The sequence below is a fragment of the Aliiroseovarius subalbicans genome (assembly GCF_022678625.1).
In the GTDB taxonomy this organism is placed as follows: domain Bacteria; phylum Pseudomonadota; class Alphaproteobacteria; order Rhodobacterales; family Rhodobacteraceae; genus Aliiroseovarius_A; species Aliiroseovarius_A subalbicans.
On the sequence record NZ_JALBYQ010000001.1, the window covers coordinates 1,238,616 to 1,351,028 of the forward strand.

The 112,413-nt window shown below is 60.8% G+C and carries 111 protein-coding genes, 3 tRNA genes and 2 pseudogenes (2 of these 116 running past the window's edge); 56 read left to right on the forward strand and 60 right to left on the reverse strand.

Going from position 1 to position 112,413, the window contains the following annotated elements; translation table 11 throughout:
* From MN188_RS06235 to MN188_RS06250, 4 genes are all read left to right on the forward strand, one after another.
* Positions 1–447: the 3' portion of a copper resistance D family protein gene (locus tag MN188_RS06235; RefSeq protein WP_242106720.1), read on the forward strand. The gene continues 420 nt to the left of window position 1, outside the view; 447 of the gene's 867 nt are visible here — the last part of the coding sequence; its start codon lies beyond the left edge, outside the window; its stop codon occupies positions 445–447.
* 8 nt (positions 448–455) lie between these two features.
* On the forward strand, positions 456–1,775 hold the full coding sequence (locus MN188_RS06240; RefSeq protein ID WP_242106721.1) for a multicopper oxidase family protein: 1,320 nt from the start codon (positions 456–458) through the stop codon (positions 1,773–1,775).
* Positions 1,772–2,203, forward strand: coding sequence for a c-type cytochrome (locus MN188_RS06245; RefSeq protein WP_242106722.1), 432 nt, complete (start codon positions 1,772–1,774; stop codon positions 2,201–2,203). Before MN188_RS06240 ends, MN188_RS06245 begins: the two co-directional genes overlap by 4 nt.
* Positions 2,204–2,343: 140 nt before the next feature.
* Positions 2,344–2,955 carry a hypothetical protein gene (locus MN188_RS06250; RefSeq protein WP_242106723.1) on the forward strand — a complete coding sequence of 204 codons (612 nt, stop codon included), beginning with the start codon at positions 2,344–2,346 and terminating at the stop codon, positions 2,953–2,955.
* Here MN188_RS06250 and MN188_RS06255 read toward each other — a convergent pair.
* Complete coding sequence (locus tag MN188_RS06255) at positions 2,952–6,323, reverse strand: efflux RND transporter permease subunit (RefSeq protein ID WP_242106724.1); 3,372 nt, start codon at positions 6,321–6,323, stop codon at positions 2,952–2,954. The two genes, MN188_RS06250 and MN188_RS06255, sit on opposite strands and share 4 nt — an antisense overlap.
* The gene (locus tag MN188_RS06260) at positions 6,323–7,813 is read right to left on the reverse strand and encodes an efflux RND transporter periplasmic adaptor subunit (protein WP_242106725.1); all 1,491 of its coding nucleotides are present in this window, start codon (positions 7,811–7,813) and stop codon (positions 6,323–6,325) included. The genes MN188_RS06255 and MN188_RS06260 overlap by 1 nt, the downstream gene beginning before the upstream one ends.
* A 327-nt stretch (positions 7,814–8,140) precedes the next feature.
* On the opposite strand from MN188_RS06260, the gene MN188_RS06265 reads away from it, so the two are divergent.
* Positions 8,141–8,443: a hypothetical protein gene (locus tag MN188_RS06265; RefSeq protein WP_242106726.1), complete on the forward strand. Its 303-nt coding sequence runs from the start codon at positions 8,141–8,143 to the stop codon at positions 8,441–8,443.
* 14 nt (positions 8,444–8,457) lie between these two features.
* Here the strand turns inward: MN188_RS06265 and MN188_RS17740 are convergent.
* The 3 genes and pseudogenes from MN188_RS17740 to MN188_RS06275 form a co-directional block, all read right to left on the reverse strand.
* Positions 8,458–8,586 (reverse strand): annotated as a pseudogene (locus MN188_RS17740) (MerR family transcriptional regulator); the annotation flags it as partial.
* 215 nt (positions 8,587–8,801) lie between these two features.
* A tRNA-Thr gene (locus MN188_RS06270) sits at positions 8,802–8,877 on the reverse strand.
* A 44-nt stretch (positions 8,878–8,921) separates the two neighbouring features.
* Complete coding sequence (locus tag MN188_RS06275) at positions 8,922–10,580, reverse strand: ABC transporter permease (protein WP_242106727.1); 1,659 nt, start codon at positions 10,578–10,580, stop codon at positions 8,922–8,924.
* Between the two features lie 85 nt (positions 10,581–10,665).
* Between MN188_RS06275 and MN188_RS06280 the strand changes: the two genes are divergently transcribed.
* Positions 10,666–11,541 carry a hypothetical protein gene (locus MN188_RS06280; RefSeq protein WP_242106728.1) on the forward strand — a complete coding sequence of 292 codons (876 nt, stop codon included), beginning with the start codon at positions 10,666–10,668 and terminating at the stop codon, positions 11,539–11,541.
* A 24-nt stretch (positions 11,542–11,565) separates the two neighbouring features.
* Here the strand turns inward: MN188_RS06280 and MN188_RS06285 are convergent, their stop codons facing one another.
* Positions 11,566–11,826, reverse strand: a complete 261-nt coding sequence (locus MN188_RS06285; protein ID WP_242106729.1) for a DUF2312 domain-containing protein — start codon at positions 11,824–11,826, stop codon at positions 11,566–11,568.
* Between the two features lie 117 nt (positions 11,827–11,943).
* Here MN188_RS06285 and MN188_RS06290 point away from each other — a divergent pair, with 117 nt between their 5' ends.
* Positions 11,944–12,159 carry a hypothetical protein gene (locus tag MN188_RS06290; RefSeq protein ID WP_242106730.1) on the forward strand — a complete coding sequence of 72 codons (216 nt, stop codon included), beginning with the start codon at positions 11,944–11,946 and terminating at the stop codon, positions 12,157–12,159.
* Positions 12,160–12,213: 54 nt separating this feature from the next.
* On the opposite strand, the gene MN188_RS06295 is transcribed toward MN188_RS06290, so the two are convergent.
* Both MN188_RS06295 and MN188_RS06300 read right to left on the reverse strand, forming a co-directional pair.
* Positions 12,214–14,310 (reverse strand): 3-hydroxyacyl-CoA dehydrogenase NAD-binding domain-containing protein, encoded by a 2,097-nt coding sequence (locus MN188_RS06295; RefSeq protein ID WP_242106731.1) that lies wholly within the window; start codon positions 14,308–14,310, stop codon positions 12,214–12,216.
* Complete coding sequence (locus tag MN188_RS06300; protein ID WP_242106732.1) at positions 14,307–15,341, reverse strand: phosphotransferase; 1,035 nt, start codon at positions 15,339–15,341, stop codon at positions 14,307–14,309. Before MN188_RS06300 ends, MN188_RS06295 begins: the two co-directional genes overlap by 4 nt.
* Before the next feature lie 91 nt (positions 15,342–15,432).
* Here MN188_RS06300 and MN188_RS06305 point away from each other — a divergent pair, with 91 nt between their 5' ends.
* Positions 15,433–16,671 (forward strand): acyl-CoA dehydrogenase family protein, encoded by a 1,239-nt coding sequence (locus tag MN188_RS06305; RefSeq protein ID WP_420838965.1) that lies wholly within the window; start codon positions 15,433–15,435, stop codon positions 16,669–16,671.
* A gap of 77 nt (positions 16,672–16,748) precedes the next feature.
* On the opposite strand, the gene MN188_RS06310 is transcribed toward MN188_RS06305, so the two are convergent.
* From MN188_RS06310 to MN188_RS06345, 8 genes are all read right to left on the reverse strand, one after another.
* Positions 16,749–16,889, reverse strand: a complete 141-nt coding sequence (locus MN188_RS06310) for a hypothetical protein (RefSeq protein WP_242106733.1) — start codon at positions 16,887–16,889, stop codon at positions 16,749–16,751.
* A 389-nt stretch (positions 16,890–17,278) separates the two neighbouring features.
* The gene (locus MN188_RS06315) at positions 17,279–17,491 is read right to left on the reverse strand and encodes a hypothetical protein (protein WP_242106734.1); all 213 of its coding nucleotides are present in this window, start codon (positions 17,489–17,491) and stop codon (positions 17,279–17,281) included.
* Positions 17,492–17,524: 33 nt separating this feature from the next.
* A complete protein-coding gene (locus MN188_RS06320; protein WP_242106735.1) occupies positions 17,525–17,851 on the reverse strand; it encodes a TraR/DksA family transcriptional regulator in 327 nt (108 codons plus the stop codon).
* A gap of 78 nt (positions 17,852–17,929) precedes the next feature.
* A complete protein-coding gene (locus MN188_RS06325) occupies positions 17,930–19,033 on the reverse strand; it encodes a FliM/FliN family flagellar motor switch protein (RefSeq protein ID WP_242106736.1) in 1,104 nt (367 codons plus the stop codon).
* A gap of 80 nt (positions 19,034–19,113) precedes the next feature.
* Complete coding sequence (locus tag MN188_RS06330; RefSeq protein WP_242106737.1) at positions 19,114–21,804, reverse strand: ATP-binding protein; 2,691 nt, start codon at positions 21,802–21,804, stop codon at positions 19,114–19,116.
* Positions 21,804–22,067: a hypothetical protein gene (locus MN188_RS06335; protein WP_242106738.1), complete on the reverse strand. Its 264-nt coding sequence runs from the start codon at positions 22,065–22,067 to the stop codon at positions 21,804–21,806. The genes MN188_RS06330 and MN188_RS06335 overlap by 1 nt, the downstream gene beginning before the upstream one ends.
* The gene (locus tag MN188_RS06340) at positions 22,064–22,441 is read right to left on the reverse strand and encodes a response regulator transcription factor (protein WP_242106739.1); all 378 of its coding nucleotides are present in this window, start codon (positions 22,439–22,441) and stop codon (positions 22,064–22,066) included. Before MN188_RS06340 ends, MN188_RS06335 begins: the two co-directional genes overlap by 4 nt.
* A 106-nt stretch (positions 22,442–22,547) precedes the next feature.
* Positions 22,548–23,837 carry a helix-turn-helix transcriptional regulator gene (locus MN188_RS06345; RefSeq protein WP_242106740.1) on the reverse strand — a complete coding sequence of 430 codons (1,290 nt, stop codon included), beginning with the start codon at positions 23,835–23,837 and terminating at the stop codon, positions 22,548–22,550.
* A gap of 220 nt (positions 23,838–24,057) precedes the next feature.
* On the opposite strand from MN188_RS06345, the gene MN188_RS06350 reads away from it, so the two are divergent.
* The 7 genes from MN188_RS06350 (at position 24,058) to MN188_RS06380 (ending at position 31,778) form a co-directional block, all read left to right on the forward strand.
* On the forward strand, positions 24,058–25,401 hold the full coding sequence (locus MN188_RS06350; RefSeq protein ID WP_242106741.1) for a substrate-binding protein: 1,344 nt from the start codon (positions 24,058–24,060) through the stop codon (positions 25,399–25,401).
* Between the two features lie 103 nt (positions 25,402–25,504).
* On the forward strand, positions 25,505–26,536 hold the full coding sequence (locus MN188_RS06355; RefSeq protein WP_242106742.1) for a branched-chain amino acid ABC transporter permease: 1,032 nt from the start codon (positions 25,505–25,507) through the stop codon (positions 26,534–26,536).
* Between the two features lie 4 nt (positions 26,537–26,540).
* Positions 26,541–27,761, forward strand: a complete 1,221-nt coding sequence (locus MN188_RS06360) for a branched-chain amino acid ABC transporter permease (protein ID WP_242106743.1) — start codon at positions 26,541–26,543, stop codon at positions 27,759–27,761.
* A gap of 14 nt (positions 27,762–27,775) precedes the next feature.
* On the forward strand, positions 27,776–28,531 hold the full coding sequence (locus tag MN188_RS06365; protein ID WP_242106744.1) for an ABC transporter ATP-binding protein: 756 nt from the start codon (positions 27,776–27,778) through the stop codon (positions 28,529–28,531).
* An 11-nt stretch (positions 28,532–28,542) separates the two neighbouring features.
* A complete protein-coding gene (locus MN188_RS06370) occupies positions 28,543–29,334 on the forward strand; it encodes an ABC transporter ATP-binding protein (protein WP_242106745.1) in 792 nt (263 codons plus the stop codon).
* Between the two features lie 69 nt (positions 29,335–29,403).
* Positions 29,404–31,344, forward strand: coding sequence for an acetate--CoA ligase (acs, locus tag MN188_RS06375; RefSeq protein WP_242106746.1), 1,941 nt, complete (start codon positions 29,404–29,406; stop codon positions 31,342–31,344).
* Between the two features lie 161 nt (positions 31,345–31,505).
* Entirely contained in the window at positions 31,506–31,778 is a 273-nt protein-coding gene (locus MN188_RS06380) for a glycine zipper 2TM domain-containing protein (RefSeq protein ID WP_242106747.1), read from the forward strand.
* Positions 31,779–31,797: 19 nt separating this feature from the next.
* Here MN188_RS06380 and MN188_RS06385 read toward each other — a convergent pair whose 3' ends face one another.
* Genes MN188_RS06385 through MN188_RS06395 form a run of 3 tightly spaced genes read right to left on the reverse strand, consistent with a single transcriptional unit; the run spans position 31,798 to position 35,254 of the window.
* The gene (locus MN188_RS06385) at positions 31,798–32,601 is read right to left on the reverse strand and encodes a 3-hydroxybutyrate dehydrogenase (protein ID WP_242106748.1); all 804 of its coding nucleotides are present in this window, start codon (positions 32,599–32,601) and stop codon (positions 31,798–31,800) included.
* Positions 32,598–34,100, reverse strand: coding sequence for an AMP-binding protein (locus MN188_RS06390; protein ID WP_242106749.1), 1,503 nt, complete (start codon positions 34,098–34,100; stop codon positions 32,598–32,600). Before MN188_RS06390 ends, MN188_RS06385 begins: the two co-directional genes overlap by 4 nt.
* Entirely contained in the window at positions 34,097–35,254 is a 1,158-nt protein-coding gene (locus MN188_RS06395; protein ID WP_242106750.1) for a thiolase domain-containing protein, read from the reverse strand. The genes MN188_RS06390 and MN188_RS06395 overlap by 4 nt, the downstream gene beginning before the upstream one ends.
* A gap of 96 nt (positions 35,255–35,350) precedes the next feature.
* Here MN188_RS06395 and MN188_RS06400 point away from each other — a divergent pair, with 96 nt between their 5' ends.
* From MN188_RS06400 to aat, 6 genes are all read left to right on the forward strand, one after another.
* Positions 35,351–35,893 carry a LuxR C-terminal-related transcriptional regulator gene (locus tag MN188_RS06400; protein ID WP_242106751.1) on the forward strand — a complete coding sequence of 181 codons (543 nt, stop codon included), beginning with the start codon at positions 35,351–35,353 and terminating at the stop codon, positions 35,891–35,893.
* A gap of 61 nt (positions 35,894–35,954) precedes the next feature.
* On the forward strand, positions 35,955–36,572 hold the full coding sequence (locus MN188_RS06405; RefSeq protein WP_242106752.1) for a TetR family transcriptional regulator C-terminal domain-containing protein: 618 nt from the start codon (positions 35,955–35,957) through the stop codon (positions 36,570–36,572).
* Positions 36,573–36,672: 100 nt separating this feature from the next.
* Complete coding sequence (locus MN188_RS06410) at positions 36,673–37,140, forward strand: hypothetical protein (protein ID WP_242106753.1); 468 nt, start codon at positions 36,673–36,675, stop codon at positions 37,138–37,140.
* 133 nt (positions 37,141–37,273) lie between these two features.
* Entirely contained in the window at positions 37,274–37,765 is a 492-nt protein-coding gene (gene accB, locus MN188_RS06415; RefSeq protein WP_242106754.1) for an acetyl-CoA carboxylase biotin carboxyl carrier protein, read from the forward strand.
* Positions 37,766–37,775: 10 nt separating this feature from the next.
* Positions 37,776–39,122 carry an acetyl-CoA carboxylase biotin carboxylase subunit gene (gene accC / locus MN188_RS06420; protein WP_242106755.1) on the forward strand — a complete coding sequence of 449 codons (1,347 nt, stop codon included), beginning with the start codon at positions 37,776–37,778 and terminating at the stop codon, positions 39,120–39,122.
* Positions 39,123–39,130: 8 nt separating this feature from the next.
* Complete coding sequence (gene aat, locus MN188_RS06425; RefSeq protein ID WP_275116086.1) at positions 39,131–39,772, forward strand: leucyl/phenylalanyl-tRNA--protein transferase; 642 nt, start codon at positions 39,131–39,133, stop codon at positions 39,770–39,772.
* On the opposite strand, the gene MN188_RS06430 is transcribed toward aat, so the two are convergent.
* From MN188_RS06430 to MN188_RS06505, 16 genes and pseudogenes are all read right to left on the reverse strand, one after another.
* Positions 39,736–40,095 carry a DUF2155 domain-containing protein gene (locus MN188_RS06430; protein ID WP_242106756.1) on the reverse strand — a complete coding sequence of 120 codons (360 nt, stop codon included), beginning with the start codon at positions 40,093–40,095 and terminating at the stop codon, positions 39,736–39,738. The two genes, aat and MN188_RS06430, sit on opposite strands and share 37 nt — an antisense overlap.
* On the reverse strand, positions 40,092–40,541 hold the full coding sequence (mlaD, locus tag MN188_RS06435; RefSeq protein WP_242106757.1) for an outer membrane lipid asymmetry maintenance protein MlaD: 450 nt from the start codon (positions 40,539–40,541) through the stop codon (positions 40,092–40,094). The genes MN188_RS06430 and mlaD overlap by 4 nt, the downstream gene beginning before the upstream one ends.
* A 14-nt stretch (positions 40,542–40,555) precedes the next feature.
* Positions 40,556–40,927, reverse strand: a complete 372-nt coding sequence (locus MN188_RS06440; RefSeq protein WP_242106758.1) for an NADH:ubiquinone oxidoreductase subunit NDUFA12 — start codon at positions 40,925–40,927, stop codon at positions 40,556–40,558.
* Between the two features lie 120 nt (positions 40,928–41,047).
* Complete coding sequence (clpX, locus tag MN188_RS06445) at positions 41,048–42,313, reverse strand: ATP-dependent Clp protease ATP-binding subunit ClpX (protein WP_242106759.1); 1,266 nt, start codon at positions 42,311–42,313, stop codon at positions 41,048–41,050.
* Positions 42,314–42,451: 138 nt separating this feature from the next.
* Entirely contained in the window at positions 42,452–43,075 is a 624-nt protein-coding gene (locus MN188_RS06450; RefSeq protein WP_242106760.1) for an ATP-dependent Clp protease proteolytic subunit, read from the reverse strand.
* 192 nt (positions 43,076–43,267) lie between these two features.
* Positions 43,268–44,113, reverse strand: a pseudogene (locus tag MN188_RS06455) (ABC transporter permease); the annotation flags it as partial.
* Positions 44,114–44,127: 14 nt separating this feature from the next.
* On the reverse strand, positions 44,128–45,411 hold the full coding sequence (locus MN188_RS06460; protein ID WP_242106762.1) for an ABC transporter permease: 1,284 nt from the start codon (positions 45,409–45,411) through the stop codon (positions 44,128–44,130).
* A 104-nt stretch (positions 45,412–45,515) separates the two neighbouring features.
* Positions 45,516–46,625: an extracellular solute-binding protein gene (locus tag MN188_RS06465; RefSeq protein WP_242106763.1), complete on the reverse strand. Its 1,110-nt coding sequence runs from the start codon at positions 46,623–46,625 to the stop codon at positions 45,516–45,518.
* A 104-nt stretch (positions 46,626–46,729) separates the two neighbouring features.
* On the reverse strand, positions 46,730–47,830 hold the full coding sequence (locus MN188_RS06470) for an ABC transporter ATP-binding protein (RefSeq protein ID WP_242106764.1): 1,101 nt from the start codon (positions 47,828–47,830) through the stop codon (positions 46,730–46,732).
* Positions 47,831–47,991: 161 nt separating this feature from the next.
* Positions 47,992–49,200, reverse strand: a complete 1,209-nt coding sequence (locus tag MN188_RS06475) for an aminopeptidase P family protein (protein WP_242106765.1) — start codon at positions 49,198–49,200, stop codon at positions 47,992–47,994.
* A 233-nt stretch (positions 49,201–49,433) separates the two neighbouring features.
* On the reverse strand, positions 49,434–50,645 hold the full coding sequence (locus tag MN188_RS06480) for an efflux RND transporter periplasmic adaptor subunit (protein WP_242106766.1): 1,212 nt from the start codon (positions 50,643–50,645) through the stop codon (positions 49,434–49,436).
* Positions 50,646–50,649: 4 nt separating this feature from the next.
* Entirely contained in the window at positions 50,650–53,013 is a 2,364-nt protein-coding gene (locus tag MN188_RS06485) for an ABC transporter permease (RefSeq protein ID WP_242106767.1), read from the reverse strand.
* A 2-nt stretch (positions 53,014–53,015) separates the two neighbouring features.
* Positions 53,016–53,735, reverse strand: coding sequence for an ABC transporter ATP-binding protein (locus MN188_RS06490; RefSeq protein ID WP_242106768.1), 720 nt, complete (start codon positions 53,733–53,735; stop codon positions 53,016–53,018).
* A 147-nt stretch (positions 53,736–53,882) separates the two neighbouring features.
* Positions 53,883–53,968, reverse strand: a tRNA-Leu gene (locus MN188_RS06495).
* Positions 53,969–54,029: 61 nt separating this feature from the next.
* Entirely contained in the window at positions 54,030–54,509 is a 480-nt protein-coding gene (locus tag MN188_RS06500) for a tetratricopeptide repeat protein (protein WP_242106769.1), read from the reverse strand.
* An 86-nt stretch (positions 54,510–54,595) separates the two neighbouring features.
* The gene (locus tag MN188_RS06505; protein WP_242106770.1) at positions 54,596–55,060 is read right to left on the reverse strand and encodes an Lrp/AsnC family transcriptional regulator; all 465 of its coding nucleotides are present in this window, start codon (positions 55,058–55,060) and stop codon (positions 54,596–54,598) included.
* Between the two features lie 121 nt (positions 55,061–55,181).
* On the opposite strand from MN188_RS06505, the gene putA reads away from it, so the two are divergent.
* Genes putA through MN188_RS06520 form a run of 3 tightly spaced genes read left to right on the forward strand, consistent with a single transcriptional unit; the run spans position 55,182 to position 59,741 of the window.
* Positions 55,182–58,598 carry a bifunctional proline dehydrogenase/L-glutamate gamma-semialdehyde dehydrogenase PutA gene (gene putA, locus MN188_RS06510; RefSeq protein WP_242106771.1) on the forward strand — a complete coding sequence of 1,139 codons (3,417 nt, stop codon included), beginning with the start codon at positions 55,182–55,184 and terminating at the stop codon, positions 58,596–58,598.
* Positions 58,599–58,629: 31 nt separating this feature from the next.
* Positions 58,630–59,376 (forward strand): rhomboid family intramembrane serine protease, encoded by a 747-nt coding sequence (locus MN188_RS06515; protein WP_242106772.1) that lies wholly within the window; start codon positions 58,630–58,632, stop codon positions 59,374–59,376.
* Positions 59,373–59,741, forward strand: coding sequence for a GFA family protein (locus MN188_RS06520; RefSeq protein WP_242106773.1), 369 nt, complete (start codon positions 59,373–59,375; stop codon positions 59,739–59,741). Before MN188_RS06515 ends, MN188_RS06520 begins: the two co-directional genes overlap by 4 nt.
* On the opposite strand, the gene MN188_RS06525 is transcribed toward MN188_RS06520, so the two are convergent.
* The 3 genes from MN188_RS06525 to MN188_RS06535 form a co-directional block, all read right to left on the reverse strand.
* Positions 59,735–59,938, reverse strand: coding sequence for a hypothetical protein (locus MN188_RS06525; protein WP_242106774.1), 204 nt, complete (start codon positions 59,936–59,938; stop codon positions 59,735–59,737). The genes MN188_RS06520 and MN188_RS06525 overlap by 7 nt on opposite strands.
* Positions 59,939–60,002: 64 nt before the next feature.
* Positions 60,003–60,791 (reverse strand): inositol monophosphatase family protein, encoded by a 789-nt coding sequence (locus MN188_RS06530; protein WP_242106775.1) that lies wholly within the window; start codon positions 60,789–60,791, stop codon positions 60,003–60,005.
* 60 nt (positions 60,792–60,851) lie between these two features.
* Entirely contained in the window at positions 60,852–61,757 is a 906-nt protein-coding gene (locus tag MN188_RS06535; protein WP_242106776.1) for a LysR family transcriptional regulator, read from the reverse strand.
* A gap of 90 nt (positions 61,758–61,847) precedes the next feature.
* Between MN188_RS06535 and metF the strand changes: the two genes are divergently transcribed.
* A complete protein-coding gene (gene metF / locus MN188_RS06540; RefSeq protein WP_242106777.1) occupies positions 61,848–62,714 on the forward strand; it encodes a methylenetetrahydrofolate reductase [NAD(P)H] in 867 nt (288 codons plus the stop codon).
* Positions 62,715–62,815: 101 nt separating this feature from the next.
* Positions 62,816–63,295: a PaaI family thioesterase gene (locus tag MN188_RS06545; protein ID WP_242106778.1), complete on the forward strand. Its 480-nt coding sequence runs from the start codon at positions 62,816–62,818 to the stop codon at positions 63,293–63,295.
* On the opposite strand, the gene MN188_RS06550 is transcribed toward MN188_RS06545, so the two are convergent.
* Positions 63,279–64,322, reverse strand: a complete 1,044-nt coding sequence (locus tag MN188_RS06550) for a DUF2235 domain-containing protein (RefSeq protein ID WP_242106779.1) — start codon at positions 64,320–64,322, stop codon at positions 63,279–63,281. The genes MN188_RS06545 and MN188_RS06550 overlap by 17 nt on opposite strands.
* Positions 64,323–64,448: 126 nt before the next feature.
* Positions 64,449–65,588, reverse strand: a complete 1,140-nt coding sequence (locus tag MN188_RS06555) for a type III PLP-dependent enzyme (RefSeq protein ID WP_242106780.1) — start codon at positions 65,586–65,588, stop codon at positions 64,449–64,451.
* Positions 65,589–65,704: 116 nt separating this feature from the next.
* On the opposite strand from MN188_RS06555, the gene MN188_RS06560 reads away from it, so the two are divergent.
* From MN188_RS06560 to MN188_RS06575, 4 genes are all read left to right on the forward strand, one after another.
* Positions 65,705–66,136 (forward strand): Lrp/AsnC family transcriptional regulator, encoded by a 432-nt coding sequence (locus tag MN188_RS06560; RefSeq protein WP_242106781.1) that lies wholly within the window; start codon positions 65,705–65,707, stop codon positions 66,134–66,136.
* Between the two features lie 75 nt (positions 66,137–66,211).
* Positions 66,212–66,838 (forward strand): HD domain-containing protein, encoded by a 627-nt coding sequence (locus tag MN188_RS06565; RefSeq protein ID WP_242106782.1) that lies wholly within the window; start codon positions 66,212–66,214, stop codon positions 66,836–66,838.
* A 127-nt stretch (positions 66,839–66,965) separates the two neighbouring features.
* Positions 66,966–69,749, forward strand: coding sequence for a valine--tRNA ligase (locus tag MN188_RS06570; RefSeq protein WP_242106783.1), 2,784 nt, complete (start codon positions 66,966–66,968; stop codon positions 69,747–69,749).
* Between the two features lie 54 nt (positions 69,750–69,803).
* A complete protein-coding gene (locus MN188_RS06575) occupies positions 69,804–70,148 on the forward strand; it encodes a DnaJ family domain-containing protein (RefSeq protein ID WP_242106784.1) in 345 nt (114 codons plus the stop codon).
* A 5-nt stretch (positions 70,149–70,153) separates the two neighbouring features.
* On the opposite strand, the gene MN188_RS06580 is transcribed toward MN188_RS06575, so the two are convergent.
* Complete coding sequence (locus tag MN188_RS06580) at positions 70,154–70,318, reverse strand: Tat pathway signal protein (protein WP_242106785.1); 165 nt, start codon at positions 70,316–70,318, stop codon at positions 70,154–70,156.
* A gap of 99 nt (positions 70,319–70,417) precedes the next feature.
* Here MN188_RS06580 and MN188_RS06585 point away from each other — a divergent pair, with 99 nt between their 5' ends.
* Complete coding sequence (locus tag MN188_RS06585; RefSeq protein WP_242106786.1) at positions 70,418–71,530, forward strand: pyridoxal phosphate-dependent aminotransferase; 1,113 nt, start codon at positions 70,418–70,420, stop codon at positions 71,528–71,530.
* On the opposite strand, the gene MN188_RS06590 is transcribed toward MN188_RS06585, so the two are convergent.
* A complete protein-coding gene (locus tag MN188_RS06590) occupies positions 71,527–72,726 on the reverse strand; it encodes a pyridoxal-phosphate-dependent aminotransferase family protein (RefSeq protein ID WP_242106787.1) in 1,200 nt (399 codons plus the stop codon). The two genes, MN188_RS06585 and MN188_RS06590, sit on opposite strands and share 4 nt — an antisense overlap.
* Before the next feature lie 163 nt (positions 72,727–72,889).
* On the opposite strand from MN188_RS06590, the gene MN188_RS06595 reads away from it, so the two are divergent.
* Positions 72,890–73,579 (forward strand): tyrosine-protein phosphatase, encoded by a 690-nt coding sequence (locus MN188_RS06595; RefSeq protein WP_242106788.1) that lies wholly within the window; start codon positions 72,890–72,892, stop codon positions 73,577–73,579.
* A gap of 3 nt (positions 73,580–73,582) precedes the next feature.
* Positions 73,583–75,337 carry an ABC transporter ATP-binding protein gene (locus MN188_RS06600; protein WP_242106789.1) on the forward strand — a complete coding sequence of 585 codons (1,755 nt, stop codon included), beginning with the start codon at positions 73,583–73,585 and terminating at the stop codon, positions 75,335–75,337.
* 9 nt (positions 75,338–75,346) lie between these two features.
* On the opposite strand, the gene MN188_RS06605 is transcribed toward MN188_RS06600, so the two are convergent.
* The gene (locus MN188_RS06605) at positions 75,347–76,027 is read right to left on the reverse strand and encodes a TIGR04283 family arsenosugar biosynthesis glycosyltransferase (RefSeq protein WP_242106798.1); all 681 of its coding nucleotides are present in this window, start codon (positions 76,025–76,027) and stop codon (positions 75,347–75,349) included.
* Positions 76,028–76,084: 57 nt separating this feature from the next.
* On the opposite strand from MN188_RS06605, the gene ygfZ reads away from it, so the two are divergent.
* The gene (gene ygfZ / locus MN188_RS06610; RefSeq protein ID WP_242106800.1) at positions 76,085–76,807 is read left to right on the forward strand and encodes a CAF17-like 4Fe-4S cluster assembly/insertion protein YgfZ; all 723 of its coding nucleotides are present in this window, start codon (positions 76,085–76,087) and stop codon (positions 76,805–76,807) included.
* 75 nt (positions 76,808–76,882) lie between these two features.
* Here ygfZ and efp read toward each other — a convergent pair whose 3' ends face one another.
* Entirely contained in the window at positions 76,883–77,446 is a 564-nt protein-coding gene (gene efp / locus MN188_RS06615) for an elongation factor P (RefSeq protein WP_242106801.1), read from the reverse strand.
* Between the two features lie 217 nt (positions 77,447–77,663).
* Between efp and MN188_RS06620 the strand changes: the two genes are divergently transcribed.
* Together MN188_RS06620 and MN188_RS06625 are read left to right on the forward strand one after the other, a co-directional pair.
* Entirely contained in the window at positions 77,664–77,981 is a 318-nt protein-coding gene (locus MN188_RS06620; protein WP_242106803.1) for a DUF6280 family protein, read from the forward strand.
* A 156-nt stretch (positions 77,982–78,137) separates the two neighbouring features.
* Positions 78,138–79,589 (forward strand): cobyric acid synthase, encoded by a 1,452-nt coding sequence (locus MN188_RS06625; RefSeq protein WP_242106806.1) that lies wholly within the window; start codon positions 78,138–78,140, stop codon positions 79,587–79,589.
* A 63-nt stretch (positions 79,590–79,652) separates the two neighbouring features.
* On the opposite strand, the gene MN188_RS06630 is transcribed toward MN188_RS06625, so the two are convergent.
* From MN188_RS06630 to MN188_RS06645, 4 genes are all read right to left on the reverse strand, one after another.
* Positions 79,653–80,507 (reverse strand): hypothetical protein, encoded by an 855-nt coding sequence (locus tag MN188_RS06630; protein ID WP_242106807.1) that lies wholly within the window; start codon positions 80,505–80,507, stop codon positions 79,653–79,655.
* Positions 80,508–80,619: 112 nt separating this feature from the next.
* Entirely contained in the window at positions 80,620–82,017 is a 1,398-nt protein-coding gene (locus MN188_RS06635) for a TolC family outer membrane protein (protein ID WP_242106809.1), read from the reverse strand.
* Positions 82,018–82,067: 50 nt separating this feature from the next.
* Positions 82,068–82,721, reverse strand: a complete 654-nt coding sequence (locus MN188_RS06640) for a protein-L-isoaspartate O-methyltransferase family protein (protein WP_242106811.1) — start codon at positions 82,719–82,721, stop codon at positions 82,068–82,070.
* A gap of 399 nt (positions 82,722–83,120) precedes the next feature.
* Positions 83,121–83,780, reverse strand: coding sequence for a hypothetical protein (locus MN188_RS06645; protein ID WP_242106812.1), 660 nt, complete (start codon positions 83,778–83,780; stop codon positions 83,121–83,123).
* A gap of 168 nt (positions 83,781–83,948) precedes the next feature.
* On the opposite strand from MN188_RS06645, the gene MN188_RS06650 reads away from it, so the two are divergent.
* Positions 83,949–84,022, forward strand: a tRNA-Cys gene (locus MN188_RS06650).
* A 68-nt stretch (positions 84,023–84,090) separates the two neighbouring features.
* On the opposite strand, the gene MN188_RS06655 is transcribed toward MN188_RS06650, so the two are convergent.
* Genes MN188_RS06655 through MN188_RS06665 form a run of 3 tightly spaced genes read right to left on the reverse strand, consistent with a single transcriptional unit; the run spans position 84,091 to position 85,529 of the window.
* The gene (locus MN188_RS06655) at positions 84,091–85,122 is read right to left on the reverse strand and encodes a site-specific integrase (RefSeq protein WP_242106814.1); all 1,032 of its coding nucleotides are present in this window, start codon (positions 85,120–85,122) and stop codon (positions 84,091–84,093) included.
* Positions 85,119–85,310, reverse strand: a complete 192-nt coding sequence (locus MN188_RS06660; protein ID WP_024096637.1) for a hypothetical protein — start codon at positions 85,308–85,310, stop codon at positions 85,119–85,121. Before MN188_RS06660 ends, MN188_RS06655 begins: the two co-directional genes overlap by 4 nt.
* A gap of 24 nt (positions 85,311–85,334) precedes the next feature.
* On the reverse strand, positions 85,335–85,529 hold the full coding sequence (locus MN188_RS06665) for an Arc family DNA-binding protein (protein ID WP_189641287.1): 195 nt from the start codon (positions 85,527–85,529) through the stop codon (positions 85,335–85,337).
* A 33-nt stretch (positions 85,530–85,562) separates the two neighbouring features.
* On the opposite strand from MN188_RS06665, the gene MN188_RS06670 reads away from it, so the two are divergent.
* Positions 85,563–85,928 (forward strand): Arc family DNA-binding protein, encoded by a 366-nt coding sequence (locus MN188_RS06670; protein ID WP_242106816.1) that lies wholly within the window; start codon positions 85,563–85,565, stop codon positions 85,926–85,928.
* 2 nt (positions 85,929–85,930) lie between these two features.
* Here the strand turns inward: MN188_RS06670 and MN188_RS17695 are convergent, their stop codons facing one another.
* Entirely contained in the window at positions 85,931–86,347 is a 417-nt protein-coding gene (locus MN188_RS17695; protein ID WP_338023238.1) for a hypothetical protein, read from the reverse strand.
* A 383-nt stretch (positions 86,348–86,730) separates the two neighbouring features.
* On the opposite strand from MN188_RS17695, the gene MN188_RS06680 reads away from it, so the two are divergent.
* Positions 86,731–86,943 (forward strand): helix-turn-helix domain-containing protein, encoded by a 213-nt coding sequence (locus MN188_RS06680; protein ID WP_242106820.1) that lies wholly within the window; start codon positions 86,731–86,733, stop codon positions 86,941–86,943.
* Positions 86,944–86,945: 2 nt separating this feature from the next.
* Positions 86,946–87,146 carry a hypothetical protein gene (locus MN188_RS06685; RefSeq protein WP_242106822.1) on the forward strand — a complete coding sequence of 67 codons (201 nt, stop codon included), beginning with the start codon at positions 86,946–86,948 and terminating at the stop codon, positions 87,144–87,146.
* Between the two features lie 614 nt (positions 87,147–87,760).
* Here the strand turns inward: MN188_RS06685 and MN188_RS06690 are convergent.
* From MN188_RS06690 to MN188_RS06710, 5 genes are all read right to left on the reverse strand, one after another.
* Positions 87,761–88,519 carry a DUF599 domain-containing protein gene (locus tag MN188_RS06690; protein WP_242106829.1) on the reverse strand — a complete coding sequence of 253 codons (759 nt, stop codon included), beginning with the start codon at positions 88,517–88,519 and terminating at the stop codon, positions 87,761–87,763.
* Positions 88,520–88,528: 9 nt separating this feature from the next.
* On the reverse strand, positions 88,529–90,100 hold the full coding sequence (locus MN188_RS06695) for a gamma-glutamyltransferase family protein (RefSeq protein ID WP_242106830.1): 1,572 nt from the start codon (positions 90,098–90,100) through the stop codon (positions 88,529–88,531).
* Between the two features lie 163 nt (positions 90,101–90,263).
* Positions 90,264–91,748, reverse strand: a complete 1,485-nt coding sequence (locus tag MN188_RS06700; protein WP_242106832.1) for a tripartite tricarboxylate transporter permease — start codon at positions 91,746–91,748, stop codon at positions 90,264–90,266.
* 9 nt (positions 91,749–91,757) lie between these two features.
* Entirely contained in the window at positions 91,758–92,243 is a 486-nt protein-coding gene (locus MN188_RS06705) for a tripartite tricarboxylate transporter TctB family protein (protein WP_242106835.1), read from the reverse strand.
* A 67-nt stretch (positions 92,244–92,310) separates the two neighbouring features.
* On the reverse strand, positions 92,311–93,264 hold the full coding sequence (locus MN188_RS06710) for a Bug family tripartite tricarboxylate transporter substrate binding protein (RefSeq protein WP_242106836.1): 954 nt from the start codon (positions 93,262–93,264) through the stop codon (positions 92,311–92,313).
* A gap of 152 nt (positions 93,265–93,416) precedes the next feature.
* Between MN188_RS06710 and MN188_RS06715 the strand changes: the two genes are divergently transcribed.
* The 16 genes from MN188_RS06715 (at position 93,417) to MN188_RS06790 (ending at position 106,621) form a co-directional block, all read left to right on the forward strand.
* Positions 93,417–94,166, forward strand: coding sequence for an IclR family transcriptional regulator (locus tag MN188_RS06715; protein ID WP_242106838.1), 750 nt, complete (start codon positions 93,417–93,419; stop codon positions 94,164–94,166).
* Between the two features lie 6 nt (positions 94,167–94,172).
* Positions 94,173–94,964 carry an IclR family transcriptional regulator gene (locus tag MN188_RS06720; protein ID WP_242106840.1) on the forward strand — a complete coding sequence of 264 codons (792 nt, stop codon included), beginning with the start codon at positions 94,173–94,175 and terminating at the stop codon, positions 94,962–94,964.
* Positions 94,965–95,814: 850 nt separating this feature from the next.
* On the forward strand, positions 95,815–96,132 hold the full coding sequence (locus MN188_RS06725; protein WP_242106842.1) for a hypothetical protein: 318 nt from the start codon (positions 95,815–95,817) through the stop codon (positions 96,130–96,132).
* Positions 96,133–96,196: 64 nt separating this feature from the next.
* Positions 96,197–96,775, forward strand: coding sequence for a lytic transglycosylase domain-containing protein (locus MN188_RS06730; RefSeq protein ID WP_242106844.1), 579 nt, complete (start codon positions 96,197–96,199; stop codon positions 96,773–96,775).
* Positions 96,775–97,065 (forward strand): TrbC/VirB2 family protein, encoded by a 291-nt coding sequence (locus MN188_RS06735; RefSeq protein ID WP_090219049.1) that lies wholly within the window; start codon positions 96,775–96,777, stop codon positions 97,063–97,065. Before MN188_RS06730 ends, MN188_RS06735 begins: the two co-directional genes overlap by 1 nt.
* A 7-nt stretch (positions 97,066–97,072) precedes the next feature.
* On the forward strand, positions 97,073–97,351 hold the full coding sequence (locus MN188_RS06740; RefSeq protein ID WP_275116087.1) for a VirB3 family type IV secretion system protein: 279 nt from the start codon (positions 97,073–97,075) through the stop codon (positions 97,349–97,351).
* Positions 97,341–99,707, forward strand: a complete 2,367-nt coding sequence (locus MN188_RS06745; protein ID WP_242106848.1) for a VirB4 family type IV secretion/conjugal transfer ATPase — start codon at positions 97,341–97,343, stop codon at positions 99,705–99,707. Before MN188_RS06740 ends, MN188_RS06745 begins: the two co-directional genes overlap by 11 nt.
* Positions 99,700–99,858 carry a hypothetical protein gene (locus MN188_RS06750; protein WP_242106850.1) on the forward strand — a complete coding sequence of 53 codons (159 nt, stop codon included), beginning with the start codon at positions 99,700–99,702 and terminating at the stop codon, positions 99,856–99,858. Before MN188_RS06745 ends, MN188_RS06750 begins: the two co-directional genes overlap by 8 nt.
* An 85-nt stretch (positions 99,859–99,943) precedes the next feature.
* On the forward strand, positions 99,944–100,999 hold the full coding sequence (locus tag MN188_RS06755; protein WP_242107468.1) for a lytic transglycosylase domain-containing protein: 1,056 nt from the start codon (positions 99,944–99,946) through the stop codon (positions 100,997–100,999).
* Positions 100,996–101,775: a type IV secretion system protein gene (locus MN188_RS06760; protein ID WP_242106852.1), complete on the forward strand. Its 780-nt coding sequence runs from the start codon at positions 100,996–100,998 to the stop codon at positions 101,773–101,775. Before MN188_RS06755 ends, MN188_RS06760 begins: the two co-directional genes overlap by 4 nt.
* A gap of 4 nt (positions 101,776–101,779) precedes the next feature.
* Entirely contained in the window at positions 101,780–102,430 is a 651-nt protein-coding gene (locus MN188_RS06765; RefSeq protein ID WP_242106853.1) for a VirB8 family type IV secretion system protein, read from the forward strand.
* Positions 102,431–102,433: 3 nt separating this feature from the next.
* The gene (locus tag MN188_RS06770; protein ID WP_242106855.1) at positions 102,434–103,129 is read left to right on the forward strand and encodes a TrbG/VirB9 family P-type conjugative transfer protein; all 696 of its coding nucleotides are present in this window, start codon (positions 102,434–102,436) and stop codon (positions 103,127–103,129) included.
* Positions 103,122–104,435 carry a TraB/TrbI/VirB10 family type IV secretion system protein gene (locus MN188_RS06775; protein ID WP_242106857.1) on the forward strand — a complete coding sequence of 438 codons (1,314 nt, stop codon included), beginning with the start codon at positions 103,122–103,124 and terminating at the stop codon, positions 104,433–104,435. The genes MN188_RS06770 and MN188_RS06775 overlap by 8 nt, the downstream gene beginning before the upstream one ends.
* A 2-nt stretch (positions 104,436–104,437) precedes the next feature.
* Complete coding sequence (locus MN188_RS06780; RefSeq protein WP_242106859.1) at positions 104,438–105,433, forward strand: ATPase, T2SS/T4P/T4SS family; 996 nt, start codon at positions 104,438–104,440, stop codon at positions 105,431–105,433.
* A complete protein-coding gene (locus tag MN188_RS06785; RefSeq protein WP_106607259.1) occupies positions 105,426–105,602 on the forward strand; it encodes a DUF4177 domain-containing protein in 177 nt (58 codons plus the stop codon). Before MN188_RS06780 ends, MN188_RS06785 begins: the two co-directional genes overlap by 8 nt.
* Positions 105,603–105,622: 20 nt before the next feature.
* A complete protein-coding gene (locus tag MN188_RS06790) occupies positions 105,623–106,621 on the forward strand; it encodes a TrbL/VirB6 family protein (RefSeq protein ID WP_242106861.1) in 999 nt (332 codons plus the stop codon).
* Between the two features lie 89 nt (positions 106,622–106,710).
* Here MN188_RS06790 and MN188_RS06795 read toward each other — a convergent pair whose 3' ends face one another.
* The 3 genes in view from MN188_RS06795 to MN188_RS06805 are tightly spaced (each overlapping or abutting the next) and all read right to left on the reverse strand, a layout consistent with a single transcriptional unit that may run on beyond the window.
* Positions 106,711–110,118 carry an AAA family ATPase gene (locus MN188_RS06795; RefSeq protein WP_242106863.1) on the reverse strand — a complete coding sequence of 1,136 codons (3,408 nt, stop codon included), beginning with the start codon at positions 110,116–110,118 and terminating at the stop codon, positions 106,711–106,713.
* The gene (locus MN188_RS06800) at positions 110,115–111,296 is read right to left on the reverse strand and encodes a metallophosphoesterase family protein (RefSeq protein ID WP_338023239.1); all 1,182 of its coding nucleotides are present in this window, start codon (positions 111,294–111,296) and stop codon (positions 110,115–110,117) included. The genes MN188_RS06795 and MN188_RS06800 overlap by 4 nt, the downstream gene beginning before the upstream one ends.
* Positions 111,293–112,413, reverse strand: the end of a protein-coding gene (locus MN188_RS06805) for an AAA family ATPase (RefSeq protein WP_242106871.1). Its footprint extends 1,150 nt past the window's final position; the window shows 1,121 of its 2,271 coding nt (coding positions 1,151–2,271); the start codon falls outside the window, past its right edge; the stop codon is at positions 111,293–111,295. Before MN188_RS06805 ends, MN188_RS06800 begins: the two co-directional genes overlap by 4 nt.

A 112,413-nucleotide genomic window follows, 5' to 3' on the forward strand; every position in this document is an offset into this window, starting at 1 on the left:
CAAGCTGGTGTTCGCCTGCTCCTTCTATTGCACCTTCTGGGCATCGCTTTTTGGATTGGCATCCTTGGCCCCTTACGGAACCTGTCACGGCAGTCAGAACACTTGGACAAAGCGGCCCTGCTGGGGCATCGCTTTGGGCGAGCGGCGGCAGTGATTGTCCCCGTGCTGATCTTGGCAGGCCTATTGATGGCTTGGCAGTTGCTGGGCGATCTGGGGGCACTGGTGTCAACGGGTTACGGGCAAGCCCTTCTGATCAAGCTGGTGCTTGTCGGCGTGGTTCTGACGCTGGCAGCCGCAAACAAATTCCGCTTCGTTCCCGCCATGCAGGCCGGGGACAGCAAAGCCGCGCAGCATCTGGCGCGCTCCATCGAAATTGAAACAGCGGTCATACTGCTGGTGCTTGCAGCAACCGCAACACTCACCAGCGTTCTGACCCTTCCGAACTGAGGCCTTCCATGAACAGACGAGAATTCCTGATCACGACGAGCGTTGCGGCATTGGCTCCGCGTGTCACATTTGCTTCAACCCCGACGGAACTGGTTGCGCAGCCGGTCAGCGCACAAATCCTGCCCGACGGGGAACCGGCAACACCTATGCTTGGGTTCAACGGCAGCACCCCCGGACCAGTGCTGCGGACCCGTCAAGGCGACGTCTTTGATATCCGGTTCCGGAACCAGATCGACGAGGGATCGGCGGTGCATTGGCACGGCCTGCGTATCGACAATGCAATGGATGGCGTTCCGGGCCTGACGCAAGATGTCGTCAAAGCGGATGCCGAGTTCGCCTATCGTTTCCCTGCACCCGATGCTGGCACCTACTGGTATCACTCGCATAATCGGTCTTGGGAACAGGTTGCCAAGGGCCTTTACGGTCCGCTGATTGTTGAGGAAGCGACACCTCCCGATGTGGACCACGATCTAATCGTCATGGTCGATGACTGGCGCATGACCGAAAACGCCACACTCGCCGATGGTTTCGAGAATATGCACGACCAGGCGCATCAAGGGCGGCTTGGCAACTATGCCCGTGCGCTTGTCGAACCGAACACGCCGGTCCGTCGCGGTGATCGTGTGCGCTTGCGGCTGATCAACGTCGCCACAGATCGAATTTTCCCGGTTGAGATTGAAGGCATTGAGGGCAACGTGGTTGCCTTGGACGGCATGCCGCTTTCTGCTCTACAGGAGCCATCCGGCCTCATTTTGGCCCCGGCCCAGCGTGCCGACATCATCGCGGATGTCACTTCTTCAGACCAGATTTCCTTCATATTCCCCACGCAGGATGGCCCTTACCGTTTGGGCGAAATCGCGGTGGTTGGCGAGAACACGGAACGGGAACCGTCAGAGATTTCAGCGTTGCCAGCAAACGAGACGGCACCGCCCGACATGGACAATGCGGTTTCCCTGACCCTTACCATGGAAGGCGGTGCCATGAGCCGCCGTATGATGCAAGGGATGATGGGCGGCGACATCTGGGCGCTCAACGGCCAGTCAGGTCTGACGGATACCCCGTTTCATCTGTTCGAACGTGGGCAGACAGCGCGTATTCGTCTGGTGAATGGCACCCGTTTCCCGCATGGCATCCATCTGCACGGGCATCATTTCTTTGAGGTCGGAGCCGAAAACAATCTGGGCGCGTTCCGCGACACCACACTTGTGGATTCAGGCGAGACCCGCGACATCGTCTGCGTGTTCGACAACCCCGGAAAATGGCTGTTGCATTGTCACATGCTGGGGCATCAGGCGGCGGGTATGAAAACATGGGTAAAGGTCACATGAAACACATTCTGATCATCGCTGCCTGGAGTGTCGCGACTGGCGCTATCGCCGGTCACGAATTGGATGACCGGGACCTGACCAATGGGCAGGCCCTCTACGTCGAACAATGCGCGTCCTGCCATGGCGCAAATCTCGAAGGGCAGCCCGACTGGCGCACGCCTGATGAAGACGGCGTTCTGCCTGCACCACCCCATGATAAGACCGGGCACACATGGCACCACGATAATCAGCTTCTGTTCGAATACACCCGGCTCGGCGGCGAAGAAGCGTTGGCAGCACGTGGCGTTACGGGCTTTGCCAGCGGTATGCCGGGGTTTGGAGACACGCTCGCCGAGGAAGATATCTGGGACATTCTGGCCTATATCAGATCAACATGGCCAGACCGTGTTCAGGAAATCCAAGTCGGTCGCAACCCACCGCACGACTAAGGTAGGCGGTCTTCGCTACCTGGCGTGAGCGCGTAGCGCCCGCGTCCGGTTTTGATGAGCAACTCCTGATCGAGGTACAAGACCACACAGACAGATCGTGCGAGACCACGTCGGACATAGTCGTTTCGCAACTGGCAGACGTGCGTGAAAAGATCCAACGGTTGAAGTTGCTGGAAAAGGAACTGACCCGCATATCCAAGGGATGTGATGGGCAGGGGTATCGGAAGATTGCTACGTCCTGGTCTCACTGCCTGATCATGAGCTTTGCGAAAGAGAACACTGAACTTCCGATAGCAGACTTTGCCGTTCCAAAGTGGAATGGCCGGAGAGTCCCGCTTAACGGCCATTGGGGCAAGCTGCCGCGAACGGCGGCGCTGAGCCCAAATCCGACAAATGCCGCGCGAACCACAAACAGACGCAAACCACGGATGGCTGCCGTTGAGACCGGAAAGAACGGCCCATTCCCGCCGTTCGATAGGGAGTTGCTACGCTGCAGTGCGGCCCGTCGAAGGAGACATTCGCTTTATCCACGATTTCAGCTGCACGGCGGTCTCACACTATTCGGGAAGAATGATCATTCGCTGCGCTTGCGCCAGTGGCCCGATTCAGGGGCGCTGGAGTTGAGTAACAATTCAAGTTTTCTGGTGGCGTTTCCCCCCATCAAGCACCCGCCGATGGGCGTCACGCATCAAAAGGAACTCTGCCCGGCTGTCCCAAAACTTCGCGTGAGCGGCGTAGAGCGACCAATCTAAGAACGGCGGCGGCTGGTCAGCGTCATCATGACGCCATACACCACCGCAATCACGAGGCTTGCGAAAATCGCCATGAGGAGCGTCGCAAAAAGCGGGTGTTGGGGATTGGTTGCCAACAATCGGAGTGTCGTTTCTTCTCCGGATACAAGCCAAGGGCCCAGAAGGGCGAGGTTCGTGGCAAGAATAGCCGCCACCGCGATTGCTGTGGCCAAGCGTGATTTCGCGGCGACGCTGTGCCCGATGAGCATTCGACGCAGGCTGCGCAAAGCACGCGCGACATCGGCCTGGATGACCAGAAGCGTCGGCACCAGCAAAAGCACAATGAAAAAGCCAACGGAAAGACCATAGACCAGCGTGACAACCGTGGGCTTGAGGAACAGGGACTGGCGGCTTTCCTCATACATCAACGGCATAAGGCCCAGCACCGTCGTGAGGGTGGTGAGCAGAATGGGACGCAAGCGGTCCTTTGCGCCAGCAACGGCTGCTGCAGTCACCGGCAATTTGCGGCTGTACTCCTGCACAGTCGTCACAAGCACGATGGCGTCATTGATAATAATCCCTGACATGCCAATAAGCCCGATGATCGTGAACAGCGACATGGCAAGGCTGAACTGCGCGTGCCCCCAGACCGTGCCGATCAGACCGAAGGGAACGACTGCGAGGACGATCAGCGGAAGGGCCCAGTTTCCGAACACCCAGCCAAGCACAAGGTAGATTCCCAGAATACACAGAAGAAAACCCACCATGGCCTCATCCAGGAACGCACTTTGTTGCAAAGACAGGCCACCCAGGTCCCAGTCGAGGTTGTGACGTGTGGCAATGTCCGGAAGGATTTCATCGTTCAACAGCCCGCCGATTTCGCTTGCACGAGCGGGGTTGTCTTCTGACAGGCTGCCCGTAATCGTGACCAGCCGGCGGCCATTCTCGCGCGCGACGGTTGAAAAGGCGATGGCGCTCTCGACGGTGATGATTTCGCCCAGCGGCACATAGACACCGGTCGGGCTGCGCATCAGGGTAGTCTCAAGGAAGTCGGCAGAAAGCTCCGCATCGGGAAGGCCGACCGTAATAGCGGTGGACCGGATTCCCGCCGGGAATTCCACAGCGGTAATGCCATTCAGACGGCCAAAAAGTTCCGCACCGATCGCGTCGGTGGTAAAGCCAAGCGCCTCTCCGGTCGGTGTGAGGTCAAGCACCATGTCGACCTTGCCGTAAGGCAGGCTGTCCTGCAGCCCCGTGACTTCGGGGAACTGGCTCAGCTCGGTGACAAGGTCATCTGCCGCGGCCTTCAGGGCAAAGCTGTCATCGCCGTAGAAATTCACGGCAAGGGAATCCCCCCCCGGTCCGGCCCCCTGGCTGCGGAAGCTGAGTACAGAGAGACCGGCGGGGCGTTTCACCTCCCCCTGAAGCTCGCGCACGAATTCCTGTGCTGAGAAATTCCGCTGATCGGCTCCGACAAGGCCGATATCGATCGACCCAAGCGTATCCGGGTCCATCGTCTCCTGACCAGGAATGCCCTTGGCTGACGTTCCGCCCACCTGGGCAAGGGCATGAACGACCGGATAAATTCCGCTGTCTGCCTCGTAGCGTTGTCCGACCGCTGTAACGGCACGGTCCAGCTCCTGAGTAAGAGCAAATGCGTCCGCGCGGGTGGCGCCAGGCAGGAAGGCGAAGTTCCCGGTCACCGATCCGCGCTCGGGGGCGGTAAAGAAGGACCACGCGACCTCGCCGCGTATCAGGGTTGCCACACTGGTCGACAGCACCAGGATCATCAGCGCAACGACAAGGTAGCGCAGCCGGATAACCCATTGCATCAACGGCATGAACGCGCGTTCTGTCATCCATGCGAAGCCCCGGTTGAACCAGGTCGACGGCAGGTCGTACCAGCGCTCCCTGGCTCCGGAGATCAGCGCATGGCGCATGTGATGTGGCAGGATCAAAAAGCTTTCGATCAACGAGGCAAGCAGCACCGCTGTGACCACCGCCGGAATATCGCCAATAAGCCGCCCGAACTCGCCTCCGATGAAAAGAAGGGCAATGAAGGCCAGGATCGTCGTCGCGGTAGAGCTGAACACCGGACCCAGCATCCGGCGCACGGCATTGACCGGGGCCAGGTCCGGACTTTCGCCCATGCGACGGGCCCTGTAATCGGTGTGTTCGGCCACGACAATGGCATCATCCACCACGATCCCCAGCGTGATGATAAGGGCGAAAAGGGACATCATGTTGATGGTCAGCCCCGCAGCATACATCACCCCGACGGCAGCGATCATCGAAACGGGGATGCCCACAGCGACCCAGAAGGCGGTACGCGCCGACAGAAACAGGAACAGCGTGACAAGCACCAGCGCAAGCCCGGTCAGACCATTCTCCAAAAGGATATCAAGCCGGTCGGTAATGTCCTGCGCACGAGAGTTGATAAGTCGAATGTCGACACCCGCCGGCAGCTCAAGGCGCAGCTCTTCGGCAAGCTGGCGCACGGTCGCTTCGATGCCGATGGCGTCCCCTTCGGCGGTTCTGTCGACCCGAACAAGAACCGCTGGCTGCCCGTCGATATAATAGGCGCGACTTGCATCCGACCCTGTCACGCTGACCTGTGCGACATTGCGAAGATAGAGCTTGGAGCCGTCCGGGTTTACCCGCACGACCAGATTGCGGATCTCGTCGGCGTCGCGGGTTTCAGTGCCAGCACGCAGCCTTGCGCCCCCATCGGCCACATCACCGGCCGGGCGGGTTTCGACGTCACCTGCAATTGCAGTTGCGATCTCTCGAAGGGAAATGTCGTGACGGACACGCGCCACTTCAGGCACGGCAACTTCAATCTGTGGCGCGGCGACGCCGGTGATGGAACTGCGGGTGATCCCCGCGCGGTATAGGCGCGAAACGAAGTCATCGCCGATCTGGGACAGCTGATCGGGGTCGATTGGACCCGAGATAACCACCTCGGTCACCTTGTCGCGCCACGTCCCGCGCCGCACGACGGGTTCTTCCGCTGTGTCGGGCAGTGTCTTGACCGTCTCAACTGCCGCTTTCACATCCTCGGTTGCGCGCGCCATATCCCAACCGGGTTCAAGAACCAGGGTCACGGACGCCGAGCCATCCTTGGACGAGGCGCTTGAGCTCATGACCCCCTCGACGCCCTGCAAAGCGGGTTCCAGCAAGGCGACCACGGCATTATCAAGCTCTTCCGGCCCGGCCCCGTCCCAGGTGACGTTTACAGACACGGTGTCGACCACGACATCAGGAAAGAACTGCGAGCGAATTTTAGAGCTTGCAACCAGACCAAGGGCCAACATCACCACCATGACAAAGGTCGCGGCAGTGCGGTGACCGGTGAAATATCCCAGCAGACCCTGCGCGCGGTTCTCCATCACTCGCTCTCCGCCATCTTGGCTTCGAATTTCTCAACCGTGGCGATGGGGACGTCTGCGCGGCCAAGCTCTTTCAGGAACTTGTCACGCATCTCCGGCTTCATCTGCTCGCTGGCCTCGATAAACGCGATAATTCTCGCGCGCCGGGCATCGTCCAGAGCGATGGTGTCGGGCACCGCATCGGTGGGTGCCGGGGCCGCCTGTTCGTCGCCCTCGGACCATTCCGCAACGGGTGTGACCATGATCCCAGATCCAAGCTGGAGCGCCCGAACCTTGACATACTGACTCCCGGCGGGAAAATCGCCCACGATCAGCATATCGCCCTGATGACGCAGCAGTGTGACCTGCACTTCCTCAAGCCGGTTCCCATCTGCGATCAACAGGATGCGCCCGTCGGCAGTGGCTGCGGTGGCGGGAATGCTGGCGACGCCTTCAAGCGGTTTTTCGGGGATGCGGACCGTCACGAAATCCCCAGTTTGAATCAGGTTGAGATCCGGTTCGATCAACTTGGCATACACAAGGCGCCCCACCTGCCCTTCTTCCAGACCAGAACCGGCGCGGTCCAGGGTGGCCGGGAATTCGGTAACCGCGCGGCCACGTTGGACCAACACGCTCATGTCAGTTTTGCGCAGTGCGCCTTGGGCATTCAGCAATCGCGAATACTGATTGTTGGTGACCCGAAAGACGACTTCGATGTCGCCCGTATCGATCAACTCACCAAGCTGTTCGTTTGCCGATACAAGGCGGCCCTGCGCGGCACTCGCATCGCTGATGACCCCGGCAAAGGGGGCGGTGACAGTCGTTTCCGCAAGTGACCTTTGGGCGTCGTCCAACATGATTTCCCGCCGGGTCACGGTGATCGCCGCCTGGCCCACGCGGGCCTCGTCCCCGGCAACGATTTGGCGTCGACTGACCAGCGTTTGTTCGGCGGCGGCCCGCGCCAGCACCGCTGTTTCAACATCCGCTTCGGTCGCCACGCCGCGTGCGCGCAAATCTTCCTGCCGGGCAACGGCCTGAAGGCGTAAGTCAAGTTGCACCTGGGCAGTCCCAACCTCAAGCCTGCCAAGCTCCAAAGCCGCCTTGGCTTGCGCAAGCTCAGCCTGTGCTTCGGCCACATCCGCCTTGGCCAACGCCAGCCCTGTTTCCAGCCGCGACGGGTTGATCCGAAACAGCACATCCCCCGCAGCAACGACGCCGCCATCCCGGAAATTTTCGGACAATTCCACCAGCGTGCCAGCCACCGCCGACCGCAAATCAAGCGTGCGCCCGCTGGTCAGGTGGCCATAGCCGGTAACGACGGGGGTGACGACTTCGGCCTCAAGCACACCGACGGTGACCGAATAGATTCGCTCGCGCGGTGTGCGCACATTCGTCGCGGCACTGGATCCGTCCTCCCAGGCGCGATACAGCATCCCCCCGGCAGAAAAAAGAACGGCAAGAGCCGCACCACCGACGGCCAGACCAAAGCTGGTACGGGTCAGCATCCTCATCGCGCGTTCCTCCAAGAGATCGTTGATCGTCCTTAGTAGAGGTAGATACCGCGGCCTTAAAGGCGTCAAGGTGTCGCTTGCATCAAGGCGGTGGTCACCATTTATGGGCTATCGCCCGGGCGGCCACTATGGGCATCTTTGCAAAGGCGGGCATCATTCAATGAACAATCAGTCCGGCATATTACCGGGAACTCCCAACCACGGGGCTATATCGAATTACGGGCTTTGCCGGACGCTGATATTGCGATTCTGTTGAAGCGACTAGAGCCGGATTAAGGATTGGCCGTTGGGCTTGGGGCCGGGTTGGTTTTGGCACTCGGAGGGATCGTGGACCTGCATGGATTTCGTGCGGTCAGCGGTGTCGGCGTCGAAGTGCCCGCGACACAGAGCGATCTCTGGTTATGGTTGCGCGGCAATGATCGTGGTGAAATTGCGACGCGTGCGCGTGGTCTTTTACGGCTTTTGGCACCGGGCTTTGAAATCGTGCGCAATGTTGACGGATTCAAACTTGGTGTGGATTTGGATACCCGGCATGAAGTGCAAAACAGTTCGTTCCAAGCAAGTGGCGATTTTGTGTCCTTGTATTTTTGGCGCAGATACTCACGCAGCGCCGCTCCCGAAATCTGGTAGGGCTTTGGGGAGGCCATCAGTGGCAGTCCGTTTTTAACCCAATTGCGGATTGTGGCTGGTGTAACACCTAGAACGGCGGCAGCTTCACCAATCTCATGGGTCAGCGCCGCCTTTACTGACATCGGAATGACGCGCTTACCCATCGGCTACATCCTCAAAAAAAACGCGGATATCCAGCATGGGAATCGACAACTCCAAGGCCAAGGGCGAGCCGTTCGACCTTTCCCCCTAGAAGGACGGACCGAGCAGCGATGACTGATCCCCGCTGCAACAACGCAGTGAGGTGGGGCGCTTAATGGGGCCAGAAACAACTATTATCGATCAAGTCGCTGTTATCAAAGTGTAAAATTTGGTAAAATGGTGCCCCCACACGGACTCGAACCGCGGACCTACTGATTACAAATCAGTTGCTCTACCAGCTGAGCTATAGGGGCACTGGGGCGTCACCTAGCAAAGGTATCGGGCTTTGACAAGCGCCTCAGCGACTGGTTCTGGCCATCACGATCACGGCGGCCAGACCGACGACGCAGACCAGCAGCGCGGCGGGGGAGGCGTCGCCGATCCGCTCCAGCGACGCGTGTTCATAGACCCGCGTGGAAAGCGTGTTGTAGTTGAAGGGGCGTAGCAGAAGCGTGGCCGGTAATTCCTTCACGCTGTCGACAAAGACCAGCAGCAGCGCGGTGCCGACAGAGCCGCGGATCAGCGGCACGTAGACTTCGCGCAAGGCGCCGCCAGCGGTGCGGCCCAGGCTGCGCGCGGCCATCGGCAGACTGGGCGACACCCGGTCCATCGCGGCGTCTGCGGCCCCCTGTGCGATTGCGAAAAATCGCACGCAATAGGCAAAGACCAGCGCGAAGGCGGTGCCGGTCAGAAACAGCCCTGGGTCCCAGCCGGTCAACGCCAGGATGCCATCGGCCAGGGTGTTGTCCAGCACGGCCATCGGGACCAAGATGCCGACGCCCAAAACCGCGCCTGGCGCGGCATAGCCAAGGGTCGAGATCGGCAGGATCAGACGCGGCAAGCGACTGCCGCTCATGCGCACGCCATAGACCAGGAAAAGCGCCGCCAGGACCGTGACGATCGCGGCCAGCCCTCCGACAGTAAGCGTATTGCCCAGTGCGCTCAGCAGCCCGGGTTCCCACCAACGGTCGGGTCGCGACAGCGCGTGGTGCAGCATGACACCGACGGGCAGCACAAACCCGACAAGGAACGGTAGTGTGCACATGAAGGTCGCGCCCCAAGCCTGCATCCCGGTCAGGAGGATCGGGTCGACTGGGCGTTGTTGCCGCGACAAACGATAGAACCTCGACCGGCGGCGCGAGACCTTCTCAAGCGCGACAAGGGCCAGCACCAGCCCCAGCACGACCAGCGCGATCTGCGCCGCGCCGCCTGCGTTGCTCATCTCCAACCAGGTGGAGAAGATGCCGGTGGTCAGGGTCTGCACCGCGAAAAAGTCCACCACACCGAAATCGCTGACCGTTTCCATCATCACGATGGCGGCCCCGGCGGCGATGGCGGGGCGGGCCAGCGGCAGGCCTACGCGCCAGAACCGGGCAAAGGGCCCTGCCCCAAGCGCGCGCGCGACTTCATAGGTGCAGCCGGATTGTTCGCGGAACGCTGCGCGCGCAAGAAGAAACACGTAAGGGTTCAGCGCCGCGGCAAGCACCACGATCGCGGCCCAACGCGAGCGGATTTCAGGAAACCAGTAGTCCTGCGCGTTGGTCCAGCCGAAGGCGTCACGCAGGGCGGTCTGCACAGGTCCCGCGTATTCCAGAAAATCGACCAACGCATAGGCGCCGACATAGGCCGGGATCGCCAGGGGGAACAGCAAAAGCCACTCCAGCCAGCGTGCCCCGGGAAACCGGTACATGGTGACAAGCCAGGCGGACCCCGTACCGACCGCCGCCGCCAGCCCACCGACTCCAAGGCACAGGATCAACGTGTTGAGCAAGTAACGTGGCAGGGTGGTCGCCATCAGGTGCGGCCATATGTTCTCGACCGGGTTCAGTGCCATCCACAAGATTGCGACCAGCGGGAGGATGACCGCCGCGCCGATCAACACTGCCCCCAATGCCCACGGATTGGGTCGGGTAAAACGTGATCGGGACGCCATTACTTGAGTGTTTTGCTCGGTCATCCCTTGCCTTATCGCGAAACCGGATTGCCTGTCCAGCAAAGCGCCATATATTGGGGGCACCGCACGCAAAGGACGAACCACCCACATGCATGTATCCTTCCACATCGGCGCGCATTGCACCGATGACGACCAGTTGGTGAAATCGCTGCTGAAAAACAAGGGGCGGCTGGCCGCTGAGGGGATCATCGTGCCTGGCCCAAGCCGATACCGCGGGTTGTTGGCGGATGTGCTGCCGAAGCTGAAGGGTGCACGCGCCAGTCAAGACACTCAGGATGTGGTGCTGGATTCGGTGATGGACGTGGACCAGGCGGATCGTCTGGTTCTGTCGCATGACAACTTTCTGGGCGCGCCCCGTCGTGCGCTGGAGGATCAGCAGCTCTATCATCTGGCGCGGCGCAACTCGTCCTGGCTACGCAACCTTTTTCCCGACAACCCGGTCGAGTTTTTCCTGTCCGTCCGCAACCCGGCCACTTTCGTGCCGGCGCTGTTTGAACAGGTGCCGGATCTGACGTTTCCCGAATTCGTCGCTGGTGTCGACCTGCGCGCGCTCTATTGGTCCGACATGGTGCATGCGATCCGCGAGGAGAACCCCGACTGTCCGGTCACGGTCTGGTGTAACGAGGATACGCCGCTGATCTGGCCCGAAGTCCTGCACGAAGTCGCCGGGTTGGACCCGTTGGTTCGGCTGAAGGGCGGGCTGGATATCATGGCGCAGATCACCGCCAAGGAAGGGATGCGGCGCCTGCGCGCCTACATGAAGGAACATCCACCTCAGAACGAAATCCAGCGGCGGCGCATCCTTTCGGCGTTCCTGGACAAATTCGCCCTGGATGACGAGATCGAGGAAGAACTGGACCTGCCCGGTTGGACTCCCAAATTGATAGACACGCTGACCGCCGCCTATGACGACGACATGCTGGAACTGGCGCGCCTTCCAGGCGTGACGCTGCTGACCGCGTGATCCAACCGCCCGAAGGCGATGGGCTCAGGTCATGCCCAGCGCTTCCTTGTACATTTCCAGAACTGCCTCTTCTTCGGCAATGTCGTCACGGTCGCGTTTGCGCAGCGCGATGACCTTGCGCATCACCTTGGTGTCATAGCCGCGCGATTTCGCTTCGGCCATCACCTCTTTCTGCTGCTCGGCGATATCTTTTTTCTCGGCCTCAAGCCGTTCAAAACGCTCGATGAATTGGCGCAGCTCGTCTGCGGTCACGCGATAGCTCGAGGGCTTGTGATCGTCGTCCATGATGTCCTCCGGATGGGCAATGCCCTTCCCTACCCAAGTGCGTGCCGCCCTTCAAGGGGTTGCGTCGGCGCGATCGCCGCGCTAGGCGCTTGGCCGCAATCATTCGCGGAGATCCTCATGGACTGGCTCATCATCATCGGCGCGATCATGTCGCTCATCGGCCTTGTCGGCCTCGTCCTGAGTGCGCTGAAAGTCCTGTCGGCAAAACGCGCCGGCCTGGAAGACGAGGCGCTGAAAGCCCGCATGCAAAAGGCGCTTGTGCTGAACATGGGTGCGCTGGCCCTGTCCACGCTGGGGCTGATGGTCGTGGTGGTTGGTATATTTCTGGGCTGACGCCCGTGGCCGGGCGCCAATCAGAATAAAGCGTGGCGCAGCCACACCGCTGGATTACCCTTCGTTCAGATCCTCGAAATGCTGCCCGTTCTTCACCAGCTCATCAAACAGCGGTGATGGCGCCCAGAAGGCAGGTTCTTCAATCTGGTAGGACCGCAGCTCGTTCTCGACCTCCAACAGCCCACGTAGATCGGCCGCCATCATCGGTCCGCCGCGCCAGCGCGGAAACCCATAGCCATAGAACATCACCACGTCGATGTCAGATGGGCGCAGCGCCACCGCTTCCTCCAGCAGCCGCGCGCCTTCGTTCGCCATCGCGTTCAGGCAACGATGCTGGATTTCCCGCGCGCTGAACCGGCGCGGGCTGATGCCCTTTGCGGCGCGCTCTTCCTCGATGATCGCCAGCACCTCGGGGTCTTCCACACCGGTGCGCGACCCGTCCTCGTAAATGTAATACCCGCGCCCGGCCTTCTGCCCGAACCAACCGCGTTCGCACAACTTGTCGCCGATCGCGACATAGCGCGCGGCAGGGTCGCGACTGTCCGCCAGGCGCTTGCGCCGCGCCCAGGAGATATCAAGCCCGGCCATGTCCAGCACCTGATAGGGCCCGATCGGAAAGCCGAAATCTCGCATCGCCGCGTCGATCTTGGCCGGGGTTGCGCCATCCTCCAGCATGAAATCCGCCGCCTGGCGGTACGCCGCCAGGATGCGATTGCCGATGAAGCCATCCGCCACCCCTGCCCGCACCGGCACCTTGCGCAGGCGCTTGGCCAGGGCAAACCCGGTTGCCACCACGTCCGGATCGGTCCGATCTGCCACGACAATTTCCAACAATTTCATAATGTTGGCAGGTGAAAAGAAGTGATACCCAACCACGTCCTGCGGGCGCGATATCGTTGCCGCCAGTGCGTTGATGTCCAGATACGAGGTATTCGTCGCCAGGATCGCGCCCGGCTTCATCACCGCGTCAAGCTGGGCAAAGACCCCCTCTTTCACGCTGATCTCTTCGAACACGGCTTCAATCACCAGGTCCACTTGGGCCAGTTCGTCCATATCGGTCGTGCCAGTCAGCGCCTCCATGCGCGCGGCACGTGTGTCTACATCGATCCGACCCTTGTCCAGCGACCGCTGATAGATCGCGTCGATCTTTTCGACCCCGCGCAACAGCCCCTCTTCGTCGCGTTCAACCAGGGTGACGGGAAAGCCCGCGTCCAGGCAGGCCACGGCGATACCGGTGCCCATCGTGCCCGCGCCAACCACGCCGATCGTATTCACCTCGCGCAAATTGGCACCCTCAAGCTCTGGCACCTTGGCGGCGCGACGTTCGGCGAAAAAGGCGTGGCGCAGAGCCTGCGCGCCTTCTGAGCCTTCGCAATCGTCAAAAGCCGCGCGTTCCTTCGCGATCCCGGCCTCGAACGGCAACAGCATGGCGGCCTCGACGCAATCCACGATGCGCGCAGGCGCCTCAAGCGGTGACTTTGCCACCGCGAGCCTGCGCGCGGCAATGGCGGCCATGTAGCTTTCCGCATCGGAAAATCCGTCGCGCCGATCACAGGTGCGGCGGGGCCCGGCACCCTTTTCGGCCAGGTCCTGCGCGAAGGCAAATCCGGCCTTTGCGACGTCACCGTCCACAAGCGCATCGACAAGGCCCAGGTCGCTGGCTTGCAGCGCGCCGATCGGTTTGCCGACCAGCATCAGGTCCAGCGCGGCCGCCGCCCCGGTCAGGCGTGGCACACGTTGCGTGCCGCCAGCGCCCGGCAACACGCCCAGCAACACCTCGGGCAGGCCGAATTTCGCGTCCCGGCTGGCCATGCGGTAATGCGCACCCAGCGCGATCTCGAACCCGCCACCCAGCGCGTTGCCATGCACCGCGGCGACCACCGGTTTCGAACAGGCCTCGATCCGGCCCACGACCTGGGACAGGATCGGTTCCGCGCGCGGCTTGCCAAATTCGCGCACATCTGCCCCGGCGGGAAAGGTGCGTCCCGCCGCGCGGATCAGAACCGCGTTGACCGATGACATGCCATCCGCCTTCTCTATCCCGTCAAACAACCCCTGGCGCACAGCGGCCCCCAAGGCGTTCACCGGCGGGTTCTGGATGGTCAGGATCGCAACATTGCCCTCGACCTCGAATTTCACCTGATTGTTCATGTCCCCTCCTCGATCACCTCAAGTGCCAGCGCGGCCAGCACCGGAATCGCACTTGCATATGCGCGGGCACTGTCCGGGTTCGACGCATTTCCGTCATGGGCCCGGCGCACCACGCCCTCCAATATCGCGGCAAGGCGGAAGAAGGCAAACGCAAGATGGAAGGCCCAGTCATCAACCGCGCCGATCCCGCGCCGCGCCGCATAGGTTGCGACATATTCGGCCTCGCCCGGAAGACCCAGTGCGGCCCGGTCCAACCCGCCCAGCCCACGCATCCCCGCATCATGTGGCAGGCGCCATTGCATGCACTGATACGCCAGATCGGCCAGCGGATGCCCCAGCGTCGACAGCTCCCAATCCAGCAGGCCGATGACGCGCGGGGCTTGGGGCGCGAACATCATATTGTCCATGCGGTAATCCCCGTGCACCAGCGCCACCTGCCCGTCATCGGGCGGCAACGCCTCTTCAAGCCAGGTGATCAGCGCGTCCATCTGCGGGCGCGGCGTCAGCGCCGAGGCGCGGTATTGCCCGCTCCAACGCTCCAACTGCCTGGCGAAATAATTGCCAGGCCTGCCGTAATCCGAGAGCCCGACCGCTGTCACATCCACCGAATGCAGCGCCGCCAAGGTCGCGTTCATCGCGTCATAGATCGCCCCACGTGCATCGCGGCCCACCTCGGGCAGCGCCGGATCCCAAAAGATCCGCCCGTCCAGATGCTCCATCACGAAAAATGCGCGCCCGATCGGCGAGGCGTCGTCTTCGGCCAGATGAAACACCCGCGGCACTGCCACCTCGGTCCCTTCTAGGGCCGCCATCACCCGAAACTCCCGCTCGACCGCATGGGCGGATTTCAGCAGCTTTCCAGGCGGCTTGGCCCGCAAGACATAGCACCCCGAGGCGGCCTCGACCCGGTAAGTTGGGTTCGATTGACCCGCCGCGAATTTCTCGCAGGTCCGAAGCCCATGAAACCCCTCAACGTGGTCCTCAAGATAGGCGCCCAGCGCGCGAGGCTCGATCTCTAGTCCTTCAATCATGCGCAAAGGGTAAATACCCCTGCGTCAAACGCAACGCCCGATTGACAAGACCCCACGTCACTGGTTCGCTCGGCCCCAGGAGGATCCCGACATGACCGACATGAACCTGGGTATGAGCGCCCGCGTGGCGCCGCTGCACGCCGCCGTTGCCCGCATGGTGCGCGATGAGATTGCACCGCTGGACGCAGAATATCTGGCGCAAGTGCCCGTCGGCGATCGCTGGCAATTCACCGCGCGCCAGACCGAAATCCTGGAAGGGTTGAAAACCCGCGCCAAGGCCGCCGGGCTGTGGAATTTCTGGCTGACTGACAGCGACAAAGGGCACGGGCTGACCACGGTCGAATACGCCTATCTGGCCGAGGAGATGGGAAAAAGCCACCTGGCCGCCGAGGTATTCAACTGTAACGCGCCCGATACCGGCAACATGGAGGTGTTTGAGCGCTACGGCACGCAGGCGATGAAGGACCAATGGCTGGCGCCGCTGCTCGCGGGCGACATCCGCTCGGCTTACCTGATGACGGAACCTGACGTGGCCTCGTCCGATGCCACCAACATCTCGATGTCCTGCGTGCGCGACGGCGACAGCTATGTTCTGAACGGTGAAAAATGGTGGGCCACGGGGGCGGGCGACCCGCGCTGCGCGGTCTATATCGTCATGGTGCGCACCGGCGGGGAGGCCACCGCAAAGCACCAGCGCCATTCGATGATCGTGGTCGATGCGGCCAGCCCCGGCATCGAGAAACTGCGCGCGATGGAGGTCTATGGCCAGGATGACGCGCCGCACGGGCATATGCATATCCGGTTCTCGGACGTGCGCGTGCCGGCCGAAAACATCCTTCTGGGCGAAGGGCGCGGCTTCGAAATCGCGCAGGGGCGGCTTGGGCCGGGACGCATCCATCACTGCATGCGCGCGATCGGCCAGGCGGAAAAGGCGCTGGAGGAGATGTGCCGCCGCGCGCTGTCGCGGGAGGCATTCGGCAAACCCCTGGCGCATCTGGGTGGGAACTACGACATCATTGCCGATGCGCGGATGGAGATCGAAATGGCCCGGCTTCTGTGCCTCAAAGCCGCCTGGATGATGGATCAGGGCGATGCGCGCGCTGCCGCGCCCTGGATCCACCAGATCAAGGTCGTGGCGCCGAACATGGCGCTGAAAGTGACTGATGCGGCGGTGCAGATGTTTGGTGCTCAAGGTATTTCGCAAGACACCGAACTGGCCCGCCAATGGGCGAACCTGCGCACACTACGCCTGGCGGACGGGCCGGACGCGGTCCACCGCCGTCAGGTCGCGCGCGGCGAATTGCGGCGCTTTACGCAAGAAAAAGTCTAAGCCTGAGGGCATGCCAACAAGCCGGTGGGCGCGTGCGGTGCTGCACCACCCCCCAAACGCCCCGAGGGTGCAAAGGGTTATCCGTATCGTGTGAACGTCTCCATCTCGATCGCCTTTCGGGTCTCAAGTGATGAGATTTCTGCCTGAATGCCCCGCCGCTCCTCGGGGTCGGTCGCCTTGGACAGACGGTTGCGGGCCTCGTCGATGCGACTTTTCATTGCCCGGAATGGAGTCATCGTTCCGCTTTCGCAATAAACGTGCGCGAAGGGATCGCTAGTCAGACTGCTTGAAGAAATCGGTTTCCCGGCACCGGGCAGATCGCTGAGATCCCCGTTGTCCAGGGCACGTTTGAAGGCATTCTCGATCAATGAGTTGAACATCGCACGACATCTCCCATTTGGCTTGCCGGACCTCTTGAAACATCACGTAGACCCTCAACCCGGTGGCTGCAAGGCAACGCGCCCCCGTCGGGCAGGTTTGCTCGGCCTTCCAACAGGGTGTTCGGGCAGAATCTGGGCAAAACAACGGTGGCCCGCGCGTAACGCAGGCCACAGGCGCCAATCAGAAACCTGCCTGCGCGTCAGCGCAGACCGCTTGGAACCGCCCCTCAGACGGGCATGTTGTCGAACAGGTCGTCCGCGTCGTCGTCTTCCAGGTCTTCCTCGAACACTTTCAGATCGCCGGGAATGGGCAGGCCCATCGCCTCGAACTCGGCAATCTTCGCGCGCAGCTGCTCTTGCAGCACATGCCGATCTTGTGGCCGTTTCGCGATTTCGTCCAGAATGGCAGCCACTGCCGCTTTCATTTCTTCAAAGGCCATGTCATCTCCTCCTCATACCGCGTTGCTCAGGGTTTACCCGTGCTTAGCGGCGCATTTGCTGCAAAACGGTGTATGTGGGACGATTTCTAATCGCTCGGCCGCGACCTCGTCCCCACAATCGACACAATAGCCGAATTCATCTTCATCCATACGGGCCATGGCAGCCTTGATCTTGGCGATCTCGGCTTGAGCGTCAGTCCCCCGACGCTCCAACACCTCGTCGCCTTCACGCTCCACGGCCAGCTCTTCCCAGTCTTTCGACTGGTGGCTGTCCAGTTCTTCGTCAATCTCTTGCAACAGAGCTTCAAGCTCCTTCTGCCGATTCTCAAGCACCGCGCGGAATTTCGCAACGTCTGTCATCGCATTTCTCCTGTTCTGGTCACAGGATGCCCAAAAATGCGCCGGGCTGCCTTGATGCAGGTCAAGCTTCGCATCGCCCTAGCCAACCGGTTCCGGCAGATCCGCCCGGTCCGACAAGGCGTCCATATCAGGCAGATCTGACACGCCACCCGCATCCGCCAACGGCGCGGTCAGGTCGCCCAGCGGTGGAAGGTCCTTAGATGCCGGTATGTTCGGCGGCGTCTGCGCCACCTTTGGCGGTGTGATTGGCTGGTCGGTCCCCAGTTCGACACCCTGCGTGTCCGGTCTCGCGCCAGTGCGCGGCAAGACCTCCTCGCAAGTTTCACACAGGCGCACGGCGCGGTGGCCGCTGACCTGGCCAAGGCGCCCATGTGACACCGCTTCGCCCATGACGTCCGTCAGTAGCACGGCGTTCAACGCATCGCGGGGCACCGGGACGACACAGCCGACGGTCAACTCTGTCACCTCTGCCAGAGACAGGTCCAGCCGGTGCAGAATAGCAATCATTTCGGCCTCGGTTTCCATTACCTGATCGCCCAGCGCGGCGTGCGTGCGATCTTCTACCGCGGCAATACAGCTGCGCGGTGGGTCCCAAGGGAATATCAGTTGCATAACCCCGTTCTTCGCCCCGCTACCCAGGTCCAGGGTCATGTTGAATTGCCGATAGGGGATGTCCTCAAGCGTCATTTCTACCGCCCGCGCATCGGCCATCGGCAGGGCATAGCGAAAACCCGAGATCGCCGGGCGCAAAGGCAAGTCAGCTTCGCCCACCATATCCTCGAACAGCTCCAGCACCCGGTCGATGAAATCAGCGGCCAGGATCGCGTCGGTGCGGGTGGGGGCGCGCGGTTCAGCCGGATTTGGCACGACGCGCCCTGTGGTCTGTATCTCGATCAGCGCCGCCAGAGCCTGCGGGTCCATCACCGCCAAACCATAGCTAGATGCCGGCCCTTCGATCAGCCCCAAAAGCGCGTGTTCGGGCGCGGCCTCCAACGCAGCCCCGCGCACGATGCGGGTCTCATCAACCCCCGCCGCCAGCGCCACCAGCGCCGCCACATCCTCGGCCGCTTGGGCCACGGCCACGCGCAGCGCGGTGGCGGCCGTCACGCGGCCGATTTCTGGCGGGGGCCGTCCGGCCCCGGCCTTGCGCCGCATCGCGCTTGGCCCATTCTGGTCGCTCATCGTTCTGCCATCCATGCTTGTCGGGCGGTTTTCATCCCCCCAGATGTCGCAAGACAAGGTTTACAAATGATTGAGACCGGTCAGCTTCCCGCGACCAGCGGTGCCAGTGGAAGCGTCACGCGGAACGCGGCCCCGCCCTGTCCGGGCAGATAGGTGACCTTGCCGCCCAGCTTGTCCATGATTTCACGGCAGATCGCCAGGCCAAGCCCCGCGCCGCCCGCCTTGGCCTGATCGCTGAGGCGCGAGAATTTTTCGAAGATCATCACCTGGCTTTCGGTGGGAATCCCGCTGCCGTTGTCGATGAAATCGATGCGCAGGCGATCGGCGCGTTTGCTGACCGCAATCAACAGCTTGGGCCTGTCTGCGTCGCAGTATTTGGCGGCGTTGGCGATCAGGTTGATGAACACTTGCGCCAGCCGGTCGGTATCTGTGAACAGCGCCACGTCTTCGCGCACCGGGTCACGCTTGATCCTGATCGCAGTGCCCGCCCCCACCGACGTTGTCGCCGCCACCGCGCGGTCCAGCACATCGGCCAGATTGTCGGCCTGTGGGTTCAGGTTGACCTGACCGTTTTCCAACACGCTGAGGTCCAGCAGATCATCCAGAAGCCGGGTCAGCCGGATCGCTTCGTCATGGATGATGTTGGAATACTTGCGGCTGTCTGCGGGCGCCATGCCGCCTTCCATCAGGATCTCGGAAAACGCCCGGATCGAGGTCATCGGCGTGCGCAATTCGTGGCTGATCTGGCTCAGAAACGCGTCTTTCTGGATCGACAGTTGGGTCAGTTTCTCGTTCGCCTCGCCAAGCTGGCGGGCGGTGCGGGTCAGTTCTTCCGATTGCAGCTCAAGCTTTGAGGAATACTCAAGCATCTGCTGGGTTTCGTCCGCCACCGCCATCAAATCTTCGACCGAGACCGAGGTCCCGCCAACGATCTGGCCTAGCATCGCATGGGCCGTCGCCCCGCCGACCGAGCCCGCCAGCTCGCGCTCCAACCGCTCAATGAAATCGGGACTGGTGTCGGGCAGGTATCCGTCCTTGCCTTGGGCTGCGGCCTCGGCCTCGAACAGAGCCTGGGCTTCGGACCCGCCCATAATCCGCTGCGCCATGACCAGAAGGTCTTCGGCCTGCACCCCGCCTTGCGCCCAACCGCGCGCGGCGCCGGAATGTTCGAACACGTTGACGAATTGCGCGCCCTGAAGGCGTTCCAGCGGACTGGGAAAACTGACCAGTGAAAACAGGAAGAACAGCCCAGTGTTGATAACCATCGACCAGAAGATCGCATGCACCACCGGGTCCATGCCTTCGACACCGAACAGAGCCTGCGGGCGCAGCCAGCCCATGCCCCACGGGCCATCGGCCAGAACCTGTGGTGAGATCACGCCCGCCGGGCCGAAGCTGGGCAGAAACAGCGTATAGGCCCAAACCGCGAAACCCGCGACCAGGCCGACCGCGGCCCCATTGCGCGACGCCCCGCGCCAGAAGATGCCACTCAGCAGCGCCGGCAGAACCTGCGCCACCCCGGCAAAGGAAATCAGACCGATCGCCGCCAGAGCCGCCCCGCCACCGGAGAAGCGGAAATAGAGATAACCCAGCAGCAGAACGCCCCCGATCGACAGGCGGCGCGAGATCAACACAAGGTGGCGCACGTCGCCCGACATCGACGCGCCCTGGTGGCGCACCGACAGCCAAATCGGCATTACGATATGGTTCGACACCATCGTCGACAGCGCAATCGCCGCCACGATCACCATCGAAGTGGCCGAGCTGAAGCCCCCCAGGAACGACAGCATCGCCAGGCCCTCCTGTTCGAAATGCAACGGCACGGTCAGCACGAACAGATCCGGGTTCGATCCCTCGGGCAGGATGTCCAGCCCAACCACGGCGATGGGTAGGACAAAGAGGCTCATCAGAAACAGATACAGCGGGAAGGCCCAGGAGGCGGTGGCGACCTGGCGTTCATCCACGTTCTCGACCACCAGCACCTGGAACATGCGCGGCAGGGTCAGGAACGCGGCGGCGGACAGGAAGGTGAGCGAGGCCCAACGGCTGCCGTTCATCTGCCAGTCGGCAATCGGCGAGGCATCGATGGTAGCCGCAATCTCGCTTGGACCACCGGCCACGCCCCAAACCACGAAAATGCCCACCGCCAGAAGCGCCACAAGCTTTACCACGGCCTCGACAGCGATGGCGGTGACAACGCCGTTGTGGCGTTCGTTGGCGTCCAGGTTGCGGGTGCCGAACAGGATCGTGAACAGAGCAAGCCCGCCCGCAACCCATAAAGCGGTGGCATTCAGGTCGGGAAGTTCGAACCCCGCCTGCCCTTCCGAGGCGAACACAGCAAAGGACAGCGTAACCGATTGCAGTTGAAGTGCGATATAGGGCGTTGTGCCCACCACTGCCAAAAGGGTTACAATCACCCCCAGCAGGTTCGATTTGCCATAGCGGGACGACACGAGGTCAGCGACCGAGGTGATGCGCTGCGCGCGCCCGATATGCACCAGCTTACGCAGGATCCACCACCAACCGACCATCACAAGCGTTGGTCCCAGATAGATCGTCACGAACTCCAACCCCGAACGCGCTGCGTATCCGACCGCGCCATAGAAGGTCCACGCGGTGCAATAGATCGACAGGGACAAGGTATAGACCCAAGGTCCGCGCAGCCATTGGCTACGCCCGTCCCGCGCGCGTTTGTCGGCGGCAAAGGCCACGCCGAACAGAATCGCCACGTAGAGCACGCAGACGACGACCAGCACGTTGAATCCGACCATCAGCCGGAATCCCCGTCAGGACCGGCATTGTCACCCGCGGTCAGGCGGCGGGCCAGAAAAGCCGCGACCACGATCAGGGCGACCCAGACGCTGAACACGAACAGCCCCCCGCCCGCGGTCGTGATCGCACCGGTCGAGGTGCCCAGGATCGGCAGCAGAAACAAAAGCCCGCCCAACACCGGCAACAGCCGCGCGGCATCTGCCAGTCGACGGCGGCGATAATTCTGTCGCGCCAGAAACAGGGGTTCGCGCGGGGCGCTCACGACGCGGTCGGCCCCGCAAGGTCGCGCACGGCCTCCAGCACTTCGGCATTTGAAAACGGTTTGGTCATGAAGCGGCTGACGCCCAGTCGGTCGGCCAGCTCTCGGTCTTTCTTCTGCCCGCGCGCGGTCAGCATCAGCACCGGCAAGGTCCGGGTCGCGGGGTCGCCGCGCAGCTCTTGCAAGATGTCGAAACCCGACCGACCGGGCAGCATCACGTCCAGGATCAGCACGTCGGGAACGTTGGCCAAAACAGCTTCTGTCGCAGTTTCCCCGTTGGCATGCGTTCCCACGCTCCACCCATCGCGCGCCAGAATGAAACTGATCGCCTCGACGATGTTCGGTTCGTCCTCGATGACAAGAACCTGTTTGCCCATCTGCCCCTCCCCTTGGAACAGGGGTCGTTTGCCCCGTTCGGTGACTATCTCCAATGATGGGCCACATGTCAAAAGGCATGGTGCCCGGAACGCAGGTTTCCTGCGCTCAACCGCTGCCTGACAGAATGGACGGTTCCCGCCGCGCCGCGCAATCCGCCCGCGGGCAGACGCGACACGATCCGCCGACCGGCAGCGCCTCGCCCCCTGTGCTGGCGTCTTCGGGCAGGATCAGCATCGTTGCCTCAAACACCGGTGGGGCACCGAACCCGCCGGAGAGATGCGCTTGGGAAATCGCCAGGCAGGTGAACCGGCGTGGAGTGCGGCCCGGCATCTCGACCAGGGTGCGGATGGGCTGCGCCGGACGCGCCAGCGCCTGATACACCGGCCAGAGCGGACACCCGGCGCCAAAGCGCGGCACGGCGAAGCCGTCAACCGGCTTGCGAACACTTAGCGCGCCAGAGCCGTCGCAGGTCACCAGGCCCGTGGCTGGTCCATCCGGCAGCGCCGCGACCCGGCGCAGCACCGCGGCCGGATCGACCTGGAAGCGGGCCGCGACCAGGCCGGGATCGCCCAGCTCGTTCCAGGCCGCGGCGAAGTCGTCGGCAGGCATGGCGCGCGCGTCCGCGCGGTATCGTTCCAGCACCCGCGCCGCCAGGTCGCGCGCAGCAGTCGATTGCAGCCCGTCCGATGCCGCCACCAGATCTTGCGGCTCTCCGCTGCCATCCTCCAGCGACGGGATGTGAAACCCCAACGCCTCATGGAACACCGCGACTTCCTCCTGCGGTGAAATCGGCGTCGCTTCAACGTTGGTTCCAGCCTCAAGGTAGTCCACCAACCCCTGCGCACTGTCTGTCAGCCGGGCGCTGTCTTCGCCCACGTTGCGCAGGAACCGGGCCTGCCAGTCGGGGTCGATGTCCGTGGTGTCGGTCAGGATTGACGCGGCCGAGCGGATCGCAGTCACGGTAGAGAGCACATCATGCAACGACGCGGCAAGGTGCGGATCGTGCGTCAAACGGTCGGACAAGGCTTCGACCAGCCGCTCCAATTCCTCGATACGGGTATGTTGCGCTGCGACCAGCCGGGCCCAGCCGGAAAATCGACCCGCGAAATCTTCGGTGCGGTCGACTTCGGCCTCTTGATCGGGAAATCGCCCGGCGGCGTCGCGCATCGCGCCCAGCAGGGCCGCCTCAGCCCCTTCGGCCAAGGTGACCGGCTCGGCCCCCAGCTCACGCGCCAGGTCCACCAACAGTTTTCCGCCGATTCTGCGCCTGTTATGCTCGATTAAGTTGAGGTAGGCGGGCGAAATTCCCACCGAACGAGCCAGATCGGCCTGCCGTATTCCGCTGACAAGGCGGCGTTCTCGGATGCGACTGCCGGTCAGGCGGGATTGCGGCATCGGGTTTTCCTTGTGTTTACCGGCACTTTCTGCACCTGCGCGAAAATTTCTTTACAAACTATATCATGCAGCAGTTCATTTGTTTACAAATAAATTGTTTCGTCAAAAGCATTTGTTGCGAAGTTTTCTTGCTCGACCGTAAACTGGAGGAACCCTGTAAAAGGGTCGTGGTGCGCGCAGAGGAGGCCTGCACCACATTTCACGAAACGGGAGGATCTATATGTCCAATTCGAATCTTACGCGCCGTGGCGTGCTGAAATCCGGCGCTGTCGCCGGTGCCGGCGTCGCCCTGCCGACCATCTTCACCGCCTCGTCGGCGGCTGCTTACACGAACGAACCGATGGGTGGCTCTGTCACCCTGGGCTTCAACGTGCCGCAGACCGGCCCCTATGCGGACGAAGGTGCGGACGAACTGCGCGCTTACCAGCTGGCTGTCGAGCACCTGAACGGTGAAGGCGACGGCGGCATGATGAACACGTTCAGCTCGAAAGCGCTGAAAGGCAACGGCATCCTCGGCAAGAAAGTCGAATTCGTTACGGGTGATACCCAGACGAAATCGGACGCTGCCCGCGCATCGGCCAAGTCGATGATCGAAAAAGACGGCGCCGTGATGATCACCGGCGGTTCGTCCTCGGGTGTTGCGATTGCTGTTCAGGGTCTGTGTCAGGAAGCTGGCGTCATCTTCATGGCCGGTCTGACCCACTCGAACGACACCACCGGCAAAGACAAGAAGGCGAACGGTTTCCGTCACTTCTTCAACGCCTACATGTCGGGTGCCGCTCTGGCACCGGTTCTGGCTGCGCGCTACGGCACCGACCGTAAAGCGTATCACCTGACCGCCGACTACACTTGGGGCTGGACCCAGGAAGAATCGATCGTTGCTTCGACCGAAGCTCTGGGCTGGGAAACCGTGAACACGGTGAAAACCCCGCTGGCCGCGACCGACTTCTCGTCCTACATCACCCCGGTGCTGCAGACGGATGCTGACGTTCTGGTTCTGAACCACTACGGCGGTAACATGGTCAACTCGCTGACCAACGCCGTGCAGTTCGGTCTGCGTGAAAAGCAGGTCAACGGTCGCGACTTCGAGATCGTCGTTCCGCTGTTCTCGCGCCTGATGGCACGTGGTGCGGGTGAGAACATCAAGGGTATCCTTGGGTCCACCAACTGGCACTGGTCGCTGACCGACGAAGGCACGCAAGCTTTCGTGAAGTCGTTCGGCACCAAGTACGGCTTCCCGCCGTCGCAGGCTGCTCACACGACTTATTGCCAGACGCTGCTATATGCAGACGCGTGCGAGCGCGCCGGCACCTTCAACCCCTGTGGCGTTGGCGAAGCTCTCGAAGGCTTCGAGTTCGACGGTCTGGGCAACGGCAAGACCACCTACCGTGCCGAAGACCACCAGTGCTTCAAGGACGTTCTGGTTGTGCGCGGGAAAGAGAACCCGACGTCGGAGTTCGACCTTCTTGAAGTCGTCGAAGTTACCCCGGCCGCTCAGGTCACCTATGATCCCGACCACCCGATGTTCACGGGCGGCGCTCTGGGTGAGTGCAACGCCGGCTAAGCCGATACGTTCTAAAATCAATGGTCGCGCGGGATCCCCGCGCGGCCGACCCTGACCGGCCGTGCGCGACCGGCTGGACCCAATTTATCCAATGGTGGGGACAATGGACGCCATAATTCTTCAAATTCTAAACGGGCTCGACAAAGGCTCGGCCTATGCGCTGATCGCGCTTGGGCTTACTCTCATCTTCGGCACGCTGGGTGTCGTGAACTTCGCGCACGGCGCGCTGTTCATGATCGGTGCGTTCTGCGCGGTAACGATGCAGCGCATTCTGACCCTGTCGTATGAAACGATCGACGCCACAAAAACCGACTTCCTGGGCAACGCCCTGAAGGTGAAAACACCTTATGTGGAAAGTTGGTTCGGCCCGGAAATGGGCGCCTCGATCATCGACTGGGCCGTGCCGCTGGCGATCCTGTTTTCGATCCCGATCATGCTGCTCGTCGGCTATGTGATGGAGCGCGGGCTGATCAAGCACTTCTACAAGCGCCCCCATGCCGACCAGATCCTTGTGACCTTCGGTCTGGCCATCGTGTTGCAGGAGCTGATCAAGCACTATTATGGCGCCAACCCGATCCCCACCGGGGCGCCCGATGCCTTCAAGGGCTCGTTCGATTTCGGCACGCTGCTTGGCTTTGACCCGAATACGGTGATCTATCCCTACTGGCGTATGGTTTACTTCGCTTTTGCAGCGGTGATCATCGGCGCCGTCTTCGCCTTCCTGCAGTTCACCACCTTCGGGATGGTTGTGCGCGCGGGCATGGCAGACCGGGAAACCGTCGGCCTTTTGGGCATCAACATCGACAAACGCTTCACCATCATGTTCGGCCTGGCGGCCGCCGTGGCGGGGCTTGCGGGTGTCATGTATGCACCGATCAACTCGCCAAACTACCACATGGGCATGGACTTCCTGGTCCTCAGCTTCGTCGTGGTGGTTGTCGGCGGCATGGGCAGCCTTCCGGGCGCCGTGCTGGCCGGCTTCATGCTGGGTATCCTTGAGAGCTTCGCCTCCATGAACTGGATCAAGGACATCGTTCCCGGCATCGACCAGATCATCATCTACCTGGTCGCGATCATCATTCTACTTACACGTCCGCGTGGCCTGATGGGTCGCAAAGGCGTGATGGAGGACTAAGGCAATGCTTGGACTCAGCAAAAAAGACACCAAATTCCTGTTCATCGTCATTGCATTGACCGCGGCGACCCCAATCCTGCTGCAACCCTTCCCGGAAGGCAGCGCGATGTCGCAGTTCAACGCGGGCTATCCTGACCTGATGCAGCGCTTTGCCATCTTCGGCATCTTCGCGATCGGCTTCAACATCCTGTTCGGCCTGACCGGCTACCTCTCGTTCGGTCACGCGGCCTTCCTGGGTGTCGGCTCCTACTCGGCGGTGTGGATGTTCAAACTGCTCAGCATGAACGTGCTGCCGGGCATCATTCTGGCGATCATCGTCTCGGGCCTGTTTGCCCTGGTGATCGGCTATGTCTCGCTGCGGCGATCGGGGATCTACTTCTCGATCCTGACGCTGGCCTTTGCGCAGATGTCGTTCAACCTGGCCTATTCGGTTCTGACCCCGATCACCAACGGTGAGACCGGTCTGCAGGTGACCCTGAACGACCCGCGCATCCTGGGTCAGCAGGTGGCTGCAAACGGCAACGTGCCGCCGACCAACTTCTTCGGTCTGGAGATGGGCTCGTCGCTGAAAATTCCGGTCGGTGGGTGGGAATTCACCTTCAACGCCGGATATTACTTCTGTGCCGTCATCGCGATCCTGGCTTTCTACCTCAGCCTGCGCATCTTCCGCTCGCCCTTCGGGCTGATGCTGCGCGCGATTAAGACGAACCAGACGCGCCTGAACTATACCGGCCTGAACTCGCGCCCCTACACCCTGGCGGCCTTCGTCATCTCGGGCATGTATGCCGGTCTGGCTGGCGGCCTTCTGGCCTCGATGGACCCGCTGGCAGGCGCCGAGCGCATGCAGTGGACCGCATCCGGTGAGGTCGTTCTGATGACCATCCTCGGCGGTGTGGGCACCATGATGGGCCCGATCCTGGGCGCTGGCTTCATCAAGTACTTCGAGAACATCTTCTCGAAGATCAACGAAAACGTTCTGCACCAGTGGTTCTCGTTCCTGCCCGACGGGCTTGAGGGCTTCGTGATCTGGGTTGCCGAACACTTCGTTGGCTCTGGCTGGCACCTGACCTCGGGCGTTCTGTTCATGATGGTCGTGATCTTCCTGCCCGGCGGGCTGGTCGAAGGCGGTCAACGCATCGGCAAGAAGCTGAAGCGGAAAAAGTCGGACGGTGACGGCGACGATGCCGAGCATCACCCGAAACAATCGCCCCACGTGGCTGAATAAGAGGAGACTGAAAGATGGGACTTCTTGAAGTCAAAGGCGTGGGCAAGCGTTTCGGGGGCCTTCAGGCGCTTGGCGACGTGAACCTCAGCGTGCAGGAAAACACCGTGCACGCGATCATCGGGCCGAACGGGGCCGGCAAGTCGACACTGTTGAACTGCTTTGTTGGCAAGCTGATCCCGGACACCGGCAGCGTGATGTTCAACGGCCAGTCGGTCCTTGGCCGCACGCCGTTCGAGATCAACCAGATGGGCATCAGCCGCGTGTTTCAGACGCCGGAAATTTTCGGCGATCTGAACGTGATGGAAAACATGATGATCCCCTGTTTCGCTAAGCGTGACGGCGCCTTCCGCCTGCACGCCTTCGAAACGGTCGAGAACGAGAAGGATCTGGTCGAGAAAGCCGAGCAGATGCTGATCGACGTGAACATGATCGACAAGCGGCACATGAATGCCGCCTCGATGTCACGTGGTGACAAGCGGCGCCTGGAAATGGCCATGTGCCTGGTCCAGGATCCGAAGCTTCTGTTGTTGGACGAACCCACCGCCGGCATGGCGCGGGCCGACACCAACAACACGATCGACTTGTTGAAGGAGATCAAGGAAAAGCGCGATATCACCATGGCGATCATCGAACACGACATGCACGTTGTGTTCAGTCTGGCCGAGCGCATCACCGTTCTTGCACAGGGCACCCCCCTGGTCGAGGACACGCCGGAAAACATCAAAGGTCACCCGAAGGTCCAAGAGGCCTATCTGGGTGAGGCACATTGAGGGAGACATCAATGGCTGACGAAAAACTCATCGACCCGGCGGACCACACGCGCGAGAAACGGGACTTTTCCAAGTTCCAGAACGTCGCGGCAACCGCTCCGGCTTATTTCTCGGTCTGGGATATGCACGCCTATTATGGTGAAAGCTACATCGTGCAAGGGGTGAGCTTCACCGTGCACGAAGGCGAGATCCTGGCGCTTTTGGGCCGCAACGGGGCGGGCAAGACCTCGACCCTGCGCGCGATTGCCCGGATGGACGACCCTGTCATCACCCACGGCGAAGTGTGGCTGGACCACAAAAGCCTGCATGACAAGAAGTCCTATGAGGCCGCCCAGCTGGGCATGGGCCTGGTGCCAGAAGATCGCTGCATCATCCAGGGCCTGACCGTGGAAGAGAACCTGCAACTGGCCCAGATCGCCGAGCCGGTCGGCTGGTCGCTGGACCGGATTTATGAGCTGTTCCCGCGACTCAAGGAACGGCGCAAGCAGGAAGGCACCACCTTGTCTGGCGGTGAACAGCAGATGCTGGCCATTGCCCGCGCGCTGGCCCGTGACATCAAGGTGCTGCTGCTGGACGAACCTTACGAAGGCCTTGCCCCGGTGATCGTTGACGAGATCGAAAAGACGCTCAACATCATCAAGGAACAGGGCATCACCACGGTGATCGTGGAACAAAACGCCGTGCGTGCGCTGGAATTGGCCGACCGCGCCGTGATCCTGGACACCGGCACCGTTGTTTTCGACGGACTGGCTTCGGAAGTGCTTGAAAACGAAGCGCTGCGGATGGAATACTTGGCCATCTGATTAGGTTGGGGGCGCCGCCCTGCCGCGCCCCCTTCCCTCTCTCTTCTACGAGACAAGAAAGGTGCCCCCATGTCCGAGATCAAAACCTACCCGCCCAGTGCAGATTTCACCGCGCATGCGCATATCGACGCGGCGAAATACACCGAGTTGTACAATGCCTCGGTCAAGGATCCGGAAGCGTTCTGGGGCGAGGCTGCAAAGCGCCTGGACTGGATCACCGCCCCCACGAAGATGAAGAACACCACGTTCAAATACCCCGACGTCTCGATCAAATGGTTCGAAGACGGCGTGCTGAACGTGTCCGCCAATTGCGTCGACCGTCACCTGGCGACCCGCGGCGACCAGACCGCGATCATCTGGGAAAGCGACAACCCGGACGTTGACGCCAAGATCACCTATAACGAGCTGCACGAGAAAGTGTCGAAGCTGGCCAATGTCATGAAGGGCATGGGCGTCGGCAAGGGCGACCGCGTGGTTCTCTACCTCCCGATGATCCCCGAGGCCTCCTATGCCATGCTGGCCTGCGCGCGCATCGGTGCTGTGCATTCCATCGTCTTCGCCGGCTTCTCGCCCGAGGCGCTTGCCTCGCGGATCGGTGCCTGTGGCGCGTCGCTGGTCGTGACGGCTGACCAGGCCCCGCGCGGCGGCCGCAACACACCGCTGAAAACCAATGTGGACAAGGCGCTGTCAATCTGCGGCGACGTGCAGACCCTGGTGGTTGAACGCACCGGTGAGGACGTGCCGATGACCGACGGGCGCGACCATGCCTATGCGGCGAAGATGGCTGCGGCGTCGGCAGATTGCCCGCCCGAACCGATGAACGCCGAAGACCCGCTGTTCATCCTCTATACGTCGGGTTCGACCGGACAACCGAAGGGCGTGGTGCACACGACCGGCGGCTACCTGCTCTACGCCGCGATGACGCATGAGCACGTGTTCGATTACCATGACGGCGACGTCTACTGGTGTACGGCCGACGTGGGCTGGGTCACCGGCCACAGCTATATCGTCTATGGCCCGCTCGCGAATGGTGCGATCACATTGATGTTCGAAGGCACCCCGACCTATCCCGATTTCTCGCGGTTCTGGCGGGTCTGCGAAAAGCACAAGGTCAACCAGTTCTACACCGCCCCCACCGCGATCCGCGCGCTGATGGCGCATGGGGACGACTGGGTGACGAAATGCGATCTGTCGTCGCTGAAGGTGCTGGGCACGGTCGGCGAACCGATCAACCCCGAGGCCTGGAACTGGTACAATGACATCGTCGGCGGGGGCACCTGCCCGATCGTCGACACTTGGTGGCAGACCGAAACCGGCGGTCACCTGTTGACCCCCCTGCCCGGCGCCACACCGACCAAACCCGGATCGGCCACCGTGCCGTATTTCGGCGTGCAACCGGTGATCCTGGACCCCACCACGGGCGAAGAAATCACCACGACCGAGGCCGAGGGCGTGCTGTGCATGCGCGACAGCTGGCCCGGTCAGATGCGCACCGTCTGGGGCGATCACGACCGCTTCGTTGCGACCTATTTCGCGGACTACAAGGGCTACTACTTCACCGGTGATGGCTGCCGCCGCGATGCGGACGGCTATTACTGGATCACCGGCCGGGTCGACGACGTGATCAACGTCTCGGGCCACCGCATGGGCACCGCCGAGGTCGAAAGCGCCCTGGTCGCCCATGAGGCCGTATCCGAGGCCGCCGTCGTCGGCTTCCCGCACGACATCAAAGGTCAGGGCATCTATTGTTACGTCACCCTGATGGACGGTGAGGAATACACCGACGAGCTGAAGACCGTGCTGCGCAATTGGGTGCGTTCGGAAATCGGCCCGATCGCCAGCCCGGACCACATCCAGTGGGCGCCGGGCCTTCCCAAGACCCGCTCGGGCAAGATCATGCGTCGCATTCTGCGCAAGATCGCCGAGGATGACTACGGCGCCCTGGGCGATACCTCGACCCTGGCCGATCCGGGCGTGGTGAACGACCTGATCGACAACCGCATGAAGTAACGCGCCCCGCGCGTTCAAGCCAAGGGGCCGGTGCCAGCGCGCCGGCCCTTTTTCATGCGCGTCTTTCCGCCGGTCCCACCCCGGTTTGACGCGGATCATTGCGCGACCTCAACCCAAGCGCGACCCTTCCCCCACATCACAGAAAGATGGGGAGGAATACTATGCGTAAACAATTGATCCTTTTGGCCTGTGCCAGCAGCTTGGCGATTGCGGGCTGCAACATGACCACCCAGGAACAGATGGTCGTGGGCGGCGTTGTCGGTGGGGCCGCCGGGCTTCTGACCGCTAACGCATTGAATGCTAACACGAATTGGACAATTCTGGCGGTTCTGGCTGGGGCAGCGGCAGGCTCTTTGGTTGCGAAGAACAACGCGACAGGCGAATGCGCCTATGCCAAGGGCGACGGCACCTACTACACCGCCCCGTGCTACTGATCTGACGTCCGATCCGAGCTTATTGCGCCGTCCAGCCACCATCGATTGGGATGGTGGTGCCGGTCACGTTATGAGCAATCGGGTCGCAGAGCCACAAGGCCAGCGCGCCGATCTCGGCAGGGTCCGAGGTGCGCTGGCTGGGCTGTTTTTCCGACAAAAGGTCAGCGATGCCCTTGTCGCGGTCACCGCCGAAGGCCTCGGCGCGCGCCTGCACCTGCGGTTCGATGATCGCGGTTTCGGTCCAGCCCGGCGCGATGCAGTTCACCGTCACACCGCCCTGCGCTTTGGTGCCCGCGTTGGCATACTCCAGCGCCGCGACACGGCTCAGCCCGACCAGGCCGAACTTGGCCGCCACATACGGCGCCTTGTGCTTTGAGGCGACCAATCCATGCACCGACGCGATGTTCACCACCCGGCCATAGCCGCGCTTGGCCATGCCCGGCATCGCGGCCTGCATCGTGTGGAACGCGGCGGACAGGTTCACATTCAGGATCGCGTCCCAGGTGTCGCGCGGCATGTCGGCCAAGGCTGCCGTGTGCTGGATACCTGCGTTGTTGACCAGAATGTCCGCCCCACCCCAGGCCGCGACCGCGTCCATCATGTCGGCAATTCGGTCCGGGTGACGCAGGTCGCCGCCGAAAAACTCGGCCTCGGGCGCGCCAGCCTTCTCAAGCTTTTCACACACCTCGCGCACCTGCATGTCGCCCGCCAACCCATGTACAGCGATCCGCGCACCCGCACCCGCAAGCGCTTCGGCAATCGCCAAGCCAATACCTTGCACAGACCCTGTGACAAGGGCAGTTTTTCCGGTCAGATCGGTCATTTCTCCATTTCCTCCAGCCTCTGGCGCAATTCTGTCTTCAAAACCTTGCCATAGTTGTTTTTTGGTAATTCCGAGACCCAAAAATAGGCTTTGGGCCGCTTGAAACGTGCGATTTGTGTAAGGCAGTGCGCGTCCAGATCTGCCTCGCTCGGCCCATTTTCGTCGCGCAGGACGAAGGCCACCACGTCTTCGCCCCATTCCGGTTCTGGTCGCCCGATCACCGACACCTCGCGCACACCGGGATGGGTCAGCAGGGCCTCTTCCACCTCGCGCGGATAGATGTTCGTGCCACCCGAAATGATCACGTCTTTTGAGCGATCGCGCAAGGTCAGGTATCCGTCGTCGTCCAGAAACCCCATATCGCCGGTCATCAGCCAGCCATTCACCAGCGTCTTGGCGCTGGCGGTGTCGTTCTGCCAATAGGACGGCATGACAGGATGCCCGCGCACCATAATCTCACCTACGTCGCCCGGTTTCTTCGCACCTTCGATCGCGACCTCGACCACACTTTGCGCCCGCCCGACCGAGGCCAGACGGTCCTGCCAGCGCGGGTGGCTACGGTCCGCCACATCGCCGCGCGACAAGGCGGTGATCGCCATCGGGCATTCACCCTGGCCATAGATCTGTACGAAACGCGGGCCGAACCAGTCGACTGCGTCGACGATATCGGCCAGATACATCGGCCCGCCGCCGTAAACGATGGTCTTGATCCCCGCACCGCGCCGCCCGGCGGCCTTGGCGACATCGGTAAAGCGGCGCACCATCGTGGGCGCCATGAACATCGACAGCGGCCCCTGTGCTTCGGCAGCATCCAACAGTTCAGTTTCGTCAAACCCGCCCGAGATCGGGCAGATATGACGCGCAGCCTTGAGCACATGAACCGGCGCATACATCCCCGCCCCGTGGCTCATCGGCGCCATATAGAAGGCGGCATCGTCCGGGCTGACCTCATCAACGTCGACAAGGTAGGTCAGCGACGTCGCGGTCATCATGCCGTGGCTGATAAACACGCCCTTGGGCCGCCCGGTGGTGCCAGAGGTATAGAACAGCCAGGCCAGATCGTCGGGATCGCGCGCGACCACCTCAAGCGGGTCATCCGCGCACATGCGGGCGAAATCGTCGCTGGTCACGTCTAGAAGTGCCACATCACTGACCTCGGCCAGCCCCGCGCCCAGCTCTGGCGTGACAAGGGCCAGGCTGGCGCCGGAATTGTCCAGGATGAAAGCAGCCTCTTTCGGGTGCAGTTTCGCGTTGATGGGCACCACGGCGGCGCCCGCCGTCCAGATGCCGAAAAAGGCGATCAGGTAGTCCGGGCAGTTTTTCATGAACATCGCCACCCGGTCGCCGGGCTTCACTCCAGCGGCTCTCAATGCCCCCGCCAGACCGGCGGCGCGTTGGTGAAACACGGCGTAATCCGCCACCATCCGGTCGCCCAGAAACAGCGCCGGGCGCTCGCCTTGTGTCTGCGCGACGCGGGCCAGCCAATGGGCGATGTTCATCGCACCGCCTCCAGCACGCTGGCATAGGAGGCAACGCCCGAACCGCCCATGTTGAACACAAGCCCGGTCGCGGCCCCCGGCACCTGCATCGCATCCGCCGTGCCGCTGACCTGGCGCGCGATCAGCACATGCATCGACACGCCGGTGGCGCCGACCGGGTGGCCCTTGGCCTTCAACCCGCCCGACATGTTCACCGGCAACTTGCCGCCGGGCATCACAAGCCCTTCGTCCAATGCGCGCATGCCCTGCCCCGGGGCGGTCAGGCCCATCGCCTCATAAATCATCAACTCGGCAATGGTGAAACAATCGTGCACCTCGGCCACGTCCAGATCATCCAGCGTCATCCCGGCAGAGGCCAGCGCCTGCGCCATCGCGCGCTTCGGCCCCTCAAAAGCCGTCAGGTCGCGCCGCGACATGGGCAGGAAATCGTTCACTTGTGCGCTGGCGCGCAAGTGCACCGCCTGCGGCATCGCGGCGGCCAGATCGTCAGCAACCAGAACCAGCGCCGCCGCCCCGTCCGAGACCAGCGAACAATCGGTGACCTTCAGCGGATCGGCGACCATCGGGTTGCGCTCACTGACCTCCTCGCAAAACGCAACGGGAAGTGGTTTGTGCAATTGCGCCAAGGGGTTGTTCATCGCGTTGGCGTGGTTTTTCGAGGCGATGCGCGCCAGCGTCCCGGTCTGGTCGCCCCATTTGTCATAATACGCCCGCGCGAACCCGGCAAAGACCTGGGGGAAGCTCAGCCCGGCCTCTTCGGCCTGATAGGACGCGTGGCCCAACCCCTTGGCGACCTCGGCGGTGGGCAGATGGGTCATCTTCTCGGCCCCGATCACCAGGGCGATGCGCGCGCGCCCGCTGTCAATCGCGTCACGCGCCGCAAAGATCGCCGCCGCCCCCGACGCACAGGCGTTCTCAACCCGCGTGGCCGGGGTGAAACGAAGCGCGTCGTCAATCCCCAGCGCCAGAGAGGAGGCAAAGCCGTCACCCACCATGCCGCCGTTGAAATGACCCAGCCAGATGCCGTCGACCTCGCCCGGTGCGACGCGCGCGTGTTCCAATGCCTCGCCCCCCGCAGCGACGATCAGATCTTCCAGCCCCATTTCGGCCAGTTTGCCAAATTGTGTGTGACCCCAGCCGACGATATGCACCATGCGAAAGCTCCCTTTTTGCCTCGTTTCAGCATCACAGGCGCACTGCTTGGGCGCAATCGGGTAGAAATACGCAGCCGCACGGGGCACAGTGGCGTCATGGAAAGCTCGGACCTTGCCTTTACCCACGCCCCGATCGGGCTGGCGTTGACCGAAGATCGGATCGTGAAACGCGCCAACCTGCGCTTTGGCGAGGTATTCGGCGACACGCCCGAGCATTTTGCCAACACGCCGCTGGCCCGACTGTATCCGTCCAGCCAGGACTATGAACAGATCGGCGCGCGCGGGGCGCAGATCCTGCGTGAAACCGGGCGCTATGAGGACGAACGGGTGATGCGGCGGCTGGATGGCGCGCTGTTCTGGTGCCGGGTGCGCGGGCAAAGCCTGACCCCGGACGACCCGTTCAAACGCGGTGTCTGGAGCTTTGTTGACCTGTCGTCGGAACGTCCGGTTGTCGAACTGACGCCACGCGAACGTGAGGTTGCGATCCTGACCTGTCAGGGGCTGACCTCAAAGGAAATTGGCCTGGCTCTGGATCTGTCCTATCGCACGGTCGAAGCCCATCGCGCGCGACTTCTTGAGAAGTTCGGCGCGCGAAAACTGCCCGAACTGGTGGCGAAGTTTTCCGGCATGCCGCTGTAGCGAGATGTTGAAATTTCCCTGAAAAACAGGCACATTCGCGGCAGTGGGCAAGGGGATAACTATGGCCAACGCGCGGCCGCGTACGCGGATTCAGGAACGGAACCGGGGAACGATCCTCGAAGCGGCGCTTGAGGTGTTTTCCCGCCACGGCTTTCGCGGGGCCACGCTGGATCAGATCGCCAAAGCGGCGGGCCTGTCCAAGCCAAACCTGTTGTATTATTTTCCGTCGAAAGAGGCAATTCACGTCGAGCTTCTGTCCGGTTTGATGACCAATTGGCTGGAGCCGCTTGAGGCCCTGAATGCCGAGGGCGATCCGATCGAGGAAATCATCGCCTATGTGCTGCGCAAACTGGACATGGCGCGCGATCTGCCGCGCGAAAGCCGGCTGTTCGCCAATGAAATCGTGCAGGGCGCACCACGCATCCTGGACCAGATCGAAGGCCCGTTGAAGACATTAGTCGATGAAAAGGCCCAGGTGATCCGCAGTTGGTCCGACCAGGGTCACCTGGCGTCGGTCGATCCCTATCACCTGATCTTTTCGATCTGGGCCACGACGCAGCATTACGCCGATTTTGACGTGCAGGTGCGCGGTATACTGGCCCCTGAGGGCGACAGCCACTTTGCCGATGCGGCCCGCTTCCTGGACCACATGTTCCGCGCCACGCTCACCCCGCATTAACCAATTCTTGCGATTTTCCCGGGCGTTAACGCCCGGTTCACCTTCGCCATCTAGTGTGAGTGTCCGTGGGGGCTCCTGTCAGTAATAGGAGCACGGGAAAATGGAAATCTCGGGAACATCGCCCTTCGGGGGGCACGCCTCTGTGGCGGCCCAGATGCCGACACGCACACCTCCTGACGTTCCGAAGATCGACGAAAGCCGGCACTCGGACCAGGCACAGGCGGACACGCGATCAAAGCAGCAGAACGATACCGCCGGCGCCGCGCGCGACTTGCAAGACGCGCGTCAGGGCAAAGAGGTGCCCACCGGGCCACCGCCCACCTTCGAGATGACAGCACTTGAGGTGGAAGCGGACCTGCAGGCTGCGATTGCGCGCATGGAAGCCAAACGCAACCAGGCGGCCAACGCGGATGGCGTAAAAGCCCGTGACCCTGCGCCAGAGGCCAAGGCCCGCCCCGATGAGGCGCCGCCACCGTCAGAGGTTACGGAGAAAAAACCTGCCGAACGGGTGGCCGTGGCGCAGCTTGAGCAGCCTTATGATGCCAAACCAACACCGGACGCAGCCTGATTATTCGACGCCTTGACCCTGTCAAAGGCAAAATTGCCGCAACTGGAGCTTTTCTCCCCTTCCTGCCCGGCCTATAAGCGGTAAAGCTTCAAAGGCCCGCACAAAGACCGGGCAGTTATAGGTCGAGGATGGCATGACGAAAAAATCGCACGACAACGATGTGGCCTTCATCAAGGCACTGGCAAAGTTGCTTGAGGAGAACGACCTGACCGAATTGGAGGTCATGCGGGACTATGGCGAGAACGATACGCTGAACGTCCGCGTCAGCCGTGCGAAAGAAGTCGTGGCCCAGGTCGCCGCCGCGCCGGTCGCTGTTGCCGCAGCCCCTGCCGCCCCGGCCGCTGCTGCCCCGGCCACCGCAGCCGCCTCAAGTGACGATCCCGCAGCACATCCCGGCGCCGTGCCCTCGCCGATGGTGGGCACCGTATACCTTCAAGCAGAACCCGACACGCCCGCCTTCGTGAAGGTCGGCGACAAGGTCGAGGAAGGCCAGACCCTTCTGATCGTCGAAGCGATGAAAACGATGAACCAGATCCCGGCCCCCAAAGGCGGAACGGTGAAGCGCATTCTGATCGAAGACGGCGCCCCGGTCGAGTTTGGCGCGCCCTTGATGATCATCGAATAAGGGCGGTCCCATGTTCGAAAAAATCCTGATTGCCAACCGCGGAGAGATCGCCCTGCGCGTCATCCGCGCGGCGCGTGAAATGGGGATCAAGACGGTCGCGGTGCACTCCACCGCTGATGTCGATGCCATGCATGTGCGTATGGCCGACGAAAGCGTCTGCATCGGCCCGCCGCCGGGCACCGAAAGCTACCTTTCGATCCCTGCGATCATCGCCGCCTGTGAAATCACTGGCGCCCAGGCGGTTCACCCCGGCTATGGCTTCCTGTCCGAAAACGCGACCTTCGTGCAGGCGCTGGAAGACCACGAAATCACCTTCATCGGCCCCAGTGCCGCGCATATCCGCATCATGGGCGACAAGATCACCGCCAAGGACACGATGAAGAAGTTGGGCGTGCCCTGCGTGCCCGGTTCGGACGGTGGCGTGCCGGATCTGGAGACCGCCCGCAAGGTGTGCGAAGGCATCGGCTATCCCGTCATCATCAAGGCAACCGCCGGTGGTGGCGGCAAGGGCATGAAGCTTGCCCAAACCGCCGATGATCTGGAAATGGCCTTCAAGACCGCGCGCTCCGAAGGCAAGGTGAACTTCGGCAATGACGAGGTTTACATTGAGAAATACCTGGGCAAGCCGCGCCATATCGAGGTGCAGGTGTTCGGCGATGGCAAGGGCACAGCGGTGCATTTGGGCGAACGGGATTGTTCGCTGCAGCGCCGCCACCAGAAGGTGTTCGAGGAGGCCCCCGGCCCCGTCATCACCCCCGAACTGCGCGATCAGATCGGCAAAGTCTGCGCCGACGCCGTGGCCGGCATCGACTATATCGGCGCGGGTACGATCGAATTTCTCTATGAGGACGGCGAGTTCTTTTTCATCGAAATGAACACACGGCTTCAGGTTGAACACCCGGTGACCGAGGCGATCTTCGGCGTCGACTTGGTGCGTGAACAGATCCGGGTGGCCGAAGGCCTGCCGATGTCCTTCACCCAGGACGAACTGGAGCTGCATGGCCACGCGATTGAAATCCGTATCAACGCTGAAAAACTTCCCAATTTCTCTCCCTGCCCGGGCAAGATCACCCAGTATCACGCCCCCGGCGGGCTGGGTGTGCGGGTGGATTCGGCGCTTTACGACGGTTATTCGATCCCGCCTTATTACGACAGCCTGATCGGCAAACTGATCGTGCATGGCCGCGACCGGCCCGAGGCGCTGGCGCGCCTGAACCGGGCGTTGGGAGAGCTGATCGTGGACGGGATCGACACCACGGTGCCGCTGTTCAGCGCGCTGCTGGAAGAAACCGCCATTCACACCGGCGACTATGACATCCACTGGCTGGAACGCTGGCTGGATGACAACATGGGCTAAGGGCCGCTTTGGCCCAGCCCGACCTGACCGCCGACCTGCTTTTGCGCGCCTATGCGATGGGCGTGTTTCCGATGGCCGAAAGTCGCGACGACCCGCGTGTGTTCTGGGTGGACCCGGAACAGCGCGGTGTGCTGCCGTTGGACGGCTTTCGCCTGTCTCGATCCTTGCGCAAGCGCATCCTGCAAGAGCCGTTCAAGGTCACACTGAACCGCGATTTCGCGGGCGTGGTCGAAGGCTGCGCCGATCGGGACGAGACCTGGATCAACGACACAATTTTCGATCTCTATGCGCAGTTGCACGACATGGGCCACGCCCATTCGTTGGAGCTTTGGGACGGTGCGGCATTGGTTGGCGGCGTCTATGGCGTTTCTCTGGGGCGGGCGTTTTTCGGCGAAAGCATGTTCTCGCGTCGACGCGATGCATCCAAGATTGCACTGGCCTACCTGGTGGCCCATCTTACACAGACTGGATTTACCTTGTTCGACACGCAGTTTCTGACCGAACACCTTGCCAGCTTGGGGGGCGTTGAAATCCCGCGTGCCCAATATCACGACATGCTGTCACAGGCGCTGGAGCGGATGGCAGATATCACTGCTTGCGCCCTGCCCGGCGTTCACTCTGTCGTGCAGCGCAAAACCCAGACGTCATAGCGCGAATGGTCCAGCGCGCTCAGTGCTGGAGAGGACGCGATCATCCAGCCTTCGAAAAGGGGCGTCTCGGCATTGCCTTCGCGGATTACCAGCCAAGCATAGGCGTCGCCCGACGGGTTGTCGTTCGGGTATCGGCAGTCGCCCAGGGTCACCTGCAACCAGCCCAAGGCGGCAGTTTCACCAATTGCCAACGTCATATCATGGGTTGTGCCCGCATGCTTGTCCAACCCGCGCAGGTTGGCGCCGGTGCCTACAGTGGCAGGTTCCTGAGCGACAGCCGGGCTTGCAACAAGGGCCAAAGCAAGGACCGCGACGCGGATCATTCCTCGTCCCCGCCGGACACGAATTTCATCAAAAGGTTCACCACACTGATCGAGCTTTGCGTGTCCTCGATCTCGGCCCCCGGTTCCAGGTTGAACGGCGATCCGCCCGGCAACAGCTCAACAAACGAGCCGCCCAGCAGGCCCTCGGAGGCGACGATCACCGCTGTGTCTTCGGGCAGTGGGATGTCGGATTGAACGCTGAAGGATGCATCGGCGCGGAAGGTTGTGGGGTTCAGCACCATATCGGTGACGGTGCCCACTTTAACGCCTGCCAGACGCACGTCTGTGCCGATCGAAATGCCTTCGGCCGAGCGAAAACTTGCGGAGTAGACATCGCTGCTCCCCGCCCCGGAAAAGCCCGCGATCTGGCTGGCATACATGAAGAAGCCCACCGCGCCTGCCAGCACGATGCCCCCTGTGATCACCTCTGTCGCGTGCGATGCCATGGCCCCCTCCGGTCTTATTCCGGCTGCCAAGCCTCATAGTCCCGACGCTCGGTCGGCTGCGCCTGACGCATCGAGCCAGCAGGCGCATAGGCCAGCGCAGAACCGGTCGGGTTCACCTCATGCGGCTTTTCCCAGGTCTTGTGGGTCAACGCAGTGGTGCCGGGGCATTCGTCGAATGTGTGGTGCAGCCAACCATGCCAATCCGGGCTGACGCGGCTGCCCTCGGGTTCACCGTTGAAGATGACCCAGCGACGTTTGTCGTCGCGGTCGCGATAGAAGACATTGCCCTGATCGTCCTCGCCCACCTTCACGCCTTTGCGGCGGGTGAACAGCCAAGTGCCCAGGGTTTCCCCGTGCCACCAGGTCAGAAGCGAAAGTAAGCGCATGGATGCCTCCTGTCTCAGTCATACCTCATATGGCGCAAGCGCGCGCGAAGGTCCAGAGCCAAGCGGCCCGGTCGGCGGGATTATCGCCAACGGAGACCTCGTTTGCATCTGGTGGTCTATTCAGGCCGAAGCACCTTCCGCAGCGGCGTCAGCGTAAATGATCAGCGGATTGGCATCAGCGCCGACCGCTTCTTCGTTCACCACGACCTCGTCGACATTCTCCAACCCCGGCAGGTCGAACATCGTGTCCAGCAGGATGTCTTCCATGATCGAGCGTAGGCCCCGCGCGCCGGTCTTTCGTTCGATGGCGCGTTTGGCGATGGCGGACAGGGCGTCTTCGGTGAAGGTCAGCTGTGTGTCCTCGATGTCGAACAGACGCTGGTATTGCTTCACCAGGGCGTTCTTCGGAGAGGTCAGGATGGTGACAAGCGCGTCTTCGTCCAGATCCTCAAGCGTTGCGATGACCGGCAGACGGCCAACGAATTCCGGGATCAGGCCGAATTTCAGCAGATCCTCGGGCTCGAGATCCTTGAAGTATTCCCCGACAGTTTTGTCGGATTCATCACGCACATCAGCGCCAAAGCCCATTGCAGAGCCTTTGCCACGTTGCGCAATGATCTTGTCCAGACCGGCAAAAGCGCCGCCGCAGATGAACAGGATGTTCGTCGTGTCCACCTGCAGAAATTCCTGCTGCGGATGCTTGCGACCGCCCTGCGGCGGCACGGAGGCAACGGTGCCTTCCATGATCTTCAGCAGCGCCTGCTGAACCCCTTCGCCCGACACGTCGCGGGTGATCGAGGGATTGTCGGACTTTCGGGTAATCTTGTCGACCTCGTCGATATAGACGATGCCGCGTTGCGCGCGTTCGACGTTGTACTCGGACGCCTGCAGCAGTTTCAGGATGATGTTTTCAACGTCCTCACCCACGTAACCGGCTTCGGTCAGCGTGGTGGCGTCGGCCATGGTGAACGGCACATCCAGAATACGCGCGAGCGTTTGCGCCAGCAACGTCTTGCCGCAGCCTGTGGGGCCGATCAGCATGATGTTTGACTTGGCCAGCTCGATCTCATCCCCCGCCTTGGCAGCGTGGTTCAGACGTTTGTAGTGGTTGTGCACAGCGACCGACAGAACCCGTTTGGCATGGGCCTGACCGATCACGTAATCGTCCAGCACATCGCAGATTTCCTGCGGTGTCGGCACGCCATCCGCGGCTTTCAGCCCCGAGGTCTTGGTCTCCTCGCGGATGATGTCCATGCACAGCTCGACGCATTCATCACAGATGAAAACAGTCGGCCCCGCGATCAGCTTGCGCACCTCATGTTGGCTCTTTCCGCAGAACGAGCAGTAGAGGGTGTTCTTGCTGTCACCGGAGGAATTGTTCGCCATGTTCTGTTCCCTCGGGCCGTGCCCGGTTCAAATTCTCGACCAAATTGGCCCGTTTGTGCCCCGCGCGGACAGCTTAAGACAGGGCTAGAGGCGGCACAATGCGAAATAAATCACCCTGTGTGCCGCCGCCAACCAGCGTTATTCGCCGTCTTTGGCGCGGTGATCGACGATCTCGTCGATGTGGCCCCAGTCCTTCGCCTCCTGAGGTGACATGAAGTTGTCGCGCTCCAGCGCGGCTTCGACCGCCTTCAGCTTCTGACCAGTATGCTTCACATAGATCTGGTGCAGCGTGTCCTTGACCTTCTGTGTTTCGGCGGCATGGATCATGATGTCCGTCGCCTGGCCCTGGTAGCCGCCCGAGGGCTGGTGCACCATGATACGCGAATGCGGCAGCGAGAAACGCATGCCCGGTTCGCCCGCCACCGACAGGACCGACCCCATCGACGCGGCCTGGCCGATCACCAGCGTGGACACCGGCGGTTTGATGTATTGCATCGTGTCATAGATCGACAGGCCCGACGTCACCACGCCACCGGGCGAATTGATGTACATAGAGATTTCCTTGGAGGGGTTTTCCGCCTCAAGGTGCAAAAGCTGGGCAACGATCAGCGTCGACATGCCGTCGTGGATCGGCCCGTTCACGAAAATGATGCGTTCCTTGAGGAGCCGCGAGAAGATGTCATAGGCCCGTTCACCGCGCGAGGTCTGTTCGACCACCATGGGAACGAGGTTGTTTTCAAGATTATCAATCGGGTCAAACATGTATGCGCCTGCCTGCTCTGTTCGCGTCAAAGGGTAACCGTATTGGTCCTTACAGAGTCTTAGTCCCCGGTTCGGGGGGCTGCAAGGGCGGTCCCAGACCTTTCCGTACGACATGGCGGATATTGGTTAACAAACCCTTCCAAAAAAACAGGTTCGCAAAGAAAAAGCGGCGCCCGAAGGCGCCGCGTTTCGTCAACCGGGGGACAGGCCCCTCAACCGTTCGGACCGTCGTCGCAGCAATTCGACCGTGGTCAACAACACAATCGAGATCGCCACAAGGATCGTCGCGACCGCCAGGATGGTCGGGCTGATCTGTTCTCGCAGTCCCAGGAACATCTGCCAGGGCAGTGTTTTCTGCCCCGCTGAGCCGACGAACAGCACCACGACCACCTCGTCAAACGAAGTGATGAAGGCAAACAGCCCGCCCGAGATCACACCGGGGAGGATCAGCGGCATCTGCACCCGAAAGAACGTGGTCACAGGGTCGGCACCCATGTTCGCCGCCGCCCGCGTCAGCGAACGATCAAAGCCCACAAGCGTGGCTGTCACCGTAATGATCACGAAAGGAATACCCAGTGCGGCATGGGCCAGGACCACGCCGATGTAGGTGCCTTGCAGTCCGAAACGGGCATAGAAGAAGAACATCCCAGTCGCCGAGATGATCAGCGGAACGATCATCGGCGATATCAGGATCGCCATGATTGCCCGGCGAAAAGGCACGTGCGGTTGGCTCAAGCCAATCGCCGCCAGCGTGCCGAAGCCCACCGACAAGAGCGTCGCAACTGGCGCAATCGTCACCGAATTCCACAACGCCTGTTGCCAGTCCGGACTGGTCAGAAAATCCCGGTAATGTTTGAGCGAATACCCGTCCGGGTCCAGCCGCAGCATTTCGGGTGTGAAAGTGAAGAAGTCCTGCGCGTTGAAGCTGAGCGGGATCACCACCACGATCGGCGCGATCAGGAAGAAGAAGATCAGCCCGCAAATCACGCGAAACGCATAGTACCAGACGCGTTGGCCGGTGGTGGCATATGGGGGAAGCTTGCTCATGTTCGTTATCCCAACTTCACATTATCGATGCCGACGATCTTGTCATAGGCCCAGTAGAGCCCCAGCACGACGACCAGCAGAATGGCACCCAATGCGGCGCCAAGGCCCCAGTTGAGCGAGGACGAAATGTGTCGAGCGATCTCGTTCGAGATGAACGTGCCCTTTGTGCCACCAACCAGCGCCGGGGTGATGTAATACCCGATCGCCAAAATGAAGACGAGAATACTGCCCGCCCCGATGCCCGGGATCGTCTGCGGAAAATATACCCGCCAAAACGCCGTCCAGTTGGTCGCGCCCAGGCTTTTGGCCGCGCGTAGATAGGTGGGCGGGATGGTCTGCATCACCGAGTACATCGGCAGGATCATGAACGGCAGCAGGATGTGGGTCATCGCCACGATGGTGCCAAACTGGTTGTTGATCATCACCAGGCGGTTTTCGTCGGCAACCAGACCAATCCAGACGAGCACGTCGTTGATCACCCCCTGTTGTTGCAGCAGGATCTTCCACGCCGAGGTCCGTACCAGAAGCGAGGTCCAGAACGGCAGCAACACCAGGATCATCAAAACGTTGGCGGTGCGCATCGGCAGGTTGGCAAGCAACCACGCCACCGGATATCCCAACGCAATACATGCAAAGGTGATCAGGCATGACATCCACAGCGTGCGTTTGAGAAGCTTCATGTAGATGCGTTCATCTTCCGGGCGCATTTCGGCCCCGTTGGTGCCGACCTGCATGTCAATGGCGTTCAGGTAATACCCGGCAGTATAGGTCGAGGAATAGGTCAGGATCGTGCGCCAGTTCTCATGCTCACCCCAGCCATCATTGATGTCGATAAGGGCTTCCTTCCAAGGGCCTCCGGCCTCCAGATCGAATTTCTTGGCTTTGCGGCCGGTCTTGCGAAACAGCGACGAAATGCCAGGGGATTCATAGTTCAGTCGCCCGCCAACCTTGGTGTGTGTCTTGGCGGTGGCGGCTTCCTTCAGATCGGCGGCCATGGCTGCGAATACCGCCTCGGAGGGCAGCTCGCCGCTGTCGGCATCCCAGTCGGCCAATGCAACGACCGTGCGTGGCAAAGTTTCCTCGACGATGCTGTTTTCCACCGAGCGGAACAGCATGTCCGCCACGGGCAGGATGAAAGTCAGAAGGATGAAGGTCAGTAGTGGTGCGATCAGCATCAGGGCGCGCCATTTCTGGCGGCGCAGCGCACGGGCCAGGCTGCGTTTCAGCGGGGTGCCGTCTGCGGCCAAAACCGGGCCGCCCGTTGCTGCATCTGTGGTTGCGTCGCTCATGTCATCCCTGTCGTTTTTCGTTGCAGATCGTCAAAGTGACAAACGAATAAGATCTTGAAAAATGGGGTGGGAAGGGCCCGAAGGCCCCTCCCGAAAGCAAAGGCTTACTTGGCCAGCCATGCCTGGAACTTGGCGTCCAGATCATCGCGGTTGTCGGCCCACCATTCGTAGTCATAGACGTGGACGTTGGTCGCATTGGCCGGATCGGTCGGCATGTGCGGCGCCATGTCGATACCCAGGGTGGCATGCATGCCAACCAGCGGCGCCGAGGAGGCACGAGCGGGACCGTAGGAGATGAACTTGGCCTGGTCTGCCAGACGCTGGGTGTCGGTGGCGAACTTGAGGAAGTCCATCACGCGCGCTTTGCGGTCCTCGGACAGACCGGCGGGTACAACCCAACCGTCCAGGTCATAAGACTGCATGTCCCACAGCATACCAATCGGCTGGTCCTGCTCGGCGATGGCCGAGAACAGACGACCGTTGAAGGTCGAGCCGAACACGACTTCGCCATCGGCCAGCAGCTGCGGCGTTTCCGCACCGGCGGTCCACCAGACCACGTCCGACTTGATCGTGTCGAGCTTGGCCAGCGCCTGCGCCACACCTTCGTCGGTGCTCAGCGTGTCATAAATGTCATCCTTGGCCACGCCGTCACAGAACAGAGCCCATTCCATGTTGTCGATCGGGCGCTTCTGCAGCGCACGCTTGCCCGGATACGCGTCGGTGTCGAAGATCGCGCAGACCGAAGTCGGCGCGGTGTCACCCACCATGTCGGTGCGGTAGCCGAACGTGGTCGAATACACGATCTGCGGCACGAAGCAGTCCGACACGATCAGATCGCCAAAGTCTTCGCTGGCCGAAGTGCCATCGGGGGCCGCAGCCAGAACGGCGTCATGGTCCAGTTCTTCGATAAGGCCTTCGTCGCACATGCGCATAGCGTCCGACGCAGTGGCGTCAACCAGGTCCCAGGTCACGTTACCCGCTTCGGTCATCGCACGCATCTTCGCGGTCGCTTCGGCCGAGCTTTCGTCCCAGATGACTTTCACTTCGGGGTGCATCGCCAGGTAGGGCTCGACATAGGCTTTCACCTGGCTGGCCTGATAGGCGCCACCCCAGGAAACAAGGGTCATTTCGTTGGCCATGTGACCATCAGCATTGGCCGCGCCGGTGGCAGCAACCAGGGCCGTGGTGGCCAAAAGGATCTTGGTGGGTTTCATTCTTAACTCCCTAATAGTCATCCCGTTTTTGAGTGATGGGCCCCGCGCCACGGGCGGAAACACGGGGGCCTTGAACCCCGCACCTGTCAGGATGCGGGCTATTCTCACGCGTCCAGGGCGCGACAATCCTCGGGCAGCCAACCGATTTCGATCTGGTTACCGGGCTCCAGGCGCACCTGGTCGGGTGCGTTGCGCGACTTGATGACAAACTCATCGTTGCCGGCGACCTTCAGGCGGGTGCGGAACACGTCGCCCATATAGATGAATTCCTTAACCTCGGCCTTGAGCAGATGCGCGCCTTCCTGCAGGCGGTCCTTGCTGAATTCCACCCGCTCGGGGCGGATCGAGACCTTGGTGCGCTCGCCCACTTTCGAGACGTTGACCGGCGTGGCGTCCAAAATCTCTCCGTCGTCCAGCTGCACGGTGCAAATATCGCCCTTCATCTCGGTCACGACACCTTCCAAGGTGTTGTTTTCACCAATGAATTGGGCAACGAAGCTGTTTTCCGGCTTCTCATACAGATCCGCCGGCGGGGCCAGCTGCTGAATGCGGCCATCGTCGAACACGGCGACGTTGTCGGACATGGTCAGCGCCTCGGTCTGGTCATGGGTGACATAGACAGTGGTGATGCCCAGTTCATGCGCCAGGCGGGTGATTTCGAACTGCATGTGCTCACGCAACTGCTTGTCCAGCGCGCCCAGGGGTTCGTCCATCAAGACCAGCTCGGGTTCAAACACCAGCGCACGCGCCAAGGCGATCCGCTGCTGCTGCCCACCAGACAGTTGCGCCGGACGGCGGCCGCCGAACTCGCCCATCTGCACCATGTCAAGGGCGCGTTTGACCTTCTCTTCACGCACGGATTTGCCCATCTTGCGGACTTCCAGCGGGAACGCCAGGTTTTCGGCCACGGTCATGTGCGGGAACAAAGCGTAGTTCTGGAACACCATGCCAATGCCGCGCTTGTGCGGCGGAATGTTGTTGATTGGATTACCACCCAGAAGGATATCGCCGTGGGTTGCAGTTTCAAACCCGGCCAGCATCATCAGACATGTGGTCTTTCCCGAGCCCGACGGCCCCAGCATGGTCAAAAACTCGCCCCGCCCGACTGAGAGGTTCAGGTCCTTCACGACCAGGTTCACCCCGTCATAGCTTTTCTGGACACGATCGAAGACGACGAACCCGTCGTTGGATGCAGTTTCTGCCAAGTGACCCCCCTGGTCATGTTTTTCTTTTTTTATCAGACTACAGCCAACACGATGACGTGCCTGATTTCAATAAGCATTTTCTTTTTTATGCGGAAATGCCGGTCGTTTTGTGCGGAAACGCGCCGCGGGACCATGCATTTGGCCCGCAGCGCTTCACCTTGTCAGGCTTCAATGATGTTGTGCTCCGGCCCATAGGGAAAGCCGGTGATGTTCTCGGCGCCAGCGTCGCCCACCACCAGAATATCATGTTCGCGGTAGCCCCCGGCACCCGGCAGGCCCTCGGGCAGGAACAGCATCGGTTCCATACTGACCACATGGCCCGGTTGCAGCTCGGTATGGATATCTTCGCGCAGTTCCAGCCCCGCCTCGCGGCCATAATAATGGCTGAGCACACCGAAGCTGTGGCCGTATCCAAAGCTGCGGTATTGCAGCAGGTCCTGGTCGGCGAAGAAGCGGTTGATCTCGGCGGTGATGCCAGAGCAGGTCGCACCGGGCTTGATCAGGCTCAGGCCCAGCTCATGGGCGTCCACGTTCGCCTGCCAGATCCGCAGGCTGTCAGCGTCGGGCTGGCCCAGAAACAGCGTGCGTTCAAGCGCGGTGTAATAACCCGAGATCATCGGAAAGGTGTTCAGGCTCAGGATATCGCCCATCTGCAGCTTGCGGGTCGTCACCGGGTTGTGGGCACCATCGGTGTTGATGCCGGACTGGAACCAGACCCAGCTGTCGCGCAGCTCGCTGTCAGGATGGGCGCGGGCAATCTCCAGCTCCATGGCATCGCGACCGGCCATCGCCACGTCGATCTCGCGCACGCCTTCGCGAATGGCTGCGTAAATGGCGGCGCCCCCGACATCGGCAATGCGCGCGCCTTCGCGGATCAGCGCGATCTCTTCATCGCTTTTCACCATACGCGCGGTCATCGTGTCGGGCGCGATGTCCTTGAAGACGCGGGCGCCCAGGAAGTCCTCCATGAACCCGCGCTGCAGCAGCGTCATGTGGTCCGCCTCGATTCCGACCGTTTCGGCCTTACCGATTACGTCCTTCACCGCGCGCCAGTAATTGTTCCGCTCCCAATCGGTATAGATCACGTTGTCACCAAAGGACCGGCGCCAGGGCTGGCCCGCGTCGATATTGGCGCTGATGGTTGTGCACCGATCGGCGGTCACCACACAGGCATAGGGGCGCCCGAACGAACAATACAGAAAGCCCGAATAATAGGCCACATTGTGCATCGAGGTGAACACGGCCGCTTCGACACCGCGCACAGCCATGAGCGCGCGCAGCTCTGCCAAACGGCGCTCATATTCCGCGTCCGAGAACGGCAACACCGCCTTCTCACCATTTTCGCATACAAAAAACTGGGGACGTTCCATCCGCCTCTCCTTTCGAAAAGGGCCGGATACGCTCCGGCCAACCAAAACCCCGGCGTGCAGGGCAGTGATTTCCGGACCACGGGCGCATGAGGCACCCCGGGCAGCGACGCCATCGCTGCGGATGGCGAAAGACTGGCGTAGCTGCGCACGCCTGTCAATTCCTTCGTGACGCGCGAGGCGAAACGCCAATCAGAATAAAGCGTGGCGCAGCCACACCGCTGGATCGCGCCCGCTCAAAGCGCCTCACGGTCCAGAACCAGAACGCCGTCGCTGATCTTGTCACCCGGATGGGTGATGACCACTTCGTCCGGCTCAAGCCCGCTCAAAACCTCGGCAAATTCCGTGTTGCGCTGGCCTATCGTGACCGGGCGCAGCACCGCTTGCCCCGCCTCGACCACGAACACGGCCCAATCGCCGTTCTCGCGGAACAAGGCGCTGATCGGCAGGCGCAGCACCTCGTCGCCGCGCCATTCCACGACGCGCAGGAATACGCGGAACCCGTGGCCCAGCGCCGGGCGCTCGGCTTCGGGGGTGACGAAGTCCAAAAGAACCTTCACCCGCTGCTCTTCGATGCCCAGCGCGCTGATCTTGGTGAAGCCCGCTGGCTCAATCACCCGCACCTTGGCCTCCAGCGCCTCTGGCCCGCCCCAGCGTTCGACATAGGCCATGTTGCCCGCCGTGATCCGCACCGCGTCGGTGGACAGAAGATCGGCCGTGATCTCAAGATCGCCGGGCCGCCCGATTGACAGAATCTGCGAGCCTGCCATCACCATGCGGGCGCTTTCGTTCTCCAGGCTCAGGACAGACCCTGATGCCGGGGCAAGAATGTCGATGCAGCAAGAGGTGCTGACCGCCCCCCCGCCCGCGCCGGGCTGGATCAGCACCGCGCGTTGAGCGGCCAGTTCCGCCTCGCGCATGTCGAAACTGGCATGCGCGCTGTCCAGCTGCGCGGCGGCCACGTCCACGGCCAGCTCGGCCTGGTCAAGCTGCGCTTGCGGGATCGTGCCGCGTTCGTGCAGGTCATGCACCCGGCTCAGTTGCGACTGCGCAAAGGACAGGTCCGCTTCGGCGATCGAAATCTGCGTCGTGGCCAGCGACACCGCGGCCACGGCCTGTGCCACGGCCGCCTCGGCCTGGCTGCGCGATCTTTCGTCCAGGAATGCCGGCGCGCCCGGCTCGATGCGGGCCACCACCGTGTCGTCCGCAACCACCACATCGCCAATCTGCACCGGGCTGCGCAGGACCCGGCCCGTCACTGGCGCGGTCACATCAAACACGTCGCGAATGCGCGTTTCGCCATCGGCGTTCACGGTGACTTCCAGCGCGCCGCGCTCGACTTTCGCCAAGTCCACCGGCACCACTTCGGGCTGCAGCGCAACCCAGGCAATGCCGCCCACCGCCGCCACCGCGACCGCCCCCGTCAGGATCTTTCGAAACGAAGCCATCTTGTTACTCCCTCGTCTTCATCACCGCGACCAGGTCCATCCGGTCGATGCGGCGGCGCACGATCAGCGCCGATATGATCGAGGCCACGGCCACCACGGCCGCCGCCCGCAAATAGGTATCCCGCGTGATCACCAGCGGGATGGAATAAAGATCACTGTCAAAACTGGCCACCATGGCGCCGGCCAGTCCACGCCCGATCAGCATGCCCAGCGGGATTGCTACCAGGGTCAGGGCCAAAAGCTCCCCCAACAGAATGTAGCTGACTTCGCCCCGCGTGAATCCCAGAATACGCAAGGACGCCAATTCGCGCGCGCGTTCCGACAGCTGGATGCGCGCCGAGTTATACACCACGCCGATCGCGATCAGCGCCGCCAGCAGGCTATTGATCGTCGTCGTCATGCCCGCGTTTTCCGCGATCGTGTCGTCAAAGCTTTTGCGCACCTGCGCCAAAAGGGTGATGCCGCTGATCGCCGGGGCGTTTTTTACCGCCTCGAACAGCGCGGGCGCGTGGGCATCGTCGATCTCGACATTCGCCATGGTGATCCGGGGCGCCATGCCGACCAGACGGCCCATCGTTTCGATCTCCATGAAGGCCGACAGGCCGAAATACTGGCCCGCCAGGCCGCTGACCACAACGTCGTGGCGCGTGTCGCCCAGTTGCAGGAATTCAACCTGGATCACGTCGCCCACCTGCACATCCAGGTGCTTGGCCAGCCGCCGGGCCAGGACGATGCCGTGTTCCGGGCGCACCGGCACCTTGGTTTCGGCGTCGAACACCCGGCTCAGGTCATCGCCATCGCGCCGTCCTTCGACGCCAATGGTACGGGTCAAATGGCCGTGATACAGCCGCGCGGCCAGGCTCCAACTGCCTTCGGCGGCCAGGACGCCTGGCAGGTTCTCGACATCCTCCAGCGCGCTTTCGGGCCGGTCCAGCGCGAAAGCCAGAATCGCATCTTGACGGTTGATCTGCACGAAACTGACGTCCAGCAATTCATCCATCGCGTCGAACATGAACATCGCCGCCACCATCACCGCCGCCGAGGTCGCGATGCCCAGGCTGGTCAGCGCCGCGCGCAGGGGCCAACGCCCGATTGCACGCATGATCATCATCGTGGTCTGGCGCGGGCGGAACAGGCGGATCACCCGGTCCAGCAACCCCTTGCGGAACCGTGTCGGTGCCGGAGGGCTCATCGCCACTGCGGGTTTCAGCGCCACGACCCGGCGCACCGCGCCCAGCGCGCCGATCACCGCTGCCGCCATCCCCGCCAGCGCCGAAATCGCATAGGTCGCCGGGTATTGCACGAACACCAAGTACGGGAAGTGGAAGAACTCCTGATACAGCACCGCCATGCCACGTCCGGCCCACATGCCAAAGCCCCAGCCCATCAGAATGCCGATCGCGCCGATCCCCATCGCAAGCTTCACATAGTGCCACGAGATTTCCCAATCGCTATAGCCCAGCGCCTTGAACAGCCCGATCTGCTCGCGCTCCAACGCGATCAGGCGGCCCAGAACCATGTTCACCAGGAAGGCCGAGATCACCAGGAAGATCGGCGGCACGATGCGTGCCATCACGTCCAGCTGCTCCAGCTCACCGTCCAGAAAGGCGTTCGACACCTGTTCCTTGCGCCCATACGGCCCGGTGCCGCCATAGGGTTTCAAAAGCGTTTCCAGCGCGTCCTTGACCGGGGCCAACTCGGTGCCACGTGTCACGTTCAGGCTGACCGAATTGAACGCGCCCGACAGGTTGAAGGCGGCCGCCAGCACGTCCTCGGCCATCCACAGGATGCCAAAGCGTTCATCGTCGGGCATCAGGGCACCCGGGCCGATCGTATAGATGAATTCGGGGCTGAGCGCGGTGCCGACAATGGACACTTCGCGCTTTTGGCCGTTCAGCGTCACTTCGAACCGGTCGCCAAGGGTAAAGCCGTTCGCCAGGGCGAAGGTCTCGTTCACCATCACCTCATTCGCCCGCCCGGCAGCCGGAAGGCGGCCCGCGCGCAGGTTGGGCGTGTTCATCAAAGGATCAGACGTAGTGGGCAGCGACAGGACCTGCCCCATAGCCGGTTCCACCAATCCTTCGATGTCCAGAATGGCGAATTGGCTTATGCGCGCCTCGACCCGGCTGACGCCTTCGATGGCGGCAATTTCAGGCACCAACGACATCGGCGCGCGGGACGCGGACGACCAGACATCGGCAAAGCGGTTGCGCTCATAATACGTGTCGCGGGTTTCGATCAGCGACCGCTGGGTGCCGAACGACATGACCATGATCATCACGCCGGTCGCCAGCACGGCGGCAATCGCCAGACTTTGCGCCCAGAGCCGCCCGATATCACGCACCAGTTTCTTGTCGAGCGCGCGCATGTTCACCACTCGATTTCCGAGGGGTGCACGCGGGTCTTGTTCTGCTTGACCTCGCTGATGTTGCCATCGGCGAAATAGATCACCCGATGCGCCATTTCGCGAATACCCGCGTTGTGGGTGATCACGACCGTGGTGGTGCCCAATTCGGTGTTGATCTTGTCCAACGCCTCAAGCACCTGCACGCCGGTGTTGCTGTCCAGCGCGCCGGTGGGTTCGTCGCACAGCAGCACCTCGGGCCGCTTGGCAATCGCGCGGGCAATCGCCACGCGCTGCTGTTCGCCACCCGACATTTCCGCCGGGAAATGGTCCATCCGGTGGTCGAGCCCGACGCGTTCCAGCGCCTCTTCGGGCGTCATCGGGTTCTTGGCGATCTCGGTCACCAGCGCCACGTTTTCACGCGCGGTCAGGCTGGGCACCAGGTTGTAGAACTGGAACACAAATCCGACATGGTCGCGGCGATAGCGCGTCAACCCGCTTTCGTTCATCGCCGTCAGGTCACGATCCTTGAACCAGGCCTGCCCGTCGGTCGCGCTGTCCAGCCCGCCCAGGATGTTCAAAAGCGTCGACTTGCCCGACCCCGACGCGCCCAGCAGAACAGTCAGCTCACCCGCGAACAGCTCGACATTCACACCGCGCAGGGCATGCACTTCGACCGCATCGGTCTTGTAGACCTTGGTGATTCCATCGGTGTGGAAAATCCGGGTGTTGCTGTCTTTGGCCATGAAACGTCCTTAACGGTTCCTGTGTGCCTTACCTTGATGTGGCGCAAGATCGGGCCTGATTCAAGCCCGCTTCAACCGGGAAACTCGGGGCCAAGGCGCCGCCCTCGCCCTTCCAGCGCCGGGTCTGTCTCAAACGGAACAAGAATTTGGTACCCGCGGCCGGACTCGAACCGGCACGGCCTTTCGGCCTGGAGATTTTAAGTCTCCTGTGTCTACCATTCCACCACGCGGGCCACTGGCGCTGCGATGGTGCACCTGTAGGCCGCGCGACAATAGCGTGTGGGGGACGAGTGTCTAGAGCTCCTGACCGGGAATTGGGGTCAGAAAAGCACGCTCTGGCAGCCAGGGATTTAGCGCCAGCGCCTGTCGCAGGGTCGCCTGCGCCTCTGCCTCGCGCCCCAGGCCGCGCAGGGTCAGAAATCTGCCTGCCATTGCTGCCAAATGCAGCGGCGAGCGTTCCAATGCAGCTTCAAGATCCGGCAGGGCGGCTGCGAAATTGCCGCGCAGAAAATGCGAAAAGGCCCGTTGGTTGTAGCCCTCGGCATAATTCGGGCAATAGGCGATCAACTCGGAAAACGTTGCCTCGGCGACCGCAAAATCCGAATGGCGCAACTCCTCGCGCCCCGTCTCCAACAAGGCCTGCGCCTTTTCATCTGGTGCGGCGGTCCACAGATCCCACATCTGCCCCGTCACAACCCGCGCGTCGTGGTCGGATTGCGCGGTTTGCACTTCAGAAATCAACGCCTCCAACGACGCGGTGACATCGCGGGGCATGGGGCATTCTGCAAAAGCCGGGCCCGCCAAGAGGAAAAGAAGGTATCGCATGGGGCCATTCTGCCACCCCTGCCCCACAGGTCAATTCACATGCCTGCGAGGTCGTCTTTCACCGCCTGCATTGCCACATGGGTCGTCGAATGCGCGACGTGGGGTAACGCCGAGATCGATTCGCCTAGTACCCGGCGATAATCCCGCATGTCGCGGCAGCGGATTTTCAGAAGGTAGTCGAACTCGGCGGCCAACATGTGGCATTCCTCGACCTCGGGGATCTTCACCACGCCTTCGTTGAAGGCCCTAAGCGCCGCTTCACGCGTATCCGACAGCTTGACCTCGACAAAGGCGACGTGTTCGCGCCCGATGCGGATCGGATCGACCAAGGCGCGATACCCGGTGATGACGCCCGCCTGTTCAAGCCGCTTAACCCGTGCCTGCGTCGGGCTTTTCGACAGACCAATGCGGCGGGCCAGGTCCGTCAGGGACAATCTGCCTTCGGCGGTCAGAACCTCTAGAATCACTTCGTCGTGTCGATCCAACCGAAACTCACCCATTGACCCGCCTATTCCATAAAACACGGGCACTTCGCCCGCTGAGTGTAGAAAAACAGGAAATACGCCCAGTGATCAAGCGGTATCATGGGGCAATTCCAGATCACTTGACCCGGAGGCCTTCATGTCCGAGACCCATCGCCTGATTATCGACGCGCTGATGTATGCGCCCGAACACGAGCGCGTGGCCGCCCTGATTGCGCAGGCTGATCTGAGCGACGCAGACCGCGCCCGCATCGCTGCCCGTGGCGCCGAGTTGGTTCGCGCCATTCGCGCCAGCGCCGACCCCGGTCTGATGGAGGTCTTTCTGGCCGAATATGGCCTGTCCACCGACGAAGGCATCGCGCTGATGTGCCTGGCCGAAGCGCTGTTGCGTGTGCCCGACGGTGACACGATCGACGCGTTGATCGAAGACAAGATCGCGCCGTCGGACTGGAGCCGCCATCAAGGCCAATCAACCTCGGCGCTGGTGAATGCGTCGACCTGGGCCTTGATGCTGACGGGCAAGGTTCTGGAAGAGGCGGAACCCGGTATCCTGGGCACCCTTCGCGGCGCGGTAAAGCGGCTGGGTGAACCGGTCATCCGCACCGCCACCGCGCGTGCGATGAAAGAGATGGGCGCGCAGTTCGTTCTGGGCGAAGACATTGAAAAAGCGATGAAACGCGGCGCCGGGATGGAAGAAAAGGGCTATACTTATTCCTTCGACATGCTGGGCGAAGCGGCCCGCACCGACGCGGATGCGCGGCGCTATCAGATGGCCTATGCCAACGCGATTTCCGAGATTGCCGCGAATTGCACCTCGGACGATATCCGAGACAATCCCGGCATTTCGGTGAAGCTGTCAGCGCTGCATCCGCGATATGAATTCGGGCAACGCGACCGGGTGATGGCCGAGCTTGTGCCCCGTGTCGCGGCCCTGGCCCAGCTGGCGAAATCCGCCGGCATGGGGCTGAACATCGACGCGGAAGAGGCCGACCGCCTGCACCTCTCGCTGGACGTGATCGAGGCGGTGCTTTCAGCGCCCGCTCTGGCGGGATGGGAGGGGTTCGGCGTTGTGGTGCAGGCCTTTGGGCAACGCGCCGGCGCGGTGATCGATTTCCTTCATGCGCTGGCCGCACGGCTGGACCGGCGCATCATGGTGCGGCTGGTCAAAGGCGCCTATTGGGACAGCGAAATCAAGCGCGCGCAGGTCGAGGGCTTGGAGGCCTTCCCGGTTTTCACCACGAAAGCCGCGACCGACGTCAGCTATATCGCCAATGCACGCAAACTGTTGGGAATGACCGACCGGATCTATCCGCAATTTGCCACCCACAACGCCCACACGGTCGCCGCGATCCTGGACATGGCGCCTGATCTGGGCGCCTTCGAGTTTCAGCGCCTGCATGGCATGGGCGAACGGCTGCATGACATCGTGAAGGCCGACCACTCCACCCGGTGCCGCATCTATGCCCCGGTGGGGGCGCATCAGGATTTGCTGGCCTATCTCGTGCGCCGGCTTCTTGAAAACGGCGCGAACTCCAGCTTCGTCAACCAGATCGTGGACGAAGACGTGGCGCCCGAGATCGTCGCCGCCGACCCGTTCGCTGCCCTTGATCAGGCCGCACATCCGATCCCCACCGGCCCCGCGCTGTTCGCGCCTGAACGCCGCAACTCCACCGGGCATGACCTGACCCATCCGCCACATCTGCACCTGATCGACACCGCGCGCGACCCGTGGAAGACGGCGACTTTCAGCGCCGCACCACTGATTGCAGGTTCGGTTGAGGGCGGGCCGGCCTGGACGGTCACAAACCCCGCCGATCCCGGCGACATCGTCGGAAAATTGATCCCGGCCAGCGCGGCGGATGTGGAAACGGCGTTGGCTGGCGCTCAGGCTTGGGACGCCCCACCCGCCGACCGCGCCGCAGCGCTGAACCGGGCGGCGGACCTCTATGAAGCGCATCTGGGGCCACTCTTCGCGCTTTTGGCGCGAGAGGCCGGGAAAACCCAGTTGGACGCCGTGGGAGAGCTGCGTGAAGCCGTTGATTTCCTGCGCTATTACGCCTCTCAGGCCGAAGGGTTGACCGCCCCTGCCCGTGGCCTCTTCTGCTGCATTTCACCTTGGAACTTCCCGCTGGCCATCTTCACTGGCCAGATCGCGGGGGCCTTGGCGGCGGGCAACGGTGTGCTGGCAAAGCCTGCCGAACAGACGGGCCTGATCGCCCATGAGGCCGTGACGCTGCTGCATGAGGCTGGCGTGCCGCGTGGGGTTTTGCAGCTTCTGCCCGGCGATGGTACGACGGTGGGGGCTGCGCTGACCTCGGACGCGCGGATTGGCGGCGTGGCCTTCACCGGCTCCACCGACACCGCCCAGATCATCCGCCGCGCCATGGCCGATCACCTGTCGCCCGAGGCGCCTTTGATCGCCGAAACCGGCGGCTTGAACGCGATGATCGTCGATTCGACCGCCCTGCCGGAACAGGCCGTGGCCGATATCATCGCCTCCGCCTTTCAATCTGCCGGACAGCGCTGTTCGGCGCTGCGCTGTCTTTACCTGCAGGATGACATCGCCAACGGCTTCCTCGACATGCTCAAGGGCGCGATGGCCGAGCTGCGTCCAGGCACGCCCTGGGACCTGAGCACGGACCTTGGCCCGGTGATCGACGCACAGGCGCGCGACGAGATTACCGCCTATATCGCCCAGGCAGAGGTGATCGCCCAGACCCCGGTGCCCGCGGCAGGGTTTTTCATCCCACCAACGGCCGTCGCAGTGTCCGGCATCAACGATCTGGGGCGCGAGGTCTTTGGCCCTGTCCTGCATGTCGCCCGTTTCCGGTCACAGGATCTGGACCGTGTGATCGACGATATCAACGCGCGTGGATATGGCCTGACCTTCGGCCTGCACACGCGGATCGACGACCGGGTGCAACATGTTGCGGACCGACTTAGGGTCGGCAACCTCTATGTGAACCGTAACCAGATCGGTGCGGTGGTCGGCTCTCAACCCTTTGGAGGAGAGGGACTTTCCGGCACCGGACCCAAGGCAGGCGGACCGATGTATCTGTCGCGTTTCTGTGCCGAACCGCGCGAGCGTGCACCCGAAACGAACACCCCGCGCAGTGATCTGACCGACGTGATGCAGGCGCTGGTTGCTCTACCGCCTGTGCCCGTGCGCCTGTCAGCCGAGGTTTTGCCCGGACCAACCGGAGAGCTGAACCGCCTGACCACCCACGCCCGCGCACCGTTCCTGTGCCTGGGTCCGGGGACTGCGGCGCAGCGACAGAAATCGCAGGTCGAGGCTGCGGGCGGACAGGCCGTGATCGCTGATCGCCTGCCCCCACATCACCTCGAAACCCTGCAAGGCATCGGCGGGGTGATCTGGTGGGGCGACGATGGCACGGCCCGCGCGATTGCACAGGCCTTGGCCGCCCGACCGGGGGCCATCCTGCCGCTTCTGACTGGCCCGGCCACGCCGGAACATGTGCGTCAGGAGCGTCATCTCTGCGTCGACACCACCGCGTCGGGGGGCAACGCCGAGCTTCTGGCGGCCAGCTCGGCTTGACCTGAACCCTGCATTCGGGTGAGGTCACGTCATGTTCCCTTTGCGCGACCACAACCCGTCTGAACGCACGCCTTACGTGACCTACGCGCTGTTGGTTGCCAATATCGGCATCTTCCTCGCGATGTGGCCGATGATGGGCGACGAACGCGTCTTGGGGCAGTTCTATTTCGACTGGGGCCTGGTCGGCTACAAGGTGCTGCATGGCGATGGGTTGTCGGGCTTCGTCACCTCGATGTTCCTGCACGGCGGGTGGCTGCATCTGGCAGGGAACATGCTGTTTTTGTGGATCTTTGGCGACAATATGGAGGATGAGCTGGGCCATGTCGGCTTTGCCATCTTCTACCTTGTCTCGGGCATTGGCGCGGCCATCCTGCAGATCCTGCCCGACCCGGAAACGATGGTGCCGATGATCGGCGCCTCGGGGGCGATTGCCGGGGTGATGGGGGGCTATCTGCTGTTGTTTCCACGCGCGCGGGTCGATGTTCTGTTCATCTTCATCGTCTTTTTCAAGATCTTCCCGGTGCCGGCCTGGGTGATGCTGGCGCTGTGGTTCGGGCTACAGGTGTTCAATGGCGCTGCCAGCCTGGGTGCCGAAGGCGGCGTGGCCTATTGGGCCCATGCCGGTGGTTTCATCGTCGGGTTCCTGTGGGTGCTGCCAAAATGGTTGCGCGAAGGCGGGCCTGACTTTTGGCGACGCACACGCGGCCACCCGGACCACCCCGAAATGCGCTGGAAATTGGCGCAAAGCCCGATCCCGAAAGTGAGACGACCAAAATGACGCGATCCCATCGCTCCACCTGCCATTGCGGTGCGGTCAAACTGCAGTTCACACTGACCGATGGGCTAAGCACCGCCCGGCGCTGCAATTGTTCCTATTGCGCCCGGCGCGGCACCATCGCGGTGACCGCACCGACAGCCGATGTTCGAATTGTGCAAGGTGCTGACAAGCTGTCGCTCTACCAATTCAACACAAACACCGCGAAACACTGGTTTTGTTCGATTTGTGGTATTTCAACCCATCACCAACGGCGATCTGACCCGTCAGAATGTGGGGTTAATGCTGCTTGCATCAAAGGTGTGGACGTCACGAAACTGGGGAATATCCCTTGGGGCGATGGTCGCAACCACTCAAAAGATCAGTAGGTGCGGATGCCCATTTCTTCCATATCGGCGCCAACATCATTTGCCACCTGAGGCACACTGCTGGCAACGACGAACGCCGATCCCATACCCAGAAAGACAACTGCGGCGGCCAGGACGATCCAGTCCACGGTTACGGCGCCTTCTTCGTCATGGAAGAACAAAGGCGCGGTTCTTAGGAGGTTGGCAAAGCGTTTCATACCCCTGTTTTAAACCGAGATTGCGGCGAAACAGGGGCAGGCACGTGCCGCTTTCACGGAGTTTTCAAACGTCTCGGATGATATTCGCGAATTTTCCGAAAATTGGTTCGTTCGCCGCAACAATCTCACCGTCTGCCAGAATATTCCCATCCGGGTTCAGTGGCTCAACCAATCCGCCCGCTTCTTTCAGGATCACCATGCCTGCCGCCATATCCCAGGCGTGAAGGCGGCGTTCCCAGAACCCGTCGTAACGACCCGCGGCCACATAGGCGAGGTCGAGGGAGGCAGCGCCCCAACGACGCACCCCGGCGCAGGTCGGCATTAGACGCGCCAGATCCTGCAGCGTCGCAGGCAGGTCCGAGCGGCCGCCGAACGGCAACCCGGTGGCAAAGATCGCTTCAATCATCCGCGACCGACCTGAAACTCGAAGGCGGCTTTCGTTCAACCAGGCACCCGCGCCCTTTTCTGCATAAAACATTTCGTCCTTGGCCGCGTCGAACACGACACCGGCGATGATCTCGCCCTTGTGCTCCAGCGCGATGGAAACCGCCCAATGCGGCAGGCCGTGCAGATAATTGGTGGTGCCATCCAGCGGGTCAACGATCCAACGACGCGTTGGGTCTTTGCCGGCGACTTCGCCGCCCTCTTCGCCCAGAAAACCATAGTTCGGCCGCGCTTCGGTCAACGCTTCGCGGATGATCTCTTCCGCCGCCAGGTCGGCGCGCGACACGAAGTCCCCCGCGCCTTTGACCGAGACCTGAAGGTTCTCGACTTCGCGGAAATCCTTGACCAGGCTGCGCCCCGCGGCGCGGGCGGCCTTGATCATCACGTTCAGGTTTGCACTGCCTTGCATCGGACGGCTCCAGTTGTTCAGGCCGCGCGTATACGCCCCCTGTGCCCGCTTGCCAAGCCTTCACGCGCGTTGGAGCTTAACCGGTTCGGTGCGCGCCAGCCGCATCATGTGGGCAACATAGGGCTTCAGGCTGTCTTCGTCCCGCGTCGCGGCATACATGCGTTTGGACAGCCCCCCCTTGGTGATCGGCAAGGTGACGTAATCCGGGTGATCCTTCACGTCGCGCAGCACCCAGTCGGGCAACACCGTGACACCCCGGTTAGAGGCGACCAGCATCAAGATGACCTCGGTCAGTTCCACCTGACGCAGACCGCGCGGCTCGACCCGTTCAGGGGTCAGAAGCCCGCTGAAAATATCCAGCTTGGCGCGTTCCACCGGGTAGGTGATCAAAAGCTCGTCGGCAAAATCCTTGGCTTCGACAAAGGACCGGCCTGCCAGGCGATGCCCCCGCGCCGCGACAAAGCGGGGTTCGTAGTCGAACAGCGGCGTGAACTGCACACCCGGCAGGTCGACCGGGTCCGACGAAACGACAAAATCGACCTCTTCGCGCCGAAGCGCCTCGATCGCGTCGAAGGCCAGGCGCAGGCGGATGTCCACGTCGACCTCGGGCCAGGCATGGCGAAAGCCATCCAGCACCGGCAAAAGCCAGTCGAAGCAGGCATGGCATTCGATGGCGATATGCATGCGCCCTGACCGACCCGATTTGAGCGCGCGGAACTCTTCCTCGACAGCGGCGATCTCCGGCAGAATGCGTTCAGCAAGGCGCAGGAGCCTCAGCCCTGCGGGGGACAATTTCATCGGTTTTGTGCGCCTGTGGAACAGCTCCAGGCCCACCTGCGCCTCAAGCCCCTTCACCTGGTGTGACAGCGCCGATTGCGTGATGTGCAGCATGTCGGCGGCCCGTGCGAGCCCGCCGGCTTCGTGGATCGCGCGGATCGTGCGCAGGTGGCGAAATTCCAGATACATGCGTAATCCTCATGATCTTTGTGAGTATTATGAATTTGCCTCACAACATAGCGCCGGGCATAAGCGCGTCAAGCAACCAAGGTCTGTCCGATGAAAACGCCCAATATCTCTTTCGAATTCTTCCCGCCGCAATCGCTTGAGGCCTCGTTCCGGCTTTGGGACACGGTGCGCGAACTTGCCCCGCTGGCGCCCTCGTTTGCATCCGTGACCTACGGCGCTGGGGGTACAACGCGCGACCTGACGCATGAGGCAGTGGGCACAATCCACCGGCATTATGGGCTGAATGTCGCCGCGCACCTGACCTGCGTCGATGCCACCCGCGCCGAGACGTTGGAGATCGCGCAAAGCTACCACAAGGCCGGGGTGCGCGAGATCGTGGCGCTACGGGGCGACCCGCCCAAGGGGGCCAGCGCCTTCCAGCCGCACCCCCAGGGTTTTGCAAACTCAGTCGAGCTGATCGAGGCATTGTCTGAAACCGGCGATTTTCACATCCGCGTTGGCGCCTATCCCGACCGGCACCCCGAAGCGTGCGATATGGCCGCCGACGTGGCTTGGCTGAAGCGAAAAGTCGAGGCCGGCGCGAGATCGGCGATCACGCAGTTCTTTTTCGAAGCTGACACCTTCTTTCGCTTCCGCGACGCCTGCGTGGCGGCGGGGATCGACGTGCCGATCATTCCCGGCATTCTGCCAATCGAGAACTGGACCGGGGTGCGAAAATTTGCCATCCGCTGCGGCACGCAAGTACCCGCTTGGCTGGACGATGCGTTCGCCAAGGCTGCGCGGGACGGGCGCGAGGACCTGCTGTCCACCGCGCTGTGCACCGAACTGTGTTCCGACCTGATCGAGGGCGGGGTGGACGACCTGCACTTTTATACGCTGAACAAACCGGCGCTGACGCGCGAAGTGGCGCATGCGCTGGGGATCACCGCCGGGACAACCCTGCGCGACGTGGCGTAATGACCTGAAGGCTTTGAATACCACACCTGTTCGATACCCGACGTAACACTTGCCCTGATCCGGTTGCGCTCTAATTTGAGCGCACCCACAGGAGCGCACCGATGTTTGTAGCCAAATCCCCAACCGAGCTTTTGAACCAAGAACAAATCCTGTCAATGTCCGGTTTGGACTTCATGCAAGGCATTCTGGACGGCCACCTGCCCGCCCCGCCGATCAGCCAGGTTCTGAACTACCGCCTGCACGCGGTGGAGGACGGGCGCGTGGCGTTTCGCGGTACGCCGGAGTTCGACCACACCAACCCGATGGGCACGGTACATGGGGGCTGGTATGGCACGCTTCTGGACAGCTGCATGGCCTGCGCGGTGATGACGTTGGTGCCAAAGGGCGCGGTCTATACCACGTTGGAATTCAAGGTGAATATCATTCGCCCGATCAAGCTTGGCACCCAGATCGAAGCGGTGGGCCAGTCGCAGCACACCGGGCGGTCGACCGGCGTGGCCAACGGGGAAATTCGCGGGGTTGAAGACGGCAAGCTTTACGCCACAGGATCGACCACCTGCATCGTCATGAGACTGGGCTGACCGGGCGTGCGCTGAACAACCGCTCCGAGGGGTCGCCACCAACCCGCCGCTTGCGACGATGGACGAACATCTTGCCCCAGCCGCGCAGCGTGCCGACCGATGGCGCGCCAGGGTTGCAAGGAAAACCTGCGCGCCAACCTGGCGGCAGGGCCACGCCGCAGCCCTCCATCTTGCCCAGCATCCAGACCAGCGGAATGTTCGACAGCGGGCGCGCCGCGTCAAAGCCGCCCAGCTGCCCGCCGATGTCGCCATGGGCGCCGCGAAACCAGACCTGTTCGACCCGCCCGGTGAACCCCGGATCACAGGCCCACAGTACAGGTTCAAACGCCTCACGCGTCTCGTCCAGCGCCAGGGCGTGATAGCCATGGTGGATCGATCCGCCCAGATGGGTCGAATGGAACCGGTGTTGCGGTTCAAACAGGCGCCAGACCAGCGGCCATCGCAAGCCCAGCGCTTTCACCGTGTCCCACACGCCGACCATCTCGATCGGCGCTTCGGCGTGGCAATAGCTTTTGGCGAACACCGCCGCCGCATCGCTGTTGGGGCTGCATTGATAATGGCGATACACGTCACGGATGTTGCGTTCAGTCGCGTGTACGGCGGTCAGCAGCCCGACCTGGTCGATCACCCCTGCCAGCGATCGCACCGCGAAGGCGCCACGCGAATAGCCCAGCAGGAAAATCCGGTCACCGGGTCGATAGCGGGAGGCGAGAAATCCATAAGCGCGGCGGATTTGGCGGTTGATGCCGACACCTGTCGCCACGTGCCAGGAATGTTTCCAGGTTTCCCACTGGATCCCGGCCTCATACAGGATCGACAGCCGCGCCGACGGGGCGCATTCGCACAACAGTTTGTAAGTTAGCCCCGCGTTGGTTTCATCCCCCGGCTCCAGCGTCGACAGGGTGCCATCCAGGATCACCACATGATCAACCTGCCCGCGCACCGGACGCGGCTCGGTCCGGGTGCGAACCTTGCCTGCCAACCATGTCCTGAGACGTCTGAACACCTGCTGCCGCTCCTTGATCATGGCCCATCATCGACCGATCACGGTAAACTCCGGGTAAACCCCGCGTCCCAAACCAGCCTGCCCGCACAGGGGCGCCAATGTCCAGAGCGCTGCGCCCCGGTTTCAAAGCTGTGAAGACCCTTGACCTCAGTCGTGGTTGGACTGCACCGTGATCACCCGGATTGCCCCATAGCCATTGAACCGCGTCACCGTGGCCGTGGAATAGGCCCCCATGCCCTCGAAGATCAGGTAATCCCCTTCCTCAAGGGTTTCGGGCAACATCAGCGGGTCCGGCAAGCGGTCGACGCTGTCGCAAGTCGGTCCATAGACCACACGCGGAACCAACGGCGCCTGATGCGCGGTGCCGTCCGGTTTCATCGTCGTGATCCGGTCGACGACGCCGATCAGCGGCGCCTCGGCAAAGCCGCCATAGATGCCATCGTTCAGGAAGATCGAACCGCAGTCGCGCAGGGATTTGACCTGCGTGGCCAGCGCATAGGCCTCGGCCACCATTGCGCGGCCGGGTTCGCAGACCAGGCCGGGCCGAGTGTCGCCGAACGCGTCGCGCACCGCGCTGTGGATCGCGGCGAAGATCGCCTCAAGGTCAGGCGCCACGCCACGGTTGGCGGCAAACCCACCGCCCACATTCAACCGCGTCAGCGACACGCCCGCGCGCCTCGCCACGTCCGCGCAGGTGTCGATATAGACCGACCAGGCCGCCGGATCGGCACATTGCGTGCCGGGGTGGAAGGTCATCGCGGGGGTAAAGCCGGCTTCCACCACTGCCTGCAGCAGCTTCACCGCGCCATCAGGGTCCTCGCCGAATTTTTCGCCGAAATCATAGGCCGCGCCCTTGACTGGCAAGCGCAGGCGCACAGTCACCTCGACCCCCTCGGGCGGCACGATCTCGACCAGCTTGGCCAGTTCGCTCATCCCATCGACAGAATAAGACACCACGCCCAGCTTCGCCGCCTCGGCGATCTCGGCGCGCGACCGCACGGGATTGTTGTAATGCATGTCCACCGTCGCGCTGATCGCCCTGAGCTTGCGCATCTCGGCGGGGCTGGCCACATCGAAGGTCGTGATCCCGGCCGCAATCAGGTTTTCCAGCACCACCCGCGCGTCGTTGGCCTTGACCGCATAGGTCACCAGCCCGTCGAACCCGGATTGGAACCGGCACGCGGTGTCCTGCAGCGCCTGGGGCGCAAAATACAGCACTGGATGGTCCGGACGGTCGGATTTCAGGTGGGACAGGGCCGTGGGCCAGATCGAAGGATGTCTGCTCATGTCTTGCTCCTCGCGCGGGGTTTTTTCCAGAATTCCGCCCCGCACCGTCGATTTCCAGTGGCGAACTGGACAAAATGTCGCATATAGATGGGCAATACGACGACAAGAGGTGCCAAATGGACGATACAGACCGCGAATTGTTGGCGCAGCTGGAGGGGAACGCCCGCATGCCGGTTGCCACCCTTGCCCGCCGGCTGGGCTTGGCACGCTCGACCGTGCAGGCCCGAATCGAACGGCTGGAGGAGCGTGGCATTATCGCAGGATATGCCCTGAAACTGGGCGACGGCGCGCGTGGGGATCAGATCCGCGCAACCGTCTTGATCGCGATCGAACCACGTTCAACCCCCGCCGTTCTGGCCCGGCTTAAAACCCTGACAACGGTGGAAAGCGCACATACAGCGTCGGGCCGGTTCGACATGGTACTGCAACTGGCCGCCAGATCGACCGCCGAGTTGGACCAAACGCTGGATGCGATCGGCGCAATCGATGGGGTGAGATCGTCGGAAAGTTTGATCCATCTGTCTACCCGGATCGACAGGCTAGGATAACCCCCCGCGCGTCGTCTTTCGACCAGACAGCCGCGGGGGCACGTCCAAGACTGGACGCGACACAGGAGATCGACAATGGACAAGGTCAAGTTCACCCAAATGAAAGATGGCACCAAAGAGGAATACGAATTCCTCACGGCGCATGAGATCGACCACACGAAACACACCGCCGACAGGTTGCTCAAGGCGCTGGTGGAGCTGGACGAGAGCCTGTCGGGATACCAGATCACCCGGCTGGGGCATTCGGTGCAATCGGCCACGCGGGCCTGGCGCGACGGGGCGGATGTGGACTGGATCGTCGCGGCCCTGCTGCATGATATCGGCGATATCTATGCGCCCTACAATCACGACGAATACGCGGCCACAATCCTTCGCCCCTTTGTGCGCGAACAATGCGCCTGGGTGGTGCAGACGCATGGCGATTTCCAGATGCTGTACTACGGCCACCACCTGCCCGATTTCGACCAGCACAAGCGTGACCGCCACCGCGGGCACGCCTATTTCGACGACAACGCCGAGTTTTGCGAACGCTGGGACCAAGCGTCATTTGACCCGACCTATGACACGCTGCCGTTGGAGTTTTTCGCGCCGATGGTGCGCGAGGTGTTCAATCGCACACCTTATGACCCTGACGTGATCCGGGCAGGCATCCGCAAGCCGCTGCAAGACGCCCAGGTCGCGGCCCAGCGCGCCAAGGGCTGAGCCGGGCGCCCATCAGAAACCTGCCTGCGCGCAAGCGCAGACCACTGGATCACGCCCCTTCCCCTTTGCGCGCCCTTTCGCTACATGTCCCCGGACCGTATTTTTGAGACGCTGGGAGCCATCCGCCATGGCCATGGAAAAAACCTTCGACGCCACCGCCCGTGAAGGCGAGATTTATGCCGCATGGGAGGCCGCTGGCGCCTTCCGCGCCGGGGCCAATGCCTCGCGTGACGAAAGTTTTTGCGTGATGATCCCGCCGCCCAACGTGACCGGCGCGTTGCATGTGGGCCATGCCTTCAACAACACGCTGCAAGACATCTTGGTGCGCTGGCACCGGATGCGCGGCTTCGACACGCTGTGGCAGCCCGGCCAGGACCACGCGGGCATCGCAACCCAGCTGCAGGTCGAAAAGATGCTGGCGGCGACGCAGCAACCGTCCCGCCGTGAACTGGGGCGCGAGGCCTTCCTGGCGAAGGTCTGGGAATGGAAGGGCGAATACGGCGGCACGATCGTCAACCAGCTGAAGCGTCTTGGCAGTTCCTGCGACTGGGACCGCAACGCCTTTACCATGGCCGGCGCCGCGGGGGACCCGCGCACGGGCCATGAAAACAGCCCTAATTTCCACGACGCCGTGATCAAGGTGTTCGTTGAGATGTACAACAAGGGCTTGATCTACAAGGGCAAACGCCTTGTGAACTGGGACCCGCATTTTGAAACCGCAATCTCCGACCTCGAAGTCGAACAGATTGAGGTGAACGGCAAGATGTGGCGCCTGCGCTATCCGCTGGAGAACGGCGAGACCTATACCCACATCACCAAGGACGAAGACGGCGTTGAGATTGCGCGCGAGACACGCGACTATCTGGTTGTCGCCACCACGCGGCCCGAAACCATGCTGGGCGATACCGGCGTCGCGGTGCACCCCGATGACGAACGCTATCAACACCTGATCGGCAAAACGGTGAAGCTGCCGCTGGTGGGCCGCTCGATCCCGATTGTGGCCGACGATTATGCTGACCCGGAAAAAGGCACGGGTGCTGTGAAAATCACCCCGGCGCATGATTTCAACGACCGGGACGTGGGCAAACGCACCGGCCTGCGCATCATCAACGTGATGGGCACCCGCGCGCAGATGGTCCTGCGCGACAATGCGGACTTTGCCGAAGGCTGCGACGCGGACATGTTGGCCGACACCATCGTGCGCTTTGACAACAAGGACCGCTATGAAGCCCGCGACGCCATCGTCACCGAGGCGTTGGACAACGGCTGGCTCGACGGGATCGACGAAGACCGCCACATGGTCCCGCACGGCGACCGCTCGAAGGTCGCGATCGAGCCCTACCTGACCGACCAATGGTATGTCGACACGGCCCAGATCGTCGGCCCGGCGTTGGACGCGGTGCGCGAAGGCCGCACCAAGATCATCCCGGAATCGGGCGAGAAGACCTATTACCACTGGCTCGAGAACATCGAGCCCTGGTGCATTTCGCGTCAGCTCTGGTGGGGGCACCAGGTGCCGGTTTGGTATGACGCGGACGGCGAAACTTATTGCGCGGCGACCGAGGCCGAGGCGATCGAGATGGCCGGCGGCAAGGCGCTGACCCGCGACGAGGACGTGCTCGACACCTGGTTCTCGTCGGGTCTGTGGCCGATCGGCACGCTGGGCTGGCCCGAAGACACGGACGAGATGCAGAAATACTTCTCGACCGATGTGCTGATCACCGGCTTTGACATCCTGTTCTTCTGGGTTGCGCGCATGATGATGATGCAGCTGGCCGTGGTCGATGAAATCCCCTTCCACACCGTGTATCTGCACCAGCTTGTCCGCGACGAGAAGGGCAAGAAGATGTCGAAAACCACGGGCAACGTGATTGACCCGTTGGAGATCATCGACGAATACGGCGCAGACGCACTGCGCTTCACCAATGCCTCGATGGCGGCCATCGGCGGTGTGCTGAAGCTGTCCGAAGAGCGCATCAAGGGCTACCGCAACTTCGGCACCAAGCTGTGGAACGCCGCGCGGTTTGCTGAGATGAACGAATGCAAGCCGTCCGCCGATTTCGACCCCGCCGCTGTCACCCAGACCGTGAACAAATGGATTGTCGGCGAAACGGCGCAGGCGCGGATCATGGTGGACGAGGCGCTGGACGCCTATCGTTTCAACGACGCGGCCAACGGGCTATACGCCTACGTATGGGGCAAGGTTTGCGACTGGTATGTTGAGTTTTCCAAGCCGCTTTTGAACAGCGAAGACCCTGCAATCATTGCGGAAACCCGCGCCACCATGGCCTGGGTTCTGGATCAATGCCTGGTGCTATTGCACCCGATCATGCCGTTCATCACCGAACAGCTATGGGGCGACATCGCGGATCGGGCCAAGATGCTGGTGCACGCCGATTGGCCGACCTATGGCGCCGAACTGGTCGATGAGGCCAGCGTGCGTGAAATGAACTGGGTGATCTCCGCGATCGACGCGATCCGGTCCGCCCGCGCACAGGTCCATGTGCCCGCCGGTCTGAAAATCCCGGTGATCATGCAGGACATGGACGATGCCGGGCGCGCGGCCTGGACTGCGAACGAGACGCTGATCAAGCGCATGGCGCGGATCGACAGCCTGACCGAAATGGCCGAGCTGCCCAAGGGCTGCATCACCGTGCCGGTCGGGGGCGGCACTTTCGCCCTGCCGCTGGCCGAGATCATCGACGTGGACGCCGAAATGGCCCGACTTGAAAAGACCCTGGGCAAGCTGGCGAAAGAGCTGGGGGGCCTGCGTGGCCGTCTGAACAACCCCAAGTTCGCCGAAAGTGCGCCTGCTGCGGTGGTCGAGGAGACCCGCGCCAACCTTGCCGCCCGCGAGGAAGAAGAAGCGAAGCTGAACGAGGCGCTCGCGCGGCTTCAGGACCTGGGCTGACATCAAGCCACATCGGCGCGTTGGCTGCTATGGTTGCCGCGTGGAGCAACTGCGATGAAATGGCGTGACCTGGCCGAACGACGCATGCGAAAGGCCGAACGTGAAGGCCAGTTGACCGGATTGGCCGGGGAAGGAAAGCCCTTACCCCATCGGCCCGGTGATGCGTTGATTGATCCCGCTGACGCTGTCGGGCACCGCATCATGGCCGAAGCCGGGGCGCTGCCGCAGGAGATCGAGTTGAAAAAAGCTCTGGATGCGGCGCGCGCGGACTTGGCGCATGAAAACGCCCCTGAGGCACGCAAGGCGAAGATGGCCGAGATTGCCAAGCTTGAAATGCGCTATAACATCACGGCTGAGGCCCGACGCCGGGCGATGGGGTTGGACCGAAAACCGATGTGATCGGGTCAGTACACCACCCGTTCCACCGCGCGCATCATGCCCATCGATTTGTCATAGACCAGCGTCAGGATACGCCGCGCTTGCGGGGCATTCGCGATCTGCGGCAGGCCACGCGCGGCGGTTGCGGCGGCAGCACTTGCCAGGAACATGCGTCGGTTCAGGTCGGCCATGAAAGACTCCTCGTGTTGTTGCGAGCCATTCTCAAGTAAGCACGCCGACGGGCGATTTCAACTCTTGCCCCTGCTGGCACGGGGCGGTTAACTCCCCCCATGACCCATGGACCCCGCCTGACCCCGCTTGCCGATGCCCTTCCCGCCGCTGTGCCCTTCGTGGGCCCCGAAACCCAGGAACGCGCCCGCGGGCGTGACTTTGCCGCGCGCCTTGGGGCGAATGAGAACACCTTCGGCCCTGCGCCCAGCGCCATTGCCGCGATGCAGGCGGCAGCGGGTGAGGTCTGGATGTATGGCGACCCTGAGAACCACGATCTGCGCACGGCTTTGGCGCGCCATCATGGGGTGGGAACACAAAACATCATGGTGGGCGAAGGCATCGACGGGCTGCTTGGCTACCTCGTGCGGCTGTGTGTTGGGCCGGGCGACAAGGTCGTCACCTCGGCGGGCGCCTATCCGACCTTCAACTACCACGTTGCGGGTTTTGGCGGCGCGTTGGTGACCGTGCCCTATTCGGGCGACCACGAAAACCCCGAGGCGCTGGTGGCGAAGGCCGCCGAGGTCGGTGCGAAACTGGTGTATCTTGCCAACCCCGACAACCCGATGGGCAGCTGGCACGACGCGGCGCGGGTGCAGCGCTTGATCGATGCGGTGCCCGAAGGCTGCCTGTTGGTACTGGACGAGGCCTATGTCGAATTTGCCCCCGACGGCACCGCGCCTGCATTGGTCCCGGATGATCCGCGTGTCATCCGGATGCGCACCTTTTCAAAGGCTTACGGCATGGCCGGCGCGCGGGTGGGCTATGGCATCGGGACCGAGGGGCTGATCACCGCCTTCAACAAGATCCGCAATCATTTCGGCATGTGCCGGATCAGCCAGGCGGGGGCCTTGGCCGCTTTGGAAGATCAGGCATATCTGGCGCAGAATGTCGCCCAAGTCGGCGCCGCGCGCGACCGGATCGGCGCCATCGCGGCAGAGAACGGCCTGACCGCCCTGCCCTCCGCCACCAATTTCGTCGCGATCGATTGCGGCGCGGACGGGGCCTTTGCAAAATCGGTGTTGGAGCAGCTGATCGCGCGCGATGTCTTCGTGCGCATGCCCTTCGTGGCGCCGCAGGACCGCTGCATTCGCCTGTCGGCGGGACGGCCCGAGGAACTGGACCTGGTTGCCGCCGCTCTGCCCGCCGCGCTGGAAGTCGCGCGAAAGGGTTAAGCCGCGCTGATCACCCGCGCGGCGGCGGCCAGCCCGCCCGTCCCGTGCGGCAGGTCGATGGCCTGAAGCCCGGCTTCGATCACCCCCAGGACGCCCAGCACCATATGCGCGTTCACGTGGCCCATGTGACCGACTCGGAAAAAGCCATGCCAGGCCGGGTCGTCGGGATCGGCCATGCCCAGCCCGATGCCCAGGGTGACGCCCGCGCGGGCCTCGACCCATTCGCGCAGCGCGGTGCCATGGGGGGCGCCCACCCGCACCGCCGTCACAGCCCGCGACCGGTGCACCGGGTCGGCGACGTTCAGCTCCAGCGGCCCGTCCGCGCCCCAGGCGTCGAACGCGGCCCAAATCGCATGGGCCAGCCGGTCATGACGCGCCCAGACGGCGTCCATCCCGCCCTCTTCGGCGATCAGGTCCAGGGCGGCACGCAGGCCCAGCAGGTGATGGGTGGGCGCAGTGCCGCCAAAATACTGGTAAAAATGCTGCGGCGCCGCGCGCGGTTTCCAGTCCCAATAGGCGCTGACGCAATCGGCATGTTCACGCGCCTCGGCGGCAATATCGCTGAAAAAGACGAAGGCCATGCCCGGCGGGGTCATCAACCCCTTTTGCGACGCCGTGACCATCACGTCGACGCCCCAATCGTCCATTTCAAACCGGTCGCAGCCCAGCGAGGCAATGCAATCGGCCATCAAAAGCGCCGGGTGGCCCGCCGCATCCATCGCATTGCGCAGGGCGCCGATGTCATTTCGGATCGAGGTCGCCGTATCCACATGCACCGCCATCACCGCGCGGATATCGCGTGCAGTGTCCTGGCGCAGCCGGGCCTCGACCTGACCCATGTCGATGGGCGCGCGGTTTCCAAAATCCATCACCTCGACCTCGGCCCCCAAGGCGCGGGCCATTTCGCCCCATCCGTGGCCGAAACTCCCGGTCGCCAGCACCAGCACTTTGTCGCCACGGGACAGAACGTTGGACAGAGCAGCCTCCCAAGCCCCATGCCCATTGGCGATGTATATCGCCACATGTCCGTCAGTACGGGCCGCTGCTTTGAGGTCGGGCACAAGCCCCGCTACCATCTCTACCAGGTCACCCTCATAGATATTCGGCGCGGCGACATGCATCGCATTGAGCACCCGGTCCGGCATGACCGAGGGGCCGGGAATGGCCAGATAGGACCGTCCGTGGGCAAGCGACATGGCGTTTCTCCGTCTGTTTTGCGACACAGGGTTAGGCTGCGTCAGGGCCAAGGTCAATCACCGCTTCCCTTGCGACAAGTCGCGTTTGCGGCTACATGCCCCTGCAACCATGTTCCCGCACCGTGCCGGGAGAAGGCACCTTTCGGGGCAAGGACCAGATTTCATGTTCAACCGCATCTTCAACGCATTCAAAAGGTGGGAGCGTGATTTCAATGACAGCTTTGGTGACAACATTTCAACGCCCAAGGGCCGGCGCCAAGCGCGCGTGCACACGCATGTTGTCGATCACGCCTTTCTGCGCGGAATCTGGACCAACCTGGATCAGGTCGCCCCTGGTGTCTGGCGATCAAATCAACCAAGTGGAAAACGGCTGGCCCGCCACAAGGCGGACGGAATCCACACGATCCTGAACCTGCGCGGAAAAGGCACGCACGGGGTCTACCTGTTCGAGGCCGAGGCGTGCGCCGAGCTGGGCATGACCTTGGTCGATCACAGCATGGATGCCCGTGCATTGGCGTCGGCGCAAGAATACCTGACGCTGCTGGACTTGTTCGACACAATCGAGAAGCCGTTTCTGATGCACTGCAAATCAGGGGCGGATCGAACCGGGCTTGCCTCGGCCTTTTATCTGATCGATCAGATGGGGGCGACGCCGGAACAGGCCGCGGGCCAGCTGTCACTAAGATACATCCACCTGAAGAGCATTCAGACCGGCATTCTGGATCACCTGCTTGCCGATTTCACCGCCGAGCATGGCAAGGACGGGATCAGCCTGCGCGACTATCTGGCGACCCGGTATGACCGCGACGCGCTGACCGACAGTTGGAACGCGAAACGTGGACGGAAGGGCTGAGCGATGCCTGACACACCCCACGCCGCCCGACCGGGCATGATCCGTTGGCTCTGGAAGGGCTATATGCGGCCTTACCGTCTGCCACTGGTCATTGGCGTGCTGCTGATGGTGGTCGAAGGCGCCATGCTGGGCGCGCTGTCTTACCTGGTGCAACCGCTGTTCGACAAAGTGTTCCTGGCTGGCAATAAAAGCGCGCTGACCATGGTGGGGCTGGGTGTCGCGGCCGTGTTCGGCGCGCGGGCGCTGGCAGCCTTCCTGCACAAGGTGATCATGGTTTGGATCGGGCAGAAGGTCTCGGCCCGGTTGCAGACGGACATGGTCGACCACATGCTCACACTGGACAGCGGGTTTTTTCAGGAAAACTCACCAGGCACGCTGATGGAACGAGTGCGCGGCGACACCCAGGCCGTCACCACGATCTGGGAGGTCGTCCTGTCTGCCCTTGCCCGTGACGTAGTGTCCCTGCTGGCGCTGCTGGGTGTGGCTTTGTCCGTCGACTGGCTCTGGACCGTGATCGCGGTGGCGGGGGCGCCGCTTCTGATGCTGCCCATTGGTATCCTGCAGAAATGGGTGCGCCGCACCACCCGCAACGCCCGCGCCATAGCCGCGCGCATCGCCACCCGGCTGGACGAAGCGTTTCACGGCATCAACACGATCAAGCTGTCGGGCACGGAAAGCCACGAAAACACCCGCATCAGCACCGAGGTGCGCAGCTTTGCCAAGGCGCACCTGCACAGCCAGGCCAACCAGGCCGGTATCGTTGCGATGATCGACCTGATCGCGGCGATCGGCTTTTTCGGCGTACTAACCTATGGCGGGATGCAGATCATCGACGGCACAAAATCCGTGGGGGAGTTTATGTCCTTCTTCACCGCGATGGCGTTGATCTTCGAACCCTTGCGGCGGATCGGCAATGTTTCGGGCGCGTGGCAGGCGGCACTGGCCAGCCTGGAACGTCTGCGCGCGATCTTCGACGAACGCCCGACCATCCTGACCCCCGCAACGCCTGCGACCTTTGCGGTTCCAGCGGCCGAGGCCGATGTCGTGTTCGATGCGGTCAGCTTTTCCTATGGTGATACCCCGGTTCTGCGCGGCGCGAGCTTCACCGCCAAGGCCGGTCAGACGACCGCGTTGGTCGGTGCCTCGGGCGCGGGGAAAAGCACCGTTTTCAACCTGCTGACCCGGCTGGGCGACGTGGCAGACGGCACACTGAGCATCGGCGGTGTGCCAGTCGCGGATCTGGCGCTGGACGATCTGCGGGCGCTGTTTTCGGTGGTGTCACAGGACGCGCTTTTGTTTGACGAGACCCTGCGCGACAATATCCTGATGGGGCAACAAGCGGACCCGGCGACGCTGGACCATGCGCTTCGGGTCGCCCATGTCGCAGACTTCCTGCCGCGGATGGAGGCCGGGCTGGACACGCCTGCCGGCCCGCGCGGATCGACCCTGTCTGGCGGTCAGCGTCAGCGCGTCGCCATTGCCCGCGCGGTGTTGCGGGACGCGCCGATTTTGCTTCTGGACGAAGCAACCTCGGCCCTGGATGCGCAAAGCGAAAAGCTGGTGCAGGAGGCGCTGGAGGAACTCAGCCAGAACCGCACGACGCTGGTCATCGCCCACCGTCTGGCGACGATCCGAGATGCCGACAAGATCGTGGTGATGGATCACGGTCAGGTCGTCGACGAAGGCACACATGATGAGCTTCTGGCCCGTGGCGGTATCTATGCCGATCTGCACCGTTTGCAGTTTCAGAACGCCTGAGTTTACCCGTCAGCGCCGCGAATAGGCGCGCGCAAGCACCTCTGGGTCCGCGCCCAGAGCGTAGCGCAGAAGAGTCCACAGGTTTCGGGCGCCGCCTCTCAGCCAGCCCAGATGCTGGAACCGCGCTGCCGAGGTCCGCGCCTCGCAGGGGATCGCGACAAGCTGACCACGCAAGGCGCGCGCCATCGCCACGTCCTCCATCAATGGAAGCTCTGGCATGCCGCCCACCGCGTCATAAAGCACGCGCGGCAGCACCAGCCCCTGATCCCCAAAAGGCAAGGAAAACAACCGCGCGCGCAGGTTGGCCCAACCGGCCACAAGCCGGGGCGCCAGGCCACGCGCGCGGAACCGCAGCCGGAAATACCCGGCCCGGTCCCCCGCCATATGCGCAAGCACCGCCCCGGACCAGCCGGGTGCCAGGTGGGTGTCGGCATGCAGGATCAAAAGCCACCCCCCGGACGCGGCCGCGACCCCGCGCGCGATCTGTCCGCCGCGTCCCGGCGGTCCGGTCACAATCCTTGCACCTGCCTGATCCGCCAGCGCGCAGGTGCCATCCTCGGACCCGCCGTCAGACAGGATCAACTCGCGCACCACCCCCGCCTCAACGCCCTCCATCAGCGCTGCCAGCGTATCCGGAAGCACCGCACTGGCGTTCAGGGTGGGAATGATGATCGACAGGGGCGCACGCATCTGGTCTCTCCGGTGGCAATCGCCATATACTAGGGGACATTGCGGCAGGAGAACCAGATGACACGGAAGATTTTGACCCTTATCGGCGCGGATCGGGAACACTTCCTGCAAGGGCTGGTGACGAATGATGTCACGCGCGACGGGCTGAGCTATGCCGCGCTGCTAACGCCGCAGGGCAAGTATCTGGCGGATTTCTTCCTTGTGCCGCAGGACGACGCGATCCTGATCGACGTAGACGCGGCGCTGGCCCCCGGCTTGGCGCAACGCTTGGGCATGTACAAACTGCGCGCGGATGTGCAGATCACACCCAGCGACATCACCGTGACCCGGGGCACCGGCCCTGCCCCTGACGGCGCCTTTGCCGATCCGCGTCACCCGGCGTTGGGATGGCGCGGCTATGGCGTCGGACAGGACGACGCAACCGATTGGGACGCGATCCGGGTGGCCCATGTGATCCCCGAAACCGGGGTAGAGTTGACGGGTGAGAGCTATATTCTCGAGGCCGGGTTCGAACGGTTGAACGGAGTCGATTTTCGCAAGGGCTGCTACGTCGGGCAGGAGGTCACCGCACGCATGAAGCACAAGACCGAGTTGAAAAAGGGACTGGCGCAGGTCGAGATCGACGGCACCGCCCCGGTTGGCACCGCGATCACCGCAGCCGGCAAACCAGTGGGCACATTGTTCACTCAATCGGGTGGCCACGCGATTGCCCACCTGCGCTTCGACCGCGCCAAAGGCGAGATGCAGGCGGGGGATGCCACGGTCAGATGGACCGGCTGATCCACGGCCTGCCCAAACGGGGCGTGGCCCAAATTCACGATTTGTTAACTGTCGCGGCGGAATAAGCGGCCCGGATCAGGCGCGTTCCGAGTAATCCATCGTATCGGTGTTCACCACGATCGCCTCGCCCTGCCCGACGAACGGCGGAACCATGACCTTCACACCATTGTCCAGGATCGCGGGTTTGAAACTGTTGGCCGCAGTCTGGCCCTTCACCACCGGCTCGGTCTCTTCGACAACGCAGGTCACCTTCTGCGGCAACGTCGCGTTCAGCGCCTCGCTGTCATAGAATTCAACCACGATGGTCATGCCATCTTGCAAGAACGGACGACGGTCGCCCAAAAGCTCCGCCGGAAGCTCGATCTGATCATAGGTTTCGGTGTCCATGAACACCAGCATCCCATCGTTTTCATACAGGAATTGCTGGTCTTTTTGCTCCAGACGCACGCGCTCAACCTTGTCGGCAGAGCGAAACCGTTCGTTCAGTTTCGACCCGTTGCGCAGGTTGCGCATCTCGACTTGCGCGAAGGCACCGCCCTTGCCGGGCTTCACGTGATCCACCTTCACGGCAGCCCACAGACCGCCATTGTGCTCCAGCACATTGCCGGGGCGAATTTCGTTACCGTTGATTTTGGCCATGTCATATCCACCGTGGAAGGTTGAAGTCCGTTGGCGCAACCCTATATCTTGGCAGACCGCCCCGCGCAAGACGACTAGGTCTGGTATGCCCTAGGTTAGAGCCATGCATCAATCGCATGGCAGCCATGCGTATAGGGGGATACCGAATCGCGTGAAAAAAGCCATATTGGCCTGCACGCCAGAAAGCGCAAGAGCAATAAGAAAACAAGGAAGCCGCATGTTGGATTTCGTAGACGGTACTGCATTCAACCACGAACAGGGCAATCGCGCGCGAAAATTGTTCGCCGCTGTGGTCCTGGCCGCGTTGGATGACGCTATTGCCGATGACAAGAAATACGGCAACGGCCCTGATCAGATCGCCCGCTGGGCGCGGTCACGCGATGGTCGCGAGGTGCTGAGCTGCGCCGGCATCGACCCGAACGAACGCGTCGTGTCCGGCCTGATGGATTTCGTGTCCAAAGGCGTGCGCACCTCGGTCGCGCTAAGCCGTGAAGAAAGCGAGCGTCGCAACGCAGCCCAGGCCGAAGCCGCCTGAGCATTCTGCCAGTTTGAGAAAAGGCGCGTCCTGCTGGGGCGCGCCTTTTTCGTGCCGCCCCCCGCGATGAGCCATATGCGCGGCCCGATAATGCGCGCAGACACGCGCTGTAGGCACGCCCTTTGCCCGGGCGCGATTTCCCACTAGGAAGGCCCCATGACACGCGCAATCATGATCCAGGGCACCGGTTCGAATGTTGGCAAATCCATGCTGGTGGCAGGCTTGTGTCGCGCCGCCCGGCGGCGCGGCCTGTCGGTTGCGCCTTTCAAGCCACAGAACATGTCAAACAACGCCGCCGTAACCGTGGATGGCGGTGAAATTGGCCGGGCCCAGGCGTTGCAGGCACGCGCGGCAGGGCGTGCGGCGCATACGGACATGAACCCGGTGCTTTTGAAACCAGAAAGCGAAACCGGGGCGCAAGTGATCGTGCAAGGCAAACGCTTCGCCACGATCGAGGCATTCGGCTTTGGCGAAGCGAAGAAGACGCTGCTGCCCAAAGTGCTGGAAAGCTATCATCGGCTTCGTGCAACCGCGGACCTGGTAATCATCGAAGGCGCTGGAAGTCCGGCAGAGACCAACTTGCGGGCGGGTGACATTGCCAATATGGGCTTTGCCTTGGCCGCCGATGTGCCGGTCGTTCTGGCCGGCGACATCGACCGCGGTGGCGTGATTGCGCAGATCGTCGGAACCCATGCGGTGCTGGACACGCCCGACCGTGAACAGATCGTAGCCTATCTGGTGAACAAGTTCCGGGGCGACCCGCGCCTGTTCGACGAAGGTAATTCCGAGATTGGCCGCCGCACCGGCTGGTCCCCGTTGGGCGTGGTGCCGTGGTTCTCCGACAGTTGGCGCTTGCCCGCCGAAGACGTTATGGACCTGACCACCGGCCCTGCCCGCGACGGAGCCTTCAAGGTCGCGGTGCCGCATCTCTCACGCATTGCCAATTTTGACGATCTGGATCCGCTAATGACCGAACCCGGCGTCACGGTCGAGGTCGTCCCCCCCGGCCGCCCCCTTCCCGGCGACGCCGATTTGGTTCTGATCCCGGGCTCGAAAAGCACCTTGGCCGACCTCGCGTTCTTCCGTGCACAGGGTTGGGACATCGACCTTAAGGCGCATCTGCGGCGTGGGGGCCACGTGCTGGGCATCTGTGGTGGCTACCAAATGCTCGGCCGCCGCATCAATGACCCTGACGGGTTGGAGGGTTCCCCCGGCGCGGTTGACGGGTTGGGTCACCTTGACGTGACCACGCGGCTGGAGCCTGAGAAGATCCTGGCCCGCACCCGCGCAACCTGGACCCAAACCGGCGACACGGTTGAAGGCTATGAGATCCACCTGGGGCGCACCGACGGACCGGACACGGCCCGCGCCTGGTTACAGGTCGAAAAACGGTCCGAAGGCGCGGCCAGCCCTGACGGCAGGGTGTCGGGCTGCTATCTGCATGGCCTGTTTTCCCAGGACGCTTTCCGCCGCGCCTTCCTTGCGCAATTGTGCGTGCATGCTGATGGCCCTGGCCATGCGACGCAGGTCGAGGCCACGCTGGACGCGCTTGCCAACCACCTTGAGACGCATCTGAACGTTGACGCCCTGCTGACCTTTGCCAGGTAGAGAAACAAAAAACGCCCGGGCATCAGCCCGGGCACAGGTCGGCCGCGAGAGCGGTCGAAAATCCTATTCGAAGTCCTTCAGCGTCAACGCACGCTGAATTTCCCGGCGCACAAGACGACGCACGTTGCGGGTTATGCGTTCACCGATCGAACCCTGAAGCTCTTCGCGCACCAGTCGCGCCACCAGTTCTCGCAAAGCGTCTTCATCGATCACCGCTTCGTCGGCTTCGTCCTCGAAATCATTTTCCGCGGCGATGTAAGGCCAGGCAGAAGCCTCGGGTTGGGACGTGTCGGTTTCGAGATCGTCCGCATAGTCTTGCGGGTCGGCTTCTGTCTGAGTGTCCAGGTCGATCGCATCCTCGACCTCTTCTGGTGCACCCGCCCAGGCGGCGTGCTCGAAGACCACCGTTTGCGGCGTATCAACCTCGTCTTCGCTGCCGTCCGGCTCCCAGTCGCCTTCGACGTCGTTTACCGCGGCCTCCAGCTCGGCGATCCGGTCTTCTAGGCTGTCTTCATGCGAGGGGACGTCAGCGCTGTCCTCTTCCGCCTCATGCTGGTCGGTCTGGTGTTCGTTCTGATCGTGGTGAGCTTCGTGATCGTGATCCTCGTTCTCACCTTCATCTTGCGGCACATGGTGACCGTCGCTCCAATCGTCGCCCCGGTGCTCTTCCGAAGTTTCGGACGGCACGCCCTCATGAACCTCACCCTGATCTTCGTGGTCCGTCTCGGCGTCTTCCTCGGACGCGACCTCCTCCACCTCAGGTGTTTCATTCACTCGAAAGGCCGGGGTCAGCACCAGTTTTTCACTGCTGGCAGTCGGTTCGGACCCTTCGTCGTCCAGTGTCGCGCTCTCGGACACGAGCTTGCGAATCGATGAAAGAACGTCCTCGATCTCAGCATTTGTTACGGGTTCCGACATGCCTGCCCCTGTTTTTCACACATTACTGCCTCGGCCACAGTTTACCCGTGTGCCGGTCACCACACAACAGATCGTGGCAATTTTCGTCGTTCGGGGCCAAGGCCGCCCGAGCTCACTTGCGCCCGAGCGCCTCCAGCACCGCATCCAGTTTCTCGCCCTGCGGGCTGACCTCGCGCACCGGCGCGGTGGAAACGGTGTTGTAGTAGGCCGCCGGGTCATAGGTTGCGATGCCCAGCCGCAGGTGCTCGGCGGTGAGCAGACCCATCGAGCCCAGAAGCGCGTAGACCGCTTGATACTGGTCGGATTGCGCGGTAATGCGGCTGGCTTCGGCGTCCAGCAACTCCTGCTCGGCGTTCAGCACATCCAGAGTCGTGCGGGCGCCAAGACTTGCCTCTTCCCGTGCGCCGCGCAGGGCGACGCGCGTGGCGCGGATCTGACGGTCGGTGGCTTCGATCTGCGCCGCCGCGATTGCCAACTGCGCCCAGGCATTGCCGACGTTCTGGTCGACGGAATGGCGCACGATGTGCAGGTTGGCGCGCGATGCTTCGGCGCGGGCTTTCGCCTGACGATACAGCGCCGAAAGCTTTCCGCCCTGATAAATCGGGCCGCCCAGCGTCACGCCCAGCTGAGTATTGCGGCTTTCGGTGCCCAACTGGCCACCCGTCGAAAAGGTCACGCTGGAATTTGCGTTCAGCGAGGGCTTCATGCCAGCCAGGGACATCTGCACAGCCAGATCGGCAATCGTCACCTCACGTTGCGCGCGCAGCATGTCGGGATGGGTACGACGTGCCAGGGCCTTGGCCTGGTCCAGTGTGCGCACAGTCACCGGCGGCGCGGGAGGAGAGGACAGCCGCCCCGGGTAGTGCCCGGTCGCGGCGCGGTATTCCTCACGCGCAATAGCCACCTGGCCTTGCGCGGCCCCCTCGGCGGCGCGAACGGCCGCCAGGCGCGCCTGCGCCAGCGACACGTCGGTCTGTGTCACTTCGCCCACTTCAAACCGGTCATTGGCGGCGCGAAGCTCTTGGGTGATCACCCGAACAGAATTCGATTGCAGTGCTGCGTTCTCCAACGCCGAGCGCACGTTCAGAAACGCCTGCACGGCGCGGAGCAAAACCCCCTGCTCAACCGAGATCAACGCGTCGCGCGTGGCCAGAACCGTTTCCTTGGCGATATCGATGCCCAACTGCGTGCGGCCGAAATCATACAACATCATGTTCGCGGACAGGGTCGCGCTGGCGCTGAAATTGTCATCGTTCGCGACAACGGTCGTCGGGTCGGAATAGCCCGCGCTGATCGCGTAGTTCACCACCGGGCGCAGGGCCGACACGGCCACAGCAACGTCTTCGTCCGTCGCGCGCAGCAATGCGCGTTGTTGGTTCAGAAGCCCTGAGTGCTTGTAGGCCGAGATCATCGCGTCGGTCAGGCTTTCCGCCCCCGCCGCTACAGGCGCCAAGCCCAATGTCACAACGGCGGCACCGGCCACCAGTTTACGTTTCAATCCTGCCAGCATGGCCATTCCTTCAACTCCGCTTCTCGTCCCTGTTCAAATAGGGGGCGGTATTACAATACAAAGGCCCGGCGGGCCTCAAAGCCCGGCAGCACTGGCGCACCAGCATTAAACGAGAAACGCCAAGCGACATTTCCGTCAATCTTGTAGCCAATCTTCACGGTGCCCAGCAGGCCCTCGGTAAAAATACAGGCGATCCGGCCCCCATCTTTAAGCTGGTTCAGCAGGCTCTCGGGCAAATGCTCGACCGCGCCTTCGATCAGAATCACGTCATAGGGGCCGTGCTTGGCATCCCCGTCCGCCAGCGTGCCGGTGATCACGGCGACATTGTCCACACCGTTTTCACTCAGCGCCGTTTCAGCGTCGCGGGCCATGTCTCCGTCTTCTTCGACCGCCACCACGAAATCGGCCATCCGCGCCAGAACAGCGGCCGAGTAGCCCAGGCCACAGCCCAGATCCATCACCAGCTCATCGGCTTGAATGTCCAGCCCGTCCAGCATCTTCGCCAGCGTGCGCGGCTCAAGCGCGACCCGGTTCTGACCAAGATCGACATTGTCATCCGCATAGGCCACTTCGCGTTTTTCCAACGGCACGAAAGCCTCGCGCGGGACGGACAGCATCGCGTCGATGATCGGGAATTTGGTCACATCCGAAGGGCGCACCTGAGTGTCGACCATCATCGTACGACGGGTTGCAAAATCGCTCATGGGGTCCGGGTCCATCTGCTTGTAATCTGTTGCCCTCTCTCTTGCCACAAAGCGGCTGGATCGGCAACCGGCGCTCGTCTGCTCCGCGACGAAACATAGCACTTTGCGCCCACCTGCGAGCTACGCGACCCCCCGCGCGCACTTCGGCAAGTTGGCGGAGTGGTGACGCCGCGAGTTGCAAATCCCGAAGCATACCTCTGATTTCTCACGGTTTTTGCGTGGCACTCCTCTTGGACGCTTGTAGAACAAAAAAACGGATGTTCAGCGAGCGATGTCAACACCGACAGCAGGTCGGAACCGCCCCCGCGGAGCGGGACTTGCCCAGTCTTCTTGCCGCCAAACAGAGCCCCTGAATACGCAAAAAGCCCCGCCTCGGGGTCATCCGAAGTGGGGCTTTTTTCATATATCTCGATGCAGAAAGCATTTCCAAGTGAAACGCTTATTCTTAGGGCACCATTGCCCGCAGGCTATGTTGTCCGCGCGTTCCATGGAATTGTGGTGATGAGCTGTGGTGTCAGAAATTCCACAACCAGATGACCATCTGCCACGTGAGTTCACCACCACGCACCGCTCTTGCCCAGCATATATCGCATTTGTGCACTGCACGTATGCGGCGTTCCCACTTTGGTAGAGAAACTTGAAGCATGTGTCGCCACTGGTGCAAACTGTGTACGAGCGCGGCGCACTGCTCGAAGTCTGGCTGGCTGCATTGCGCGTCGCGCTTGCGACTCCGGCAATCATCGCGCCGATTAATCCACCACCTGTGTTTTCCCTTATGCACTCAATGCGCACCCCGGAATACTCCCGGAACCAGCGGCTCTTGTCGTGACCGCCGAAGGCCAGCACATGTGAGAATTGCACGCCCACCGAGTCATAGGAGCGGCCGATCCGATCCCAGGTGAACGGCGCAGGGGCAACGTTCTCGAAGGCCAACTCCACCAGGCCCCAATGCGCAGGGTCCAGCAGGATCGCCCGTTCCCGGACACCACCAACACGAGGCGAGAATGACAGGCACCGAGTCATCTTGCCCAGGCCGGCCGGACCCTCGATTAGTTCCACGTGGGAGTAAAGGCCACCCGCACCGTGCGTGAAAAAAACCCGCGCAGTCGAAGCTCAGAAAAGGCATGAAGAACCCTGATTTTACCTTGTGGACAGAACGGAACGTAAATAGAAAGTGCGGCAGGATGTGTGGCAGCTCACCATGAGCCACACTTAAGTCCTTGAAAAGGCGAGTTGGCGGAGTGGTGACGCAGCGGATTGCAAATCCGTGTACACCGGTTCGATTCCGGTACTCGCCTCCAATAAAATCAATGACTTGCGTCATCCTACCTCTCCTTCACTGCCAATTTTGAAACAACCGTTGAAACTTTCACGTTTCGCTCTTGCTTCGTTCCATTTGATTTCTCGCCTCTTGAGCACGCTTCGCGAGCTCCCTTTGCCGGATCGGCCCGCCGTATTTTTTCAGCATCTCAACGCCTGAGTGCCCGGTGACAGCCTTGACCATCTCGTCATCACATCCAGCCAAATAAAGCTCGATCGTCGCGTTTTTCCTGAGCCCGTGCGTTTTGTAGTTGCTCGCCTTCTCATGCTTCATCTTCTTTTTGATGGTGCGCATTTCCTCTGCAACGATGCGGTAGCTCACCGGTCGACCTTTGGGGTCGGTCACGACAGTACCATCCGTTCGCGCGAGTCCGTCGAGATGGGCTTTGAGGCGATCGGTGAGCGGGATCCACAGCGGCTTGTCGGTTTTGCCTTGAGTGAAATCGAATCCCTCATCCGAAAAGTGCGCCCACTTCATCTTCACGACATCGCCAATGCGCTGGCCCGTGCCAACGCAAAGCTCGTAGACCAGCCGCGCGCGTTTTGAAGCCAGGGCTTCGAACTCTGCTCGAACATCATCTGGCCAAGGCTCCCACCCGTCGCTTTGCTGCTTGAATAGCGGAATGCCCTTCGCCGGATTGCCATGCTCTTTCTTGATAAAACCAATCAGACGGGCGTGGTTCATCAAGACGACCATGACCTGGACGAGATAGTTGGCTTGCCGCCAGTGATCCGCATTGGCGCGGTGCAATTCGTAAATGTGATGGGTTTCGATCCTGGCCGGGTCTTTCTCGGCCCAGATCTCACGAATGTGGCTGATGTAACGCCGGTAGTCTGATTTCGTCCGGGGCTTCAGCTTCTCATACGCGTCGCTCTCATAGTAGCTGAGGATCAGCGCCTCGAAATTGCGCTTCACCAGTGCTGGCGCTGGCTTGCCCTTTAGCAACCGATTGTAGTGATCCCAAAATTCCGGAGTGCCCGCTTCCTCATGCATCATGACTGAGATGCCACGCGAACGCCGGATGAACCGGAGATATCCCCTGTCATTGTAGACGTATTTTGGCAGGCTCTTGCGGGTCATTCGCCCATTCTCAAGTCACTGTTGAGGAAGTCGTCCGCTGCCTCTGGCGCGACCATGTTCGCATCGACGATGACGCTGCCATCAGGCTTGATCTCGAACTTTGCGCGCTGCCAACCTGCCTCCCGCGCCTCGCGGATAAAGGCTGAGGCCGCTTGTTTCGCCTTTGTCTGTGCACTTGCTTTGGTCATCGTCTCGACACCTCTCTCGTCTCGTTAACAACGCGCATTATCACACTGATTCATATTGATATTTCCAATTGAACCGAGTGCGGAACGCCTGTCCTTCGCCGCGCGAATGGCGCGGATAACTTCAGAGTTTTGGGAGTTGCCATTGCGATCGGACTCCGCCTTGATCCACTCTTTGAGCTCTTGCGGAAGCCGAAGCTGCATTGGTTTACGACTATTCATGAAACGCCTCCAGGTTGAAAACACACCTCATTAGTGGCACTTAGCCACTATTGCGTCAATCGCTTTTTATGGCACAATGCCACCATGTCAGAACAAAATGCTCAAAATCAGGACAAGTTCATCGTGCGATTGCCGGATGGCCTTCGTGACCGGATAAGGCTCGCGGCCGAGAGCAACCACCGTAGCATGAACGCTGAGGTCGTTGCCCTCCTTGAAGAAAACTACCCCGCGCCAGTCCCGGAAAACATCAGCGACCCCGCAGCCCGAATGCTATTCTGGCTCGCCAAACGAATCCGACGGAGAAGCCCGCAACCGGGCTCACCCAGAGACAAGCAAGCCGCCCTATACGAGCGTATTGCGGGCGATATTTCGGAACGCATGAAGGATATCGGGGAATAGCCTTAGTAGGCCACCCACTCGTATCCATGGTTGCCTTCGTGATCTTCCCATTCTACGCCAACCCCGCGTCGCCAATTCGACGACGAACAGCGTCGCGACGGCAGCACCCACTGCGGGGCCGCCGCTGGTGTTGTGCGTTGCCAACCGAATTCGCCCTGCGTGCCATAGGTCCCGAGGAGAATATTGTAGCTCTCAGAACAGTCATCGTCGCGACCGCGTTCGCGATGGCTGTAGTACCGAACATCCCAGACGCGGATCGAGCGCACGAAATCAAACTCGAGGCCGCTGATGTCGATATCGGCACCGCCTTCGACCACCTGCGCTAAAATGAATTGACCAAGGTTCTCTCCCGTTAGAGTGCTTGCGTCCCAAACTCGTGGTGCCGTGCTTTGCAACGGACCTCGCTCTGCAACCCCCATCGGACACCGCCAGATCTGCAACGGCGGCTCGATCGGCCAAGGCGTAATCCGCCTTATGAAAACCGCACGAGCATGGGCACATTCTGCTGAAGCTGGCCACCCGCCAGCCAGGCAAAGCAGAATGGCGCAATCAACTTGGTAGGCTCTTGCTGCCTGCGGAGCCAAGCTGGAAACGACACTTATGGCGACCCCGCCAAGCAAATTTCGGATGGATTTGAGCCACATATCAATAAGCGCCTTTCGATTTCATTACTATAATATTGATAGTTGTTGTCCAACTTCGCCCCGCTCACCATATGCGAGCAAGAGCTTAGATCCACTCGCGCGCGCTTTGTGGAATATATTCCGTAGAGCAATTCTTGTGATCTGGCCGAATACAGGCCATGAAATTGAGGGAACAAGTAGGGTTAAATATCCGGAATCTAAGAAATTCCAGAGGATTGAGCCAAGAACAATTAGCTTTAGCTGCTGACCTGGATCGCAGCTATATCAGCGAGATCGAGCTCGCGAAATTCTCAGCATCGATCGATGTTCTAGAGCGGATCGCGCTTGCTCTCGAGGTCGCTCCCAAGGAATTGTTTAACGAGAGGGGCTAGTTTTGCCCGAATTTGAGAGTGGTCGCACAACCGCCGAAGCCATCGGCCGCATTACGTGCATTAAAACAGGTGTCGAAATCGGCCTACTTTATCTGTGGGATAACGGCGACACGCAGGCCGCGCTGCACGAAGACGGCCTGCCTCGATCGACAATCTGCCCAGAGCAAAATGCAGAACCGGACCTTGGTGCAAATCGCGGCTAAGGGCCGGAATGAGCCCTCTTTACCGAATTTCTGCGCCGCCGCTAAAGTCCGCTTTAGGGAAACAAGGATTTGAAGCTCAATGGAAGTCGGCCCAGAGCGGGCCTTGATGCAGATTGCAACAAATGACGGCTTAGCGCCCGTACTGCACAATTCTGCAGGCTGAACGAACAACGCGAATGCACGGTTTACGGACGTCGCTTGCAAAATTTGACAGTCGACTGCGGTCCAACCTTGGCCGCCACGTCGAAGCAACGCTACTTCACCAAACCGGTCGTTGGCTTGCTGCTTTGCGCGAGTGCATAGGCGAGTGACTGGGTCGCGGGCAACCCGGTTCTTGTCCCCATGACCAAAAGCCGGCACTGAAAATTGTGCTTGAAATTCGAATCCTGTTGGCACGTCGTGCAGATTGCTGAGTGCCACCACTTTTGCAGGCTCGACATTCAACTCTGACTAATGTGAAAAAGCTGACATGTTTTGCGTGACGGCCGCCAGCGATAGGCACAAAGGGCAAGCACAGCATCAGATACTCTGTCAAAAAAATGGAGCGATCCCTTGAACTTAGTCAAGGTAATCGCTCCGTAGTTGGGGAGGAAACACGATGATTTCTCACTCTTCTATTCCATCGCGACGGACACCCTTTCGGATACATTCAAAGCATCACCAAGTTGGCTCAACCGAAGTTCTTCCGGGTAACCGGCAATCGAGAACGCTTTAGATTTGAAGTCTCGCCTCACGGATACGATCGTCACTAAGGCCAGAGACGGAAACAGCAACCAGGGCGTGAGCAGCCAGGGAATCGCGGCAAATCCGAAGTAATAAGCTCTCACGCCCCCCCGGAAATGCAGCGACGCGAGAGCGCTCATTTCAGCAAGCTTCTCGACAACCGCATTTGCATATGCACTCTCAGACTCCTCTGGGTGAGGAGCAGCGCCAACCAAGGTTAGAGTGTTTGCATGGAGCCGCATCGACCAACCGAACTTGAAAAACGCGATGACGGACAGTGTTAGGAAAGCCGCAATTTTTACAGCAACAGCTTCCTCCGTTGCAGGCTGAATGTGCGGTAGCCCGTTTAGCTGATCAGCAACCGTTGAGCTCGAGCCAAGGAGGGCCACTAGCCCGCTAATCACGAAAACTGTCGTGGTCGCAAAAAATGCGACATTACCAATAAGGCCACGAACGATACCAACATCAGTGATGCGTTCTTCACGCCAAAGCATCTGCCGAGCCCAGGCCTCTCGCCAGACCATCATCCGGCGACTGATATCGGCGCCCAGCATCCTGTCAGTAACCACCGGATAGAGCGCATAGCTTGAAAAAAGAAAGATGATCGACAACAGATCAACCCAAGTGAGCTCCGAAACAAACGCGTTCATTTGCTTGCACTACTCCTCTGCTACGGCTTCAGCCCAAGGCGACATGACCTCTGTCGCGCCAGAGTTGATGTCAGCCTCCCGGGAAACGACAGACGGACAAGCAAAGTTGAACGGGTAAGTTGTGCGAGGTGCAAAGGTAATCGGTGAAATCGCTTCCTCCAATCCGTCCCGAAGTTCGGTGGGAAAACTATCATCGGCAATGGTCATGTCCGCCAAACTGACGTCTATCCGAGGCTGATGAATGGCTGTGTCCAAATCCATTTCATAGTCCAATAGGAATGAGGCCAGTTGCGCGACAGACGGCATGATCTTCCTGCCACCAGCAGCACCCAAGGCGAATTGCGCGCCGTCTTCCCTTTGCAATAGCGTTGGGCACATGTTGGCCAGACAGCGTTTTCCAGCGCCCAACGAATTTGGCTTTCCGGGTTCCGGGTCGAACCACATGATACCGTTGTTCATCAGAATACCGGTCTCCGGTAGAACCATCCGGGAGCCAAAGATCGACAGCAAGGTTTGGGTGACGGCAACCATGGTGCCATCGGCATCCACAACGTTGAAATGGGTTGTACAACTTGGTGCAGGCTCATGTTCTACATCGCCCATGCGCTCAAATCGTTCTGCATTGGCTTGGCGAATGGTGCGATCATAGACAGCAAAATCATCCGGTTTGGGCATCAGTCCTTGGGGTTGCCAATCCGACAACAAATCAAATACCCGTTCCAATGTCGGTCCGGCCGTCATTTCAGGTGTGCTGAAAATCCGATGATCGCGGTACCGTATTTCCGATGCCGGGACTGCCTTGGCAGAATAGTTCGAAAAATCATCGACTGTATGGCGGCCGCCTGCAGCGCGCAAATCAGCAACGATCGCCTCGGCCATTGATCCAGCATAGAACGCACCGGCCCCATCTTTTGCGATCCTTTCCAAGCTTATTGCCAGCGCGGATTGATCGCAACGGTTCTGGCCCAATGCGGTCCAAGCCGAAGCTAGTGGATAGCCCTCCTGATCCAAGAACATCTGTTTCGACGCTGGATAAATTGCCAGATCTTTGGCCGCGCTGGCTAAAACCAGCTGACAATACCAATCGACCACCAAACCGGCGCGCGCTTCTTCGATTGCCGGGCCAATCAAGTCGGCCCATGGATGGATGCCAAAGCTCTTATGTACCTCGGCCATGCCAGCAACTTGACCGGGGATTGCAACCGATCGAGCACCAAAGACATTGGCATTGTCCTTAACCGCTGACCAGGGAAACAAATCCGAGGCCTTACCACCGACAATTGGGTAATCCGCGACCTGCAACCCCTGAGGGGCGCGCATGCCGAAATCAATCACCTGCGCCTTGTCTTCACCAGCTCGGCGGATCACCATATAGCCGCCGCCACCGATGCCACTCATCCAGGGCTCTACGACCCCCAAGGCAAAAGACGTAGCCACTGCTGCATCAATGGCGTTGCCTCCACGCCGCAAAACATCGGCACCAATCTCGGACGCTATCCTGTTTTGGGAAGCCACAATCCCATGATTGCTGCTCACCGCCGGCTTTGTAATCTTCTGTGTTTGGCTAAATGCGCGGCTCATGGCGCCCACTCCTTTAACATGATGTACGACACAGACGTCCCGGAAAGATCCAAACGAACTGGATCACTGTCTCCGCATTCAAGCGGGATTGCGGGTGTTTTGCCGGGTGTCGAAACTTAGATTTCTTGGGATGGGCCGCTTTCGCCACCCATCCCCTGCTCGATCAGGCAGTCTCTGCCTTATTCTGTTTCACGTTTCTGCGGATCAGAAAGGCCACCGAAACTATTGTTAGGATCAGGAAGCTCGCCGAGATCGGCGTCGACACAAAAACCAACCAGTCGCCAGAGGAAATCGTTAGGGCTTGTCTGACAGATTGCTCGCCAATTGGTTCCAGCACGAAGCCGATCATCATAGGTGCCAAGGGAAAAGCAAGCTTGCGCATGCCATAGCCCAGCACACCAAAGACCAGCATGACCCACAGATCTGTTGGGCTGGAGTTGAAACCATAGACACCCATTAGGCACAGCATCGCAATGATCGGATATAGAACCGCGCGCGGTATGTGCGAGATCAGTGAAAACAGCCGGATCGCCGCCAAGCCAATTACCGGCAACATCAAGGCCGCAATCAGCAGTGCGATGAAGATCGCATAAACCAGGTCGATGTTCTCGGCAAACAGCTGCGGCCCCGGTGCCAGACCATGGATGAGAAAGGCCCCCAAAAGAACAGCGGTTGTCACATCACCCGGAACCCCAAGAGCCATCAATGGAATCAAGGCTCCCCCAGCCGTGGCGTTATTTGCGGATTCAGCAGCAGCAACACCTTCCAGGGAACCCTTCCCAAATTCCTCTGGGGTTTTGGAGTTCCGCTTGGCTTCTGAATAAGAGAGAAAAGCTGCGGGAGTCGCGCCAAGTCCAGGGATTGCACCCAACACAATACCAATACCTGACCCCCGGACAATAGTGCGCAGCATTGCGCGGATTTGACTCCAGCGGACGGTAGCTTTTGGGACTATGATATTGGCGGTGGATTTCACAGCGGCTTCGGATTGGATTAGCAATTCGGAAACCGCAAACAGCCCGATCAGCATCGCCATCATCGAGATACCGTTCATCATGGTGACTGCGCCAAAGGTAAAGCGCGGCGTAGCCATCATTGGATCCAGCCCAACAGTACCAAAGATGAATCCGACTGCGGCAGCAATCAGACCTTTGATGAGAGAATCTCCAGACACACCGGCCACAATTGTCAGCGAGAACAGCACCAGCATTGCGAATTCCGGCGGTCCGAATTTGGTGGCCATCTGCGCCAGCAAAACCGCGCCGAAAATCAAAGCAACGGTTGAAATTACATCCCCAATGACCGACGCCCAGAGTGCCGTGCCCATCGCCTCGCCACCGCGTCCTTTTTGTGTGCAAGGATAACCATCCAAGACGGTCGCAGCAGCGGCAGGCGTACCAGGCGTATTAATCAAAATGGCTGGAATACAGCCGCTAAACAAACACCCCTTGTAGGTACCAAGTAACACGCAAAATGCGGTGATTGGTGAAAAGCTGTAGGTCAAAGGTATGATGAGAGCGATCCCCATTGTACCGGTCAATCCAGGCACCGCACCCATGAAGACGCCGAAAGCGACACCGAGGAAAATAGCCAAGATATTCTGGAATTCCAGAAGCATTACCAAGGCTGAAGAGATATCTGCCAGCATGTTAAGTCCTCACACCAAGGTTAGGTTCAGGCCATAGCTGAACACGACATACAGAACGCCAGTGGTGGCAATTGATACCAGAACGATCTGAAGGGGATTTTTTGCACCAAAGAGCACCATCAAAACGGCGATCAATAGCGGCGCGGCGTACATATAGCCAAGCATCTGAAACAGGACGACAAACCCAGCCAACGCGGCCGTAATCAACCCGGGCTTAGCCAGTCCAGCCAAACCAGAGTCCGCCGGTTGCGTCGCTTGTTCACCATCGGCAACGGCTTGGCCCACAGCACGTTTCAAATTGCCAAGAGACAGGATGACGAGCACCAATCCGCCAATGCCAATCAGAACCGCTCCAAACCGTGGAAAGAACCTTGGAGACATAGCCCCGATTTGATTTTCGGCCACATAGCCAGGAATAAGCACAAAATAGAGCGTCAAGGCAGCGACGATCAGAACTGCGCCGATCAATGCATCTCTTGTATGGTGATTGTTCATTAGGCTCCCTCCCAGAGCAGGCCTTGCCCATTGCGAACCAGCAGCGGGCAAGGACATTGGTATCGGCTTATTTGCCCAACCCGGCGGCACGGATAATCTCGCCCTGGGTTTCGTAGTTTTCACGAACCGACGCTTCAAACTCTGCACTGTCCAGGTAGTTCATCTGCATGGCCAATTTGCTGATGATGTCTTTCAGCTCTTGGCTTTCAGATGCAACTTTGATGGCAGCGTCCAGCTTTGCCACTACGTCCGCCGGTATTCCCTTTGCGCCAGCGATGCCCAGGATCGACGGTGCTGCAATATCATAGCCCAAATCCATGAGAGTCGGCACTTCCGGGAACTGCTCCATGCGCTTGCCAGTCATAATCGCGAGCAGCTTAAAATCACCAGACTGAACCTGCGGCAACCATTCAGTCGCACCCGCCATCACGTCCACGTGGCCACCCAACAAAGCAGTGACCGACGCAGCGCCACCTTTGAACGGAACCGGTTTCCAATCCAAACCTTCTTCGGACGCCAGACGCTCCATGGTCAGGTGTTGCGGCGTTCCAGTCCCAGCAATTGCATAGCTGATTTCACCCGGGTTTGCTTTGGCATAGGCCACCAGTTCTTCAAAGGAATCGTAGGGTGCATCTTTCTGCGCAACGATGCCGAGGTTCCACTGACCATACTGGGAAATGAACGTGAAATCGTTCAATGTGTCGTAGGGCATTTCCTGCGTATGTGGAGACAGAACTGCCGCACCAGTTGTCAAAGTGAAGACATTGTAGCCATCAGGCTTTTGGCCTTTGGCCAGAGCCGCGGCAACTGAACCACCACCACCAGGCTTGTTGATTACAGTCACTTTGGTGCCCAGCTCTTCTTCCAGAATAGTGGCAAGAACCCGTGCGGTGGAGTCGGTGGTACCGCCTGCGCCATAACCGACAGTCAAGTTGATACCCTTTTCAGGCCAGTCGCCCGCTGTTGCTGCACCAGCAAGCAGGCACAGGCCCGCAACGGCTACCTTCAAAAAACGCTTCATGTTCACCTCCTGTTTATCACATAGCGATTTTACTCATCGTATTGCGACTCTAAATGCATTTTTTCACTCAGTCAACCACGCTGGGAAGGTTGTCATTGCACTGAATGACTTTCTTGTGCTGTAATTCGACAAACAAACCGAAAAACAACGCCATGAAATCAAACGCCCTCTTGAAAACACTGCACTGTCTAGAGGCTTTCCATAGTTCTGATGGTGCCCTAACCGCCAAGGACATCGCCAAGATCACCGGTGATTCGCTCAGTTCCGTCCAAAGGAGCACGTTCACCATGGAGGCCCTTGGCTATCTGGAGCGAGAAGTTAGCGGGAACCGACTCGTGCCTGGCCGCTCTTGTTTGCGTCCGGCCTACGCTTACCTTCGCAACAACAGATTCCTCGAAACCGCCACACCCTATTTGATTGATCTATCTGAACGGCTCGACATTCGTGCGGATCTCACGGTTCTCGATGGAACCGACATTGTCTACCTCGCGCGTATTCCCAATCGTGACGAATTGCTGAACTTGTCGCCACTCGGGCGACGATGGCCAGCCATCAGCACTGCTTCCGGTCGGGCCATTCTCTCCGCCCTTCCCCACGATCAGTGTGAGAGCATCGTCGCAGCCTCCAGGCTAACTCCTATCACGCATGCGACTTTGACCAAATTCGAGGAGGTTCGAGAAGCAATCAAAGAGGCCGAGTCGCGTGGCTTCGCATTTCAAAGTGAGGAAGTCCTGATCGGTGCCGCTTCAATCGGATCGGCGGTCCTGGGGAAAGGGGGCAAACCACTCGGAGCGATTATCGTCGGCGGAGCGGCCGAGCGCTTTTCCGAGGAATCTCAAAGACAGTTTTTGGGCGACGCCGTTGTCAAAGCGGCAAGCGCTATAAGTGCTCACGGTATTTAAATAGCCATGCCAGACGACGTCAAAGCACCCAAAGCAATTGAAGACGAGCCGCGCTACCTGACCTCAGTCGCACGAGGGTTCCGCGTATTGGAGGAACTGTCAGTTGCACCGGGTCCTTTGACCTTATCCGAACTGGCGCGAAGTACAGGTCTGACAGTGCCAACGGTTCAAAGACTGACCGCAACTCTCACCGACGCGGGCTATCTTGAGAAAGAGCCCGATACCAAGCGGTATCGGTCAACGGTCAAAACAGTCGATCTCCTCTATAGCTATTTGTCTCGCAATGAATTCGCCAAGACTGCTTGGCCACATCTTGTCCGCCTCCGGGAAGAGCTGAAATTAGATGTATCACTCTCGGTTCCTCTTGGGAGCTCAATGATCTATGTGCACAGGCTGCCGGGTTACCGCGGAAATTTTGAGAACACATTGCCCGGGAAGCGCCTCCCTATGCAACTCTCCGCCAGTGGTCGCTGCCACCTCGCCGCAAAAAGCGATCAAGACGTCCAGAGCTTTCTTGCTTCCTCTGATCTAACCCCTTTGACCGCAAGATCGCTTATTGAACCAGAGGATATCTTTGCGGCCATCGAGGAATCCAGGGCGAACGGTTACTGTCTCGTTGAGCAAGAAACGTCACTCGGGCTGGCGACGATTGCTTGCCCGGTCACGAGGGGAATGGAAGTCGTTGCAGGAGTATCAGTACACGCTCCCATAGCAGCGGCGTCCCGAGAAACACTTGTCGAACGCGTTTTGCCAACTCTTGTTTCTGTTGCATTGGCAATTTGCTCCAGTAGCCCTTAGAGGGCATTTTCCAACCAAGGCGTTGGGACTATTGGCCAAACAAATCAAGCGCAGTACCTTGATCCGACTGCCATTTCCTTTCTTCGCGCCTTCTCAGGACCGTTAATGCAGGCATTCATTCAACTCGCAGCATCCGTCGAAAGGGCTCATCACTGTCATCCGAGGCTTTCGGTCGGTAATCTCGTGTTTGAACGGCCGCTTCTCATCCTTTTCCGCGGTCCCATTCTCGCCCACAGCACCCTCCGGTCTCCGCTACAGCCGGTTTGCGCCAAGGCAGCAAACTTCAAATACCAGCCACTCAATCGTGGAGGGCGACCGGCGGTTTTGTCTGAGCACTGGCGACCTTCGCCACCATGATTGTGAGTGGCTGCTTTCGCGACGACGCAGCCACTGCTATCTACCACTCCTCAAAACTTCCAAAACGCGCGCATAGTCTTCGCTGACTGCCCGCACTTGCTCAAAAACCTCACGTCGCTCTTGGTCCTGGCACCGGAAGTACTGTTCGGCATCGTCAAAGTATGCCTCTGCGTCACGCCTCAACAGGTCAGCATATGCCCTGACATCGTCAGGATTGGTCGGCATCCAAGGCGGCGCAGGCGGCAGGCAACTGCCCGCGAACGAGGCTGACCCCCAACTCAAAATAGCCAGTGCTGCCCATGTTTGTTTCAAAAGCGCCATATTATCTTGGCTCAGCCACTCCGTTGCAGTAAATTCGTTTCAACGCATGAAAGGCGCAATAACTCAAATTGCACCTATTGATTGCAAGATTATAATATTGTATCGGTTGGGTAGTCCATGAGGGACTGCCGGGCCAATGCACAATTCTGCAAGGCTCGATCCTATGAATTTGATGCAAGACGCCCCTAATGTTGTCAGTGAAGATGGGCTGCGCACGCTGCTTGCCGAGGGTCATTCGGCGGATGTCGTGTGCCGAGTTACGCCCAAACGTACAGGTGCTCAGTGGTCCGGAGTTTGGACCGTGCATTGCGTCTCGCCAGATGGCGAGACGCGTCGCCTGCTTGTCACGGCACGCAACAACATGGCTGCGCGAGAGTTCAAGACAATCAACGGCTTATCCAGCTTCCTTGCCGGGCTTGGTGTTTCGATCGTCTCAATCCCAATGGTCGAAGGCAAGATCGCCTCGCACAACCTGTACGACGAAGGCTAAACGACTTGCCGTACTTGCAACATTCTTTGCTGCCCCCGCCTATTCTGAAGGCTTCGTGCTTTCCATGCGGGCCGATGGCCAGCTGGAGACCAAAGCACCCCAATCAGGTTTTGCGCAAAGTTATGTCGACGGGATTGGCGCAAACCCACCTGAGCTGATCGTTTTCGCAGAACCTGAACCTGAGGCATCGCCTCCTGCACCAACCCGCGCGATCCCCCGCCCCGAAATCCTTGCAGCCCTTGAAAGCACCGCGCATCGCTATGGCGGGCACCCCGCATTGCGCCGCGCGGGTCTGTCTGTTTCCGAATGGCAGGCACTCTTCCAAGCCAATATCGAGATCGAAAGCGCCTATCGCCCGAATGCGCGCAGCTCCGCAGGCGCGATTGGGCTTGGACAGTTGATGCCTGCGACGGCCGCGCAGCTTGGCGTGGATCCGCATGACTGGCAGGCCAACCTGGATGGCTCTGCTCGTTACCTTCTCATGATGCTGGCACAGTTCGGCACGCCCGAACTCGCGCTTGCCGCCTACAACGCGGGGCCTGACGCGGTCGCGCGCTATGGCGGCATCCCTCCCTACCAAGAAACCCAAAATCATGTGCGCCGGGTCATGGCTGTGCGTGACCGACTGACTGGAGCCTCCTGATGCACACACAATTCCGCACGATCCTGTCGCTGGCTCTGGCCAGTCTAATGATTGCCAATCCCGCCTTTGCGCAGAGCATCGACCTCTCGCCCGTGCAGAACCTTTTGCAAGGCATCGTCGACACGATCACCGGCCCCCTGGGCATTGTCATCGGCACCTTGGCCTTGATCGGTGTGTTCCTCTCCTGGCTATTCGGCATTCTCGACTTCCGCCAAGCTCTTTGGGTGCTGGTTGCGATTGCAGGCATTGCAGCTGCGCCGACCATTGTGACCGCGATCTGGGGCGCGTAAATCCGGCATGGCAACGCAAACTCGCCTCTTCCTCGGTTTGATCCGGCCGCCAAAGCTCATCGGCTTACCGATCATGTATGCCATGGTCTGGCTCTTCGGGTTTGTGTTGCTGTTTCTCTGGGTTCAAAGCTGGCCGGGGATCATCATCGCCGCTCTGGCCTATCCCGCGCTGTGGAAAGCCGCTGACTGGGATCCGGCCTTTCTTGAGGTGATGGTCACAGCACTGCAGGAGACGCCGCCCACCCCCAACCGCAAGATCCATTCGGGGGACAGCTATGCTCCTTGACCCTTCGGATGACCTTGCCATGCTGCCAGACTGGGCGCGCAAAGAGCGGCCTATGGCCAGCATGCTGCCCTATGTCAGCCTCGTGAATGACGTGACGATCCGCACGCGCGGCAATGCACTGCTCCAGTGTATCCGCCTTGATGGGGTCAACAGCATGACTAGTGATGACGCGCATCTGGAGAAGATCCGAGCGCTCTTTGCTGCAATCATTGCGCAGATTGGGCCAGACTACAGTTTCTACGTACACAAGGTTTCAAAAGCGATCGAGACCGCCTTACCACCGGTGCAAAATAAAGGGTTTGCACAAGCGCTGGATACCCGCTGGCAAACGGCGATGGCGCGCGCAGGTCTGCGGGACAAGACGCTCACGCTCACAGTGCTGAAACGCCCGCCCCTCGGCACGCGGCTGCGCCTGAAACGTTCTGACTCCATCGTGCAGCTGAAAGCCCAGACAGCCAAACAGCTGCGCAAGCTCGAGGAGGTCGTCGGGTTTTTACTGTCGTCATTTGCTGAGATGAACCCGCGCCTGCTCGGCGCTGCATGCGGCGAGCTACTCGGGTTCCTTGGCGCGCTCAATATCGGCCAAGAGCGACCGCTTTTCGCAAAATCACGATTTGGCGTCATTGCCGAGGATGTGGCCAACACCCGCGTCACGTTTCAGGGGCGAGACTTCACGCTGGACGATGGGACGCCAGGCAAGCGATTTGGTACGAGCTTTGCGATCAAGACCTACCCGGCCAAAACCAACTGCACCATGTTCGATGAGCTGAACCTGCCCGTCGACATGGTGGTCACGCATTCCTTCACGCCGATCAACAACAATATCATGGCCAGCCGGATTAAGCGTCAACAGCGCCTGATGAAGGCCAGCGATGATGGCGCGATTTCACTCGCCGAAGAACTGGTCGACGCGCTCGACGATCTGGAATCCAAGCGGCTCAGCTTTGGCGATCATCACATGACGGTCACGGTTTTCGCCGAGACTGAGGAAAAGCTGGAGAGCATCGCCGCTGAGGTACGCAACATCGCCGCCAGTGAGGGCGTCAATCTGGTGAACGAGAGCTTTGCGGCCCGGACGCATTATTTCGCGCAACATCCGGGCAATGGGCAGATGCGCAGCCGCAAGGCGGCCATAACAAACACGAACTTTGCCGATCTCGCAGCGCTTCATCGTGGTCAACTGGGCAAACCCGGACATAAAGTGCCTTGGGGCAAGCCGATTACTTTGTTCCCGACGCCTGAACGCTCTGGCTTCCTGTTCAACTACCATGAGACGGGTAAGCCGGACAAAGAACCGACCGGTGGTCATACTTTGATCCTTGGCCGCCCTGGCTCCGGCAAGTCGGTGTTATCAGCCTTCCTCATGACCCAAGCACGTCGCTGCGACGCGCGCGTCTTTGTCTTCGACTATCGCGCGGGTATGGAAATGGCCGTGCGGGCCAATGGCGGGCGCTACAGCGCCATCAAGGCGGGCGAAGCAACCGGTCTGAACCCGCTGCGCACAGAAATCGACGGGCGCGGCCAAGCTTGGCTGTCTGATTGGCTCGCCACGCTTCTACATCGCACAGATAAGCCCTTGAGCCCGGTTCAGATCAACCGCATTCAAGAGGTGACGCGCCAGAACGCTGGGGCCAGTGATGCCGCTCTTCGTAATTGGCAGGATCTGGCTTCACTGTTTGTGGCGGGGGCTGACGAAGGGGATCTGTTCGAACGGATTCAGGAATGGACCGCAGACGGCCGCTATGGCTGGATCTTTGGGCAAAGCTCTGAGGATACCTTCTCGCTCGATGGTGATGTCGTGGGCTTCGACTTGACCGGCATTCTCGACAGTGAAAGCGAGAAAGAACGCATGGCGGTCCTGTCCTACCTGTTTCGGCGGGTGGAGCGCGTGATCGAGGATCGCAAACCGACGCTGATCATCATCGATGAGGCCTGGAAGGCGCTCGACAACCCGTATTTTGCCGACCGGCTGAGCAACTGGCTGGTCACGGCGCGCAAACAGAACGCCGTCGTCGTGATGATGACCCAATACGCAAGCCAGCTTGAAAAGACCCGCACAGGCAAAACGATTGTCGAGGCTGTGCCGACGCAGCTCTTACTCCCCAACATCCGCGCCTCGGCCAGTGATTACACCATGCTCGGTCTCACCGAAAAAGAACTCGGCGTTCTGCTCGGCACAGGCAGCAATTCCCGCTTGGCGCTGGTGCGCGATGATCAAGGCTCGGTGGTGATCGACGCCGATCTAAGCGCCCTTGGCCCGTACCTCACGATCCTTGGCGGCATGGAAAAAGGCGAAGCGCTTGTTGGCGAAGATTATCGCCAGAACCCCAACTTTTGGAGACAGATTGATGCGTAGATTGCTCGCCTTGACCCTCACCCTTTTGACCATGACAGCCTGCGCCGAATACCGGCCGTCAGAGGCTGAATGTTTCAACGCCTTTGCCGAGGTCAGCCGTAGCAACTGCAATTTCGAGCTGCTCGGGCCGATTGGTAGTCTCGGTGAGTAAGCACCGCCTGCATATCTTTGCGGGCTTGGTTTGCCTCGCCGCGCCTTTGGCACATGCCCAAGGCGTGCCCACATTTGATGCGGGCATGTTCTTGCAGCGTGAGCGCGTGTTGCAGCAGGGCGAACAAGATCTCGCGCTGCAGCGGGATCGGTTGACCAGAGAAGAAGAGCTTGAAGAGTTGGAGCAGGAGCAACTCCAAGCGCTGGATGACATCCTCGATGCCGCAACGCTTGCCAGCGGGAACTCAGGTGCACTGGTCGCAAGCCTGGAAGCTGGTTCATCGCCAGAGAGCGCCGCTGAAACTCTTTATGGCCCGGTAGACCCGAATCCCGGCGCAGCCCAGATGTTCGGCGATGCCTCGGGCTCGATCGAACAGCTGATCATTCGCGCCGCCCAAGAAACGCATCATATGTCCGGCGTGCGCGCGGCCGGTCTGTCGCCCAAGCAATGGCGCTGCCTGTTGCAGGCGCTGATCTGGCAAGAAAGCCGCTTCACCATCGGCGCGCGCTCGCCTGTTGGTGCATTCGGCCTAACCCAGATCATGCCAGGTACGGCGCAGGATCTGGGTATCTACCCAGCCTACTACGAGAACCCCTACATCCAGCTCACGGGCGGTGCACGGTATCTGGCGCAGATGCTCACCATGTTTGACGGCAACATCATTCACGGTCTGGCGGCCTACAATGCCGGTCCCGGCAATGTGCAGCGCTACAGCGGCGTGCCGCCTTTTGCTGAGACCCAGCACTACGTTCAAGTAATCCCTGAGCGCTACAATCTCTACCTTGCTCGTGTCGGTGGCGTTGATGCGCTTGGCACCATCGATCCGGTTTTGCTCGCCAATTCCACCATGAGCCTGACCTCTTTCGGTGCGGGGATCTACGGCGACTATTCCATGGTCTCGGTGCAAGCGGCCGCGCTTCGCGTGCAGGACATCATAACCCGCATTGGCGAGACAGATGACATTCATGCGGCCATGTCGCTCAACACCTACGCGCGGGCCGAGCTCGCTCGACTGATCTCAATTCGCACGCGCCTCAAGGCCGCCCATACCCGTCCGCTTAGCGCCGCAGAACTGGCCATGGCGGCCGCTCAGGCGCGAGAACAAGACTTCATGCAATTCGATCTGGAGGCACTGCGATGATCCGCTTTCTATCCACCGTTGCCACTTGCACGTTGCTGGTTGCTTCACCTGTGTCTGCCCAAGGCGTTCCGACGGTCGACACGCGCAACATCGCGCAGGAAATTCGTCAGCTGCAGCAGATGCTGGAGGATTTCGGGATCCAGACCGACCAGCTCGACACGCTTCTCGAACAGCTCGATCTGGTGCAGCAGCAACTCGACACGCTCAACGAGACCTACGCCGCGCTGACCGGCGCGACGGACATCATCGAGATGGCCATGGGCGGTGATCTCGACGGGCTCCTCGATCAGGAATTCGGAGATCTCCTCGGCACCATCCGGCAAATCCAAAGCGGCGATTTCAGCGGCCTCATTGGAAATGCCGCCCCTCAAATGGAAGGCCGCATGACGCAAGCCCTGGAAGATGCGGGCTTTGACCAAGACAGCCTGTCGGACATGGCCAGCAGCGGCAATCCGGGGGCCGAGCGTATTGCCAGTCAGGCGGGCACTGGGGCCGTAATGTCAGCAGCCGCTGAGAACAGTTATGACGAGGCCGCGCAATCCCTTGAACGGGTCGAGCAGCTGGTCTCCCTGATCCCGGACATGGAAACGCTCAAGGAAGCCGTCGATCACAACACCCGCGTCACAGCCGAGCTGGCCATTGCCATGACGCGCATGTGGGAACTCGAAGCCATCCAGACGGTCGGCGCTGGCCAATCTGGCGTGGTGGATGCCGCGACACTGGCTGAAGAGCGCCGCTACATGGACTTCACCTTGCCAGACCTGCGTGCGGACTGACCCCATGAGCAGCGAGGCAGAAATCATCGAAGAAGAGCTCGTCTACGGAGCACGACGACGCGAGCTTATGTGGCAGAAGCTGGGGCTGACAGGTATGGCGTTTGGCATGGCAGGTTGCCTCGCCGCCACCCTCGTTGCCCTGCTCGACGTGGACCCGCCGCCCATGATCGTGCCCTTTGATAGCGAAACCGGCATGGCCCTCCCCAATGCCGTGGTTGAAGCGGTCTCACTCACGGAACGCCCCGCTATCATTGAGGCACAGGTCTACCGCTATGTCATTGATCGAGAGACATACAATCAGCTCGACAATGATGTGCGCGTGCGGCGGGTCCTGGACCAGTCGGACGGCGCGGCCGCCGCAGGGCTGCGCGCGCTTTGGACCAGCGGCCATGAGGCCTATCCGCCGGATAGCTATGGAACGGATGCCCGGCTTGAAGTCGAAGTGCTCTCGATCACCCACATCAGCGCCAATCGCGCCCAGGTGCGTCTTCGCAAGCGGCTCAACTCACCGCGCGGCTCTCAAAACGGTCGCTTCACCGCAACGCTGATGTTTGAGTTTCGTCCCGAGAATAGTCGGTCGATCGACGATGTCTGGCAGAACCCCTTTGGCTTCACAGTCACCGAATACGCGATCCGCTCGGATCGTCTGGAGTAACCAATGCGCCGCCTGTTCCTGATCCTCGCTTTCCTCGTACCGCTTTCTGGCATCGCCTATGCAGAAACCCAGCCGCGCCAAGGCCCCTATGATGCCCGCGTCCGGTTGGCCACCTATCAGGATGGGCAGGTCTACCGCATCCGCACCAGCCTGACCCATGTGACCAGCATCGAGTTTGGCCAAGGCGAGACCATCCGCTCGATCATTGCGGGCGACACTGAAGGGTTCCTTCTCGACGGCGTACCCGGTGGCCAGGCTTTTGCGATCAAGCCTGTTACGCGCGACGCACATACAAACATCACCGTCTACACAAATCGGCGCAGCTATTATTTCAACGTGACCGAGGCGAGCTCGCCGACCTTTTACGTTATTCGCTTCACCTATCCCGAGGCGGAACCAGGGCAATCGCGTGTCGCGGCCACTGCGCCAGCAAACCACGCCTATGGCGTCAGCGCGCGATCCGAGATCACCCCGCGCGAAATCTGGGACGACGGCACCTTCACCTATTTCCGCTTCGCCTCAAACGCGCCGCTACCTGCGATCTTTCGCTGGTCAAACGGCAATGAGCGCAGCGTGAATGCGCTCGCGCGACCAGACGGCGTGATCCGCGTGTCTGGTGTCAGCGATCGATGGGTTCTCAGGCTCGGCGAAGAGGAGATTTGCGTCCAAGAGATGAGCGAGGCAAATCAGGATGAGTGAAACAGCTGAGCTTAAGAAGCGCCTCGAAGCGCTTGAAGGAAAACCACAAAACCCGAAGGCGCGGCCGTCTGTTGTCACTATCGCCCTGGGCATCGGGGCAATCGCCGCCCTTGGCGGTCTCTTGCTGTTGTTCTCTGGCGGTTCTGAACCCGAAAGCATGGAGACCGCGTCCCCGGATGAGTTCCAAGCAGCGGGACCGGGCTTTGGTGCGCTCGAACCCACGCCTGCACCGATTGAAACATCGCCACCACCTGAGCCGGAACCGGCCAGCGAAACAGAAGAGCTGCGCGCGCAAATGGACGCCATGCGGTCCGAGCTCGAAGCCCTGCGCAATGCACCAGCACCTGAGGCTCCGACCGTCGACACAGAAGCGCTGGATACCTTGAGCGCAGAGATCGATGCCTTGCGCAGCGAGGCGGCAGCAACGCAAGCCGCCTTGCGCGAAGAGTTGGAAGAACGCGCGCGGCAAATCCAGCGGCTGCAGAACGATCTTGAGCTTGCACGCCTGGAAACCCCTCGCACACCTGCACCAACCGGCCCAACGGCCGAAGAGCTGCGCCTTCAGGAACTCGAGCGGCGACGGCAAGCGGAGCTTGAGGAGCTGCAAGCCCGTATCGCCAGCCCAATCATCGCCTTTGGCGGCACCGGAGGCAGCAACAATGAACCCGCCGCGCAGCAGCGGCGGCTTGATGGCGACACAGACTTTGTCCGCAACGGCGCTGAACCTGCTGAGATGACGCAAGCCCAGTTGATCGTGAACCCGTCAAACACTGTTGTTCAGGGCACGATGATCCAGGCCGTGCTGGAGACCGCAATCGACAGCTCGCTCGCCGGACAGGTCCGCGCGATGGTGTCCGAAGATGCCCACGCCTATGACGGCTCGCAGATCCTTATCCCGCGCGGCGCACGCCTCATCGGGCGGTATCAATCCGGCCTCGACATCGCACAGCAACGCGTGACGATCGCCTGGGACCGGATCATTCTGCCCAGCAACCAGACCGTCGAAATCAGTGCCTTCGGTGGGGATGAACTGGGGCGGTCCGGCACAACCGGCTTTGTCGACAGCCGCTTTGGCACGCGGTTCGGGTCAGCCGCCCTGATATCACTGATCGGAGCCTTGCCTGCCGTCGCGGCGCAGAACACCGAAGACGAGATCACCTCGGATGTGCTCGAGGGCATTGGCGAAGACTTCCAAGCCAGCGCGCAAAGCGTGATGAGCGAATACCTCTCCATCTCGCCCGTAATCTACGTCGATCAAGGTGCCCGCGTCACCGTAATGGTCGACCGTGATCTGGAGATTTTCTAATCATGGCCGCAAGCTATCTGCAAAGCTCGATGGACAAGATCCCCGAGGCGCGTGATTCAAAGCTGATCGAGCTTTGCATCAACCCCGACGGCACGCTGTGGGCCGAGTTTCAGGGCGATCACTTCATGCGGCCCGTCAACCAGCGGCTCTCGCAGAACGAGATCAAAGACCTTGGCAATCAGATTGCTTCCGCCGCGAACACCACGCTCAGCCGTACCAAGCCGATTGTGTCGGTCAGCATCACCTACCGTGACCGCCCCATCCGCGCGCAAGTCATCCAGCCTCCCGCCGTTGATGGCGGTTATGCGATCTCCCTACGGTTCTTTGCGGACCTGCCGCTGGAGCAGATCAAGCTGTCCTACCTATTCGGGAAAGAACGCAGCAACGAGGGCGCAAGGCGCAAGCGCAATGCCGAGCTGCGTGATGTTGTGGCCACGGGCGACATCGATGCGGCGATCAAGTTTTGCGTTACCTACAAGCTCAACATGATCGTGTCCGGCGGAACCTCGACGGGCAAGACCGTCACGGCGCGAAAGATCCTCTCATTCGTCCCCGCTGACGAGCGTATCATCACCATTGAAGAGGCGGCCGAGCTGCGCCCGACGCAGCCAAATGTCGTCACGCTGATGTCTGACCGCGACGAAGCCATCCGCAGCGCTGATGTCCTGCTGACCTCTTCCCTGCGCATGCGGCCTGACCGCATCGTCCTGGGCGAAGTGCGCGGCAAGGAGGCCATGACCTTCCTCGAGGCCATCAACACCGGGCATGGCGGCTCTCTCACCACGCTCCACGCCGAAACACCGCAACTGGCTGTTCAACGCTTGGCGATCGCCGCCCTAAAAACCAATGTGCCCATGACCTACCAGGACATGAACGACTACATCACCCGCTCGATCGATGTGATCATTCAAGCCGGTCGTCATCACGGCGCGCGCGGTATCACCGAATTCTACCTGCCGATTGATCCGGCCCTAGCAAAGGAAACAGCCAATGTTTGAATACAAGATTGAACAGATCAACACCGCGAAAACAAAGCCACCGAAGGTCGAGGCACAGCTGACCGCCCTTGGTCAGGATGGCTGGGAGCTCGTCTCGGTCGTGCCAGATTTCGATGGCGAACACATCCTAAAGGCCTTCCTGAAGCGGCGCACTGGCGCAAGCGCCTAAACCTTACCGAGGAGACTCCGATGGGCGTCGTCACCTGGATGGTTGAGACAACCGACAACTTTCTGGCAGACGCAGCCCAAACCACTTTTGGCAACGTCGCGGGGCAGCTCGGCGGCGTCATCGCCGTGGCCTCGACGCTCGCCGTGATCGGCGTCTTCCTCAACATGATGTTTCAATACAAATCCATGGACGGCCGGACCACCTTCTGGTTCGCCCTCAAGCTCATGCTCATCTCCCTCTTTGCGATGAACTGGGTCCAATTCAACGCGGTGGCCAGCGCGCTGATCGATGGGCTCGACCAGCTCGCGGGCGGCATGGTGGCAGGACTTGGCGGCGGCGGTGCAGGTGCTTCCTACTTTGCCGAAGCCTTCGACGACCTCATCGAAGAATTCGGCGACTATTTGAACGCGGCCGGTGACAACATGCATTGGATGGCCGGGGCCCTCATCGGCGCGATCGGCGCATTCCTCCTCGGCGTCATCGGCGCGCTCTGTGGCCTTGTCCTGATCTTCGCCAAGATCATGCTGGCCTTCATGATCGGCATCGCCCCAATCATGATCGCCCTTTCGCTGTTCGACGTCAGCAAGGACTATTTCCACCGCTGGCTGTCCAGCACGGTATCTTACGCGCTCTACCCCCTCGTGATCGCGGGGGTATTCTCGACGGTCGTCGGCATGTCGCGCTCGCTCATGACCGAGCTCGGAGATCCCTCCGGAGCCAGCAACATCGGTGCGCTGGTGCCCTTCTTCATGATGATGTTCCTCGCGGGCGGCATGATCATCGCCACCCCGCTGATCGTGCGTTCTATCTCTGGTAACCTCATGATGGCTGGCCCGCCGAGCATTCCCGGGCCAGGTGGATTCGCAAAGGGCTTGATCGGCACCAAAGGCTCACGGGCGCGGGCACGGTTTGGGACCAGATCAAATGCAGAGATCGCTGGGGCTGGGATACGGCAGGCTGGCGGTGCCACTGTTTCGATGGCTCAGCGCGTGGCGGAAAGGGCGAAGCGACTGAAATAAAGATGATGGGCCAATCCCGCCTTTCAACGCAACAGCGAGCTTCCATGGTGCGACTCAATACTCCCGCCATTTTGTAGACCAGAGCTATTTCAGTCTGGCATGTTGACGATCTCTACCCCTTCGATACAGTCTCTTGCCAGCTCGACCAGATGCGCGTGATGCGTGAAGAGGATTGCTTGCCCGTTCGCGCCGATTTCGGCGCAGAGTTGCAAGGCCGCTCGTGCCCGCGCATCGTCAAAAGTTTCCATGATGTCGTCGAGGACCATCGGCAGTGGCCCCGGCTCGCGCACAAAGCTGCGATATCCGGCAAGACGCAACGCAAAGTACAACTGACCCATTGTGCCCGTCGACATCTGTTCCACAGGAACCGCGTTTCCATCCGGCTGAATGCCAACGAGCTTTTCACCTTCGGTCTGTGTCCAGACATCAACGCCGGTCCACGCCGGGGTGGTCATGGTGACAAAAGCCTCTTCGACGTCGCGCAGCATGCTGCCGCGCCGCTCTGCCGCAAGGCGACGCAAGGCCCCTCGTGCCGCCAGTACTCCGAGACGAGCCACGGCCGCCTGACGTGCGCCGCTCCGTAGCTCTTCCAGCAGTGTCGCTTGTTCAGTCGCGAGATCGCTGCGGTCGGCGGCCTGAAAGGCTTCCCGATACAACCGGTCAGCTTCCCGTTGAGCGTCGCGGGCACTGTCGCGGGTGAGCTGTACGTCTTGCAGCGCCTGTTCAAGCTCTGTCGCGCGCGTGACGTCAGGCATCCGGCCCAGTTCCTCTGCGAAAAGATCGGCGTCTATGCCTTCATGGGCTTTTTGGCGATCGCGTTCTGCCATTGCCTTTTCCGTGCGCAGACGATCACGTTCAACCAGCTTTGCAACACGATCGCGCGGCACCAAGTCCTGACCACCTTGCCCTTCGAAACAAGAGGCTAGATCGGTGTTCGCATCCTGCCGCTCGGTCTCTGCGCGACGTTTGGAATGGTCAAGTTCATCCCGTCGCGATGCGGCCTCTGCCCGTTTTTCGACCGCCCGCGTGGCTAAAGTTTGGCGCGAACGCGCGCGGTCGATGATCTGGATAGGATCTGCACCTGCCTCGTTCTCAGGTTCCCCCAAAACTCGGGTCAAGCGCTCTGCGCTATCTGCAAGCGCGACGATCGCTTGCTCCAAGGCCCCAATCCGTACTGAAAGCTTTTTGTACTCTCCATAGAGCTGCTGCAGGCTGCGCAGGTGCGGCAAAGCGGCTCGAATACCCTCAAGCGAACGATCCGGCAACGGCAATGCAGCAGTCAACTGTTCAAGCTTATTCAAAGCTGTGTCGAAATCGTCGCGCGCTTGCTCTGCCTTGTTGTCCAGCTCGGCAATGATCTTCTCGCTATACTGCCATTTGGCCCAGGCCTCGCGATCGCTCTCTTCCAACGTGAGCGCGCGCTGAACCTGCGTGGGCAGATCACCTTGCGCGGCGTCATCTCCGAGGGGACGCGCCGCTGCGATCAACGCATCGCGAGCCCCCTCCTGTTGGACAAGACGGTCTTTCAACGCTTTTTCAGCACTGGAAAGATCGGCCGCAGCTTCGGCCGCCGTCGTCAAAGCCTGTTGGCGTGCGTTGAAGGCCGAAGGGGGCGTGCCTGCTTCAAACCCCAGTGCCGGCGCCAATCTGGAACAGCGTTCTGACAAGCGGTCATGTTGTGCAATCAAGTCGTCGTGACGGGTCTTTGCGGTTTCATGCCGGACTTCGGCGCTCCGCACCTTTCCTTGTGCCGCTAGCAGCCGCTGCCGAGCCTCAGCCCCCGTAAGATAATGTGCTCGGGCGCTGTCATCAGCGTACATCGCCGCCTCGAACTGTTCAGCCGTCTCAGCCGTCAGATCGCCCCGATGCTGCTGCCATTCGATGTCACGCTGACGCCGCGTCTCTTCTGTCTTGACGATGTCAACGGCGTCAGGTGCGGCCTCCTGCGTAGTTAGATCTGCCCGCGCCTCCACCAACTCAGCTACGCGGGCCTCGCGGTCTTTTCGGGCCGACGCAAGATCGGCAGTCAGGGTTGCCCAATCCCGACTGACTTCGTCGAGCGTTTCTCGCGCAGGTAGGCCTGCTGCAACAAGGTCCGTCCAAGACTGCGGCAGACCAGCTGTGACCTTGGTCAGACGCGCCAAAGCTTGGCTATGGGCTACCTCGAATGCGGACATATCCGCCACGGCCTTCCAATTATCAAAGGTGGCTCTCAGAGCCGTCAAATCTTGCGGTTCAGAGGGCGCTTTGCCTTGTTGGATACGGGCTGCTTCAACGGCCTCCCTTGCAGCATCGGCCGAAAGACTGGCCGTCAAGCACTCCTGCACTGCGGCCGCAAGTTCCTCAAGATCGCTCGGCTCTAGGGCAACTGTGGATACCGGCGCGTCTGGCACCCCGAGAAGTCCTAGAGCTTTATCTATTTGTCTTCTGAGTTTATCCTGATCTTCGCAGCGGCGCTCCAGATCAGCCCGCGCCGTGCTGGCGCGCCCAATTAGCGGTGCGCCATCAACGGTTAGTTGATCGAGCCGCTCCAACTCAGCCGTCAACGGCTGGGCCAGCTTGTCGACCGGGTGGTCTGCGATGATCTGATCTTGTTTGGCGATCTCTTCTTCTGCTTCTCTGATCCGGACTGTCTGAGCCGCGATTTTCTCGACAAGGCCTGCCACACGCTCTGCCGCATCGGGAGGGAGGTCGGGACCGACGGGTGAATCGACCAGAGCTTCGGTCAGTTGCCCCATCTCCTCGGTCCGATCATACCAGACCTCCGCAGCCTTCGACGCCGCTTGTCTTTGATAAGCTTGTCGAAGATCAGCATCGGCAGTTTCGAAATCGGCTAATGTTCGGTCACGATCGTGACGCAGGTTGCGCTCTCGCTCGGTCGTCAAGCGATCAGCCCGCAATTCGCGGCCAATCTCCTTGAGGCGATCACTACCGGTCTTCAAAACCGTACCCCGGCCACGTTTCTTGTAGAATCTGTCGGCCTGCTCCGCCAACGAATCCAGCGCTTGAGCCATCCCTGTCAGGCCGGAGAGACCTGCATGCAGGAGTTGGCCAAGGTCCCCCTGCGCTCCGGCAATCCGCTCACCGCCTTCGCGCAAACCTTTCTCATTGAGTGAAAACCGTTCCTCATAGGTGTCTTGCGTGAGGCCGTACAGAGCACCCGATAGGATCGCCTCGTTGATTGGACGGTCATTCGCGTCCAGGAGCGATTGGGTTCTCTTACTGTTGCGACGAAAGACCATGGTTCCTCGTTCAGGCAGATCAAGTTCTGCGCCCACAACAAGATCACTTCGATCGAACCGGAAGGCATAGGGATGCGCCCCGCCCTTGAAACCAAAAAGCAGTTCCAGAAAACCATTGAAGGCGGTGGACTTGCCTGCCTCGTTCTGGCCAAAAATTACCGTGACGTCGGGCATGCCTTCGGCAGGTTTCGGAAAAGAAATGTCCGCGTCTTTGAAGCGCCCATAACGGATCAGATCTAACCGGTTCAGCCTCATTGCGACTTACCCGCGTGCAGTGTCAGAGAGACTTCGGCAATCGCTTCCTCGAGAAGCGCATCCAGACTGTCCTCAGCAACCTCGTCTGTGATTTCTGACGGCATAGCGAGACGCAGCTCTTCGAGCTGTAGCAGAGCGGCCTGTCGAAAACCTTCTTCGGCCAATTCCTCGTGCATAAGGCGAACCAGATCATCGGTCTCGGTACCGGCTTGGCTGACCGGCGGGGCAGATCTGACCTTGTCGAGGAATACGCCGTCAATAGTCTCCAGCACTTCTGATGCCAGTTCTGTCACAAGTTCGGTGCTGTATCGATCCGAGGTGACGTGGAGGCGCACCGCCACATCGTGCCCAGGCACTTGCGCGGTCAACAACCCGTCGCGCAAATTTCTCAGAACCTCCTGCTGGTCAGAACAGGCACTGAGGTCCAAAGAGCATTCGGAAAAGCCAAGGCGGCCAACAGCGCGGCGTTCGAACTCCGGCGCCCTCTTGTCCAGCGACACAAAGGTCACCGTGCCACCATTGCGCTCGCCAAAGTGACGCGGTTGCGGGATGCCTGGCATAACCGCCAGAACCGGTCCATCAACTCGCTCAAATGGTGCGTGAATGTGTCCCAGACACCAAAGATCGAAACCATGCGCCATGAGGTCCGCTTCGGCGCAGGGCGCATAGGGATCATGACCTGGGGCACCATTCAAGGAGGTGTGCATCAACCCAATATTGCGTTTTCCCGGAACTGGACCTGGGTAGTCAGGTAGGAAGCTCTTCGACACATGCGCCGTATCGAAGGACAGACCATGGAATGCTGCATCACCGATTTCAACCGTGGGAGCGCCTTTGTGCAAAAGATGGATGTTTGGCCCCAAGTCTCCATGTGCATTGTGATCCAACAGCGCATCATGGTTGCCCCTGATCAGCACCGTGGGAACGCCAGCTTCTGAGGCACGCACCAACTGAGTAATCAGGAAGGCGCGGGATTTAAGATCCGGGTAACCATTGTCAAAAATGTCACCCGCCAGCACAAACGCATCGACCTGCTCCGATATTGACAGATCAACGATCTCGACAAGGGTATCACGGCTGGCCTGCTTCAAACGATCTCCGAGGTTGGGATTGCGTAGTGCTACAGATCTTATGGGTGATCCGAGGTGAAGGTCAGCTGAAACTAGCAGGCGCATCATGCTCCATCCGCCTCCTGTACAATGATATCTTGATCTTCGACATCGGCTGCGATTTCTAAAGGTAGCGGAATGTAGTCATCACCCATCATCATCTTGTAGTGCCCGCCATGACCTGACTCTTCAAAAATCCTCTGGAAAACAGCGAGGTAACGATCAATTTGGCCTGGGTCACAAGCCAGGTAGAGGTCATCGGGAGCAAAGTGCGATCCATCGTTGATCCACGACAGCAAGGAACTGCAGACCATTTTGTCTTTGCCCTCGAAGCTGTCGATAATCGTCTCAGGCGTTATGCCGCCGTAGAACTTGAAGTAGTGTTCGAGAATTCTTCTAGTGACGTTCTGGATCGCGGTATCCGACGGCGGTTTTTGCCGAACCTCGCGCCAAAGTAGCTCATAGCTCGATTTGATCGGGTTCTCGTTAAACGACACGAGCTGTGAGCACTCCGATGTCTTACGCACAACCCAAAATGTCTCATCACTTCTCGCCGTGGCAGCGCTGCGCTTTTTATCGAAAGTCACTTCCTTGTGGAAATAGATATTGTGTGTGAGTACAAACACCTGCTTGATTGGGCTTGTGCCCGTACGCATTTCGGCGACGATGTTTTTAATCAGATTGCAGACGATGAAAAGTATGTCTGCGTCAAGGCTCGAAACGGGATCATCGAACACAACAACTTTGTCATTCGTGCCGCCGCTTGAGCTGAACGACCCCCCGACCAGATAAAAGAAATATAGGAAAGTAATGAAGGACTTCTCGCCTTCACTCAGCGTCCGTTTCGCGTCGCTACCGTCCGCGCGTTTGACTTCATAGAAACCGCTATCCTCGCCTTCTGCGAGATGAAAATTAGTGAACCCAAATGACTTCAGAAGCTTGTTGATAGCGTCAATCGTTGGCTTGATGCTTGTAATCTGACGCTCATTTTCTTCTATCTCCTTCTGCTTGGCCTCCAAGTTTGTTGTTTCGGCCTCAATCTTGCCGCTTAGCGATGTGATCGCTTTGTCGAGAACACCAGTCTCCGCCATGTATCTATCGTAGGTGGCCTTCGTATCTTCGAGCAAGCGCTTCCAAATCTGGGACGTCAGTTCCTTCTTGCGAGCGGCAAGATTGTCGATGGTAT

Excerpts from the sequence above, each read along its gene's own strand:
- MN188_RS06715 (WP_242106838.1), top strand. The coding sequence starts at position 93,417 with ATGAAATCAAACGCCCTCTTGAAAACACTGCACTGTCTAGAGGCTTTC.
- MN188_RS06240 (WP_242106721.1), top strand. The coding sequence starts at position 456 with ATGAACAGACGAGAATTCCTGATCACGACGAGCGTTGCGGCATTGGCT.
- MN188_RS06475 (WP_242106765.1), bottom strand. The coding sequence starts at position 49,200 with ATGGAACGTCCCCAGTTTTTTGTATGCGAAAATGGTGAGAAGGCGGTG.
- MN188_RS06395 (WP_242106750.1), bottom strand. The coding sequence starts at position 35,254 with ATGGTGCATATCGTCGGCTGGGGTCACACACAATTTGGCAAACTGGCC.
- MN188_RS06515 (WP_242106772.1), top strand. The coding sequence starts at position 58,630 with ATGTTCCCTTTGCGCGACCACAACCCGTCTGAACGCACGCCTTACGTG.
- MN188_RS06560 (WP_242106781.1), top strand. The coding sequence starts at position 65,705 with ATGGACGATACAGACCGCGAATTGTTGGCGCAGCTGGAGGGGAACGCC.
- acs (WP_242106746.1), top strand. The coding sequence starts at position 29,404 with ATGTCCGAGATCAAAACCTACCCGCCCAGTGCAGATTTCACCGCGCAT.
- MN188_RS06640 (WP_242106811.1), bottom strand. The coding sequence starts at position 82,721 with ATGAGCGATTTTGCAACCCGTCGTACGATGATGGTCGACACTCAGGTG.
- MN188_RS06275 (WP_242106727.1), bottom strand. The coding sequence starts at position 10,580 with ATGACCGAGCAAAACACTCAAGTAATGGCGTCCCGATCACGTTTTACC.
- MN188_RS06720 (WP_242106840.1), top strand. The coding sequence starts at position 94,173 with ATGCCAGACGACGTCAAAGCACCCAAAGCAATTGAAGACGAGCCGCGC.
- MN188_RS06490 (WP_242106768.1), bottom strand. The coding sequence starts at position 53,735 with ATGGCCAAAGACAGCAACACCCGGATTTTCCACACCGATGGAATCACC.
- MN188_RS06575 (WP_242106784.1), top strand. The coding sequence starts at position 69,804 with ATGAAATGGCGTGACCTGGCCGAACGACGCATGCGAAAGGCCGAACGT.
- MN188_RS06245 (WP_242106722.1), top strand. The coding sequence starts at position 1,772 with ATGAAACACATTCTGATCATCGCTGCCTGGAGTGTCGCGACTGGCGCT.
- MN188_RS06635 (WP_242106809.1), bottom strand. The coding sequence starts at position 82,017 with ATGCTGGCAGGATTGAAACGTAAACTGGTGGCCGGTGCCGCCGTTGTG.
- MN188_RS06745 (WP_242106848.1), top strand. The coding sequence starts at position 97,341 with ATGCTCCTTGACCCTTCGGATGACCTTGCCATGCTGCCAGACTGGGCG.
- clpX (WP_242106759.1), bottom strand. The coding sequence starts at position 42,313 with ATGGCGAACAATTCCTCCGGTGACAGCAAGAACACCCTCTACTGCTCG.
- MN188_RS06330 (WP_242106737.1), bottom strand. The coding sequence starts at position 21,804 with ATGGTCGGATTCAACGTGCTGGTCGTCGTCTGCGTGCTCTACGTGGCG.
- MN188_RS06350 (WP_242106741.1), top strand. The coding sequence starts at position 24,058 with ATGTCCAATTCGAATCTTACGCGCCGTGGCGTGCTGAAATCCGGCGCT.
- MN188_RS06465 (WP_242106763.1), bottom strand. The coding sequence starts at position 46,625 with ATGAAACCCACCAAGATCCTTTTGGCCACCACGGCCCTGGTTGCTGCC.
- MN188_RS06340 (WP_242106739.1), bottom strand. The coding sequence starts at position 22,441 with ATGGGCAAACAGGTTCTTGTCATCGAGGACGAACCGAACATCGTCGAG.
- MN188_RS06660 (WP_024096637.1), bottom strand. The coding sequence starts at position 85,310 with ATGACCAAAGCAAGTGCACAGACAAAGGCGAAACAAGCGGCCTCAGCC.
- MN188_RS06665 (WP_189641287.1), bottom strand. The coding sequence starts at position 85,529 with ATGAATAGTCGTAAACCAATGCAGCTTCGGCTTCCGCAAGAGCTCAAA.
- MN188_RS06555 (WP_242106780.1), bottom strand. The coding sequence starts at position 65,588 with ATGAGCAGACATCCTTCGATCTGGCCCACGGCCCTGTCCCACCTGAAA.
- MN188_RS06310 (WP_242106733.1), bottom strand. The coding sequence starts at position 16,889 with ATGAAAAGTCGCATCGACGAGGCCCGCAACCGTCTGTCCAAGGCGACC.
- MN188_RS06680 (WP_242106820.1), top strand. The coding sequence starts at position 86,731 with ATGAAATTGAGGGAACAAGTAGGGTTAAATATCCGGAATCTAAGAAAT.
- MN188_RS06690 (WP_242106829.1), bottom strand. The coding sequence starts at position 88,519 with ATGAACGCGTTTGTTTCGGAGCTCACTTGGGTTGATCTGTTGTCGATC.
- MN188_RS06365 (WP_242106744.1), top strand. The coding sequence starts at position 27,776 with ATGGGACTTCTTGAAGTCAAAGGCGTGGGCAAGCGTTTCGGGGGCCTT.
- MN188_RS06405 (WP_242106752.1), top strand. The coding sequence starts at position 35,955 with ATGGCCAACGCGCGGCCGCGTACGCGGATTCAGGAACGGAACCGGGGA.
- accB (WP_242106754.1), top strand. The coding sequence starts at position 37,274 with ATGACGAAAAAATCGCACGACAACGATGTGGCCTTCATCAAGGCACTG.
- MN188_RS06440 (WP_242106758.1), bottom strand. The coding sequence starts at position 40,927 with ATGCGCTTACTTTCGCTTCTGACCTGGTGGCACGGGGAAACCCTGGGC.
- putA (WP_242106771.1), top strand. The coding sequence starts at position 55,182 with ATGTCCGAGACCCATCGCCTGATTATCGACGCGCTGATGTATGCGCCC.
- MN188_RS06460 (WP_242106762.1), bottom strand. The coding sequence starts at position 45,411 with ATGAGCGACGCAACCACAGATGCAGCAACGGGCGGCCCGGTTTTGGCC.
- MN188_RS06285 (WP_242106729.1), bottom strand. The coding sequence starts at position 11,826 with ATGGACGACGATCACAAGCCCTCGAGCTATCGCGTGACCGCAGACGAG.
- MN188_RS06620 (WP_242106803.1), top strand. The coding sequence starts at position 77,664 with ATGTTGGATTTCGTAGACGGTACTGCATTCAACCACGAACAGGGCAAT.
- MN188_RS06360 (WP_242106743.1), top strand. The coding sequence starts at position 26,541 with ATGCTTGGACTCAGCAAAAAAGACACCAAATTCCTGTTCATCGTCATT.
- MN188_RS17695 (WP_338023238.1), bottom strand. The coding sequence starts at position 86,347 with ATGGGGGTTGCAGAGCGAGGTCCGTTGCAAAGCACGGCACCACGAGTT.
- MN188_RS06450 (WP_242106760.1), bottom strand. The coding sequence starts at position 43,075 with ATGTTTGACCCGATTGATAATCTTGAAAACAACCTCGTTCCCATGGTG.
- MN188_RS06780 (WP_242106859.1), top strand. The coding sequence starts at position 104,438 with ATGGCCGCAAGCTATCTGCAAAGCTCGATGGACAAGATCCCCGAGGCG.
- MN188_RS06385 (WP_242106748.1), bottom strand. The coding sequence starts at position 32,601 with ATGACCGATCTGACCGGAAAAACTGCCCTTGTCACAGGGTCTGTGCAA.
- accC (WP_242106755.1), top strand. The coding sequence starts at position 37,776 with ATGTTCGAAAAAATCCTGATTGCCAACCGCGGAGAGATCGCCCTGCGC.
- MN188_RS06705 (WP_242106835.1), bottom strand. The coding sequence starts at position 92,243 with ATGAACAATCACCATACAAGAGATGCATTGATCGGCGCAGTTCTGATC.
- MN188_RS06530 (WP_242106775.1), bottom strand. The coding sequence starts at position 60,791 with ATGCAAGGCAGTGCAAACCTGAACGTGATGATCAAGGCCGCCCGCGCC.
- MN188_RS06390 (WP_242106749.1), bottom strand. The coding sequence starts at position 34,100 with ATGAACATCGCCCATTGGCTGGCCCGCGTCGCGCAGACACAAGGCGAG.
- MN188_RS06625 (WP_242106806.1), top strand. The coding sequence starts at position 78,138 with ATGACACGCGCAATCATGATCCAGGGCACCGGTTCGAATGTTGGCAAA.
- MN188_RS06585 (WP_242106786.1), top strand. The coding sequence starts at position 70,418 with ATGACCCATGGACCCCGCCTGACCCCGCTTGCCGATGCCCTTCCCGCC.
- MN188_RS06570 (WP_242106783.1), top strand. The coding sequence starts at position 66,966 with ATGGCCATGGAAAAAACCTTCGACGCCACCGCCCGTGAAGGCGAGATT.
- MN188_RS06520 (WP_242106773.1), top strand. The coding sequence starts at position 59,373 with ATGACGCGATCCCATCGCTCCACCTGCCATTGCGGTGCGGTCAAACTG.
- MN188_RS06590 (WP_242106787.1), bottom strand. The coding sequence starts at position 72,726 with ATGTCGCTTGCCCACGGACGGTCCTATCTGGCCATTCCCGGCCCCTCG.
- MN188_RS06605 (WP_242106798.1), bottom strand. The coding sequence starts at position 76,027 with ATGCGTGCGCCCCTGTCGATCATCATTCCCACCCTGAACGCCAGTGCG.
- MN188_RS06380 (WP_242106747.1), top strand. The coding sequence starts at position 31,506 with ATGCGTAAACAATTGATCCTTTTGGCCTGTGCCAGCAGCTTGGCGATT.
- MN188_RS06315 (WP_242106734.1), bottom strand. The coding sequence starts at position 17,491 with ATGGCCTTTGAAGAAATGAAAGCGGCAGTGGCTGCCATTCTGGACGAA.
- MN188_RS06410 (WP_242106753.1), top strand. The coding sequence starts at position 36,673 with ATGGAAATCTCGGGAACATCGCCCTTCGGGGGGCACGCCTCTGTGGCG.
- MN188_RS06790 (WP_242106861.1), top strand. The coding sequence starts at position 105,623 with ATGGGCGTCGTCACCTGGATGGTTGAGACAACCGACAACTTTCTGGCA.
- MN188_RS06290 (WP_242106730.1), top strand. The coding sequence starts at position 11,944 with ATGGACTGGCTCATCATCATCGGCGCGATCATGTCGCTCATCGGCCTT.
- MN188_RS06545 (WP_242106778.1), top strand. The coding sequence starts at position 62,816 with ATGTTTGTAGCCAAATCCCCAACCGAGCTTTTGAACCAAGAACAAATC.
- MN188_RS06320 (WP_242106735.1), bottom strand. The coding sequence starts at position 17,851 with ATGACAGACGTTGCGAAATTCCGCGCGGTGCTTGAGAATCGGCAGAAG.
- MN188_RS06785 (WP_106607259.1), top strand. The coding sequence starts at position 105,426 with ATGTTTGAATACAAGATTGAACAGATCAACACCGCGAAAACAAAGCCA.
- MN188_RS06710 (WP_242106836.1), bottom strand. The coding sequence starts at position 93,264 with ATGAAGCGTTTTTTGAAGGTAGCCGTTGCGGGCCTGTGCCTGCTTGCT.
- mlaD (WP_242106757.1), bottom strand. The coding sequence starts at position 40,541 with ATGGCATCGCACGCGACAGAGGTGATCACAGGGGGCATCGTGCTGGCA.
- MN188_RS06480 (WP_242106766.1), bottom strand. The coding sequence starts at position 50,645 with ATGGCTTCGTTTCGAAAGATCCTGACGGGGGCGGTCGCGGTGGCGGCG.
- MN188_RS06800 (WP_338023239.1), bottom strand. The coding sequence starts at position 111,296 with ATGATGCGCCTGCTAGTTTCAGCTGACCTTCACCTCGGATCACCCATA.
- MN188_RS06535 (WP_242106776.1), bottom strand. The coding sequence starts at position 61,757 with ATGTATCTGGAATTTCGCCACCTGCGCACGATCCGCGCGATCCACGAA.
- MN188_RS06565 (WP_242106782.1), top strand. The coding sequence starts at position 66,212 with ATGGACAAGGTCAAGTTCACCCAAATGAAAGATGGCACCAAAGAGGAA.
- MN188_RS06325 (WP_242106736.1), bottom strand. The coding sequence starts at position 19,033 with ATGAGCGACCAGAATGGGCCAAGCGCGATGCGGCGCAAGGCCGGGGCC.
- MN188_RS06280 (WP_242106728.1), top strand. The coding sequence starts at position 10,666 with ATGCATGTATCCTTCCACATCGGCGCGCATTGCACCGATGACGACCAG.
- MN188_RS06525 (WP_242106774.1), bottom strand. The coding sequence starts at position 59,938 with ATGAAACGCTTTGCCAACCTCCTAAGAACCGCGCCTTTGTTCTTCCAT.
- MN188_RS06370 (WP_242106745.1), top strand. The coding sequence starts at position 28,543 with ATGGCTGACGAAAAACTCATCGACCCGGCGGACCACACGCGCGAGAAA.
- MN188_RS06430 (WP_242106756.1), bottom strand. The coding sequence starts at position 40,095 with ATGATCCGCGTCGCGGTCCTTGCTTTGGCCCTTGTTGCAAGCCCGGCT.
- MN188_RS06755 (WP_242107468.1), top strand. The coding sequence starts at position 99,944 with ATGTTCTTGCAGCGTGAGCGCGTGTTGCAGCAGGGCGAACAAGATCTC.
- MN188_RS06775 (WP_242106857.1), top strand. The coding sequence starts at position 103,122 with ATGAGTGAAACAGCTGAGCTTAAGAAGCGCCTCGAAGCGCTTGAAGGA.
- MN188_RS06760 (WP_242106852.1), top strand. The coding sequence starts at position 100,996 with ATGATCCGCTTTCTATCCACCGTTGCCACTTGCACGTTGCTGGTTGCT.
- MN188_RS06695 (WP_242106830.1), bottom strand. The coding sequence starts at position 90,100 with ATGAGCCGCGCATTTAGCCAAACACAGAAGATTACAAAGCCGGCGGTG.
- MN188_RS06550 (WP_242106779.1), bottom strand. The coding sequence starts at position 64,322 with ATGATCAAGGAGCGGCAGCAGGTGTTCAGACGTCTCAGGACATGGTTG.
- MN188_RS06345 (WP_242106740.1), bottom strand. The coding sequence starts at position 23,837 with ATGCCGCAATCCCGCCTGACCGGCAGTCGCATCCGAGAACGCCGCCTT.
- MN188_RS06500 (WP_242106769.1), bottom strand. The coding sequence starts at position 54,509 with ATGCCCCGCGATGTCACCGCGTCGTTGGAGGCGTTGATTTCTGAAGTG.
- MN188_RS06740 (WP_275116087.1), top strand. The coding sequence starts at position 97,073 with ATGGCAACGCAAACTCGCCTCTTCCTCGGTTTGATCCGGCCGCCAAAG.
- MN188_RS06600 (WP_242106789.1), top strand. The coding sequence starts at position 73,583 with ATGCCTGACACACCCCACGCCGCCCGACCGGGCATGATCCGTTGGCTC.
- MN188_RS06770 (WP_242106855.1), top strand. The coding sequence starts at position 102,434 with ATGCGCCGCCTGTTCCTGATCCTCGCTTTCCTCGTACCGCTTTCTGGC.
- MN188_RS06655 (WP_242106814.1), bottom strand. The coding sequence starts at position 85,122 with ATGACCCGCAAGAGCCTGCCAAAATACGTCTACAATGACAGGGGATAT.
- MN188_RS06700 (WP_242106832.1), bottom strand. The coding sequence starts at position 91,748 with ATGCTGGCAGATATCTCTTCAGCCTTGGTAATGCTTCTGGAATTCCAG.
- MN188_RS06505 (WP_242106770.1), bottom strand. The coding sequence starts at position 55,060 with ATGGGTGAGTTTCGGTTGGATCGACACGACGAAGTGATTCTAGAGGTT.
- MN188_RS06730 (WP_242106844.1), top strand. The coding sequence starts at position 96,197 with ATGCGGGCCGATGGCCAGCTGGAGACCAAAGCACCCCAATCAGGTTTT.
- ygfZ (WP_242106800.1), top strand. The coding sequence starts at position 76,085 with ATGACACGGAAGATTTTGACCCTTATCGGCGCGGATCGGGAACACTTC.
- MN188_RS06580 (WP_242106785.1), bottom strand. The coding sequence starts at position 70,318 with ATGGCCGACCTGAACCGACGCATGTTCCTGGCAAGTGCTGCCGCCGCA.
- MN188_RS06300 (WP_242106732.1), bottom strand. The coding sequence starts at position 15,341 with ATGATTGAAGGACTAGAGATCGAGCCTCGCGCGCTGGGCGCCTATCTT.
- MN188_RS06485 (WP_242106767.1), bottom strand. The coding sequence starts at position 53,013 with ATGCGCGCGCTCGACAAGAAACTGGTGCGTGATATCGGGCGGCTCTGG.
- MN188_RS06765 (WP_242106853.1), top strand. The coding sequence starts at position 101,780 with ATGAGCAGCGAGGCAGAAATCATCGAAGAAGAGCTCGTCTACGGAGCA.
- MN188_RS06750 (WP_242106850.1), top strand. The coding sequence starts at position 99,700 with ATGCGTAGATTGCTCGCCTTGACCCTCACCCTTTTGACCATGACAGCC.
- MN188_RS06295 (WP_242106731.1), bottom strand. The coding sequence starts at position 14,310 with ATGAACAATCAGGTGAAATTCGAGGTCGAGGGCAATGTTGCGATCCTG.
- MN188_RS06260 (WP_242106725.1), bottom strand. The coding sequence starts at position 7,813 with ATGAGGATGCTGACCCGTACCAGCTTTGGTCTGGCCGTCGGTGGTGCG.
- MN188_RS06305 (WP_420838965.1), top strand. The coding sequence starts at position 15,433 with ATGACCGACATGAACCTGGGTATGAGCGCCCGCGTGGCGCCGCTGCAC.
- MN188_RS06595 (WP_242106788.1), top strand. The coding sequence starts at position 72,890 with ATGTTCAACCGCATCTTCAACGCATTCAAAAGGTGGGAGCGTGATTTC.
- MN188_RS06795 (WP_242106863.1), bottom strand. The coding sequence starts at position 110,118 with ATGAGGCTGAACCGGTTAGATCTGATCCGTTATGGGCGCTTCAAAGAC.
- MN188_RS06725 (WP_242106842.1), top strand. The coding sequence starts at position 95,815 with ATGCAAGACGCCCCTAATGTTGTCAGTGAAGATGGGCTGCGCACGCTG.
- MN188_RS06255 (WP_242106724.1), bottom strand. The coding sequence starts at position 6,323 with ATGGAGAACCGCGCGCAGGGTCTGCTGGGATATTTCACCGGTCACCGC.
- MN188_RS06630 (WP_242106807.1), bottom strand. The coding sequence starts at position 80,507 with ATGTCGGAACCCGTAACAAATGCTGAGATCGAGGACGTTCTTTCATCG.
- efp (WP_242106801.1), bottom strand. The coding sequence starts at position 77,446 with ATGGCCAAAATCAACGGTAACGAAATTCGCCCCGGCAATGTGCTGGAG.
- MN188_RS06400 (WP_242106751.1), top strand. The coding sequence starts at position 35,351 with ATGGAAAGCTCGGACCTTGCCTTTACCCACGCCCCGATCGGGCTGGCG.
- metF (WP_242106777.1), top strand. The coding sequence starts at position 61,848 with ATGAAAACGCCCAATATCTCTTTCGAATTCTTCCCGCCGCAATCGCTT.
- MN188_RS06355 (WP_242106742.1), top strand. The coding sequence starts at position 25,505 with ATGGACGCCATAATTCTTCAAATTCTAAACGGGCTCGACAAAGGCTCG.
- MN188_RS06735 (WP_090219049.1), top strand. The coding sequence starts at position 96,775 with ATGCACACACAATTCCGCACGATCCTGTCGCTGGCTCTGGCCAGTCTA.